97 protein-coding genes and 1 tRNA gene are annotated in these 115,343 nt (G+C 64.4%); 49 read left to right on the top strand and 49 right to left on the bottom strand.

Features of this window, described 5'->3' with window-relative positions:
• Window positions 1-2 precede the first annotated feature (2 nt).
• The 7 genes from FNV92_RS04430 to FNV92_RS04400 all read left to right on the top strand — a co-directional run bounded on the left by FNV92_RS04430 (window position 3) and on the right by FNV92_RS04400 (window position 10,944).
• Window positions 3-1,019, top strand: a complete 1,017-nt coding sequence (locus FNV92_RS04430; protein WP_014439543.1) for a sugar ABC transporter substrate-binding protein — start codon at window positions 3-5, stop codon at window positions 1,017-1,019.
• A gap of 77 nt (window positions 1,020-1,096) precedes the next feature.
• Window positions 1,097-3,220: an ABC transporter permease gene (locus FNV92_RS04425; protein WP_143841969.1), complete on the top strand. Its 2,124-nt coding sequence runs from the start codon at window positions 1,097-1,099 to the stop codon at window positions 3,218-3,220.
• Complete coding sequence (locus FNV92_RS04420) at window positions 3,217-4,314, top strand: hypothetical protein (RefSeq protein WP_168213355.1); 1,098 nt, start codon at window positions 3,217-3,219, stop codon at window positions 4,312-4,314. The genes FNV92_RS04425 and FNV92_RS04420 overlap by 4 nt, the downstream gene beginning before the upstream one ends.
• Window positions 4,311-5,807, top strand: coding sequence for a sugar ABC transporter ATP-binding protein (locus FNV92_RS04415; protein WP_143841971.1), 1,497 nt, complete (start codon window positions 4,311-4,313; stop codon window positions 5,805-5,807). The genes FNV92_RS04420 and FNV92_RS04415 overlap by 4 nt, the downstream gene beginning before the upstream one ends.
• 186 nt (window positions 5,808-5,993) lie before the next feature.
• Window positions 5,994-7,061 carry an HlyD family secretion protein gene (locus FNV92_RS04410; RefSeq protein WP_143841973.1) on the top strand — a complete coding sequence of 356 codons (1,068 nt, stop codon included), beginning with the start codon at window positions 5,994-5,996 and terminating at the stop codon, window positions 7,059-7,061.
• Window positions 7,058-9,829 (top strand): ribosome-associated ATPase/putative transporter RbbA, encoded by a 2,772-nt coding sequence (gene rbbA / locus FNV92_RS04405; protein WP_168213356.1) that lies wholly within the window; start codon window positions 7,058-7,060, stop codon window positions 9,827-9,829. Before FNV92_RS04410 ends, rbbA begins: the two co-directional genes overlap by 4 nt.
• 2 nt (window positions 9,830-9,831) lie before the next feature.
• On the top strand, window positions 9,832-10,944 hold the full coding sequence (locus FNV92_RS04400) for an ABC transporter permease (RefSeq protein WP_143841977.1): 1,113 nt from the start codon (window positions 9,832-9,834) through the stop codon (window positions 10,942-10,944).
• A gap of 97 nt (window positions 10,945-11,041) precedes the next feature.
• Here FNV92_RS04400 and FNV92_RS04395 read toward each other — a convergent pair whose 3' ends face one another.
• The 3 genes from FNV92_RS04395 to FNV92_RS04385 form a co-directional block, all read right to left on the bottom strand.
• A complete protein-coding gene (locus FNV92_RS04395; protein WP_168213767.1) occupies window positions 11,042-11,530 on the bottom strand; it encodes a DUF2059 domain-containing protein in 489 nt (162 codons plus the stop codon).
• Between the two features lie 32 nt (window positions 11,531-11,562).
• The gene (locus FNV92_RS04390; RefSeq protein WP_143841981.1) at window positions 11,563-12,786 is read right to left on the bottom strand and encodes an OpgC domain-containing protein; all 1,224 of its coding nucleotides are present in this window, start codon (window positions 12,784-12,786) and stop codon (window positions 11,563-11,565) included.
• Window positions 12,787-13,065: 279 nt separating this feature from the next.
• Complete coding sequence (locus FNV92_RS04385) at window positions 13,066-16,119, bottom strand: ATP-binding protein (protein ID WP_143846093.1); 3,054 nt, start codon at window positions 16,117-16,119, stop codon at window positions 13,066-13,068.
• A 287-nt stretch (window positions 16,120-16,406) separates the two neighbouring features.
• Between FNV92_RS04385 and FNV92_RS04380 the strand changes: the two genes are divergently transcribed.
• Window positions 16,407-16,898: a hypothetical protein gene (locus tag FNV92_RS04380; RefSeq protein ID WP_014439533.1), complete on the top strand. Its 492-nt coding sequence runs from the start codon at window positions 16,407-16,409 to the stop codon at window positions 16,896-16,898.
• A gap of 209 nt (window positions 16,899-17,107) precedes the next feature.
• Here the strand turns inward: FNV92_RS04380 and FNV92_RS04375 are convergent, their stop codons facing one another.
• Window positions 17,108-18,769 (bottom strand): glycoside hydrolase family 17 protein, encoded by a 1,662-nt coding sequence (locus FNV92_RS04375; RefSeq protein ID WP_186355504.1) that lies wholly within the window; start codon window positions 18,767-18,769, stop codon window positions 17,108-17,110.
• A 193-nt stretch (window positions 18,770-18,962) separates the two neighbouring features.
• On the opposite strand from FNV92_RS04375, the gene FNV92_RS04370 reads away from it, so the two are divergent.
• Window positions 18,963-19,412 carry a c-type cytochrome gene (locus FNV92_RS04370; protein WP_014439531.1) on the top strand — a complete coding sequence of 150 codons (450 nt, stop codon included), beginning with the start codon at window positions 18,963-18,965 and terminating at the stop codon, window positions 19,410-19,412.
• Window positions 19,413-19,519: 107 nt separating this feature from the next.
• Here the strand turns inward: FNV92_RS04370 and FNV92_RS04365 are convergent, their stop codons facing one another.
• Window positions 19,520-20,272, bottom strand: coding sequence for an SDR family NAD(P)-dependent oxidoreductase (locus FNV92_RS04365; RefSeq protein ID WP_143841983.1), 753 nt, complete (start codon window positions 20,270-20,272; stop codon window positions 19,520-19,522).
• Between the two features lie 95 nt (window positions 20,273-20,367).
• Here FNV92_RS04365 and FNV92_RS04360 point away from each other — a divergent pair, with 95 nt between their 5' ends.
• Complete coding sequence (locus FNV92_RS04360; RefSeq protein WP_014439529.1) at window positions 20,368-20,679, top strand: ArsR/SmtB family transcription factor; 312 nt, start codon at window positions 20,368-20,370, stop codon at window positions 20,677-20,679.
• A 241-nt stretch (window positions 20,680-20,920) separates the two neighbouring features.
• On the opposite strand, the gene FNV92_RS04355 is transcribed toward FNV92_RS04360, so the two are convergent.
• Together FNV92_RS04355 and FNV92_RS04350 are read right to left on the bottom strand one after the other, a co-directional pair.
• Window positions 20,921-24,709 (bottom strand): AAA family ATPase, encoded by a 3,789-nt coding sequence (locus FNV92_RS04355; RefSeq protein WP_168213357.1) that lies wholly within the window; start codon window positions 24,707-24,709, stop codon window positions 20,921-20,923.
• Window positions 24,710-25,015: 306 nt separating this feature from the next.
• Window positions 25,016-25,092: transfer RNA gene (locus FNV92_RS04350), tRNA-Met, on the bottom strand.
• Window positions 25,093-25,438: 346 nt separating this feature from the next.
• Between FNV92_RS04350 and FNV92_RS04345 the strand changes: the two genes are divergently transcribed.
• Window positions 25,439-26,872, top strand: a complete 1,434-nt coding sequence (locus FNV92_RS04345; RefSeq protein ID WP_143841986.1) for a coniferyl aldehyde dehydrogenase — start codon at window positions 25,439-25,441, stop codon at window positions 26,870-26,872.
• A gap of 143 nt (window positions 26,873-27,015) precedes the next feature.
• Window positions 27,016-28,608, top strand: a complete 1,593-nt coding sequence (locus tag FNV92_RS04340; protein ID WP_168213358.1) for a GMC family oxidoreductase — start codon at window positions 27,016-27,018, stop codon at window positions 28,606-28,608.
• 40 nt (window positions 28,609-28,648) lie between these two features.
• Here FNV92_RS04340 and FNV92_RS04335 read toward each other — a convergent pair whose 3' ends face one another.
• Complete coding sequence (locus FNV92_RS04335) at window positions 28,649-29,410, bottom strand: SDR family NAD(P)-dependent oxidoreductase (protein ID WP_143841990.1); 762 nt, start codon at window positions 29,408-29,410, stop codon at window positions 28,649-28,651.
• A gap of 140 nt (window positions 29,411-29,550) precedes the next feature.
• Here FNV92_RS04335 and FNV92_RS04330 point away from each other — a divergent pair, with 140 nt between their 5' ends.
• The 3 genes from FNV92_RS04330 (at window position 29,551) to FNV92_RS04320 (ending at window position 31,959) form a co-directional block, all read left to right on the top strand.
• A complete protein-coding gene (locus FNV92_RS04330; protein ID WP_143841992.1) occupies window positions 29,551-30,063 on the top strand; it encodes a CvpA family protein in 513 nt (170 codons plus the stop codon).
• 127 nt (window positions 30,064-30,190) lie between these two features.
• Entirely contained in the window at window positions 30,191-30,973 is a 783-nt protein-coding gene (locus FNV92_RS04325; protein ID WP_014439524.1) for an SDR family oxidoreductase, read from the top strand.
• Complete coding sequence (locus tag FNV92_RS04320) at window positions 30,970-31,959, top strand: NADPH:quinone reductase (RefSeq protein WP_143841994.1); 990 nt, start codon at window positions 30,970-30,972, stop codon at window positions 31,957-31,959. Before FNV92_RS04325 ends, FNV92_RS04320 begins: the two co-directional genes overlap by 4 nt.
• A 3-nt stretch (window positions 31,960-31,962) precedes the next feature.
• Here the strand turns inward: FNV92_RS04320 and FNV92_RS04315 are convergent, their stop codons facing one another.
• Window positions 31,963-32,394: a DUF3775 domain-containing protein gene (locus tag FNV92_RS04315; protein ID WP_014439522.1), complete on the bottom strand. Its 432-nt coding sequence runs from the start codon at window positions 32,392-32,394 to the stop codon at window positions 31,963-31,965.
• Window positions 32,395-32,520: 126 nt separating this feature from the next.
• Between FNV92_RS04315 and FNV92_RS04310 the strand changes: the two genes are divergently transcribed.
• From FNV92_RS04310 to FNV92_RS04280, 7 genes are all read left to right on the top strand, one after another.
• Window positions 32,521-33,369 carry an MBL fold metallo-hydrolase gene (locus FNV92_RS04310; RefSeq protein ID WP_168213359.1) on the top strand — a complete coding sequence of 283 codons (849 nt, stop codon included), beginning with the start codon at window positions 32,521-32,523 and terminating at the stop codon, window positions 33,367-33,369.
• 242 nt (window positions 33,370-33,611) lie between these two features.
• On the top strand, window positions 33,612-34,454 hold the full coding sequence (locus tag FNV92_RS04305) for a fumarylacetoacetate hydrolase family protein (RefSeq protein WP_143841998.1): 843 nt from the start codon (window positions 33,612-33,614) through the stop codon (window positions 34,452-34,454).
• Window positions 34,455-34,617: 163 nt separating this feature from the next.
• Window positions 34,618-35,229: a glutathione S-transferase family protein gene (locus FNV92_RS04300; RefSeq protein ID WP_143842000.1), complete on the top strand. Its 612-nt coding sequence runs from the start codon at window positions 34,618-34,620 to the stop codon at window positions 35,227-35,229.
• Window positions 35,230-35,248: 19 nt separating this feature from the next.
• Window positions 35,249-36,118, top strand: coding sequence for an MBL fold metallo-hydrolase (locus FNV92_RS04295; protein ID WP_143842002.1), 870 nt, complete (start codon window positions 35,249-35,251; stop codon window positions 36,116-36,118).
• 213 nt (window positions 36,119-36,331) lie between these two features.
• Entirely contained in the window at window positions 36,332-37,480 is a 1,149-nt protein-coding gene (locus FNV92_RS04290) for an alpha/beta hydrolase (protein ID WP_143842003.1), read from the top strand.
• Between the two features lie 67 nt (window positions 37,481-37,547).
• Window positions 37,548-38,519 carry an iron exporter MbfA gene (mbfA, locus tag FNV92_RS04285; RefSeq protein ID WP_143842005.1) on the top strand — a complete coding sequence of 324 codons (972 nt, stop codon included), beginning with the start codon at window positions 37,548-37,550 and terminating at the stop codon, window positions 38,517-38,519.
• Between the two features lie 96 nt (window positions 38,520-38,615).
• Window positions 38,616-40,088 (top strand): amidase, encoded by a 1,473-nt coding sequence (locus tag FNV92_RS04280; RefSeq protein ID WP_143842007.1) that lies wholly within the window; start codon window positions 38,616-38,618, stop codon window positions 40,086-40,088.
• Between the two features lie 105 nt (window positions 40,089-40,193).
• Here the strand turns inward: FNV92_RS04280 and FNV92_RS04275 are convergent, their stop codons facing one another.
• The 3 genes from FNV92_RS04275 to FNV92_RS04265 are packed head-to-tail and all read right to left on the bottom strand — an operon-like array spanning window position 40,194 to window position 43,314.
• Window positions 40,194-41,282 carry a Zn-dependent alcohol dehydrogenase gene (locus tag FNV92_RS04275; protein WP_143842009.1) on the bottom strand — a complete coding sequence of 363 codons (1,089 nt, stop codon included), beginning with the start codon at window positions 41,280-41,282 and terminating at the stop codon, window positions 40,194-40,196.
• Between the two features lie 44 nt (window positions 41,283-41,326).
• Entirely contained in the window at window positions 41,327-43,111 is a 1,785-nt protein-coding gene (locus FNV92_RS04270) for an acyl-CoA dehydrogenase family protein (RefSeq protein WP_143842011.1), read from the bottom strand.
• 44 nt (window positions 43,112-43,155) lie between these two features.
• Complete coding sequence (locus FNV92_RS04265; protein WP_158324542.1) at window positions 43,156-43,314, bottom strand: hypothetical protein; 159 nt, start codon at window positions 43,312-43,314, stop codon at window positions 43,156-43,158.
• Between the two features lie 39 nt (window positions 43,315-43,353).
• Here FNV92_RS04265 and FNV92_RS04260 point away from each other — a divergent pair, with 39 nt between their 5' ends.
• Window positions 43,354-44,055, top strand: coding sequence for an SDR family NAD(P)-dependent oxidoreductase (locus FNV92_RS04260; protein ID WP_143842013.1), 702 nt, complete (start codon window positions 43,354-43,356; stop codon window positions 44,053-44,055).
• Window positions 44,056-44,185: 130 nt separating this feature from the next.
• Window positions 44,186-45,016, top strand: a complete 831-nt coding sequence (locus FNV92_RS04255) for an enoyl-CoA hydratase (protein WP_143842014.1) — start codon at window positions 44,186-44,188, stop codon at window positions 45,014-45,016.
• A 234-nt stretch (window positions 45,017-45,250) separates the two neighbouring features.
• Here FNV92_RS04255 and FNV92_RS04250 read toward each other — a convergent pair whose 3' ends face one another.
• Window positions 45,251-45,874, bottom strand: a complete 624-nt coding sequence (locus FNV92_RS04250) for a GNAT family N-acetyltransferase (RefSeq protein WP_143842016.1) — start codon at window positions 45,872-45,874, stop codon at window positions 45,251-45,253.
• Between the two features lie 69 nt (window positions 45,875-45,943).
• Entirely contained in the window at window positions 45,944-46,147 is a 204-nt protein-coding gene (locus FNV92_RS04245) for a DUF1127 domain-containing protein (protein ID WP_014439509.1), read from the bottom strand.
• 110 nt (window positions 46,148-46,257) lie between these two features.
• Between FNV92_RS04245 and FNV92_RS04240 the strand changes: the two genes are divergently transcribed.
• Both FNV92_RS04240 and tcuC read left to right on the top strand, forming a co-directional pair.
• A complete protein-coding gene (locus FNV92_RS04240) occupies window positions 46,258-47,157 on the top strand; it encodes a transcriptional regulator GcvA (RefSeq protein WP_143842018.1) in 900 nt (299 codons plus the stop codon).
• Window positions 47,158-47,296: 139 nt separating this feature from the next.
• The gene (tcuC, locus tag FNV92_RS04235; RefSeq protein WP_143842021.1) at window positions 47,297-48,622 is read left to right on the top strand and encodes an MFS transporter; all 1,326 of its coding nucleotides are present in this window, start codon (window positions 47,297-47,299) and stop codon (window positions 48,620-48,622) included.
• 197 nt (window positions 48,623-48,819) lie between these two features.
• On the opposite strand, the gene FNV92_RS04230 is transcribed toward tcuC, so the two are convergent.
• The 3 genes from FNV92_RS04230 to FNV92_RS04220 are packed head-to-tail and all read right to left on the bottom strand — an operon-like array spanning window position 48,820 to window position 51,424.
• The gene (locus tag FNV92_RS04230) at window positions 48,820-49,233 is read right to left on the bottom strand and encodes a Rieske (2Fe-2S) protein (protein WP_143842023.1); all 414 of its coding nucleotides are present in this window, start codon (window positions 49,231-49,233) and stop codon (window positions 48,820-48,822) included.
• Entirely contained in the window at window positions 49,233-50,342 is a 1,110-nt protein-coding gene (locus FNV92_RS04225; RefSeq protein ID WP_014439505.1) for an amidohydrolase family protein, read from the bottom strand. The genes FNV92_RS04230 and FNV92_RS04225 overlap by 1 nt, the downstream gene beginning before the upstream one ends.
• Window positions 50,339-51,424, bottom strand: a complete 1,086-nt coding sequence (locus FNV92_RS04220; RefSeq protein ID WP_014439504.1) for an amidohydrolase family protein — start codon at window positions 51,422-51,424, stop codon at window positions 50,339-50,341. The genes FNV92_RS04225 and FNV92_RS04220 overlap by 4 nt, the downstream gene beginning before the upstream one ends.
• Before the next feature lie 168 nt (window positions 51,425-51,592).
• Here FNV92_RS04220 and FNV92_RS04215 point away from each other — a divergent pair, with 168 nt between their 5' ends.
• Entirely contained in the window at window positions 51,593-52,075 is a 483-nt protein-coding gene (locus FNV92_RS04215) for a CinA family protein (protein ID WP_143842025.1), read from the top strand.
• Between the two features lie 47 nt (window positions 52,076-52,122).
• Here FNV92_RS04215 and FNV92_RS04210 read toward each other — a convergent pair whose 3' ends face one another.
• The 12 genes from FNV92_RS04210 to FNV92_RS04155 form a co-directional block, all read right to left on the bottom strand.
• Window positions 52,123-52,398 carry a DUF1488 family protein gene (locus FNV92_RS04210; RefSeq protein WP_143842027.1) on the bottom strand — a complete coding sequence of 92 codons (276 nt, stop codon included), beginning with the start codon at window positions 52,396-52,398 and terminating at the stop codon, window positions 52,123-52,125.
• Window positions 52,399-52,477: 79 nt separating this feature from the next.
• Window positions 52,478-53,947: an AMP nucleosidase gene (locus tag FNV92_RS04205; RefSeq protein ID WP_143842028.1), complete on the bottom strand. Its 1,470-nt coding sequence runs from the start codon at window positions 53,945-53,947 to the stop codon at window positions 52,478-52,480.
• Window positions 53,948-54,162: 215 nt separating this feature from the next.
• The gene (locus FNV92_RS04200; RefSeq protein WP_143842030.1) at window positions 54,163-55,497 is read right to left on the bottom strand and encodes an HlyD family type I secretion periplasmic adaptor subunit; all 1,335 of its coding nucleotides are present in this window, start codon (window positions 55,495-55,497) and stop codon (window positions 54,163-54,165) included.
• Entirely contained in the window at window positions 55,494-57,236 is a 1,743-nt protein-coding gene (locus FNV92_RS04195; protein WP_143842032.1) for a type I secretion system permease/ATPase, read from the bottom strand. The genes FNV92_RS04200 and FNV92_RS04195 overlap by 4 nt, the downstream gene beginning before the upstream one ends.
• Before the next feature lie 259 nt (window positions 57,237-57,495).
• Window positions 57,496-57,765 (bottom strand): GlsB/YeaQ/YmgE family stress response membrane protein, encoded by a 270-nt coding sequence (locus tag FNV92_RS04190; RefSeq protein ID WP_014439498.1) that lies wholly within the window; start codon window positions 57,763-57,765, stop codon window positions 57,496-57,498.
• Window positions 57,766-58,109: 344 nt separating this feature from the next.
• The gene (locus FNV92_RS04185; protein WP_143842034.1) at window positions 58,110-59,093 is read right to left on the bottom strand and encodes an ABC transporter ATP-binding protein; all 984 of its coding nucleotides are present in this window, start codon (window positions 59,091-59,093) and stop codon (window positions 58,110-58,112) included.
• Window positions 59,090-60,505, bottom strand: a complete 1,416-nt coding sequence (locus FNV92_RS04180) for an amidase (protein WP_143842036.1) — start codon at window positions 60,503-60,505, stop codon at window positions 59,090-59,092. The genes FNV92_RS04185 and FNV92_RS04180 overlap by 4 nt, the downstream gene beginning before the upstream one ends.
• Window positions 60,502-60,699: a hypothetical protein gene (locus FNV92_RS04175; RefSeq protein WP_014439495.1), complete on the bottom strand. Its 198-nt coding sequence runs from the start codon at window positions 60,697-60,699 to the stop codon at window positions 60,502-60,504. The genes FNV92_RS04180 and FNV92_RS04175 overlap by 4 nt, the downstream gene beginning before the upstream one ends.
• Entirely contained in the window at window positions 60,696-61,757 is a 1,062-nt protein-coding gene (locus FNV92_RS04170) for an ABC transporter ATP-binding protein (RefSeq protein ID WP_168213360.1), read from the bottom strand. Before FNV92_RS04170 ends, FNV92_RS04175 begins: the two co-directional genes overlap by 4 nt.
• Window positions 61,758-61,760: 3 nt before the next feature.
• A complete protein-coding gene (locus FNV92_RS04165) occupies window positions 61,761-62,663 on the bottom strand; it encodes an ABC transporter permease (protein WP_014439493.1) in 903 nt (300 codons plus the stop codon).
• Between the two features lie 3 nt (window positions 62,664-62,666).
• Window positions 62,667-63,620, bottom strand: coding sequence for an ABC transporter permease (locus tag FNV92_RS04160; RefSeq protein ID WP_014439492.1), 954 nt, complete (start codon window positions 63,618-63,620; stop codon window positions 62,667-62,669).
• 190 nt (window positions 63,621-63,810) lie between these two features.
• On the bottom strand, window positions 63,811-65,469 hold the full coding sequence (locus FNV92_RS04155; protein ID WP_143842038.1) for an ABC transporter substrate-binding protein: 1,659 nt from the start codon (window positions 65,467-65,469) through the stop codon (window positions 63,811-63,813).
• 210 nt (window positions 65,470-65,679) lie between these two features.
• Here FNV92_RS04155 and FNV92_RS04150 point away from each other — a divergent pair, with 210 nt between their 5' ends.
• Complete coding sequence (locus tag FNV92_RS04150; RefSeq protein ID WP_143842040.1) at window positions 65,680-67,275, top strand: ABC transporter substrate-binding protein; 1,596 nt, start codon at window positions 65,680-65,682, stop codon at window positions 67,273-67,275.
• A gap of 204 nt (window positions 67,276-67,479) precedes the next feature.
• Here the strand turns inward: FNV92_RS04150 and FNV92_RS04145 are convergent, their stop codons facing one another.
• On the bottom strand, window positions 67,480-69,711 hold the full coding sequence (locus tag FNV92_RS04145; RefSeq protein WP_143842042.1) for a CHASE2 domain-containing protein: 2,232 nt from the start codon (window positions 69,709-69,711) through the stop codon (window positions 67,480-67,482).
• A 149-nt stretch (window positions 69,712-69,860) separates the two neighbouring features.
• Window positions 69,861-76,910, bottom strand: a complete 7,050-nt coding sequence (locus FNV92_RS04140; protein ID WP_416377743.1) for a VCBS domain-containing protein — start codon at window positions 76,908-76,910, stop codon at window positions 69,861-69,863.
• Window positions 76,911-77,529: 619 nt separating this feature from the next.
• Between FNV92_RS04140 and FNV92_RS04135 the strand changes: the two genes are divergently transcribed.
• Together FNV92_RS04135 and FNV92_RS04130 are read left to right on the top strand one after the other, a co-directional pair.
• Window positions 77,530-78,261 (top strand): transglutaminase-like cysteine peptidase, encoded by a 732-nt coding sequence (locus FNV92_RS04135; RefSeq protein WP_143842044.1) that lies wholly within the window; start codon window positions 77,530-77,532, stop codon window positions 78,259-78,261.
• Window positions 78,262-78,351: 90 nt separating this feature from the next.
• Window positions 78,352-79,467: a DUF1311 domain-containing protein gene (locus tag FNV92_RS04130; protein WP_143842045.1), complete on the top strand. Its 1,116-nt coding sequence runs from the start codon at window positions 78,352-78,354 to the stop codon at window positions 79,465-79,467.
• Window positions 79,468-79,638: 171 nt separating this feature from the next.
• Here FNV92_RS04130 and FNV92_RS04125 read toward each other — a convergent pair whose 3' ends face one another.
• The 6 genes from FNV92_RS04125 to FNV92_RS04100 all read right to left on the bottom strand — a co-directional run bounded on the left by FNV92_RS04125 (window position 79,639) and on the right by FNV92_RS04100 (window position 86,449).
• On the bottom strand, window positions 79,639-80,838 hold the full coding sequence (locus FNV92_RS04125; protein WP_143842047.1) for an ABC transporter substrate-binding protein: 1,200 nt from the start codon (window positions 80,836-80,838) through the stop codon (window positions 79,639-79,641).
• Between the two features lie 79 nt (window positions 80,839-80,917).
• Window positions 80,918-82,756 carry an AMP-dependent synthetase/ligase gene (locus tag FNV92_RS04120; RefSeq protein WP_143842049.1) on the bottom strand — a complete coding sequence of 613 codons (1,839 nt, stop codon included), beginning with the start codon at window positions 82,754-82,756 and terminating at the stop codon, window positions 80,918-80,920.
• A 112-nt stretch (window positions 82,757-82,868) separates the two neighbouring features.
• Window positions 82,869-83,657, bottom strand: coding sequence for an ABC transporter ATP-binding protein (locus FNV92_RS04115; RefSeq protein ID WP_143842051.1), 789 nt, complete (start codon window positions 83,655-83,657; stop codon window positions 82,869-82,871).
• Between the two features lie 3 nt (window positions 83,658-83,660).
• Window positions 83,661-84,419, bottom strand: a complete 759-nt coding sequence (locus FNV92_RS04110) for an ABC transporter ATP-binding protein (protein ID WP_143842053.1) — start codon at window positions 84,417-84,419, stop codon at window positions 83,661-83,663.
• On the bottom strand, window positions 84,416-85,567 hold the full coding sequence (locus tag FNV92_RS04105; RefSeq protein ID WP_143842055.1) for a branched-chain amino acid ABC transporter permease: 1,152 nt from the start codon (window positions 85,565-85,567) through the stop codon (window positions 84,416-84,418). Before FNV92_RS04105 ends, FNV92_RS04110 begins: the two co-directional genes overlap by 4 nt.
• A gap of 6 nt (window positions 85,568-85,573) precedes the next feature.
• Window positions 85,574-86,449, bottom strand: coding sequence for a branched-chain amino acid ABC transporter permease (locus tag FNV92_RS04100; protein WP_014439479.1), 876 nt, complete (start codon window positions 86,447-86,449; stop codon window positions 85,574-85,576).
• 275 nt (window positions 86,450-86,724) lie between these two features.
• On the opposite strand from FNV92_RS04100, the gene FNV92_RS04095 reads away from it, so the two are divergent.
• The 5 genes from FNV92_RS04095 (at window position 86,725) to FNV92_RS04075 (ending at window position 91,853) form a co-directional block, all read left to right on the top strand.
• A complete protein-coding gene (locus tag FNV92_RS04095) occupies window positions 86,725-87,474 on the top strand; it encodes an ABC transporter ATP-binding protein (protein WP_168213768.1) in 750 nt (249 codons plus the stop codon).
• Window positions 87,471-88,997 (top strand): permease, encoded by a 1,527-nt coding sequence (locus FNV92_RS04090; RefSeq protein WP_143842059.1) that lies wholly within the window; start codon window positions 87,471-87,473, stop codon window positions 88,995-88,997. The genes FNV92_RS04095 and FNV92_RS04090 overlap by 4 nt, the downstream gene beginning before the upstream one ends.
• 96 nt (window positions 88,998-89,093) lie before the next feature.
• Complete coding sequence (locus FNV92_RS04085) at window positions 89,094-89,906, top strand: MBL fold metallo-hydrolase (protein ID WP_143842061.1); 813 nt, start codon at window positions 89,094-89,096, stop codon at window positions 89,904-89,906.
• Window positions 89,907-89,971: 65 nt separating this feature from the next.
• Window positions 89,972-90,493 (top strand): hypothetical protein, encoded by a 522-nt coding sequence (locus FNV92_RS04080; protein WP_168213361.1) that lies wholly within the window; start codon window positions 89,972-89,974, stop codon window positions 90,491-90,493.
• 307 nt (window positions 90,494-90,800) lie between these two features.
• Window positions 90,801-91,853: an amidohydrolase family protein gene (locus FNV92_RS04075; protein WP_143842066.1), complete on the top strand. Its 1,053-nt coding sequence runs from the start codon at window positions 90,801-90,803 to the stop codon at window positions 91,851-91,853.
• 116 nt (window positions 91,854-91,969) lie between these two features.
• Here the strand turns inward: FNV92_RS04075 and FNV92_RS04070 are convergent, their stop codons facing one another.
• The gene (locus FNV92_RS04070) at window positions 91,970-92,425 is read right to left on the bottom strand and encodes a cupin domain-containing protein (RefSeq protein WP_014439473.1); all 456 of its coding nucleotides are present in this window, start codon (window positions 92,423-92,425) and stop codon (window positions 91,970-91,972) included.
• Window positions 92,426-92,661: 236 nt separating this feature from the next.
• On the opposite strand from FNV92_RS04070, the gene FNV92_RS04065 reads away from it, so the two are divergent.
• Complete coding sequence (locus tag FNV92_RS04065) at window positions 92,662-93,216, top strand: hypothetical protein (protein WP_143842068.1); 555 nt, start codon at window positions 92,662-92,664, stop codon at window positions 93,214-93,216.
• A 122-nt stretch (window positions 93,217-93,338) separates the two neighbouring features.
• On the opposite strand, the gene FNV92_RS04060 is transcribed toward FNV92_RS04065, so the two are convergent.
• The 3 genes from FNV92_RS04060 to FNV92_RS04050 all read right to left on the bottom strand — a co-directional run bounded on the left by FNV92_RS04060 (window position 93,339) and on the right by FNV92_RS04050 (window position 96,491).
• Complete coding sequence (locus FNV92_RS04060; protein ID WP_143842070.1) at window positions 93,339-94,595, bottom strand: aminopeptidase; 1,257 nt, start codon at window positions 94,593-94,595, stop codon at window positions 93,339-93,341.
• Between the two features lie 112 nt (window positions 94,596-94,707).
• Window positions 94,708-96,069 (bottom strand): class-II fumarase/aspartase family protein, encoded by a 1,362-nt coding sequence (locus FNV92_RS04055; protein ID WP_143842072.1) that lies wholly within the window; start codon window positions 96,067-96,069, stop codon window positions 94,708-94,710.
• Window positions 96,070-96,212: 143 nt separating this feature from the next.
• Window positions 96,213-96,491 carry a hypothetical protein gene (locus tag FNV92_RS04050; RefSeq protein ID WP_168213221.1) on the bottom strand — a complete coding sequence of 93 codons (279 nt, stop codon included), beginning with the start codon at window positions 96,489-96,491 and terminating at the stop codon, window positions 96,213-96,215.
• On the opposite strand from FNV92_RS04050, the gene FNV92_RS04045 reads away from it, so the two are divergent.
• Window positions 96,384-97,940, top strand: coding sequence for a winged helix-turn-helix domain-containing protein (locus FNV92_RS04045; protein ID WP_143842074.1), 1,557 nt, complete (start codon window positions 96,384-96,386; stop codon window positions 97,938-97,940). The genes FNV92_RS04050 and FNV92_RS04045 overlap by 108 nt on opposite strands.
• A 179-nt stretch (window positions 97,941-98,119) precedes the next feature.
• On the opposite strand, the gene FNV92_RS04040 is transcribed toward FNV92_RS04045, so the two are convergent.
• Window positions 98,120-98,542, bottom strand: coding sequence for a GFA family protein (locus tag FNV92_RS04040; RefSeq protein ID WP_014439467.1), 423 nt, complete (start codon window positions 98,540-98,542; stop codon window positions 98,120-98,122).
• 206 nt (window positions 98,543-98,748) lie between these two features.
• On the bottom strand, window positions 98,749-99,537 hold the full coding sequence (mddA, locus tag FNV92_RS04035; protein ID WP_168213362.1) for a methanethiol S-methyltransferase: 789 nt from the start codon (window positions 99,535-99,537) through the stop codon (window positions 98,749-98,751).
• Window positions 99,538-99,670: 133 nt separating this feature from the next.
• Between mddA and FNV92_RS04030 the strand changes: the two genes are divergently transcribed.
• The gene (locus FNV92_RS04030) at window positions 99,671-101,221 is read left to right on the top strand and encodes a winged helix-turn-helix domain-containing tetratricopeptide repeat protein (RefSeq protein ID WP_143842076.1); all 1,551 of its coding nucleotides are present in this window, start codon (window positions 99,671-99,673) and stop codon (window positions 101,219-101,221) included.
• 18 nt (window positions 101,222-101,239) lie between these two features.
• Here the strand turns inward: FNV92_RS04030 and irrA are convergent, their stop codons facing one another.
• Window positions 101,240-101,716, bottom strand: coding sequence for an iron response transcriptional regulator IrrA (gene irrA / locus FNV92_RS04025; protein WP_143842077.1), 477 nt, complete (start codon window positions 101,714-101,716; stop codon window positions 101,240-101,242).
• Between the two features lie 176 nt (window positions 101,717-101,892).
• Between irrA and FNV92_RS04020 the strand changes: the two genes are divergently transcribed.
• Window positions 101,893-102,204 (top strand): hypothetical protein, encoded by a 312-nt coding sequence (locus FNV92_RS04020; protein ID WP_014439463.1) that lies wholly within the window; start codon window positions 101,893-101,895, stop codon window positions 102,202-102,204.
• Window positions 102,205-102,213: 9 nt separating this feature from the next.
• Here the strand turns inward: FNV92_RS04020 and FNV92_RS04015 are convergent, their stop codons facing one another.
• Together FNV92_RS04015 and FNV92_RS04010 are read right to left on the bottom strand one after the other, a co-directional pair.
• On the bottom strand, window positions 102,214-102,783 hold the full coding sequence (locus tag FNV92_RS04015) for a DUF2147 domain-containing protein (protein ID WP_143842079.1): 570 nt from the start codon (window positions 102,781-102,783) through the stop codon (window positions 102,214-102,216).
• Between the two features lie 272 nt (window positions 102,784-103,055).
• Window positions 103,056-103,685: a TetR/AcrR family transcriptional regulator gene (locus FNV92_RS04010; protein WP_143842081.1), complete on the bottom strand. Its 630-nt coding sequence runs from the start codon at window positions 103,683-103,685 to the stop codon at window positions 103,056-103,058.
• Window positions 103,686-103,900: 215 nt separating this feature from the next.
• Here FNV92_RS04010 and FNV92_RS04005 point away from each other — a divergent pair, with 215 nt between their 5' ends.
• The 4 genes from FNV92_RS04005 (at window position 103,901) to FNV92_RS03990 (ending at window position 109,087) form a co-directional block, all read left to right on the top strand.
• Window positions 103,901-105,451 (top strand): ABC transporter substrate-binding protein, encoded by a 1,551-nt coding sequence (locus FNV92_RS04005; protein ID WP_143842083.1) that lies wholly within the window; start codon window positions 103,901-103,903, stop codon window positions 105,449-105,451.
• 206 nt (window positions 105,452-105,657) lie between these two features.
• The gene (locus FNV92_RS04000; RefSeq protein WP_014439459.1) at window positions 105,658-106,629 is read left to right on the top strand and encodes an ABC transporter permease; all 972 of its coding nucleotides are present in this window, start codon (window positions 105,658-105,660) and stop codon (window positions 106,627-106,629) included.
• Window positions 106,626-107,465 carry an ABC transporter permease gene (locus tag FNV92_RS03995; protein WP_041748019.1) on the top strand — a complete coding sequence of 280 codons (840 nt, stop codon included), beginning with the start codon at window positions 106,626-106,628 and terminating at the stop codon, window positions 107,463-107,465. Before FNV92_RS04000 ends, FNV92_RS03995 begins: the two co-directional genes overlap by 4 nt.
• Window positions 107,466-107,467: 2 nt before the next feature.
• Window positions 107,468-109,087 (top strand): ABC transporter ATP-binding protein, encoded by a 1,620-nt coding sequence (locus tag FNV92_RS03990; protein WP_168213363.1) that lies wholly within the window; start codon window positions 107,468-107,470, stop codon window positions 109,085-109,087.
• A gap of 17 nt (window positions 109,088-109,104) precedes the next feature.
• Here FNV92_RS03990 and FNV92_RS03985 read toward each other — a convergent pair whose 3' ends face one another.
• Window positions 109,105-109,374, bottom strand: a complete 270-nt coding sequence (locus FNV92_RS03985; RefSeq protein ID WP_143842087.1) for a hypothetical protein — start codon at window positions 109,372-109,374, stop codon at window positions 109,105-109,107.
• Window positions 109,375-109,712: 338 nt separating this feature from the next.
• Here FNV92_RS03985 and FNV92_RS03980 point away from each other — a divergent pair, with 338 nt between their 5' ends.
• From FNV92_RS03980 to FNV92_RS03970, 3 genes are all read left to right on the top strand, one after another.
• Window positions 109,713-109,886: a hypothetical protein gene (locus FNV92_RS03980; protein ID WP_168213364.1), complete on the top strand. Its 174-nt coding sequence runs from the start codon at window positions 109,713-109,715 to the stop codon at window positions 109,884-109,886.
• Window positions 109,883-110,092 (top strand): hypothetical protein, encoded by a 210-nt coding sequence (locus FNV92_RS03975; RefSeq protein WP_014439455.1) that lies wholly within the window; start codon window positions 109,883-109,885, stop codon window positions 110,090-110,092. Before FNV92_RS03980 ends, FNV92_RS03975 begins: the two co-directional genes overlap by 4 nt.
• A gap of 124 nt (window positions 110,093-110,216) precedes the next feature.
• Window positions 110,217-110,729 (top strand): PaaI family thioesterase, encoded by a 513-nt coding sequence (locus FNV92_RS03970; protein WP_143842088.1) that lies wholly within the window; start codon window positions 110,217-110,219, stop codon window positions 110,727-110,729.
• A gap of 19 nt (window positions 110,730-110,748) precedes the next feature.
• On the opposite strand, the gene FNV92_RS03965 is transcribed toward FNV92_RS03970, so the two are convergent.
• Window positions 110,749-111,033 (bottom strand): hypothetical protein, encoded by a 285-nt coding sequence (locus FNV92_RS03965; RefSeq protein ID WP_143842090.1) that lies wholly within the window; start codon window positions 111,031-111,033, stop codon window positions 110,749-110,751.
• A gap of 118 nt (window positions 111,034-111,151) precedes the next feature.
• Entirely contained in the window at window positions 111,152-111,499 is a 348-nt protein-coding gene (locus FNV92_RS03960) for a hypothetical protein (protein WP_143842092.1), read from the bottom strand.
• Window positions 111,500-111,621: 122 nt separating this feature from the next.
• On the opposite strand from FNV92_RS03960, the gene FNV92_RS03955 reads away from it, so the two are divergent.
• The 3 genes from FNV92_RS03955 (at window position 111,622) to FNV92_RS03945 (ending at window position 115,210) form a co-directional block, all read left to right on the top strand.
• Complete coding sequence (locus FNV92_RS03955) at window positions 111,622-111,942, top strand: hypothetical protein (protein ID WP_143842094.1); 321 nt, start codon at window positions 111,622-111,624, stop codon at window positions 111,940-111,942.
• A gap of 223 nt (window positions 111,943-112,165) precedes the next feature.
• Complete coding sequence (locus FNV92_RS03950) at window positions 112,166-112,891, top strand: outer membrane protein (protein WP_014439450.1); 726 nt, start codon at window positions 112,166-112,168, stop codon at window positions 112,889-112,891.
• A gap of 168 nt (window positions 112,892-113,059) precedes the next feature.
• A complete protein-coding gene (locus FNV92_RS03945; protein WP_143842096.1) occupies window positions 113,060-115,210 on the top strand; it encodes a methyl-accepting chemotaxis protein in 2,151 nt (716 codons plus the stop codon).
• Window positions 115,211-115,343 lie beyond the last annotated feature (133 nt).

The raw sequence follows: 115,343 nt of genomic DNA, 5'->3' as shown, positions 1-115,343 counted from the left end.
CAATGAAGCATATCGGCAGCCCGACAAAGGCACTCGTCGCCGCACTGGGCCTCGCGGCCATGACCGCACCGGCCCTGGCCCAGCAGGGCCTGGACGAGCCGTTCCAGAAGCCATTCAAGGAGGCGCTTGCCGGCAAGACCGTGGCTTACGTCCCGGTCGCCATGAACTTCGATCTCACCGAAGGCTGGTATGCCGGCCTGAAGAAGGAGCTCGAGCCGTTCGGCGTCAAGTTCGTGATCCGCGACGCCAACTGGAACACCAATGCCGGCGCGCAAGCGGTGACGTCGCTGATCTCCGAGAAGCCGGCGGTCATCGTCGTCCATAATCCCGACGTGCAGACCTACGCCAAACTGCTGCAGCGCGCCGAGAACGAAGGCATCTACGTCATCCAGATCAACATGGGATCGGCCTATCGCAGCTCCGCCTTCGTCGGCGCCAACTGGGTCGAGATCGGCGAGCGCCAGACCGAAGGCGTGGTGAAGGCCTGCCAGGGCAAGTCGAACAAGATCGCGATCATCCAAGGCGCGCTGTCCGCGGCCGCGAGCGCCTATACGCTCAAGGGCGTCGAAAACGTGCTCGCCAAGCACCCCGAAATCAAGGTGGTGTCCAGCCAGGCCGCCGATTGGGACGCCGCCAAGGCCAAGGCGATCACGCAGACAGTGCTGAAGCAAAATCCGGATCTCTGCGGCATCGTCGGCTTCTGGGACGGCATGGACATCGGCACTGCGGCCGCGGTCAAGGAAGCCGGCCTCACCGGCAAGGTGTTCGTCGCGACCTCGGGCGGCGGCGAGCGCAAGGGCGCGTGCGAGCTGGTCAAGTCCGGCGCGTTCGATCTGAACATGAGCTACGACGTGCCGACCCAGGCATCGCAGATGGCCGGTACCATCAAGTGGCTGCTGTCGTCGGGCGTCAAGCCCGGCTCGGTCAAAGGTTCGGAATACACCACGCTGATTCCGATCACCAAGGAGAACGCAGATAACCAGATGACCTGCTGGAATCTCAGCGACCTCAAGAAATAGTCGTCGCGACGCAAGACCAAGGCGTCCCGGACGATCTCACGTCCGGGATGCGGTCCCGAAACTTGCAAGGTCCTGGAATGCCGATGCGCGATACCCTGACAAGCCTGCGTTACCGCTACTGGCCCGATCATCTCCTCGGTGAAATCCTGTCCAAGCGATGGACCGAGACCGCCATTCCGGTGATCCTTCTCCTGATCGTCGGCCTCGCGCTCAGCCGGTCCATCGACAACTTCCTGTCGCCGGCGAGCTTCGCTGACACCGCACGGCAAGCCGGAGAGATCGGTTTCATCGCGCTCGGGCTCGCGCTGGTCGTCATCGTCGGCGGCATCGATCTCTCCGTCGGCTCGATCTTCGCTCTGACCGATTTCTGCGCGCTCTACTGCCTCGACGTTCTGGGCTGGCCGGTGCCGGCGGTGATCGCCGCCACGCTGCTCTGCGGCGCCCTGCTCGGCGCCGTCAACGGCGTGCTGATCGGATATCTGCGGCTGCGCGCTTTCATCACCACGCTGATCACCCTGATCATCTACCGTTCGGCCTACGATCTGCTGATCCAGCGCTATTCCAACGCGATCGCGTCGGCCTTCCCCGACATCCCCTCGTGGGATTTCATCGGCGGCGGCAGCGTGTTCGGCATCCCGACCGTCGCGCTCGTCTATATCGTCATCGCCATCTTTGGCCACATCTTCCTGACCCGGCTCCGGCCCGGCTGGCACATCACCGCGATCGGCGGCTCGCGCCGCTCGGCGTATAATTCCGGCATTCCCGTCCGCCGCACCATCGCGCTCTGCTACGTCGCAAGCGGCGTGCTGACCAGTATCGGCGCGCTGTTCTTCGCATCCCGGCTCGGCACCGTCGGCGGCGACATCGGAGTCGGGCTCGAGGTGATCGTGCTGACCGCGACGGTGCTGGGCGGCATCACGCTCGGCGGCGGCAAGGGCTCGGTCGCCAAATCGGCCGTCGGCGTGCTGATCGTCCTGCTGGTCACCAACGGCCTGACCACCATGAACGCACGCGGCGGCGTCAACCGGATGGCGCTCGCCGGCATCTTGCTGGTCGCCGCGATGGTCGACATCCGCTGGCAGAAGAACCGGACCCGCATCATCAGCAAGGTCTATGTCGCGCCGACCTATCATTCGCTGCCGCCGCCACCACCGACCGAGATCGGACAAGGCGGCCCGTTCGAGCAGAACGACAAGCTGCGCAACGTCGAAGCGATCGGCCTCGGCCGCATCGAGGCGCCGGAGGACGTCATCCTCGATCGTCACGACAATCTCTATGCCGGCTCGCGCCATGGCGACATCATGCGCTTCCTGGCGCCCGACTATCAGACGATGGAGGTGTTCGCCCATATCGGCGGCCAGCCGCTCGGCATGGCCTTTGACCGTGAGGACAATCTCTACGTCTGCATCGGCGGCATGGGGCTCTACCGCATCAAGCCCGACGGCACGGTAGAGAAGGCGACCGACGAGACCAACCGCAGCATGAGTTCGGTGAACGACGACAGCCGGCTGCGGCTCGCCGACGACCTCGACATCACCGACGACGGCCTGATCTTCTTCTCGGAAGCCACGGTGCGTTACGAGATGGACGAGTGGCCGATCGACGGCCTCGAGGCGCGCGGCAACGGCCGCATCATCTCCTACGACACCAAGACCGGCGCAACGCGCACCGAATTGCGCGGCCTCAAATTTCCCAACGGCATTTGCGTGGCCTCCGACGGCCAGTCGATCCTGTTCGCCGAAACATTCGGCTGCTCGATCAAGCGCTACTGGTTCGCGGGGCCGAAGAAGGGCAACGTCGAGGTCGTGATGGATAATCTGCCGGGCTACCCCGACAACATCAACCTCGCTTCCGACGGCAATTACTGGCTGGCGCTGGTCGGCATGCGCAGCCCCTCACTCGACCTCGCCTGGAAGATGCCGGGCTTCCGGCGCCGCATGGCCAAACGCGTACCGGTCGACGAATGGCTGTTCCCGAACATCAACACGGGCTGCGTGGTCAAGTTCAACGAGCAGGGCAAGATCGTCGAATCGTTCTGGGACCTGCATGGCGAAAACCATCCGATGATCACCTCGATGCGCGAGCATCGCGGCTATCTCTATCTCGGCGGCATCCTCAACAACCGGATCGGCCGTTACAAGCTCGGCAACGCCGATCCGGACTTCGTCCAGTATGACAAGCGGTGGGGGAAGCAATCGTGATCGCGGCCGTCAGGGAGTTCGCCAACCGTGTTCTCGGGCGCGGCGACGCCACCATCACCGTGCCGTCCTTCGACGGCGCGCTGAAACCCAACCAGAAGCTGGAAGCGGCAGAGACACTGCTGACATGCGAGGCGCCCGAAGACCTCGCCACCGATGGACGCAACCTTTTCATCGCAGACGGCGCGCGGCTGATGCGGCTGGACGGCGGCGTGGCATCGGAGGTTCGCAGCTTCGAGCGGCCGATCTCGGCGCTGTGTGCCCTGGCGGGCGGCGGACTTGCGGTCGCGCTCGGGGGACGCGAGGTGCGTCTTTATTCCAGCCCTTCGGCCGAGCAGCCCACCGTGACGTTTGCCGATGCCGCCTTCAACGCGGTCAACGCGCTGGCCCTGGCGAATGACAACACGCTCATCGCGACCGATGGCTCAGCGACATGCGGCGTCGGCGACTGGGCGCGCGACCTGATGGAGCTCAATCGCACCGGCCGCGTGTTCAAGCTGGACCCCGGCAGCAAAACCGTAACATCGCTTGCCCAGGGGCTCGGCCACGCCTTTGGTGCCTGCGTGCATGGCAACGGCGTGCTGGTCAGCGAGAGCTGGCGTCATCGCCTCGTGCTCGTCGCGCCGGGCGCACCGCCGCGGACCGTGCTCGCTCACCTGCCCGTCTATCCGTCGCGGCTCGCGAAGGCCTCGGGCGGCGGTTACTGGCTCACGGCCTTCACCGCGCGCACCCAGCTCGTCGAGTTCGTGTTGCGCGAGCCGGCCTATCGGCGCCGCATGATGGCCGAGATCGATCCGGCGTATTGGGTCGCGCCGCGCCTGCGCTCCGGCATCTCGTTCAAGGAACCGATGCAGGGCGCGCACATCAAGACCATGGGCGTCATCAAGCCATGGGCGCCGCCCCGCTCCTACGGCCTCGTCATCCGCCTCGACGCCGAGGGACAGCCGCTCTATTCGCTGCACAGCCGGGTCGACGGCGTCAATCACGGCGTCGTTGCGGCCATCGAGATGGGCGGCGATCTGGTCCTGATCGCCAAGGGACCGGGGCGGGTTCTGAAGCTGCCCCTGGCCGGCCTTGCCGAGGAGTTCTGCTCATGAACGACATCGCACTCTCGTTGCGCAACGCCACGAAACTCTACGCCGGCGTTCCCGCCATCGACGGGGTCGACTTCGACCTGCGCCGCGGCGAGATCCACGCGCTGGTTGGCGAGAATGGCGCCGGCAAGTCGACCTTGACCAAGGTGATGGCAGGCGTGGTGACGCTGACCTCGGGCACCATGATGGTCGACGGCGCCGACGTCGCGCCACGGACACCGCTGGAGGCGCGCAATCTCGGCATCGCCATGGTGTTCCAGGAGAACAGCCTGGTGCCGACCATGACGGTGGCGCAGAATTTGTTCTTGGGGCAGGAGAAATTCTACAACCGCTTGCGCGGCATCTACATCGCCGCGCAGCAGTTCCTGCAATCACTCAATTTCGACGTCACGCCGACCGCGACCGTGAGCGGTCTCGGGGCGGCCAAGAAGCAGATGGTGGAAATCGCACGCGCGGTCCTGCACCGCGCCAAGGTCATCATCTTCGACGAGCCGACCGCATCGCTGACGCCGGAGGAGAAGAAGTACTTCTTCGACCTCGTCCGCGATCTCAAGAAGCGCGGTGTCTCGATCGTCTTCATCTCGCACGCCCTGGAAGAGGCCCTGCTGCTCGCCGACCGCATCACTGTCCTGCGTGACGGCAAGCATGTCGTGACCGACGACGCCGCCAAATTCGATCGCGCCGCGATCATTCAGGCCATGGTCGGCCGCGACCTCTCCAACACGCTCTACGGCGCCCGAAAGAGCACGGTGCGGCCGGCGGGCGCGCGCGTGCTCACGGTGCAGAACCTGAAGATGGCGCCGATGGTGAAGAACAATTCGCTGTCGGTGTTCGCAGGCCAGATCACCGGCGTGTTCGGCCTCGTCGGCGCGGGCCGCACCGAGACGTTCAAGATCGTATCCGGTGTGCTCAAGCGCGACTTCTTCCACGGCGGCGAGATCCTGCTGCACGACAAGCCGGTGCGCTACCGGGTGCCGGCGCCGGCGGTCAAGGCCGGCATCGCCTATGTCACCGAGGACCGCAAGGTCGAGGGCTTCTTCGAGACGTCCTCGATCGCGCAGAACATTTATCTCGGCCTGCTGTCGAAATTTCCCAAGGGCCGCATGATCCTGTCGCGGCGGGAAACCGATGCGGTGGGCAAGACCTGGATCCAGAAGCTCAAGGTTCGTGCCATCGGCGACCACGGCAAGGTGGTCGAGCTCTCGGGCGGCAATCAGCAAAAAGTCGTGATCGCCAAATCGCTGGTGCAGGAGCCGGACCTGATCATCTTCGACGAGCCGACCCGCGGCGTCGACGTCGGCGCCATCGTCGAGATCCACGAATTGATCAACCGGCTCGCCGACGAGGGCAAGGCGGTCGTGGTCATCTCATCCTACCTGCCAGAGATCATGGCACTCTCCGACCGCATCCTGGTCTCACGCCAGGGCAAGGTTGTGGAGGAATTCTCCGCGCTGGACGCGACGGAGGAAAGGATCATGTACGCGGCTATCCACTAGGCGCCTCCCGAGCTTTCCAGGCCGGCAGACTGCCGGAACCTTGAGCAGAGGTACCGTTCGCACGGTCTGATCTGCATCAAGTTGCGCTGCAAAAATCGCTGCCATGTTGCGCCGGCCCCTCCGCACGATGAGCGGCCGGGCGTTCGTGTCTCAACATGTGGGCGCCGCTGGCGGCGTGATGAACAGATGAACTTCACACCGGGTCGCATCGCCGCGGCGATTGCCATTCTCGTCGCGGGCGGCGGCTATTACTACTGGCTGCACCGCGATTCCAACCCGCTGCCGGCAGGCTTCGCCCGCGGCAACGGCCGCATTGAAGCGGTCGAGATCGACATCGCCACCAAGACACCGGGCCGGATTCGCGAGATCCTGGTCAACGAAGGCGATTTCGTGAAAGCGGGCCAGGTTCTGGCGCGGATGGACACCGATCAATTGCAGGCGCAACGCCGCCAGGCCGAAGCGCAACTCCAGCGCGCTTCGATCAATGTCGAGACCGCAAAGAGCCTGGTGAACCAGCGCGAAGCCGAGCGCAGGGCTGCCGAGGCCGTGGTCGACCAGCGCATCGCGCAGCTCGACAGCGCGAGCCGCAAGCTGGATCGTTCCGAGCAATTGATCCGGACGAATGCGGTGTCGCAGCAGGTGCTGGACGACGACCGCTCGGCCAACGCCACGGCGAAGGCGGCGCTCGCCGCCGCCCAGGCCCAGGTCGCCGCATCCGAGGCCGCGATCAGTTCCTCCCGCGCCATGGTGATCGATGCCGGCGCCTCGGTCGACGCCGCCAAGGCCGCGATCGAAAGCATCAACGCCGACCTCAACGACAGCGTGCTGAAGGCGCCGCGCGAAGGCCGGGTGCAATATCGGGTATCACAGCCGGGCGAGGTGCTCGCGGCCGGCGGCCGCGTCCTCAACATGGTCGATCTCGGCGACGTCTACATGACCTTCTTCCTGCCGACAGCGGCTGCCGGCCGCGTCGCAATCGGATCCGAGGTCCGCCTCGTGCTCGACGCCATTCCGCAATACGTGATCCCGGCCAAGGCCACCTTCGTCGCCGATGTCGCGCAATTCACGCCCAAGACCGTCGAGACCGAGGAGGAGCGCCAGAAGCTGATGTTCCGCATCAAGGCGCATATCGCGCCCGAGCTGCTGCGCCAGCACGTCGAGCACGTAAAGACCGGCCTGCCCGGCATGGCCTATGTACAGCTCGATCCGGCCACGCCATGGCCCGACAATCTCAAAATCAAGCTGACCCGATGAGCACGACTGCCGCAACCGACGCACCGGCCGAGCCCGGCAGCGTGGTACATCTGGAAGGCGTGAGCCTGAGCTACGGCAAGACCCGGGCGCTCGACGCCATTACCCTCGACTTGCCGTCCGGCTGCATGGTCGGATTGATCGGCCCTGACGGCGTCGGCAAATCCAGCCTGCTCGCGCTGATCGCCGGCGCGCGCGAAATTCAGGAAGGACATGTCCACGTGCTCGGCGGCGACATGGCGAGCTCGCGCCATCGCCGCATGGTTTGTCCCGACATCGCCTTTATGCCGCAGGGGCTCGGCAAGAACCTTTATCCGACGCTGTCGGTGTTCGAGAACATCGACTTCTTCGGCCGCCTGTTCGGACACGGGAAGGCGGAACGAACGCGGCGGATCGCGGGCCTGTTGCGCGACACGGGACTCACCCCCTTCGCCGACCGCCCGGCGGCCAAGCTCTCCGGCGGCATGAAGCAGAAGCTGGGCCTGTGCTGCGCCTTGATCCACGATCCCGAGCTGCTGATTCTGGATGAGCCGACGACCGGCGTCGATCCATTGTCGCGGCGCCAGTTCTGGGAGTTGATCGCCTCGATCCGAGGCGGCCGGCCCGGCATGAGCGTAATCGTCTCGACCGCCTATATGGAAGAGGCCGCGCAGTTCGACTTCCTGATCGCGATGAACGCGGGACGCGTGCTGGCGACCGGAACGCCGGCCTCACTCAAGAGCCAGACCGGCACCGACACGCTCGATGACGCCTTCATCCGGCTGTTGCCGGAGGCAGATCGCGGCGGCCATACCGGGATCGTCATCCCGCCGCGCAGCGGCGACCAGGACGAGGTTGCGATCGAGGCCGACCACCTGAGCCGGCGGTTCAATGGCTTCGTCGCCGTCGACGATGTGAGCTTCCGCATCAACAAGGGCGAGATCTTCGGCTTCCTCGGCTCGAACGGATGCGGCAAGACCACGACCATGAAGATGCTCACCGGGCTGTTGCCCGTGAGCGAAGGCAGCGCTCGGCTGTTCGGCAAGGTGATCGATGCCGGCGACATGTCGGTGCGCCGCCGCATCGGCTATATGTCGCAGGGCTTCTCGCTCTATTCGGAGCTCACGGTCGTCCAGAATCTCGATCTGCATGCAAGGCTGTTCGAATTGCCGGCGGAGACCATTCCCGCGCGAATCGACGAGATGACCACGAGGTTCGATCTTGCCGACGTGGCCGATGCCCTGCCCGATGCGCTGCCGCTCGGCCTGCGGCAGCGGCTGTCGCTGGCCGTCGCCATGATCCATGCGCCCGACATCCTCATCCTCGACGAGCCGACCTCCGGTGTCGACCCGGTCGCCCGCGACCGCTTCTGGCAGATTCTGGCCGAGCTCGCGCGCAAGGACAACGTCACCATTTTCGTATCGACTCATTTCATGAACGAGGCCGAGCGCTGCGATCGCATTTCGCTGATGCATGCCGGCAAGGTGCTGACGTCGGACACACCTGCCGCAATCGTAGCCGCGCACGGCGCCGCCACGCTGGAGCAGGCCTTCATCGCCTGCCTGGAACAGGCGGGCGCGGACGCGGCGGATGAAACCAGCCAGCCGGCGGCCACATCGCCCGAGCCGGCTGCGACGGCAGCACCTCGGCGCATGCGCAGCGCGAGGTTCAATCCGACCCGCATGTTCGCCTATTCCCGCCGCGAGACGCTGGAGCTGCGCCGCGATCCGATCCGCGCCACGCTCGCGGTCCTCGGCAGCGTGCTGCTCCTGTTCGTGCTCGGCTACGGCATCAGTATGGACGTCGAGAACCTGACCTTCGCCGTCCTCGACCGCGACGACAGCGCGATCAGCCGCGACTACAGCCTCCAGATCGCAGGCTCGCGCTACTTCACCGAAAAACCCCCGATCACGGATTATGCCGATCTCGACCGTCGCATGCGTGCCGGTGAGATTGGCCTCGCCATCGAATTGCCGCCCGGCTTCGGCCGGGACGTCAGTCACGGCCGGCATGTCGAAATCGGCGCCTGGGTTGACGGCGCCAACCCGACCCGCGCCGAGACGTTGCGCTCCTATACCCAGGCCATCCACGCGACCTGGCTCGCGCAAAAGGGCCGCGAGCTCTATGGCGAGACGGCGATGGCCGGCACCTTTCAGCTCGCGATGCGCTATCGCTACAATCCGGACGTCCGAAGCGTCGTCGCAATGGCGCCGGGCATCATCCCGCTGCTCCTGATCATGATCCCCGCGGTGCTCGCCGCGCTCGCGGTCGTGCGCGAGAAGGAGCTCGGCTCGATCGTCAATTTCTATGTCACGCCGGTGACGCGGCTGGAGTTTTTGTTAGGCACGCAGCTGCCCTACGTCGTGCTGGCATTCGGTAACTTCCTCCTCCTCGTCGCCTTCGCGCTCGCCGTCTTCGGAGTACCCTTCACCGGCAGCTTTTCGACCTATGCGCTCGCCGCGCTTCTCTACGTCACGGCAACGACCGCCATGGGGCTGGTGATCTCGGCCTTCATGAAGAGCCAGATCGCCGCGCTGTTCGGCACCGTGCTGATCACGCTGATTCCGGCGATCCAGTATTCCGGCCTGATCGACCCGGTCTCCTCACTGCAGGGAGCGGGCAGGCTGATCGGGCTCATCTACCCGACCAGCCATTTCGTGACCATCTCGCGCGGCGCGTTCTCGAAGGGTCTCGGCTTCGACACGCTTCACAACGACCTGCTAGCGCTCGCCGTCACGATCCCGGTGCTGCTCGCCGCCGGCGCGCTGCTCCTGAAAAAACAGGCCCGCTGACCATGCGCCTCGGCAACCTCTTCCAGCTCGGCATCAAGGAATTGCGGGGCCTCTCGCGCGACCCGGTGCTGCTGGTGCTGATCGCCTACTCCTTCACGTTCGCGGTCTATGAGGGCGCCAACACGCTGCCGGAGACGTTGAATCGCGCCGCGATCGCCATCGTCGACGAGGACCATTCGCCGATCTCGACCCGGATCGGGATGGCGTTCACCGAGCCCTACTTCTCCACCCCCCGGCTGATCTCGCAATACGAGATGGACCAGCGAATGGATGCCGGTCTCGACACCTTCGCGCTCGACATCCCGCCGGACTTCCAGCGCGACCTGCTGGCGCGCAAGGCGCCGACCATCCAGCTCAACGTCGACGCGACGCGGATCTCGCAGGCCTTCAACGGCAGCGGTTATGTCGAGCAGATCGTCAGCGCCGAGATCGCGGAATTCCTGGCGCGCAGCAGGCAGGCGCAGACGCCACAGATCGATCTCGCGCTGCGCGCCCGCTTCAATCCGGAGCTGAAGAGGTCCTGGTTCGGCGCGATCGACCACCTCATCATGTCGATCACAATGCTCTCGATCATCCTGACCGGCGCGGCACTGATCAGGGAGCGCGAGCACGGCACGATCGAGCACCTGCTGGTGATGCCGGTCACGCCGCTGGAGATCATGGTAAGCAAGGTCTGGTCGATGGGGGCCGTGGTGCTGGTCGCTTCCGCCCTGTCGATCGCCTTCGTGGTCAAGGGATGGCTGGCGGTCACGATCGACGGCTCGGTGGCGTTGTTTCTCGTCGGCGCGGCGCTGCAGCTCTTTGCCACCACCAGCATGGGCATCTTCCTCGCCACCGTCGCCGGCTCGATGCCGCAATTCGGACTTTTGCTGATCATGATCCTGCTGCCGCTGCAGACCCTGTCCGGCAGCATGACGCCGCGGGAGAGCATGCCGCAATTCGTCCAGGACATCATGCTGGCGGCGCCCAACACGCATTTCGTGATGCTGGCGCAGGCCATCCTGTTCCGCGGCGCGGGGCTCGAGGCCGTATGGCCGCAGCTGGTCGCGCTCACGCTGATCGGCGTCGTCTTCTTCCTGATCGCGCTGCGCCGGTTCCGCGCGTTTCTGGCCTAAAGCGCGATGAGGTTAGGATGAATCCTCATCGCGCTTTAGAATATTGTTTGAGCATGATCTTTTCGGAGAACCGCTGCGCACTTTTCCGGATCATGCTCTAGGGCTTGCGCCCCTTCTGGCGTAGCGCCTCGATGAGGCGCTGCTTCAGTTCGTCGCCCGCCTTCTGGCTGACATCCTGGCCGATCTGCGCGCTGGCCACCGCCAGCGCATCCGCCTTCTCCAGATATTTCTGCCCGGCAGGCAGGGCATAGAACGCCTCGATCTGACGCAATTCTTCCGTCGTGAAGGTCGTGGCATAAACGGCGGCGATCTGTTCGATCATCGCGGCGACGTACGGGGCGTAAATCTCGGCGCCTGGCGCCGTCATCGCGTCATAGTCTCGCTCGATCTCCGGCCGGTCCTGCGCGACCACGGGCCGCAGCTTGAGCAGGAGCTGCGGAAGCGCCGTGCGATACTGGTCGGCGATCCTCAGCGTGACCACGAGCTTGCGCGCCACAGTCATCGCCTCCGGCGACGGCGGCTCGGCGGACGCGCCGCCGGCGAGGAGCAGAAGCAGGCCGGCGATCATCAACAAACGTCTGGACATGAAACTCTCCACGAGAAGGCGGGCGGCGCGTTTCATCGACGGCTGGCAGGCGCCATGGCGGCCGTCGCCGCCGCCGCGCTGTCCGGCGTGACCTCGTCAGGCTCCTCCTCCTCCGTCACTTTTACGAAGAGCTCCGGCACCCGGCGGGCGCGGTCGAGCAACCACGCGGCGCCGATCTGAATCAGGATGCCGGCGAAGGACACGGCGAGCTGCTCCCAGACGCCCCGCGTGTATTGTGTCAGGATCCAGTGCGCGGAGAATGACAGGAACACGCCGAGACAGAAGAGCGGCAGGGAATGCTGGCCGCAGAGGATAACCGGCCGCAGCCATTTCGAATGCAGCGCCCTCCAGTGGCGCGGAACGAAACGGATCACCCAGATCGCCAGCGCCAGAAAGTGCGTGAAGCGCAGCATGTCGAGGTCGGTCTTGTCGATCGGATAGATCGCCTTGATCATCCATTTCGGGATCACCGCCTCGAGCGCGGGGATGTGCCAGGTCATCACGATCAGAAGCGCGAAGGCCATCCACGCCGCGGCAAGGCCCATCACCGTCTTCGACCACACCCAGGTCGCGATCTTCCCGATCTGGCCGATGCCGCACCAGGCCGCGAACACGAACATCAGCTGCCAGCAGAACGGGTTGAAGTACCAGGTCGTGCCGGGCGGATAGGAGGCGATGTTCCAGTCGAACCGGCGCGACAGCACGTAGAGCACCACGGAGGCGGCGAGCGTCAGGTTCGGCCGGCGCACGAGGCCCCACACGATGAAGGGCGCGGCGAGCACCAGCGTGATGTAGAGCGGCAGCACGTCGAGATTGACCGGCTTGTAGCGCAGCGAGAGCGCCTGCCCGATCAGGATATCCGGACGGTCGAGAAAATGGTGAACGTTGAACTCGTCCGCATACATCGGGTTGTCGAACCGCCTGACCGTGCGCGCGATCTGCGCGGTGAACAGCAGGAACAGCATGATGTGGGCGACGTACAGCTCGGCCGCGCGCCGCCACAGCCGCTTCAGCGCCGCGATGAACCAGCCGCCGGCGACGATCGGCCCGTAGATCCAGCCGACGAGGTAGCCGGAGATGAAGACGAAGAACTCGGCGGCGTCGCTGAAGCCGTAATTGCGCAGCGTCAGCCAGGCGACGACGTCGTGCGGGATGTGGTCGAGGAAGATCATCCACAGGCCGATGCCGCGGAAGAGATCGAGCCGCAAATCGCGCTCGACCGGCGCCAACAGAGCTGACTGGTCCCGTATGATCATGGCCCCGCCTCTTCCGCCGGGCGTCGCGCCTGTGCGGCGCCGGCAAAACAGGATGCTGTTAAATCAAAAGTCGCCTGGCCCGCGGCCATCGGCAACGGTAGCCGACCTTGGCGCCCGTGCAAGGGGCCTGGTCATCGCGACCGCAGGGGCCTCTCCTCAAAACACGTCGAAAACGACCCCATGCACAGTAGCCAAGCCGTTGCGTCACCTGCGGAATCCGATCGACCCGTCGGGCAGAACCCGGCCGCAGCGGTACGATCGCACGCCCGGGCGCAAAGGTCAGGTGAACTCGTCGCCCCGGGCGAGCGCCTCGTTCAGCATCGCCTCGGCCTTGTGCTGGAGCGGCAGCGCACCGCTTTCGGATGCGATCGCGATGGCGGCGCGCAGGGCCGCGAGAATGGCCGCCTTGTTCGCCGCGCCGGAGGCGGGCGTCACGACGGCTTCGCCGAACAGGGCCTCCGCCTCGAGGCCGGCAAAGCCCTGCTGGCGGGCGGTGTTGCGCGCCTCGCGCAGCATGTTCTGCGCCGCATGGACGTCGCCGAGACGGTGGGTGGCGAGCGCAAGGTAGATCGAGCTGCGCAGCACCGCCGAGGTATAGCCGACCGCTTTCGCCTCCTCCCGCGCTTCAGTCAGCATCCCGCGCGCCCGGTCGAACAGCCCTTGCTCCAGATAGGCGATGCCGAGGTGGCAGGCGAGCACCGGCACGAACAGCCGGATGCCGTGCTTCTGCGCCAGCACGAACCCGTCTTCGAGAATGGCTGCGGCCGCCGCCGGATCGCCGCGGCCAAGCATCAGCCAGCCGCCGCTATAGGCGGCCGCGACGCGGTCATAGGGGCGGCCCGTCTCCTCCGCGATCGCAGCGGCCTGCCGCTGGAGCTGTTCGGCGACGTCGAACTCGCCCATGACGGTGTGAGTGAAGCTTTTCATCATGCAGCAGAGCAGGAGCAGGTATTTTGGAGTCGTCCCGATCGGAGCGCTGGCTTCCACACTCGCCAATTGGTCGTGAGCCAGTGCCAGTGTCGGCACTGCGTCACGGTAGCGACCGGCGAGGAAATAGGCCTGCCCGAGACCATATCGTGCGAGATTGAGCCATCCCAGATTGCCCCACCCCTCCGCGAGGCGAACGACCTCTTCATTGACCGCGACCGCTTCGACCGGCGCACCATAGAAGTTCTGTGCGCCGGCTCGGACCGTCATCGCGGCGACCTTGCGTCCGATGTCATCGATCGCGTCGGCGCGCCGTTCGGCCTCTTTTCCCAGATCCAGCCACTCGGCAACGTGACCGGATGCAATGAACGCCGCACGCGCTTCCATCCGAAGATCGATGGCGGCGGCCTCCCGCAGACCCGTCACAGGCGTCCTATCAAGGGCGTCCATCGCGATCTCGAAATAGTTGGCCGCATCCGGAAATGCCGACCGGCTCAAACATTTTCGTCCCGCGCTTCTGCCGTGACCAAAGGCCTTCTGCCAGTTCTTGGCTCGCACCGCGTGATAGCACAACGTATCCGGCTCATCGGCAATCGTGTCGTCGCGCTCAAGCGTCGCTAGAATACGAGCGTGAATGTCCTCGCGCACCTTTTCGACCATCGATTCGTACGTTACCTGGCGAACCATCTCGTGCCGAAATTCGAGTGCGTCCTGCAACTCGCTGTCGATCCTGACCAGCAGTTCGGTACGGTCGAGCGCCGCAAGACAGTCCTGCAGGACATCTTCGGGCAACTGGGCGATGTGCCGCAACATGGCGACACTCGATCGCGGTCCAAGTGCCGCAGCAATCTGCAAGATGGATCGTTCCGGCCTCGACACACGATCGAGACGCGATGCGATCACGCCCTGAATGCTCGTGGGAATGCCGAGTTCATCGATGGGACGCACGAGTGCGAGATCGCCCCACTGACCGCGAAGCGATCCGCTATCCCTCAGTCCGCGGCAGACCTCCTCGATGAACAAGGGGATATTGGCCGTGTGCGAAATGATCTGGTTCTTCAGATCGGCGTTCGCCGCGGAGGGGCCGAGCATGTCTGACAGCATGGCGAGCCCCGAATCGTCGTCGAGGGGACGCATTGCGACGATCTCGGCGTGGCAGCGTGCGATCCACACCGGCATGCCGTTCGGCCTGGAGGTGAGGAGCACGAGAAGATCGGGCGCCTGCAACGAAGCAATTGCCGCCACGACCGCATCGCTGGCCCGGTCGATCCAGTGCAGATCCTCGAGCAGCAGCACCATGCGGTGACGACGGGCGGCGCTCGCGACGATCGTGCAGCTCGCATCGGCAATCGCCCGTCCTCGTGCGTGAGGCTCCAGCTCGTTCCACTGCGGCTCCGAGATCGGCAGATCCAGCACGGCATCGAGGGCACATCGCTGGATCAGCGGCAAATCGCTTCTTGGGTCTCCCGGGTCGTCCGGATCCTTCGCGGTTACCTCCAACAGCGAGAGCAAGAGGCGCTTGAGCGTGCTGAACGGCGCGCCCTGGAGGTTCGGGCTACACTCGGCATCGACCAGGCGCCAGCCATCGGCCTTCAGCTCCTGGGCGAACTCATGCGCCAGCCGCGACTTGCCGATGCCCGCATCACCCAGCACCAGGACCGTCTGCCGACCCGCAACCACGCTGTCTGCGGCGCGGCCGAGCAGCGCGCGCTCCGTCACACGATCGACGAACCGTGAAACGCTGCGCGCGCGCCGGACCCGCCAACTCGAAAGATCGCTGGCGCCGACGATTCGATAGACCGGCAGGGGCTGGTTGAAGCCACGCAGGGTCCTGCCACCCAGGAATTCAAACCGGACATGCCCATCCGCGAGCTTCTGGCAGGCTTCCGATACGTAGATTTGGTTCGCCTCGGCCACTGACTCCAGCCGGGCTGCCAGATGCTGGGCGGCGCCGCCGATCTCGTAGACCTTAGAAAACTCGCTGGCGACCATGTAGGCGACCACGTGTCCCGAATGGAGGCCGACCCGCACCTGCAACCCGGCATCGCCAAGGCTTGCGACGCGCCGTACGAGTTCGAGCGCCGCATGGCAAGCCAGAGGCGCATGGTTGTCGTCCGCGATCGGAGCACCGAACACCGCCGCGACCCCGTCGCCCAGTTCCTTGCTGACGATTCCCCCGAATCGACGCACCGCGCCTCTCATCGCGGCCAAGGCCGGTTCCAGCCGCGAGACCGCCTCCTCCGGCTCCAGCTCGGCAATGAGGCCGGTGGAATCGATGACATCAGCGCGGAGGATCGTGACGAATCGACGTTCGCTATCGGGATCGGAGCGTCGCACGGCTAGCCCGCATTTAGGACACCAGCTATCGCTCGGGTCGATCGTCGACTGACACGTGACACAATGCATTCCTGTGCCTTTAAAAGTCACGACGGCGTTCTCTGCCGATCGGTACTCGCGGGGAGCTCGGCGTAAGAATACCTATCGCGACATGCATGGCAATCGAACTTGCAACGAAACATACCTGTGTTGGCAAAGGTGGCTCTCTGGACGAAATACATTTTCGGGTGGTAGCGTCATCGCCGCGCGAAAATGGGGCCGCGCATCCTGGGGCACCGAGGCTCTTATTGTAGCCCTCGAGCTTTGCTGGGCTGCACGTTGTCCCGATTGATTGGATAATATCGAAGGGTAGGGCGATGGGCGGCAGGACGTACGGCGGCAAGGCCTTCAGGGATTTGATGAATAGCAACTATTTTCCCTTGGCGAACATGAAAAAGAGCGTCGCCAAGCTCAAGGCTTCGGACGACATCGACCTGCCGACCTTGGAATACGGCCAGTATCACCTGATTTTGAATCCGCCATCGAGGTGGCCACAGGGCAGCGCCAAGTACTGGCACAAGGAGAAGGGACGGGCGCGCGTCGACCTGAGCACCCAGCCAAACACGGTCCCCCTGTCCAGGGATGAGCCCGGCGTCATTCCCCTGACGCGATGCGATCTGCTCGATGCCTGTGTCCGGAAATGCTTCAATTCCGAGCCGCCGATCCCGATGAAGACGAACATCATCACCCACGCAGCCAGCGATGCCTATGCCCACCGGCACGAGATCCGGCTGGAATGGGAATACAAGAAGGGCTCGGACAAGCCGACGCTGCTCAATCTGACGATGGTCTGCCCGCACAGATCCTGACCTTGCCGGGAAGACGATCCGGAGTTGTGATGACTTCGGGTCGCCAGACAAAATGGCCCGCGCAAGGCGGGCCATTTTTCATGAGAGCCGGGAAGGTTCGAATTTGGTTGCGAGGGCAGGCTATGAACCTGCGGCTTTTCAACGTGCCACCGGCCCCCGGCCATCCACCCCGGTCATAGTTTCTCCCTGGCCTCACCGGTACCCCATGCTCAAGCCCGCGTCCGCCACAGCGTGCCGGCAAGCAGCAAGTAGGCAGCGCAGGTCCATAGCGACTGCCAGTTGGCCGGCCCCTCGTTGATCCCGACGTAGATCGCCGCCATCAAGAAAACGCCGGCAAACATCGACTCGGCGAGCGGACGGGTTTCCTTCTTACTGGAATTGAGAACCGCCATGGCGGCAGAGGGGATCGCCGCCATGGTGAGAGCCGCAAAAGGAAAATCAATGAAGCGGGGGTCGAACACGAGACCGATTGCCGTCGCGGTGCCGATCACGACAATCGCGATCCACGCCAGTCCGTGCATGGTCACCAGCGCGGACTCGGTGCGGTAACCCTCGGGACCCAGCACTTCCAGAAAACTGGGCAAGGGGCGCCCCGATATCAGTGCAATCGCACCGAAAACGGGCGACGCGGTCGCCGCCAGCAGGAGTGAACCCCACTGGAGCCAGCCGACTATCCCGTAGCTTTCATAGAGCATCTTCTGGGCAGCCACCCCCAACAGGATTCCGGCTGTCGTCGCCGATATCCAAACTCCAAGCCATGAGGCCAGCTCGGGTCGCCAGAGCGTCCGGCGTGAGGTCAGCCATGCGGCGCCGAACACCAGGATCGCCAACGCCATTCCGCTGCACATCTGCAATTTCCAGAGCGGAAAATTGCTGATCGGGGTGCCCGCCGGATATTTCAGCGTACGCTGCACGGAATCGAACAGGCCCCAGTAGCCGCCGATCGTGCCTTCGATCTCGCGCTTCCACGACTCATCATAGGCCTCGAACAAATTGACACGAAAGTTCTCGCGCCGGGCAAGGTCGAGAATCTCCGAAACGACCCGGGCCTGATTGACGCGCGACGGCAGCGCCGATTGACGCATGCGCCCTTCACTCGGCCAGCCGATTTCTCCGATCAGGATTTCCTTGCCCGGAAAGGCCGCCGCGACCCGACGACGGATCGTGTCGACGTGAGCGGCCGCCAACTCCGCCCGGACAGGCTCGTTTTCCCAGTATGGCAGGATGTGAATCGTGACGAAATCGACGGCATCGTAAAGTTCGCGATTGTCGAGCCAGAACTCCCAGACGTCGGCATAAGTCACGGGAACGGCGACCTGCGCCTTGACATAGCGGAGCGTCGCGGCCAGGTCGGAAGCCGTGATGTCCTTGCGCAAGAGTGTCTCGTTGCCGACGACGAGCGCGATGATCGTTTCGGGATATTCCCTGGCGAGGCGCACCGCCGTCGCTATCTGAGTCTGGTTCTTCTGCTTGTTCTTGTCGAGAAAGATGCCCTGGATGACCTTGAGGCCAGCCTGCCCTGCAAGGCCGGGAATTTGATCGAGGCCAAGATCGGTTGCGTAGGTGCGGATGCAGTCGGAGATCCTGGCAAGCTGCGCCAGGTCCTCCGCGATTTGCTCCCGAGACACCTGTGTCGCCGCCGAAAGCGACGTCTGATGACTGCGGAAGGGAGCGTATGATATGCACTGCACCTTGTCGTTCGGATCGATCGGTGCGCGTACCAGATCTACGGACATGCCAAGCCACCACCACACCGTGGCAATGACGCCCAGTGACGTCAGAAGAAGCGTCAGCGGCGTGCGGAGATGAGCCAGCTCGGTTCTCCTTGCCGGAACGACTGCAAAGCGAACGCCATTTTCCGCCGATCGCATTCGGGGCCTCCAATAGCAAGTCACCGCCACGTGGATCCGGACCAAGCGACGTCAAAACCCATGCTTGCGGACGATCTGATCGAGGCGATCGCCTGCGTACTTCGAAACGTGGCCGCGGTCTTGACGTGAGTCAATCTGCCGGAGAGCCAAGCCGCTACCATCGGGCTCTTTCCAGCCGGCGTCGGAGCGCGAGATGGTCAAATACGGCGTGAAATGGTTGATGATTTCCGGCCTGACTGCCGGGTTCGCCGTAGTCGCCCAGGCTGAAGACCTGGACATCGGCAAAGGAGAGTTTCAATCCTCGTGCGCGAGTTGTCACGGCGCCGATGCAAGGGGCAAAGGACCGGTCAGCGACCAACTCAGGATAGCGCCTCCCGACTTGACCATGCTGGCCAGGAACAACAACGGCGTCTTTCCCGCGGACGCTGTCTACAAGGCCATCGACGGATCGAAACTACCTCCCGCGCACGGCATTCGCGAAATGCCGATTTGGGGCGACCGATTCAATCCCATCGTCAACTTGCCCCACTATGTCGATCCCTCCTATTGGAAGATGGCGGGGCCGGAGCAGAACCCGGACGTCGTGGTGCGAAAACGCATCCTGGCTGTCGTCGATTACCTCAGTCGCATTCAGCAAAAGTAGCGATCTGCGCCAGACCTTCTCTCTGCTGCGTCCGGTCAAAGCAAAATGGCCCGCGTGATGCGGGCCATTTTCCGATCGGGACCGTCAAAGTCCAATCACGCAGGCCGTCAGCGCAGGCCGCCGGTGACGTGAAGCGTCTCGCCGGTAACGTAGGACGCATCGTCAGACGCGAAGAAGGCCACCGCGGCGGCGATCTCCTCGACCTTGCCGATGCGGCCGAGCGGGGTGGTGGATTCGATCCAGCTGCGCATGTCGCCTTCGTGCAGGCCGGCCGAGACAACGCCTTCGGTGGCGACCATGCCCGGATTGACGGCGTTGACGCGGATCTTGCGCGGCGCCAGCTCCTTCGCCAGCACGGCGGAGATCGCATCCACCGACGCTTTCGTCGCGGTGTAGACGGCGGTGTTCGCCGGCGCGAGGGTCGAGACGCCGGAGCTGATGTTGATGATGCTGCCGCCATTGGCATTGAAGTGCTTCGACGCTTCACCCGAGACCAGCAGCAGGCCGAGCACGTTGAGGTCGAAATGCCGGTGGAAATGCTCCGGCGTGATGTCCTCGAGCGGCGCGAAATCGTAGACGCCGGCGTTGTTGACCAGGATGTCGATCGCACCGAGCGCTTTCACGGTCTCCGCGACGAGGCCTTTCGCGTCCTTGGGATCGGCCAGATTGCCGTGGACGGCGACGGCCTTGCCGCCCTTGGCGACGATGCCCGCGACCACGCGGTCGGCGGCCTCTTTGCTGGAGCTGTAATTGACGGCGACCTTCGCGCCCTCGACCGCGAGCCGGGCGGCGATTTCGGCACCGATGCCTTTGGACGCGCCGGTCACGAGCGCTACTTTTCCTTCGAGTCTCTTGGTCATCGCATGTCTCCGTTGCTCGGCAGGGCCGCCGATATTCAATAGTTCAATACTAGTGAACTATTGAAGGAGTTCAAGGGAGGTGTTATATTTTAGGCATGGTGCAGTTCGTTCACCCATCGCGGGACGAGATCACGCTGGCCGGGGTGCTCGCAGCCCTCGCGGATCCGATGCGGCGGCGCATCGTCAAAAGCCTGATCACGGAAAACGCCTGCATGTCGTGCACCGAGGCGGCGCCCTGCCCCGACATGGCGAAATCGACCCTGTCGAACCATTTCCGCATCCTGCGCGAGGCCGGCCTGATCCGGACCTCGAAGCAAGGCGTCCAGCACCGCAACGTGGTCCGCGAGGACGACATCAACGCGCGGTTTCCGAAACTGCTGAAGATGATTTTGAGTTTTCCGGAGTGAGGGGATTTGCGCGCGTCGGCGGATTCACGGGTGCGCAAGGTATGGCTGATGTTTCCACCCGGAGCGGTGGTGAACAAAAATGGCCCGCGCGATGCGGGCCATTTTCTTGTCGGAATCGAGTTATGGTGGGCACTGTCACGGTAACTCCACTTACAGACCGGAAATCGACCGAGCAGAACCTCCGGGAATGGGCCGGCACCATCGCGCTGTTGAAGTCGTAGTCGAAGCGACCGCCGCTCGCTTATCGCCCCCACAGCCGCTCGATTAGTGTGCGGATCGCCGGAGTATCGAGACCCTTTTTGGGTCCGTCCTCCGTGACGATGAGCCGCCCGCCGGGCGTCTTTTCGTTCCAGCGCTCGATCTTATTATCGGCATAGAAGACGAGCTTGGCTTTCCAGCGGTTTGCATAGTCGGGCTGGTCGAGCATGCCGCAATGCTCCCAGTACCACGTCTGGCCGTCGCGATCCTCGATTGAAAAATCCGGCCAGCGCTGCCTGTTGTTCTCGCCAATCAGGACGCGCTCGAAGAAATAGCGAATGCCGAGCTTCTTTTCCGCCTCAAACAGCAAATCGGCGATGACCAGTTCCGATTTCGAACTGACCAAGTCGCCCCGCGCGCTGCGATGGATCAGCTTCTCCTCAAGGAATGTCCGTCCAACGGTTCCTGCGGGGGCTCCAGCCGGAGGGCCCGCATCGATCATCGTCGGCGGCGCAAACAGGTTTGTGATCCGCCGTGCGACCTCGGAGAAAAAGGGCGAGCGTAAGGCGCGCAGATGCGCCAGATCGCCCTGGTGAAGGATAACGACGCGATCCATTTGCCGGGTCAAGGCGGTATAGAGCATTTCGCGCGAAAGCAAGCGGCTGCGGGCGGGCAAAACAAGGAACACTTTGCTGAATTCGCTTCCTTGCGCCTTATGGACCGTGACCGCGTAAGCCAATTCGAGGATCGGCGAGCCTTCTTCCGAGAAGTCGCGCCCGCTGAAACTGTACGTCATTTCGGGCTGCGACGAGAACTGCACCTTCGTCCAGCTCGGCTTGTTGCTTGCCTTGTACGCATCCCCTACAACGATGCCGATCTCGCCGTTGGCAACATAGCCATCACCTTTTTGCTTGTCCGCGAAGGCATAGCTCTGCCGGGTGTGATTGCGAATGCAGATGACCTTGTCGCCATAGGTAATCTGCTCGGCTCCGCGCGGCTGTATCATGCGGAACTTATTCCAAAACGGCGGGCCTTCGTTGGAGCTTCGTGCGAACCGAAGCGTGTCGCTTCGGAACGCCTCCTTGATGTGGCGGTTCAGATCGATCGATCCGCTCGACTGGTTGCGATGCGGCGTGAGTATCTGCCACTGATCGCATTTGGCGATGCCCGCGCCCTCTCTGAAATAGACGTATTCGCCTTGCGGATTGCCACCGAGGGCAACCGCAAGACTCTTTTGTTGCGCATCCTTGTCCAGGCTCAGTTCATCCAGAAGTGTGGCATCCAGAACACCGCGAAGATCCGAAGGCGTTTTCCAGCGAATGAAGCGAAGCCGCTCGTCGGTATTGCCGGCTAAAATGCCTTCCAAGACCTCATCTTCGCCGGGCGGGAGATTGCGGCCGGAAAAAAGGTCCGCGAGCTGCACATCGGCGCAGGCGAGGTCGCGCGCTGCCGCGCCGGTCGCGTTGGCCGAGGCATGGCGACGCCTGACGGTGAGTTCCGCCACGCCTTTGCCGGCATGATCACGTTCGAGGTGGGAGATGAGATCGACAAATGGCCGGCCCGCGCCAATCGGCGGGAGCTGGCGCGGATCACCGACAAGGATCAGGCGCGCAGAGACCGGCAGCGCATCGACGAGCGCCGTCAATTGGTCCTCCGTCAGCATCGATGCTTCATCGACGATGCAGGTGGTAACGCCACCAGCCGTCGGGGCCTTGGGATCGGCGAAGTAACGCTGCGTCCAGCCATCGTAGCGCTTGTATTCCTTCAGAAACAACGCAAGCGTTTTAGTGTCTTCGGCACGGCCAGTCTGCTGACCAAGCCGCACGCGCGCCTTTCCGGTCGGCGCGAGAAGCGCAACGCCGGAGCCGACGAGCTTCTTTTGTTCGAGGAGTTGCCGAAGGACCGTTGTCTTGCCGGTACCCGCCGGCCCAATCAAAACCGACAAGCGGTTGTTCGCCAATACGTCCAGCGCGAAGGCTTTCTCGTTACGCGCCTTCTCCTCTTCCTTATCGCCCTTTTTCAGTTGGCCGAAGGCCTTTGCAAGCTTCTCCGACCAATCCACCGTCGCGGGCGTAACCTTGCCAGTGACGCGATCGGCGACAGCACGCCTGATGATCGATCCATAGTCCGCGTAGCGCTTCAATTGCAGCGCGAGTCCTCCGACGCCGGGCGCTTCGAACACCGCGATCTCGTCGCTGAACTCGTCCTTGCAAAGCTTCGCGGCGGTCGCATCGAGCGGAACCGGCCGCGTTGCCGGCAATTCCCTGGCGAGCCCGTGGACGCCGTCGGCACCCAGCAAGGTGTGACCTCCCTCGGAGGCCGCTTTTTCTAAAAGGTAAGCGCCAATCGCGCGCAGGCGACGCGGATCGTCATGCTCCTCGGGATCGATCGTGCATTCCTTTGGAAGCGGATAACGTTTCAAGACCTCGGCGTCAGGGAAAATGCCGCGGTCGATTGTCCAGATGCCGATCGGATCGCGTGATGATCGATCTTGTTCATAAAGCAGGTACGGGTTTTCGAGGACCGCATTCGTCAGGTCTGTGGCCTCGAACCAGCGTATCGCCTGGTCGCGGCTGAGTTCAAACCGCGACAAGAGCCGCAGCAATGCCGCGCGCCGTGGTTCTTCCTTGTGAAGATGCGCCCAACGCTTTTGAAGCATTTTGGTGATTTTCGGCGCGCCCGCCGGGGCCGTCCCACCGCGAAATACCTTGTCCGTCGCGCCCCACGGATCGTCGGCTTCCGATAACGTGGCAGACAGCGCGAGAGAGAAAAGCGATCCATTGAACCCGTCTTCCAGCGCCGAAAGCGCGCTTCCGAGACCGGGACATGGACCGCTTAACTTCCAGAGGCGATTGATCTGCTGATCGATCCAGGCGATCTGCTGCGGCCATGGACCCGTAAGTTTCTTCGAAGCATGTTCCAGCGCGGTTTTGCACGCGAGCAACGCGGTAATGGCCGCGCCATGCGTGACGTGTTCGGAAGCATAAGAAAACTGATCGCGCGATTCATCCGGCGCACAGGCGAGGAACTCAGCGGGATCGAGCGTCTCATCTTCGGCCGCCCGTTCGAGGATCGCGTGATAAGGCATAACTATCCCGCCCACGAAATGCCCGGGGTTGGCGGCATCCGGCCGGATCGAATGCTGAATCGGCCGTTCCCACATCATCGCGCGCAAATGGCCCTCGGGCGCATCCGTGGCGTATTTGTATTGCTCGACCGTGCCTTTGTGTTTCAGAAGGCCAACCGCGATGATGACGCGGCGGTCGTCATCCGCAAGCGGCGTTCGCTTAGCGTAGAAGAAGGTAAGCGACTCCTCTTCGACGGCCCGTTCCGAGAACGCATCCAGAAGCGCGCGTTGGTTGTCGTGATCCTGAATCCATGCCGTGCGCGCAAGGAAGGCTGGCTCCTTCGGCTCGCGTTCTTCGCTTACGTCGAGGTTCAGGTTCTTGGCGATCTCGAATCCGCTCTCCCGCAACAACCACCGGAAAGGGACGAGTGTCGCGCCCCAAGCGGGCACGGGGACAGGCGTGCGCTCGATATGCTTATGCGACTGGCTCCAGTCAGCGTAATTCAGCCGGACCTTGAGGGTTATTCCATATTCCGAAAGGAAGGTTGCACGCTCCTTGATGCAGGGTGGCTTTCGATCATCCTCCAGATCGTGAATCCATTCGCCGCGGCATCCGGCCTCGGCTGCGTCGTTCCGATTTTCCGCGATCGCCTTGAGGACCACGCAGGATTGGTTGTTGGTGGGGTCGGTGCAGACCCGGCCATCCCATTTCGTGTCTTGCCACGGCACACGAATGGACAGATGTATGACGGCTGGTCCCTGCATGCATATCCCCCCAGTTGCACGCATTGTGGTGACCTAACCACGAATTACAACCACGATCGGCCTGCCGGGTCCGGCGCTACTTCCAAGCGATGATCAGCGCATGAAAAGAAGGGTGCTAGCAAATCTGTTCATGTGCCCACCATGTGCCTACGAAAAATTCGGAACGGATGGCAGCCCTTGGAAGGAAGGAAGATATGTAACCTATTGTAATTATTATTTAATATACTGGAATGGGTGATAGCAGGCCGCAATACATGAAAAAGCCCGCCAGAGGCGGGCTATATCACTGATATAACTATCAAATCTTGGTTGCGGGGATAGGATTTGAACCTATGACCTTCAGGTTATGAGCCTGACGAGCTACCGGGCTGCTCCACCCCGCGTTAAACCATTGCACGCCTTCGTGAAAATGCCGGGGACGGTGGATGAAGGGCCGACGCTGTTCGCGTGGCTTGCTTGATCCGTCCCAAAGGCTTCCTTGGAAGGCAACCCCGGGCAAAGCCCATTGGGTGCGGGGGGTATGTACCAACCCGCACTGGCTTTGGAAAGGGCTGCGCGGACGTTTTTTTCGACTTTATGACAGGGCGATGGGCCGAATTCCGGCCGGTTTGGCCCGCTCTTGCCAGAAGTTCCACAAAGGGCCAGCTTGCGGCAACAAAAGCGAAGGGAAACGTCATGTCAGGGAGCAACGCCTTGTCCGGGAGCAGCGCCTTGTCCGGGAGCAGCGCCTTGGATGGATCCCCGACGAGCGTCCCGCTGGGAGCTCTGAAGGACTGCTTCCAGGCCATGGTCGCGCGGTCGCAGTCGGAGCCGGCGCCCGACCTCGCCGCGCGGCTCGACCGGCTGGCGCGGCTCCGCGCCGTGGTCGCCGACAACGAAGAGCGTTTCCGGCAGGCGATCTCGGCCGATTTCGGCCACCGCTCCGCGGTCGAGACCACCATCGCCGAGACGATGATGCTGTACTCCGAGATCCGGCATGCGAAAAAGCAGCTGAAGAGCTGGATGGCGCCGCAGCGCATCGCCACCACGCTGCAATTCCTGCCGGCGCGCAACCGGCTGATCCCGCAGCCGCTCGGCGTGGTCGGCATCATCGCGCCCTGGAATTATCCGCTCCAGCTCACGCTCGCGCCTGCGATCGGCGCGCTCGCTGCCGGCAACCGCGTCATCATCAAGCCGAGCGAGCTCGCGCCGCACTTCGCCGGCCTGCTGAGGGAGACCGTCGCCGCGAGGTTCGATGCGACCGAGCTGCTCGTCACCGGCATCGAGGACGAGATTGCAAAGGCTTTTGCCTCGCTACCGTTCGATCATCTCGTCTTCACCGGCTCGACGCGAGTCGGGCGGCTGGTCGCGGAAGCAGCCGGGCGCAATCTCACGCCTGTCACGCTCGAGCTCGGCGGCAAGTCGCCCGCGATCATCGACGCTTCGGCCGATCTCGAGGAGGCGGCCGAGCGCATCGCCTATGGAAAGCTGCTCAATGCCGGGCAGACCTGCATCGCGCCTGATTACGTGCTGGTGCCGGAGAGCGCGTTGCAGGCCTTCGCTGAAAAAGTACGCGCGCAGATGCGGCGCATGTTCGGCACCGATCCCGCCAACAAGGACTACACCTCGATCATTTCCGACCGGCATTACGCGCGGCTGGAAGCCCTCGTCGCCGACGCGGCACAGCGCGGCGCCAAGATCCTGCAGCCGGCGAAGGCGGACGATCCGAACTGGAAGGCGCACCGCAAATTCCCGCCGACGCTGATCGTCGGTGCGACCGCAGACATGGCGGTGATGCAGGAGGAAATCTTCGGCCCCGTGCTGCCGGTGCTCGGCACGCGCTCGCCGGCCGACGCGATCGCCTTCGTCAACGCCCGCGACCGACCGCTGGCGCTATACTGGTTCGGCAAGGACAATGCCGCGCGCGACGAGGTGCTGGCGCGCACCATCTCCGGCGGGGTCACCGTCAACGACTGCCTTTTCCACTTCGCACAGGCCAACCAGCCGATGGGCGGCGTCGGCGCATCCGGCACCGGCGCCTATCACGGCGAATGGGGTTTTCGCACCTTCAGCAAGCTGAAGCCGGTGTTCTATCGCTCGAAGTTCAACCGCCTCGCCGACCTCTATCCGCCCTATGGCGGCAAGATCGCGCGGCTGGAGAAGCTGATGCGGTTCATGTCGTAGGCATCCGTCATTCCGGGGCGCGCGCAGCGCGAGCCCGGAATCCATTTTCCCGCATCAATGGTGGTGAGATGGATTCCGGGCTCGCGACTTCGTCGCGCCCCGGAATGACGACCAAACAAAAAAGCTCTCAGGGGGAAACATCAGTGACTGACACATTCGATTTCGTTGTCGTGGGCGCGGGCTCGGGCGGCTGCGCGGTGGCAGGAAGGCTGTCGGAGGATGCTGCTACATCGGTGGCGCTGCTCGATGCCGGCGGGCGGAACGACAATTGGCGGATCACCACGCCGTTCGGGCTTGCCTTGCCATACAGCGCGGCCAACTGGGCCTTCGATACCGTGCCGCAGAAAGGATTGAACGGCCGCATCGGTTATCAACCACGCGGCAAGGGCCTCGGCGGTTCCTCGGCGATCAACGCCATGGTCTACATTCGCGGCAACAAATGGGACTACGACCACTGGGCCTCGCTCGGCAATGCCGGCTGGTCCTACGCCGACGTGCTGCCCTATTTCAAGCGCTCGGAGAACAACAGCGATTTCGACGGCGAATATCATGGCAAGGGCGGCCCGCTGCACGTCAACAGGCTGCGCTCGGACAATCCGATCCATGACGTCTTCCATCAGGCCGCGCGCGAGGCGCAGTTCCGCATCCGCGAGGACTTCAATGGCGAGGACCACGATGGGCTCGGCAGCTACCAGGTGACCCAGCACAATGGCGAGCGCTGGAGCGCGGCGCGCGCCTATCTGCAGCCCCACATGGACAAGCGCGTGAATCTGCGGGTCGAGACGGGGGCGCATGCCACGAAAATCCTGTTTGAGGGCGGCCGCGCCGTCGGCATCGAATATCTGCAGGGCAAGCAGACCAAGCAGCTGCGCGCCCGCCGCGAGGTGATCCTCGCCTCCGGCGCCTTCCAGTCACCGCAATTGCTGATGCTGTCGGGCGTCGGCGATGGCGAGGCGCTTGCCGCACACGGCATCGGCGTCGTGCATCATCTGCCGGGGGTCGGCCGCAATCTGCAGGACCATCCGGATTTCGTGTTCGTCTACGCCTCCGACTATCCGCACTTCGTTCACGCGTCGCTCGGCCGATTGCCGTCCCTGCTCCGCGCCATCCAGCAGTATCGCAGCAAGCGGCGCGGCCTGATGACCACCAATTTCGCAGAGTGCGGCGGCTTCCTGAAGACCAGCCCCAATCTCGACGTGCCCGATATCCAGCTGCACTTCATCATCGCCATGCTCGATGACCATGGCCGCAAGAAGCACAAGGAAGCAGGCTTCTCGTGCCATGTCTGCCTGCTCAGGCCGAAGAGCCGCGGCAGCGTCTGGCTGAAAAGCGCCGATCCGCTCGCTGCACCGATGATCGATCCGAATTTTCTGGGCGAGGAAGAGGATCTGGAAACGATGGTCGCAGGCTTCAAGACCACGCGGCGGCTGATGGAGACGCCTGCGATGCGCGCGTTACAGAAGAAGGACATGTTCACGTCCGATGTCCGCACCGACGACGACATCCGCGCCGTGCTGCGCAACCGCGTCGACACCGTCTATCACCCCGTCGGCACCTGCAAGATGGGCCTGGACGCGATGGCCGTGGTCGACCCGAAGCTGAAGGTGCACGGCGTCGAAGGCCTGCGCGTCGTCGACGCCTCGATCATGCCGACGTTGATCGGCGGCAACACCAACGCGCCGACCATCATGATCGGGGAGAAGGCGGCGGACATGATCAGGGCGGAGATGCGGTAGCTCTGCTCCTCTCGCCGCTTGCGGGGAGAGGCGAAGCAAATCAATTCAGCAGGAACCCGCCGTCCACCGTCACCACACTCCCCGTCATGTAGCGCGACGCCTTCGAGGCCAGCAGCAGGATGGCGCCGTCGAGATCGGACTCGGCGCCGACGCGGCGTTGCGGGATGCGCTTTGCCAATCGCTCGCCTGGCGGCGTCGACCAGAACGCATGGTTCATTTCCGTGTCGATATAGCCGGGCGCAAGCGCGTTGATGCGGATGTTCTGCCCGGCGAGCTCCAGCGCCATTGCCTTGGTCGCCTGGATGATGCCGGCCTTGGAGATCGCGTAAGGCGACACCGCCTTCAGGACGCCGGTGCCGAGCACGGAGGCGATGTTGACGATGTTGCCCTCCTGCTTGCGCGCGATCATGCGCCGCGCAATCTCGGTCGCCAGAAAATAGGCGCCCTTGAGATTGGCGCCGATCACCGCGTCCCAGTCGGATTCGGTCTGCTCGGTCGCGAGCTTCTCGATGGCGATGCCGGCATTGTTGATCAGCACGGTGATCGGACCGAGCGCGGCTTCGGCCGCGTCGACCGCCCTGGCGATCGAAGCGATGTCGGTGACGTCGAGCGCGACTGCCGCGGCGCGGCCGCCCTTGCCGCGGATTTCCTGTTCCAGACTCTTCAACTTGTCGGTTTGCCGCGCCGCAAGCACGACGGCTGCACCGTTGGCCGCCAGAACCCGGGCAAATTGCCGCCCCAATCCCTGGCTTGCGCCGGTGACGAGGATGGTTTCTTTACTGACGTCGAATAGGTCTGACATGACGATTTCCTTGACGCTTGCTTTACGCCTTGCTTGGGCGCAGTCCCTCGAGCTTGAAGCCATCAATACAGACGATTTTAGCGATCTGAAACCGGAATGATCGGTCCGGCGTTCATTCGTTCCATGGCAGGCTCTCGCTCATGAACAGCTTCGATCTCGCGGTCTATGCGGCGCTCGCCATCGCGGTCTGGTTCGGTTTCCGGACCGGCCTGCTCCGCAGCGCCATGACCATCCTCGCCTATCTGCTTGCCGCCCCCATCGCGGTTTCGCTGATGCCGATGATCGTGCCGCAGATCGCCGGCGATCCGAATTCACCGCTGCTGCAGAACTGGATCTGGTTCTTCGGCATCTTCCTGGTCGTCGGCATGTTGCTGGGGTATATCGGCCGCTTCGTGCTGGACGACACGGTGCGCGAGGCCGGCATCGGCGACCGGCTCGGAGGCGCCGCGCTCGGCGCCATCAGGGTCGGCCTCGTCGCCACCACGCTGGTCCTGGTGTTCGACCAGATCGTGCCGGCCAACCGCCAGCCGCCATTTCTCGTCGGCTCGCAGCTGCGGCCGCTGTTCTCGGCCATGGGACAGATGGGCTTCAAGACACTGCCGCCGGAAGCCGCCGCCGCCATCGACCGCCTCAAGCAGGAACGGCGCATCTGATCAGGCACATTTGCATCGCCGCGCGGGCGCGCATGCATTTTGGTGCGAGCCCCTCCCTTATCAGCGGCACCACGATTGGCTAGAGTGCGGCGCTCTAAAACCTGCCTGACATTACGGGAGTGAAACAGTGGATCTTGGGATCAAGGGTCGCCGCGCCATCGTCTGCGCATCCAGCAAGGGCCTCGGCCGCGCCTGCGCCTTCTCGCTCGCCGAAGCCGGCGTTGACGTCACGCTGACCGCACGCGGCGCCGAAGCTTTGAAGAAGACGGCCGACGAGATCCGGAAGCTCTATCCGGGCGTGAAGGTCACCGAGATCGTCGGCGACATCACGACGCCCGCGGGGCGCGAGGCCGTGCTGAAGGCCTGCCCCGAGCCGGACATCCTCATCAACAATGCCGGCGGCCCGCCGCCCGGCGATTTCCGCAACTGGACCCGTGATGACTGGATCAAGGCGATCGACGCCAACATGCTCACGCCGATCGAGCTGATCAAGTCGACCGTGGACGGCATGATGGCGCGCAAGTTCGGCCGCATCGTCAACATCACTTCGGCTGCGGTGAAGGCGCCGATCGACATCCTCGGCCTCTCCAACGGCGCGCGCGCCGGCCTCACCGGCTTCATTGCGGGCCTGTCACGCAAGACCGTGATCAACAACGTCACCATCAACGGCCTGCTGCCGGGCCCGTTCGAGACCGATCGTCTGACGAGCACCGCGAAGGGCGAAGCCGACAAGCGGGGCACGACGCCCGAGCAGGTGCTGGCCGAGCGCGCCAAGCTCAACCCGGCCGGTCGCTTCGGCCAGCCCGACGAGTTCGGCTATGCCTGCGCGTTCCTGTGCGGCGCCAAGGCCGGCTTCATCACCGGGCAGAACATTCTGCTCGACGGCGGCGCCTTCCCCGGCACGCTGTGAGGGCGGTCTGGTACGAAGAGACGGGACCAGCGGCGGACGTTCTCACCTATGGTGAGATGGCGACGCCGGTCGCGGGCCCAGGCGAAGTTCGCATTCGCCTGGAAGCCTCCGGCGTCAACCCGGCCGATGTCGGCCGGCGCGGCGGCAGCTATCGTGCGATGGACTACGAGCGCGTCATCCCCAACAGCGACGGCGCGGGTTTCGTCGATCAGGTCGGCGACGGCGTGACGCGCTTCAAGATCGGCGACCGCGTCTGGCTGTTCAACGGCCAGCGCAACGGCCGCGCCTTCGGCACGGCGGCGGAATACATTGCGCTCGCCGAGCATCTGGTGACGCCGCTGCCGGACCATCTCTCCTTTGCGGAAGGCGCGACGCTCGGCATTCCCGCCATGACGGCGTGGTGCTCGCTGTTTGCGGACGGCCCGATCGTCGGCAAGACCGTGCTCGTCACCGGCGGTGCCGGCGCGGTTGGCCACTACGCCGTGCAGTTCGCCAAATGGGGCGGCGCACAGGTGATCGCGACCGTCAGCTCGGCGATGAAGGGCGAACAGGCGCGCCGCGCGGGCGCCGATCTCGTCGTCAACTACAGGGATGACGACGTCGTCGCCAAGGCGATGGCCTTCACCGGCGGACGCGGCGTCGACCATGTCGTCGACGTCGATTTCGGTGGCAACATCGCAACCACATTGAAGCTGATGGCGATGAATTCCACCATCGCGGTCTACGCCACCAACGGCAACCGCACACCAACGGTGCCGATGCGCGAGCTGATGGAGAAATGCATTACACTGCGCGCGCTGGTGCTGTTCGCATTACCGCCCGCGCTGCTTGCCGCGGCGCAGGCCGACATCTGGAAATGGCTGGCGGCGGGGCCGCGGCTTCACAATGTCGCGGCGCAGTTCGCACTGTCGGACACGGCACAGGCGCACCTGGCCGTCGAGAAAGGCGACAAGCTCGGCACCGTGATCGTTGACTGCGCGCGGTGAGGACTACGCAACCGGCGTGGTCCGCTCGTCGGTCCAGTCGATGCCGAGCTCGTCCATGCCGTCGGCCAGGAGATCGCCGAGCATCGGCTCGCCCAGCAGGTACTGCACCGCCTCATGCCTGGGCTTCTTGTATTCGGCGCGCGCCTCGATGGCGCGGGTGCGCAAATCGTCCCACTCCTCCACCGTGCCGTCGCCGCGACCGAGCCACATCAGCGTCACGAGGTCGAGTTGCTCGTCCTCGTTCATCGCCAGGATGAAGCCCGAAAGCTCACCGGCGACCGGATCGGACGCGGTGTCCTCCAGCACGTCGGTCTCGCCATCGTCCGCGGGATTGGAGCCCGAATCCGGATCGGAGGCGGCTTCCTTGACGTCGAATTCGCGCGCCTTTTCGATGATGAAGGCGACCTTCTCGGTGGAAATCGAAAGCTCTGGCATCTGCTCCCCCTTTGGATCTCGATGGGTTCCCTCGATAACGCAGGATCACGACAGATGATCCATTGCGCTGCGCAACGGAAAGTGCGCATCTTTCGGCGTCAAAATGAGAACATGGGGACACACCGCATGCAGTGGAAGGTCGGCAAGGTCAAAATCACCAAGATTGTGGAGCTGGAGACCGTCGGCTCGACCCGCTTTATCCTGCCGCTGGCGAGCAACGAGGAAATCCAGAAGCTGCCCTGGCTGATTCCGCACTTTGCGACGGAAGAAGGCCGCCTGAAGATGTCGATCCATTCGCTGGTGGTGGAGACGCCGAGCCAGCGCATCGTGGTCGACACCGGCCTCGGCAACGACAAGCAGGGCCGCAACGTCCCGACCTGGAATAGCCGCACCACCCCGTTCCTGGAGACCATGATTGCGGCGGGCTTTGCTCCCGACAGTATCGACACCGTGCTGTGCACCCATCTTCACGTCGACCATGTCGGCTGGAATACGAAGCTCGTGGACGGCAAATGGGTGCCGACCTTTCCGAAGGCGCGCTATGTCTTCGGCAGGACCGAATACGAGCATTGGCGCGACCATTCGACCGAGCCGGACAAGCAGGCGGTGTTTGCAGATTCCGTGAAACCGATCGTGGATGCCGGCCGGGCCGATTTGATTCCGAGCGATCACCGTCTGTCCGACGACATCAGCATGATCCCGACCCCCGGCCATAGCCCCGGCCATATGAGCATCCTGATCCAGTCGGACGGAGAGCAGGGATTGCTGACCGGCGACGTCGCCCATCATCCCTGCCAGATGAAGCATCTCGGCTGGTCCTCGACGGCGGATTCCGACCAGACGCAATCGGCCAGGACTCGCCGTGAGCTGTTCGGTCGGTTTGCCGATACGCCGACATTGGTGATCGGCGGGCATTTTTCGGCGGGGCATATCAAGCGGGATGGGGACGCGTTCAAGTTTGTGGCGCTGAGCTAGGTCTCGTGCCCCGGACGCTGCGCAGCACGAAGTGATGCGCTGCTGAGCCCGGGCCCATGCTTGTGGCATTCTGGGTCCCGGATCTGCGGAGCAGCGTTGCACGCTGCACCGCGTCCGGGACACGACGGCACCTCCCGAATCCAGAAGCCTGCAATGCGCCCCGTTTTGAGCGGTTGAATTTCCCGCCGCCCTGTTCCATGAAGCTATTTAACCGATCGGTCCATCTCCAGGGAGAAACGAGAATGAAGCTTGTTCGTTACGGCGAAAAGGGTGCGGAAAAGCCCGGCCTGATCGACAAATCCGGCCAGTTGCGCGACCTGTCGGCGCATCTGAAGGATCTCACCGGTGAGGCCTATTCGCCGGAGTCGCTGAAGAAGCTGGCGGCCCTTGATCCCGCCTCGCTGCCCGCCGTCTCCGGCAAGCCGCGGTTCGGCGCGCCCGTGACCGGCATCTCGAAATTCGTCGCCATTGGCCTCAACTACAGCGACCATGCCAAGGAAACCGGCGCGGCGATCCCGACCGAGCCGATCATCTTCCTGAAGGCCAACACGTCGCTGTCCGGCCCGAACGACGCGGTCGAGAAGCCGCGCGGATCGACCAAGCTCGACTGGGAAGTCGAGATCGCCGCCATCATCGGCACCCGCGCCAAATACGTCTCGGAAGCCGATGCGCTGAACTACGTCGCCGGCTACTGCGTCTGCAACGACGTCTCCGAGCGCAACTTCCAGACCGAGCGCCTGGGCCAGTGGACCAAGGGCAAGTCGCACGACACGTTCGGTCCGGTCGGGCCGTGGCTCGCCACCAAGGACGAGATCAAGGACGTGCAGAACCTGTCGATGTGGCTCGACGTCAACGGCCAGCGCCGCCAGACCGGCTCGACCCAGACCATGATCTTCTCCATGGCCAAGTGCATCTCCTATGTCTCGCAGTTCATGACGCTGCTGCCCGGCGACATCATCACCACCGGCACCCCGCCCGGCGTCGGCCTCGGCATGAAGCCGCCGACCTTCCTCAATGTCGGCGACGTCATCACGCTCGGCATCGAGGGCCTCGGCGAGCAGCGCCAGGAAATCGTCGCGGCGTAAGCTTTGGCGCGCTCCAACACACCCACTGCCGTCGTGCCCGGGCTTGTCCCGGGCATCCACGTCTCACAGTCTAACCTCGCGGAGGCGGGTGGATGGCCGGGTCAAGCCCGGCCATGACCGAGGAGACACCGTTCGCGCAAAACTGACAGCAGGAATCGTCCCTATGAAACTCTCCTTCTCCGCCGCCTCGCCCTTCGCCCGCAAGGTGCGCATCGCCGCGATCGAGCTTGGGCTGATCGAAAAGATCGAACTCACGCCGGCAACTGTGGCGCCGGGCACGGCCAACGAGGATTATTCGCGCATCACGCCGCTGAAGAAGCTGCCGGTGCTGATCACCAACGACGGCGACGTCATCCTGGATTCCTATGTCATCGTCGAATATCTCAACGAGATGGCCGGCGGCAGCCTGATCCCGGACTACGGTCCGCGGCGCTGGAAGGCCAAGACCAACCACTCCCTGATCAACGGCATGCTGGATTCCATGCTGCTGTGCCGCTACGAGAAGATGGTACGCCCGCAGGGCCTGCAATGGCAGGCGTGGTCGGACGACCATTGGAACCGGGCCTGGGCCGGCATGGCGCACTTCGAGAACATGCCTGATGTTCTGAACGGCCCGTTCGACATCTCGCAGATCGGCCTCGTCTGCGTGCTCGGCTATGCCGACTTCCGCTTCGCCGATTGCGGCTGGCGCAAGGCCTATCCGAAGCTCGATGCCTTCCACCAGAAGATGCTGGAGCGGCCCTCCGTGAAGATCTCGGTGCCGCCGGCCGCATAATCGAATAGCGGGAGTTCTCATGAGTTTGAAGTTCTCGGTCGGTGACCTTACCATCCATCGCATCATCGAGCAGGAGACCACCTTCCTGCCGGCGCTGGAGATGTTGCCGGGTTTGACGCCGGAGGTGCTGGCCGAGAACCGCGCATGGATGCGGCAGGCGAAAGCCTTGGACGAGCAGGACACGCTGATCCTGTGTTTCCAGTCCTACGTGATCAGGACCCCGCACCACACCATTCTGGTCGATAGCTGCATCGGCAACGACAAACCGCGGCCGCAGCGGCCGAAATGGAACATGAAGACCGACGACACGTACTTGCGTGGGCTCAACGCTGCCGGGTTCTCGCCTGACGACATCGATTTCGTGATGTGCACGCATCTCCACGTCGATCACGTCGGCTGGAACACGCGGCTGGAGAACGGCCGCTGGGTGCCGACCTTTCCGAAGGCGCGCTATGTGTTCGGCAAGCACGAGTTCGACTACTGGACCGAGCAGAATGCGAAGGCGGCCGTGCCGCCCTTCGTAGATAGCGTGCTGCCGGTGGTCGAGGCCAGGCGCCACGAGGTGGTCGGCAACGACCATCAGATCGGCGATCACGTTCGCATCCTGCCGACGCCGGGCCATACGCCCGGCCACGTCGCATTCACCTTTGGTCGCGGCAAGGACGACGCCGTTTTCTCAGGCGATCTGATGCACTCGCCGATCCAGGCGCTCTATCCGGAGATGTCGGTGAAGTTCGACGTCGATCCAGCCGCGGCAGCGACTACGCGCCGCAGCTTCCTGGAGCGCTATTGCGACACCGACACGCTGTGCTGCACCGCGCATTTCCCCTCGCCATCGGTGGGGAAGATCGGGCGCAAGGGCAGCGGGTTCGTCTGCGCGGCGGTGTGATCCAGCGCTGCTCGTTCCGCGAAGTCCCATCCTCCCCTGGAGGGGGAGGATCGGTTCGCATGCAGCGGAGCGGAATGCGAACCGAGGTGGGGTGAAGGTCTTTCCGCGACGAACACTGCCCGTGTTGAGAGATCACCCCACCCCGCTCGCGCTGCGCGCGATCGACCCTCCCCCTCCAGGGGAGGGTAAGAAACGGCCCTCACGGAGGAAACGATGACCGCACTCCCCGACATCCCTCTCCTCGCCGGCATCCGCTCGCGTTATGTCGACGGCATCAACGGCTTGCGCATGCATGTGCTCGAAGCCGGCTTCGAAACCAGAGGGCGGCGGTGCATCCTGCTGCTGCACGGCTTTCCGGAGCTTGCCTTCTCCTGGCGCAAGGTGATGCCGGCGCTTGCGGCCGCCGGCTATCACGTGATCGCGCCGGACCAGCGCGGCTATGGCCGCACCACCGGATGGAGTGCGGATTACGACGGCGACCTCGCGCCGTTCCGTCTGTTCAATCTGGTGCGCGATGCGCTCGGGCTTGTATCGGCGTTTGGTTACAAGCAGGTCGACCTCGCCGGACATGATTTCGGCAGCCCGGTCGCGGCCTGGTGCGCGCTGATCCGGCCCGACGTGTTCCGTTCGGTGACGATGATGAGCGCGCCGTTCGGCGGGCCGCCACCGCTGCCGTTCAACACCGTCGATGCACCGGCGCAGGCTCCCGCCGACGATCCCGTGCATCGCGAGCTCGCCGCGCTGCCGCGTCCGCGCATCCACTATCAATGGTACTATTCGACACGTACGGCGAATGCCGACATGCAGCACGCGCCACAGGGCGTGCATGATTTCCTGCGCGCCTATTATCATCACAAGAGCGCGGACTGGATCGACAACAAGCCCACGCCGCTGAAGTCGTGGTCGGCGGACGAACTGGCGAAGCTGCCGACCTATTACGTGATGGACGCCGGCGAGACCATGGCCGAGACGGTCGCGAAGGAGATGCCGTCGCCGGCGGCGATTGCCACCAATCGATGGCTGCCGGACAGCGAGCTGGCGTATTACAGCGCCGAATATGGCCGCACCGGATTCCAGGGCGGCCTGCAATGGTATCGCTGCGGCACGTCGGGTGCGTTCAACAGCGAGCTGCAACTGTTCTCCGGCCGCAGCATCGACGTGCCGTCCTGCTTCATCTCGGGCGGACAGGATTGGGGCATCTATCAGCGCCCCGGCGTGCTGGAGGCGATGCAGACGAGCGCCTGCACCAAAATGCTCGGCTGCCATCTGGTCGACGGCGCCGGCCATTGGGTGCAGCAGGAGCAGCCGGCCGAGGTGAGCCGGCTGCTGCTCGACTTCCTGTCGAAAGCCGGCAAAGCCTGATTTGACCGGGGAACCGGGCCGCCCTATATGGTTTAGAATAGTTCTAAACTCGACAAGCAGGGCCGTTGTGAAGAATTTTGCCGATCTGACCGAGCGCGAGGTGCTTGCGGTCGCGATTTCCTCCGAGGAGGAAGACAGCCGCATCTACACGACCTTCGCCGAGGATCTGAGGGAGCGGTACCCGGATTCCGCGAAAGTCTTCGAGCAGATGGCGGAGGAAGAACGCGGGCATCGCCACATGCTGCTGGAAACCTACGAGCAGCGCTTCGGTCCGCATCTGCCCCCCATCCGCCGCGAGGACGTCAAGGGGTTCCTTCGCCGTCGCCCGGTCTGGCTCACCAAGAACCTGTCGCTCGAGACCATCCGCAGGGAGGTCGAGACCATGGAAATGCAGGCCGAGCGCTTTTACGTCAAGGCGGCCGACCAGGCGCAGGACGTCGGCGTTCGCCGTTTGCTCGGCGATCTCGCCGAGGCCGAAAAAGGCCACGAGGAAATGGCCGCAAAGCTGACGGACCAGATTCTGAGCCCCGACGTTCGCGCGGAAGAGGATCGCACCAACCGCCGCATGTTCGTGCTGCAATATGTGCAGCCGGGTCTCGCCGGCCTGATGGACGGCTCGGTCTCGACGCTCGCGCCGCTATTTGCGGCGGCCTTCGCCACCCACCAGAACTGGCAGACCTTCCTCGTGGGCCTCGCCGCCTCGATCGGTGCCGGCATCAGCATGGGCTTTGCGGAAGCGCTCTCGGACGACGGTTCGCTGACCGGCCGCGGCTCGCCCTGGCTGCGCGGCCTCACCTGCGGAGCGATGACGACGCTCGGCGGCCTCGGCCACACCCTGCCCTATCTCGTGCCTGACAGCTGGGCCAATGCGTTCTGGATCGCGACCGCGATCGCCGGTGTCGTCGTGTTCTTCGAATTGTGGGCGATCGCCTTCATCCGCGCGCGCTACATGGACACGCCGTTCCTCCAGGCCGTATTCCAGATCGTGCTCGGCGGCGCCATCGTGCTGGCGGTGGGGATATTGATCGGGGCGGCGTAGGCGTTCAGCGTCCTGCATGGCAATCCCCGTCAAACGGCGGTTGCGACGTTCGGCCAAACTGCGCATCATCTCGTCAGTGAAACGCAGGAGCATGTCGTGGCCAAGTCGGAATGGAGTTTCAAGAGCGCGGTCGAGCTGTCGGCCGCGTTGACCGCGAAGAAGGTCTCATCGGTCGAGCTCACCCAGGATGCGATCGACCGCATCGAACGGCACGACGGCAAGATCAACGCGATCTGCGTGCGGGATTTCGATCGTGCGCTTGACGCCGCACGCGCGGCGGACGCGGCGCTGGCGCGCGGCGAAACAAAGCCGCTGCTCGGCCTGCCCATGACGGTGAAGGAATCCTACAACATCGCGGGCCTGCCGACCACCTGGGGCATTCCCGCGCAGAAGGATTTCATTGCCAAGGAAGACGCGCTGCCGGTGACGCGGGTGAAGGACGCCGGCACCGTCGTTGTCGGCAAGACCAACGTGCCGCTCGGGCTCGGGGACTGGCAGAGCTACAACGACATCTACGGCACCACCAACAACCCCTACGATCTCGGCCGGACGCCCGGCGGATCCTCCGGCGGCTCCTCGGCCGCGCTCGCGGCGGGCTATGGACCACTGTCGATCGGCTCGGACATCGGCGGCTCGTTGCGCGTGCCGGCTTTCCATTGCGGCGTCTACGCCCACAAGCCAACCTTCAACCTCGCCGCGATGCGCGGCCACACCCCACCGCCGTTGCCGCCCTTGCCGTTCGAGCGCGACCTCTCGGTGATCGGTCCGATGGCGCGCAGCGCCGCCGACCTGTCGCTGGTGCTCGACGTGATGGCCGGGCCGGATCCGATCGATGCAGGCCTGGCGTACCGGCTCGAACTGCCGGCTGCACGACACACGGCATTCAAGGATTTCCGCGTTCTGGTCATCGATACAGATCCGGTGATGCCGACCGACACCGCGGTACGCGGCACCATCAACACGCTCGCCGACAACCTTGCCAGGGTCGGCGTGAAGATCGAGCGCAGCAGTCCGCTGCTGCCGGATTTCGCGGCCTCCTCGCGGCTGTATATGCGGATGCTGATGTCGTTCCTCGGGGCGGGCTTCCCGCCGGACGTCTACGCCGGCGCGAAGAAGGCGGCCGAGGCGCTGCCGGAAGGCGACACCAGCCTCGCCGCCGAGCGGCTGCGCGGCATCGCGCTCAGCCATCGCGACTGGCAGATGGCGAATGGCGGACGCACGCGGCTGCGCGCGCAATGGCGCGAGCTGTTCAAGACATTCGACGCCGTGATCTGCCCGGTGATGCCGATTGCGGCCTATCCGCACGACCATTCGCCGGAGCAGGAAAAGCGCCGGATCATGATCGACGGCAAGCCGCACGTCTACTCCGACCAGCTCGCCTGGCCCGGCATCGCCACGCTGCCCGGCCTGCCCTCGACCGCGATCCCCACGGGCTTTGCTCCGGATGGACTGCCCATCGGCGTGCAGATCGTCGGCCCATGGCTGGAAGACCGCACGCCGCTCAAGCTTGCCGAGCTGATCGAACGCGAATTCGGCGGGTTCGTGCCGCCGAAGATGTTCGACGATTAACGTTCGTCATTGCGAGCGAAGCGAAGCAATCCAGGAATGTGTCCGCAGAGACAGTCTGGATTGCTTCGTCGCAAGGGCTCCTCGCAATAACGGAGTAAATAGCGTTCAGCTATCGAACACGATCACGCTGCGCAGCGTCTTGCCTGCCTTCATGTTGGCAAAGCCCTCGTTGATCTCGCTGAGCTTCAGCTTGGCCGAGATCCAGTCTTCCAGGTGCAGCCGTCCGCGCAGGTAGAAATCCACCAGCCTCGGCATGTCGACACGGAAATGGTTCGAGCCCATCGACGAGCCCTGAATCCTGCGCTCGCGCAGGAAATCAAAGCCGTACAGCTCGATCTTCTGGCCGAACGGGATCATGCCGACGATGGTGGCGGTGCCGCCCGATGCGAGCATGCCGAAGGCTTGCTCGGCGGTTTCCTTGCGGCCGAGCACCTCGAAGGAATGATGCACACCGCCATTGGTGAGGTCGCGCACCTGCTTGACCACGTCGCCATCGGCAGGATTGATGATGTCGGTGGCGCCCAGCTTGGTGGCGAGCTGGAGCTTTGCCGGGTTGGTGTCGATGGCGATGATGCGTCCGGCGCCCGCGATCTGAGCGCCGTTGATCGCGGCCATGCCCACGCCGCCGCAGCCGATCACCGCCACGGTTTCCCCGGCCGTCACCTTCGCGGTGTTCACGACAGCACCGTAGCCGGTGATGACGCCGCAGCCGATCAGCGCGGCGAGATCGAGCGGCATTTCCTTGCGGATCTTGACGATGGCGTTCTCGTGCACCAGCATCTGCTCGGCGAAGGACGAAAGGTTGAGAAACTGGTGCAGCTTCTCGGGCCTCGACCATTGCATCCGGTTGGAGACGCCCGGCAAAAGTTTTACCGTGGTGTCGGTGCAGAGCACGGTGCGGCCGGTGGTGCAATTGTCGCAGGTGCCGCAGAACACGGAGAGGCAAGTGACGACGTGGTCGCCCGGCTTCACATAGGTGACGTCGGAGCCGACCTGCTCGACGACGCCGGCGGATTCGTGCCCGAGCACCGCGGGCAGCGGATGCGGATAAAGCCCTTCCATGAAATGCAGATCGGAGTGGCAGAGGCCGGCGACCGTCGTGCGGATCAGGACCTCGCGCGGGCCGGGCTTCGGCAGGCTGACATCCTCGATGACCAGCGGCTTGTTGACTTCATAGAGGACGGCGGCCTTCATCGAGCACTCCCTGTCGCTTTTTTTGGTTTGAACGCGAGCGCAGCCTACGCTGCCAGAACCAGTTCGCCAACCTCGCTCATGCTGGCATCGCGCTCGCCGAGCAGCAGGTCGGCGATCTTCGCCTGCGCGGCATTTTCCGTGAGCCGGAACGGATCGCTCGGAGAGACGCGATGATCGATCACCAGGCGCGACAGCAGCAACCGGCGCGCATCGCCGCGCCTCTCGTGGATGCGATGCGCTTCCCAGGCGAGCGCAACCGCGCTTGCGACATGATAGAGCACGCTGGTCGCGCGCCGCGCATCGGCTTCATTCTCGGGTTTTGCGGCGACCTCGCGGGCAAAACCGACGGCGCGATCGACGAGGCCGCGCAGATTGTCGCGCCAGGCCTGCGGCACGGAGGCACTGTCATCGAGGCGGGCATGCAGATCGGCCGACAGCGCGGATTCGGCGCCGTGGCGGCCGACCGCGCGCCGGAGCGCGTCGATCGCGACGATGTTGCCGGTGCCTTCCCAGACCGAGCCGAGATGCGCATCGCGCAACAGGCGGGGCGTCGCGAATTCCTCGATATAGCCGATGCCGCCACGCATCTCGAGCGCATCACCGCAGACTTTTCGCGCATCGCGCGTGGCCCGGAATTTCAGGGTCGGGGTCAGGATGCGCAGCAGCGCGGCTGCGTCCTGACTGCCCGCCTCGGCGCGGTCGAGCGCATCGGCGGTGAGAAAACTCATCGACAGCGCCTGCTCGACCGGGAGCATGATCTTCAGCATCTGCCTTCGGCCAAGCGGCAGATCGATGATGCGGCTGCCGAACACCACGCGGTTCTTCGCCACCGTCATCGCGTCGTGATAGGCGCGGCGCATCAGCGCCGTCGACTTGACGCCATTGGAGAGCCGCGACGAGTTCACCATCTCCGCCATCTGCACGAAGCCGCGGTCGAGCTTGCCGACGGCGTAAGCGATCGCGCCTTCGAGCTTGATCTCGCCTGACGCCATCGAGCGGGTGCCGAGCTTGTCCTTGAGGCGCACGATACGGTAGTGGTTCTGCGAGCCGTCGTCGAGAAAGCGCGGCATCAGGAACAGGCCGACACCGCGTGTGCCGGGGCCGGCGCCCTCGGGCCGCGCCAGCAGCATCACGACCTTCGCATCAGCATTCGAGCAGAACCATTTTTCACCGTACAAGCGCCAATGGTCGCCTTCCTGTACGGCCGTCGTAGTCAGCGTGCCGACGTCGGAGCCGCCTTCCTTCTCGGTCATGAACTGGCCGCCCTGCGTCAGCTTGCTCATGTCGGTCGAGGTCAGTCCGTCCAGATATTTTGCCTTCAGCGCCTCGCTGCCGAAATTCGCCAGCAGTTTTGCGCAGCCGTCGGTGACGTTGATCGGGCAGCCCATGCCGAATTCGGTCTGGTTGAACAGGAAGGTGAAGGCGTGTTTGGCCACCACGGGGTATTTGTCCGGCCAGCCCATGATGCCCTTGCGGATCGAGAGCGCGTGGATGCCGAACTCGCCGAACGCGGCGTTCTCCAGCTCGCGATAGGCCGGGTGATATTCGATCCACTGCACGTCGCGGCCGAACTTGTCGCGCTGGTGCAGCACAGGCGTGTGCCGGTCGGCGAGCCGCGCGCATTCGTCAAGATGGCCACCGGCGAGCTCGCCGAGGCGATCGAGATGCGGCTCGATGTGACGGAATAATGTCTCCGGCAGATGGATCCGCAGCAGATCCGTCAGCGCCTGATCGGCGCGGTAGAAATTCATGCCCGATGTGTCGGGCGCCAGCAGGCCGGATGGTGCCGCCGCGACATTGTTTGGCTGCGCTGTGACCGGCTTGTGCATGATCGTCCTCTTGGTTTCCGCGTCCCGCCGCCATTTGACGCTGTTTAGCGCTTGCCGCTTGGGATGATGTCGATCATGCTCCAGCCGACAGATTGGATAAAGCCGCAAATTGTCAGAGAGGCATGATCGCCGCGAGGGGGCAATTCGCTCTGCGGAATGTGATCATCCTCCCGATACCCCTGCTGGCTGTTCGCACGCGCCATGCATAGATCAGCGGCTCCTGATCCTCGAGGGACCACGTCATGGACCATCCGAAATACAAGATCGCACTCATCGTCGGCGCCGGCGAAGGCCTGAGCGCCTCGCTGGCGCGGCTTCTGTCCGCCCAGGGCATCCGCGTCGCGCTGGCCGCGCGCAAGATCGAAAAGCTCGGCGCGCTGTGCAGCGAAACCGGCGCCAAGGCCTATGCCTGCAACGCCACCGAACCGGAGGAGGTCGAGCGCCTGTTCGGCCTGGTCGAGCGCGAGATCGGCACGCCCGATCTCGTCGTCTACAACGCCAGCGGCCGCGCCCGCGGGCCGTTCGTCGATCTCGTTCCGGCTGATGTAGCGCAAGCGATCGCGATCAGCGCCTATGGCGGCTTCGTGGTGGCGCAGCAGGCCGCAAAACGCATGCTGCCGAACAAGCATGGCGCGATCCTGTTCACCGGCGCTTCGGCCAGCGTCAAGGGCTACGCGCAATCCGCATCCTTCGCGATGGGCAAGTTCGCGCTGCGAGGCCTCGCGCAGAGCCTGGCGCGCGAATTGTCGCCGCAAGGCATCCATGTCGCGCATTTCGTCATCGACGGCGGCATCAAGAGCGCGACGCGCGCGGAAGCACCGGACAAGCCGGATTCGATGCTCGATCCCGATGCGATCGCTGAGAGCTATTGGAACGTGCTACAGCAGCCGCGCAGTGCCTGGAGCTGGGAGCTCGAGTTGCGGCCCTGGGTGGAGAAGTTCTGAGGACCGTAGTTCGAGGAAATAACGTCACAACAGCCGTCATTGCGAGCGCAGCGAAGCAATCCAGACTATTTCCGCGGAACCAGACTGGATTGCTTCGCTGCGCTCGCAATGACGAAGAAAGGGAGCGACAATGACCACGGACACCACCATCGACACCGGCACCAGCGAACTGCTCTGCGTCATCCGCGACCGTGTCGCGGTGATCACGTTGAACCGGCCGGAGGCGCGCAACTCGCTGTCGGACACGCTGACGCCGGCGTTGCGCACGATGATCCGGACCTGCGGGGAAAGCCCGGATGTCGGCGCGCTCTTGCTCACCGGCGCGGGCGAAGCGTTCTGCGCCGGCGGCAACGTCAAAGGCATGGGCGCACATCGCGACAAGGCTAAGCTCGAGATGTCCTTTGACGACAAGGTCGCAGATCTCCAGGAGCGGCAGCGGTTGCTGACCGGCGCGCTGGTCGCAGTGCGCAAGCCGACCATCGCCGCCCTGCCAGGCCCAGCGGTCGGCGCCGGGCTTGCCATCGCGATGGCCTGCGACATCCGCATCGCCGCGCAATCGGCCTTCGTCGCCACCGGCTACGCGCGCATCGCGCTCTCCGGCGACTACGGCATCGCCTGGCTGTTGACGCGCCTCGTCGGCACCGCGCGTGCACGCGAGCTGCTGTTCACCGGCGATCGCGTCGATGCCGCGCGGGCCGAAGCCATCGGCCTCGTCAACCGCGTCGTGCCCGACGACAAATTGCAGGCCGAGGCTTTCGCCCTGGCAAAGTCGCTCGCCGAAGGCCCGCGCCTTGCGCTGCGCTACATGAAGGACAATCTCGACGAAGCCCTGCTGTTCGATTTCGAAACCGCGCGTGACCACGAGGCCGAGCGGCTGATCCGTTTGACGACGACGGCCGATCACAAGGAGGCGGTGCAGGCGTTCATCGAGAAGCGGAAAGCGGTGTTCACGGGGAAGTAGTGCATTCGCCAATCGCTGCCGTCACCCTGAGGTGGCCGCTTCTTCAGCGGCCCTCGAAGGGCGACAGCCCGGCTGTGGCTGCCGGGATGCGAATGCCGGGGAATCAGCGGGGCCGTTCATCCTTCGAGGCTCCCCGCGCGGCGCGTTGCTCCACGCGTCTCGCACCTCAGGATGACGGGGTTTGAGCGCAAAAAATGCCCGGCGCTGGATGACCAGGCCGGGCTCGCAGTAGCGTCAAGCCGAGGCTGAGGGGCTTTCGGCCTGACGGGAAAGCGCGGCGAGGCGCCAGCTCGCGCAGGGAATGTCTTTCGGCGCGACGCTGATTTCCTTGTCGAAGCGCACCAGCTTCCAGTCATCGGGATGATTGACGAAGGTGAAGCCGGATTTGCGCGCGAGCGAGATCATGATGTCGTTGGCGCGCAGCGTGTCGCCGAACAGGTGCTCGGCGCCGAGCGCGGCGGCGCGGCATTCCAGATTCTTCATGAGCGCGGTGGCAATGCCGTGGCCCTGCCAGCGGTCGTCGACGGACAGGCCGAACTCCAGCGTCGCGGTCTCGGCATGGAAGGCATAGCGCGCTTCGGCGACGATGGTCTCAAAGCCGTCGACCAACTTGGTCGCGACCACAGTAAAACGTTCGCGCCCGCCGACATCGAGGAATTCACTCAGCAGGCCCTTTGGCAGTTCGCTAATCGCGCCGAAGAAGCGGTTGTAGCGGGACCGCGTCGTGAGCGAGCGGAAATAATGCTGAAGCTCTTCGGTGTCGCGCGGCTCGACGAAACGGACGTTGAGCGCCTCGCCGTGCCGGGTGCGCAGCGTGTCCGAATATTGCTTCAGGTCTTCGAGGCGGAGAGTGCTCATGACACGTGCCCAAGAGGAAAAGGAACCGCCGGCGCCCCCACAGTCGGGCGGCGCCGGCCTGGCGGCCAGTCAGGCCCGCCAGAAGGGTTTGTCAGCCTCGTAGGCAATGTCGCTCCAGGACAGGCCGACGTCATGGAGATCGCGGGCCGTCCAGTGGGTCAGTTCACGCCGGGTGCGATAGCGCTCGTGCCAGACATGCAGGGTCTCCCCGATTTGAGTGAGCAGTCCAGACGCATGATGATTTGTCATTGAATTCTGGGTTAAAGTAGACATATTCAGCTCCTTGAGCTAACTTCCACGCTAATATCTGCCTTCGAGTGCACTGCGACAAACGACAATTTGTACCTATTCGCATGAAATAACGTCATGCATGCTGCTGCCAGATGACTGCCAGATTGCCCTCGCTGAACGGATTGCGGGCGTTCGAGGCTGCCGCGCGCCATCTCAGCTTCACGCTGGCCGCAAGCGAGCTGAACGTGACGCAGACCGCGATCAGCCATCAGATCCGCAGGCTCGAGGAAGAGCTGGGCATCCGTCTTTTCATCCGGCAGAACCGCGCGCTGACGTTGACGCCGGAGGCGCGCGACTATCTGCCGGGCGTCCGCGCCGCCTTCAACGACCTCCGCCTCGCCACCGACCGGCTGCTGCGCAAGGACGACGACAAGGTGCTGACGGTCTCGACGCTGGCCTCGCTCGCGGCAAAATGGCTGCTGCCGCGGCTGACCGATTTCCAGGAGCAACATCCCGGCATCGACGTCCGCATCACCACGTCGACCAGCCTGGTCGATTTCCAGCGCGACAATGTCGATGCCGCGATCCGCTATGGCCGCGGCCAGTGGCCGGGCCTGCGTGCCGACTGGCTGATGGCCGACGAGCTGTTTCCGGTGTGCAGCCCGTCGCTGCTGCGCGGCGACAAGCCGCTGCGCAAGCCCGAGGATCTCCGCGGCCATCCGCTGCTGCACACCTCCAACGCCAACAGCGACGACTGGCGACTGTGGCTGACCGCAGCGGGACTGCCGGTCGATATCGCAAGGCAGCCCGGCATCACCTTCGACATGATCTTCATGACCATCCAGGCCGCGATCGACGGCATCGGCGTGGCGATGGGCCGGACCTCCTACGTCCAGGACGACATCGCCAAGGGCCGGCTCGTGGTGCCCTTCAAGATCGCGCTGCCGGCCGATGCCGGCTTCTACCTGGTTGCGCCGGAGGGCCGCCGCGAAGCGCCGAAGCTGGCCGCGTTCCGCACCTGGATGATTGCTGCAACGCAGAATAAAGCCTGAAAAATCATCAGCTTCGCCAGCAAAATGGGTTGACTTACCCCCGCTCGGCGCGAGACAGGTGACAGATTGTCGCAGCATCGATCTGTCGCCTTGCCGTGAAACGAGTTCCGGTCCGGCCACGTCTTCAGGGAGTCATGCCATGGCTGGACCAGCAACCAATCCGCCCGAAATCAAGTCGCGCATCGGCGCGATCCTGCGCGCCACCTCGGGCAATTTCCTCGAGCAGTTCGACTTCTTCCTGTTCGGCTTCTACGCCGCGGCCATCGGCAAGGCGTTCTTCCCCTCCACCAACGAGACGGCGTCGCTGCTCAACACATTCGGCGTGTTCTGGCTCGGCGCCCTGATGCGGCCGGTCGGCGCGATCGTGCTCGGCGCCTATATCGATCGCATCGGACGCCGCCAGGGCCTGATCGTCACGCTCGGCATCATGGCCATCGGCACCGTCGTCATCGCGTTCTGCCCGAGCTATGCCACCATCGGCATTGCGGCGCCGATCATCGTGCTGATCGGCCGCTTGCTGCAAGGCTTCTCCGCCGGCGTCGAGCTCGGCGGCGTGTCGGTGTATCTCGCCGAAATCTCGACGCCCGGCAATCGCGGCTTCTACACCTCGTTCCAGTCGTCGAGCCAGCAGGTCGCGATCTTCGTCGCCTCGATCCTCGGCTTCCTCCTCTCCGAGGTGATGCCGGCCGATACCGTGGCCGCATGGGGCTGGCGCATTCCGTTCTTCGTTGGCTGCATGATCATTCCCCTGATCTTCTTCCTGCGGCGCACGCTGGAGGAAACGCCGGCCTTCCTCGCCATGAAGAAGCACCCGAGCGCGAACGAAGTGTTCGCCTCCGCGCTCGCCAACTGGCGCATCGTGCTGCTCGGCATGATGATTGCGATCCTGACCACGACGACGTTCTACTTCGTCACCGTGTACACGCCGACCTTCGGCAAGACCGTGCTGAAGTTGTCGTCGCAGGATGCACTGCTGGTGACGTTGCTCGTCGCCGTCACCAACTTCTTCTGGAACCCGGTCGGTGGCGCGCTGTCCGACCGTATCGGCCGCAAGCCGGTGCTGGTCGGCATCGCCACCCTGGCGCTGCTCACCGCCTACCCCGCGCTCAGCTGGCTGGTGGCCGCGCCGACCTTCGGCAAGCTGCTCGCGGTCGAGATGATGTTCTCGTTCTATTTCGGCGTCTACAGCGGCACCATGCTCGGCGCTCTCGTCGAGATCGTACCGGCGCATGTGCGCACGACCTGCTTCTCGCTGGCCTTCGCGCTCGCCGCCGCGCTGTTCGGCACCTTCACGCCGTTCGCCTCGACCCTGCTGATCGACTACACCGGCAACAAGGCCGCGCCCGGTCTCTGGCTGATGTTCGCGGCGGCACTCGGCATCATCGCCGCGCTGGTCGTATATCGCGGCGGCGGCAGGGCGGTGACCACGTATGATACGGCGGCGGAGCCGGTCGCGGGGCATTGATGGTCACTTCGATCGCCGCCGACTTTCACCCTCCCCTGGAGGGGGGGTCGGCTCACATTGAGCGCAGCGAAAATGTGAGACGGGGTGGGGTGAAGGTCCCTCCGCGTCGAACGCTGCCCGTGGGGAGAGATCACCCCACCCCGCTCGCGCTGCGCGCGATCGACCCTCCCCCTCCAGGGGAGGGTGAAGGGCACCGCCTACAACTCCACCACCACGTAGTCGCTCTCGACCTTCACGGGGATCGTTTCCGCGACATACGGCCCCTTCACCACGCTCGCGCCGGGCTCGACATGCGCCGGATACGCCTTGACGCGGAAGCGGCGGGGATCGCAGTAGGACTGGCCGGTGCGGATGTCGAACTCCCAGCCGTGCCAAGGGCAGCGGATGATCTCGCCGAGCTTCGTGTATTCGATCTCGCCGGGCTCGCTCGACTGCGCGAGCCCGATCAACGGGCCCTCGCACAGCGCCGCGCCCTGATGCGGGCAGCGGTTCATCAATCCGAAATATTCGCCCTTGATGTTGAAGACCGCGATCGGACGCCCGTCGATCTCCAGGAATTTTCGCGTGCCGGGCGGAAGCTCATCCACCGGCGCAATGACATGACGCGCCATCAAGCAATTCCGTAGAGCTTCTTCGCATTGCCGAGATAGAACGCCTCGCGATTGGCCTCACTAACGCCAGCGGGTAACACGCGCGAGGGCTCGTCGTAATCCCAATGCGGATAGTCGGTCGCGAACAGCAGGCGGTCCCAGCCGATCCACTTGATGACGTCGAACAGATCCTCGCGCCGCTCCGGATCTTCCATCGGCTGTGTGGTCCACCAGACCTGCTCGCGGATGTATTCCGACGGCGGACGCTTCACATGCGGCACCTCGCTACGCAGCCGCTGCCAGACCTTGTCAAGCCGCCAGGCCAGTGACGGCGCCCAGCCGAAGCCGGCCTCGATCATCACCATCTTCAGTTTCGGGAAGCGCTCGAACACGCCTTCCAGGACAAGGCTTGCCAGCGCCGATTGCTGGCATTGCGAATGTCCCACCATCTCCTCGATGTAATAGGACGGCCAGCCTGACGGCGTGATCGGGTTGCCGCCGAAGCCGAAGGCGTGGACGCCGACCGGCAGGCCCGCCTCCTCCGCGGCCTGATAGATCGGCCAGTAGCGGCGCTGGCCGAGCGGCTCGACATTGCGGCTAAGCAGCAGCACCTGGACGAAATTCCTGTCGCCGGCACGCTCGCGGATCTCGGCGGCGGCGGACAGACCGTCCTCATTGCCGACGACGATGGACGCCTTCAGCCGCTTGTCCTTGCTGGTCCATTTGTCGATCTGCCAATCGTTGATCGCCGAGCACAGCGCAGCCGAGAGCTCGTGGTTGCGGATGCCCTGCCCGGTGTTGAGCGGATTGAGAACGCCCAGCTGCACATTGTTGGGATCGAGTAGCTGCTTCTGCATGAAGGAGAGCGAAGAGCCCTGCGGGCCTCCCTCCGGCGGATAGGCATCGCGGCGCGAGGCGTTGGGCTGTGCCTTTGGATAAGGCGGGCCTTCCATCATGCCCTGATAGGCATGGACGCCGTAGACTTCGAGATGATGCTGCCAGCGCTTGGCGAGGTAGGGATAGAGCTCGGTACGGGTCGCTCGCGCCGGATGGATGTCGCAGTCCGCGATCGCGGTCTTCACGGTGAGGGGAGCGACGGAATCCGTTTGTTCGCGGAACTGGATGTTCATGGCCTTGCCTCCTTGGGAGGGAGTTCTTTCAGGCGGGGATAGGTCGCATGCGGATTATCGATCATGATCTTGCGCACGAGATCGGGAGACAGACCTTCGGGCAGCGCGTCCTGGCCGTCGAACTGCCAGTGCGGATAGTCCGTGGAGAATAGGACCAATTCGTCCGACTGCATATGATCAAACAGGCGAATTAATGTCTCGGCCTCCGGAGGCGCATCAAATGGCTGTAACGAGAAGCGGATGTTGCTGCGCACAATTTCCAGCGGCGCGCGATCGACCCAGGGCGTCTCCATCCGCACCCCGCGCCAGAACTTGTGCAGCCGCCAGAGATAGGGGGAAATCCAGGACACGCCGGATTCCAGCATCACCATCTTCAGCCCAGGATATTTGGCGAACACGCCCTCGACGATCAGGCTGGTGAGCTGGGCCTGGAACGCCTGGGCCTGACCGACATAATCCTCGATGTGGTAGGACCCCCACCCCACAGCAGTCGGCGGATTGTGATAGGCGGAACCGGCGTGGATGCCGACCGGCAGGCCCAGCCGTTCGGCAGCCTCGTAAATCGGCCACAGCGCGCGCTTGCCGAGCAGCGTGTCGCCCATCACCAGCATCAAGACCTGCACGAAGCGCCTGTCCTGCGCGCAGCGCTCGATCTCGGCGACCGCCTTTTCGACGCTTTGTGTGGGAATGACGATCGAGCCGCGCAGCCGCGGATCGCGATCGAGCCATTCCTTTGCGAGCCACTCGTTCAGCGCGCGGCAGAAGGCGGCCTGCAAATCTTCCGAAAACACCATCTGCACGCCATAGAGCGGATTGCAGATGGCGAGCTCGAGCTGGAAGGGATCGAGCACATGACGCTGCATGTCCTCCAGCCTCTCGCCCGGCTTGCCGCTCTCGGGCCGCCAGTCGGGCCGCGCCGTGATCGGCGAATGCTCGGGATAGGATTGCGAGACGAGGTCGACCATGCCGCGCGTCGTCACCTGATCGCGCCAATAGTCGTTCAGATACGGCAGCAGGCTGGTCAGATGCGGCACGGCCGGATGCACGTCGCAATCCACCCCGCCGGCGATCAGGGACGCCATCACGTCTCCTTGTTGCGTTTCCTCGTGACGTTACGTTGCGCAGCGCTTCACCGCGCCGTCTTTCGCCTGCCATTCAAGCAGGCCTGCCCGTCGTCCGCAACTCGGCCAGGGCGACTGGCATATGCTAGGAAGGCGCAGCTCGGTTGCGAGGAATGAGAGGATCAAGGGATGAAAGAGCTCGTCGGCATTGCGGAACAGGTCGCGGCCCAACTGATCGCGCGCAAACAGACCATTGCGGTGGCCGAATCCTCCACCGGCGGCCTGATCTCGGCGAGCCTGCTCGCGGTCCCCGGCGCCTCCGCCTATTACCTCGGCGGCGCCGTGGTCTACACCCGCGATGCCAGGCGCGTGCTAATGGATATTTCGGACGAAGGAATGAAGGGCTTTCGCTCATCCTCCGAGCCCTACGCCAGACTGCTGGCCGACCAGATGCGCAGCCGCTTCAGCACCGACTGGGGCCTGTCCGAAACCGGCGCCGCCGGCCCCACCGGCAACCGCTACGGCGACGCTGCCGGCCATAGCTGCATGGCGGTGTCCGGCCCCGCGGCGGAGGTAATCACGCTGGAGACAGGGAGTGGCGACCGGCTTGGCAACATGCAGGTGTTTGCGGCGACGGCGCTGAAGTTGTTGCTGAGGAAGTTGGAGGGGTGAGCTGCTCGGCGGCTCGCGGACGATGACGGCGGAATATGGCGCACTCGTCACCTTCCCAAATGCCGCATGAAAATCCGCACCACATAGCCGTGCACCCGCGGCGCCTCGTCATAGATATCCGACGCGATCCGCTCGATGGTCTCACGCAGGGACAAGAATTGCGCCTGGCGCGCGCTGCTTTCGGTGCCCTGCATGCCCGCGAGCTCGTCCATCGCGGCGTCGCTGATCTGGCACTGCACGATGTCGCCCTCGCTCAGCATGGTGAAGCGAAAGGCGAGCCGTTCGAGATCATGGCCAATGATCTTGTCACGCATCAGCGGCATGGAAAGCGGTCCGGTCGGCCCCCGCGCCGACAATGCTTGGGATTGCCGGGCTTGTCAGCCGCAAAGAGGTTGAAGCGCTCTACTGGAACGCGACTTCGGCGAAACTGCGGAGCTTTCGCGAATGCAGCCGCTCGGACTCCTGCTGCTTGAGCCGCTCCAGCGCCTTCAGGCCGATTTCGAGATGCTGGCCGACACGGCGGCGGTAGAATTCGCTGGCCATGCCGGCGAGCTTGATCTCGCCGTGCAGCGGCTTGTCGGAGACGCAGAGCAGCGTGCCGTAGGGAACGCGGAAGCGATAGCCGTTGGCAGCGATCGCGGCCGATTCCATGTCGAGCGCGACGGCACGCGACTGCGACAGGCGGCGGATCACCTCGGGGCCGGAAATTTCCCAATTGCGGTTGTCGACGCTCGCCACCGTGCCTGTGCGCATCAGGCGCTTGAGCTCGAAGCCTTCGAGCCCGGTGACATCCTCGACCGCCTCTTCGAGCGCGACCTGCATTTCGGCCAGTGCCGGGATCGGCACCCAAAGCGGCAACTCACGATCGAGCACATGGTCCTCGCGGACATAGCCGTGGGCGAGGACGTAGTCGCCGAGCCGCTGCGTGTTGCGCAGGCCGGCGCAATGGCCGAGCATCAGCCAGGCATGCGGGCGCAGCACGGCGACGTGGTCGGTGACATTGCGCGCATTGGACGGACCGGTGCCGATATTGATCAGGGTGATGCCGCGGTAGCCCGGCGCGATAAGATGGAAGGCCGGCATCTGAGGCACGCGCGCGGGCGCCGTCCCGCTGGTCGCCCCGCCACTGCGCATGATGACATTACCGGGCGCAACGAAGGCTTCGAGGCCGGCCTCGCCGGACTGAAGCCGCTGCTGGCAGAGTTGCGCAAAGGCATCGACGTAGAACTGGTAGTTGGTGAAAATGACAAAGTTCTGGAAATGCTCGGGGTCGGTACCGGTGTAGTGATAGAGCCGGCGCAGCGAATAATCGACGCGGGCGGCGCGAAACAGCGACAGCGGCTCGGGCGCGCCGGGCTGAAGCTCGAAAGTGCCGTCGGCGATGGAATCGTCCATGGTGGCCAGATCAGGCACGTCGAAGGCGTCGCGCAGCGATCGCGCCACGGGCGAATTCTCGCTGGTGGTGAGGGCGGCCTCGATGTTGATGTCGCGGCGATAGGCGAAGTGGATCGGGATCGGCTCGGCGGATTCGCCGATCTCGACGGGCACACCGTGGTTCTGGATCAGGAGGCCGATCTGCTCGGTCAGGTAGGTACGAAACAGATCCGGCCGCGTCACGCTGGTCTCGTGCACGCCGGGGCCGGCGACGAAGCCGTAAGCGAGGCGCGAGTCCAGCCGCGCATGCGTCGCGGTGGTAATGCGCACGAAGGGATAATAGGCCCGCACCCGGGCGGTGATCGCTTCGCCGCTGACATAAGCCTCGAACCTGTCACGCAGGAACTTCGTGTTGCGCTCGTAGATCTCTTCGAGCCGGGCGACGGCCGGACCGGCGTCGGTGAAGGATTTGGTGGCGATGGAAGGTGGGGATTGCATGGTTCGATTGCCGGATTGCTTGGGGCTCGAGTCGAACTATAGCAAAGAACGAGGTAGCGTAGGGTGGGTTAGCGCAGCGTAACCCACCACTTCTGCTTCAGCCGGCATTGAAGTGGTGGGTTACGGCTTCGCCTAACCACCCTACGAGACCGGTATTGCCGCACGAGATCCCGGATGCGCGCTAAGCGCGCTCCGGGATGCCGCGCTTTCGCGCGTCACTTCTCCCGGAACGCCCGCATCAGTTGGTCGTGCAGGGGCTTCATCAGATAGGACAGCATGGTGCGGTCGCCGGTCTGAACGAAGGCTTCCACGGGCATGCCGGGGATCATCCTGGAGTCGCCGAGGCGGGCGATCTCGTCGGCCGGCAGCGAGACGCGGATGGTGTAGTAGCTCTGGCCGGTGCGCTGGTCGGTGGTGACGTCGGGCGAGACACGGCTGACGACACCATTGAGCTCGGGCGTGGTGCGCTGATTGAAGGCGGACAGGCGCAGCAACGTTTTCTGGCCGATCTGGAGCTTGTCGATGTCGACCGGATTGACCTTGGCCTCGACCTGGAGATCGTCGGCCTGCGGCACGATCAGCATGAGGGCGTCGCCGGCGGTGACGACGCCTCCGACGGTATGAACGGTCGATTGCAGCACCATGCCGTCCTGCGGCGCGCGGATGTCGACGCGGCGAAGCTGGTCCTCGGCGGCAACCTTGCGCTCGATCATCTCGCCGATCTTGTCGTTGGTCTCGCGCAGATCCTTGGAGACCTCGCTGACCATATCCTTGTCGACCTGGATGATCTGGAGCTCGGTCTCGGTGATCTTGCCCTTGGCCTGCGCCCGCGAGGCGATGTATTGCGCGCGCTCGCCGTTGAGGCGGGCGCTGTCGCGCTCCAGCGTGGTCAGCCGCGAGATCTGCACCAGATGCTTCTCATAGAGATCACGCACGCCGACCAGCTCCTGCTGCACCAGCGAGATTTCCTTGTCCTTGGCCTTCTCCTGCGCGGACAGACCCGCAATCTCCTCGTTGAGCTGCTGGATGCGTTCGCGCAGCTGCGCCTTCTGGCCGGCGCGGCCGTTGACGCGGACGTCGAACAGTTTCGTTTCAGCGGAGAGCAGCGCCTTGACGTCGGGATCGTTGCCGCGATCGAGCAGCAATTGCGGGAAATCGATCGTGTCGATTCCGCGCTGCTCGGCCTGGAGCCGTGCGGCGCGCGCCTGCGCGGCATCGAGATTCTTGGTGACGATCGCGAGGTTCGCCTTGGTGACGGTGTCGTCCAGCCGCACCACGACGTCGCCGGCCTTGACCACGTCGCCGTCGCGGGCGCGCACCTCGCCGACCACGCCGCCGGTCGGGTGCTGCACTTTCTTGACGTTGGATTCGACCACGATCTGGCCCGGCGCGATCAGCGCGCCGGAGATCTGCACGGTCGATGCCCAGCCGCCGAGGCCGACCACGAGGACCAGGACGATCCCGAGCCCGAGCATCAGGTGAAACCGGATCGAGTCCCGCACGGTCCGCTTCGTGGCGGGTTTTGTCCCGCCGATCGTCATCGTGCTCATGACTTGCCGCCTTCGCTGACGATCTTGATCGGTGCCGGCGGCGTCACGCGCGGCTGCAGCACCTGGGCGAGCACCTGCTCCTTCGGTCCGAAGGCCTGCATGCGCCCGTCGCGCAGCACCAGGATCTGGTCGACCGCCTCGACGCCGATCGGCCGGTGCGCCACGACGATGACGATGGCGCCGCGGTCGCGTGCGCCGCGGATCGCGCGGGTCAGCGCCTCGTCGCCTTCGGTGTCGAGATTGGAATTTGGCTCGTCGAGCACGATCAGGAACGGATTGCCGTAGAGGGCACGCGCCAGCGCCACGCGCTGGGCCTGGCCTGCGGAGAGCGCGGTGCCCTGCTCGCCGACCTGCGTGTTGTAGCCCTCACGCATCTTGATGATCATCTCGTGCACGCCAGCCTCCTTGGCCGCGGCAATGATGCCGTCGGAGGTGGCCGCGGGGTCGAACCGGCTGATGTTCTGCGCGATGGTGCCGCCGAACAATTCGACGTCCTGCGGCAGATAACCGATGTGGCGGCCGAGCATGTCGCTTGACCATTGGTCGAGCGCCGCGCCGTCGAGCCGCACCTTGCCGCGGACCGGATGCCAGACGCCGACGAGGGCCCGGATCAGCGAGGATTTGCCGGAGCCGCTCGGCCCGATCACGCCGAGGCCGTTGCCGGCGGCGAGCGCGAAGGTGACGTCCTGCACGATGAGGCGCTGGTCGCCCGGCGGCACCATGGCGATGCCCTCGACCGAGAGGCGGCTGGTGGGCGCCTGCAACTGGGTCGGCATCGTCTGCGCCGGCATCTGCTCCAAAAGGCGCGTGAGGCGATGCCAGCTCTGGCGGGCCGCGGCAAAGGACTTCCAGTGCGCGATGGCGAGATCGACCGGCGCCAGCGCGCGGGCCGAGAGGATCGAGCCGGCGATGATGATGCCGGCGGTCGCCTCCTGGTGGATGACGAGATAGGCACCGACCGCGAGCACCGCCGATTGCAGCATCATGCGCAACACCTTGGCGACCGCGCCGAGACCGCCGGCGACGTCGCTCGCACGCTGATTGCCGTCGAGATATTTTTCGTTGGCCTCGCTCCAGCGCTGGTTCATCCGGCCGGTCATGCCCATCGACACCATGACTTCGGCATTGCGGCGGCTGGACTGGGCGATGTCGTTGCGCTGGGCCGCGAGACCCATCGCGTCACGCGCCGGCTGGCGGGACATGAACTCGGTGACCAGCGTCAGCCCGACCAGAATGATGGCGCCGACCAGGGCGGTGACGCCGATCATGACGTGGAAGGCGAAGCAGATGGCGAGATAGAGCGGCAGCCAGGGCAGGTCGAAGAACGCGCTCGGCCCCATGCTGCCGAGGAAGGAGCGGACATTGTCGAGGTCGCGCAACGGCTGCAGCCCCTCGTTGCGGTTGCCGACCAGCAGCGGCAGCCGCACGATGGTGTCGAACACGCGCTTGTTGAGGGCTTCATCGAGCGCGGTGCCGATCCGCCCCAGGATCCGGTTGCGGATCATGTCGAGCACGCCCTGCGCCATGTAGAGGAAGCTGGCGAGGACGATCAGGCCGATCAGGGTCGGAACGCTGCGGCTCGGCAGCACCCGGTCGTAGACCTCCAGCATGAAGATCGACCCGGTCAGATACAGCAGGTTGATCATGCAGCTCATCAAGCCGACGCCGATGAACGCCGTGCGACAGGCGCGCAAGGCGTCACCGAGCTCTGAACGGCGGACGCCAGGTACGGCTGCCATCAGTCTGATCTCTTTCAGGTGAGGGGCCGGAGCCCCCGATTTCACAGGCAGTTCAGGGGTAAGCGACCCGGATTAACATCGTCTTCCCGCTGCGCCGCGCGCAGCCGATTTAATCCGGGACCCTGTTGGGTCACATCACCCCCTGTCGGCCCCGCACGCAAGTCCGGTATTTCACAGTCTTTGCGGCTTTTTATAGCAGACATCGCGGCCTCTCCCCAGCCGGGGAGAGGCGAAAGTTCCGATTGAACCGAAACAGCTGCTAGAGCCGGCCGCCGCCGCGCACCAGCCTCACGACCAGCAGCAGGATGACCGCGCCGATCGCGGAATAGACGATCTCGGACACCAGGCCCGTGCCGATGCGAATGCCAAGTCTTGGAAACAACAGGCTCGCGACCAGCGCGCCGCAGATGCCGATGACGATGTCGCCGATGAGCCCGAACCCGGCGCCCCGCACGATCTTGCCGGCCAGCCAGCCGGCGACCAGGCCGACGAACAGGATGACGAGCAGGCCTTCGTTGGAAATGTACATAAGTGACGTCCCTCTGGGGTGAATGCCCCGCATGGAACGGGAACCGGAATGAATGGGGTGTGAATGCGGTTCCCCACCGGCTGGTTGCGCTTGCGGAAACATAAATGTCGAAAACAACCCCATGCACAGTAGAAACGGGTTCGGCCGTTGCTGTGCGGTGAAGTGTGACAAGTCGATGTTGTCGTGGACGGATTCTGAAGAGCCACGCGGTTACGAAGTGAGGGGGGCCCACGAACTCAGAGCTCGCCTGGGGCTACCCCTCTCCCCTGCCCTCCCCCACAAGGGGGGAGGGAGCGCAGTGTGCACAAGGCTATGGCGACGCCAGATCTGTGACGCCAGATCCCTTACGTGCCCGACAGCGCCGCCACCGGCTCCGCCAGCACACACCTTGCCGCCCGGCCCGGTCCGACCTCCACATTGGGAGGCAGCTGCTCCAGGCAGCGCGGCTCGGCAAGCTTGCAGCGGGGCGCGAAGGAGCAGCTGTTCGGCTTCTCCGCCAGCGAGGGCGGGGTGCCGGGGATGGTTTCGAGGCGCTGCCCCCGCTTGGCGCCGTGGATGGTCGAGGCGAGCAGGCCCCTGGCGTAGGGATGCACCGGGCTGCGGACGATGTCGCGCAGCGTGCCCTGCTCCACGATCTGGCCGGCATACATCACCGCGACGCGGTCGCAGATCTCGATGGCAACGCCGATGTCGTGGGTGACGAAGATGACGGACATGCCGAACTCGCGCTGAAGTTCGCGCAAGAGCAGCAATATCTGGATCTGCACGGTGGCATCGAGCGCCGTGGTCGGCTCGTCCGCGAGCAGGATCTTGGGCCGGCAGGCCAGCGCCAGCGCGATCATCGCACGCTGGCGCATGCCGCCGGACATTTCGTGCGGGTAGGCGTCGAGACGCCGCTTGGCCGAGGGGATGCGCACGACCTCGAGCATTTCGAGCGCACGCGCCCTGCCCTCGGCTTGCGACTTGCCTTCGTGGCGCACGACGCTCTCGGCGATCTGCGCGCCGATGGTGTAGACCGGATCGAGCGCGAGCGCGGGCTCCTGAAAGATCATCGACACGGTCTGGCCGCGGAACGACGAGAGTTCCTCGTCATTCATGGCCAGCACGTCGCGGCCCATGACGTTGACCTTGCCCGTGATCTGCGTGCGCTTCTTCGGCAATAGCCGCATCAGCGCACGCAATGTCACGCTCTTGCCCGAACCGGACTCACCGAGCAGGCCCAGCACCTCTCCGTCACCTAGCGAGAGACTGAGATCGTTCACGGCATAGACCGTGCGCTCGCCGGTGAAGCGGATGTTGAGACCCGAGATGTCGACGAGCTTTGTCATGACGGCAGCTTGGGTATCCGGTCGTGATAGTCGGTGACGCGCTGGAACGCCGCGCCGATGGTGAGCAGGGTCGCCTCGTCGAAGGAGCGGCCGATCAGCTGCATGCCGACCGGCAGGCCGCTCTTGGTGAAGCCGGAGGGAACAGTGAGCGACGGCAGGCCGAGATAGTTCACCGGACGGGTGAACAGCGTCAGGCGCTGCACCATGGCCGGCGCGCTCGGTCCGCCGCCGACGTCGCTCTCCTCGATGGTCGGTGCCGGTACCGGCGAGGCCGGCGCGATGATCGCGTCGACGCCGGCTGTGGCTGCATTGTGAGCCGCGAGGGCCGGACCGCGCCAGCGCATCGCTTCGAGATAGGTGATGGCGGGAACGGCGAGACCGTTCTGAAGCCGCATCAAGACCTGCGGGCCGTAATCCTGCGGACGCTCGATCATCCAGCGCTTGTGGAAGGCGGCAGCTTCCGCCGCGAGCACGAGCTGGCTTGCCGACGACAATTGCCGCTGGTCCGGCAGCTCGACCTTGACGATGTCGGCGCCTTCGCGCTTGAGCACCGCGATGGTCTCGTCGAGCACGCGCGCGACCTCGCTGTCGAGATCGTCGACATAGAACGACGTGGGCACGCCGATCTTGAGACCCTTCAGCGAGCCCTTGGTCGCCGCGACATAGTCCGACAGCGGCTCGTGGCTGGTGGTCGAATCTGCGGGATCGAGACCCGCCATCAAGGCCAGCAGCAACGCGCAATCCTCCGCGGTTCGCGCGAGCGGGCCGACGGTGTCGAGCGATTGCGACAGCGGCATCGCGCCGGCGCGGCTGACGCGGCCGACGGTGGTCTTCAGGCCCGTGACGCCGCAGAAATGCGCGGGCATGCGGATCGAGCCGCCAGTGTCCGAGCCAAGCGCGGCAAACGTCAGGCGCGCGGCGACCGACGAGCCGGAACCGGACGACGAGCCGCCGGTGATGTGCGCGACATTCCAGGGATTGCGCACCGGACCGTAATGGGCGTTGTGCCCGGTCGGGCCGTAGGCGAATTCGGCCAGGTGCAGCGTACCGAGGCGAACCTGGCCAGCGTCCTTCAGCCGCTGCAGGGCGGTCGACGTCACGGTCGGCACGAAATCGCGGCGGATCAGCGAGCCGCAGGTCGAGACCTTGCCGGCATCGTAATACATGTCCTTGTGCGCCAGCGGTACGCCATGCAGCGGACCGCGCACCTTGCCCTTGGCGAGCTCGGCGTCGGCGGCCTCGGCCGCCTTCAATGCAGCCTCCGCTTCGATCGACATGAAGGCGTTGAGATGCGGCTGCCACTGCGCGATGCGATGCAGCAGCGCGCGCGTCGCCTCATGCGAGGACACCTGCTTCATCGCGATCGCACGCGCGACCTCGGTGAGCGTCATCAATGCAGGCTCAGTGCTCATTTCGACACCTTCAGCGTCTGCGCGATCGGATAGAGCGCGGGCTCGAGGTCGAACGGCAACGTGCCGGCGATGGCTTCAAAACCCTCGAAGGCCGGTCCGATCGAATTGGAGATACGCGTTGCGATCTCGTCATCGACGGGGACGCCGGCGACTTGCGCGATCGGCTTGATCTCTTTGGGTGTCGGTCTCGTCATGCGGTTTCCTTTGCGGGCGCGCGGCTATGGCCTGAACCCGGGATCGCCATGTAGCACGCCGCCTCGTGGCCCATTGTATCGACGGCCGTGAGCTTTGGTGCGGCATTTGCGCAGAGCGGCTCCGCAAATGCGCAGCGGGTGTGGAAGCGGCAGCCCGGCGGCGGATCGATCGGGTTGGGCGGATCGCCCGATATCGGCGGCTTCTCGGTGCGGCGATCCGGGTCGGAGGACGGCATCGCCGCGAGCAGCGCGCGCGTGTAGGGATGCGCGGGACTGTCCCAGACTTGGTCGACCGGGCCGAGCTCGACGACCTCGCCGAGATACATCACCAGCACGCGGTCCGAGATGTAGCGGACGACGTTGAGGTCGTGGCTGATGAAGAGATAGGTCAGGCCGAATTCGCGCTTGAGATCGGCGAGCAGGTTGAGCACCTGCGCCTCGACGGATTTGTCGAGCGCGGAAACGGCTTCATCGAGGATCACCAGCCTCGGCGACAGCGCGAGCGCACGCGCGATGTTGACGCGCTGGCGCTGGCCACCGGAGATCTCGTGCGGATAGCGGTTGGCGAAGTTTGCAGGGACCAGGCCGACCTTGCCGAGCAGCTCGCGCGCCAGTGCCCGGGCCGTGCCGTCCGCCATGCCGTGCACTTTCGGGCCGAAGGCGATGGACTCCTCGATCGTCAGGCGCGGATTGAGCGAGGCGTAAGAGTCCTGAAACACCATCTGCATGCCGCGGCGAAGTTCACGCAAGCTCAGCGACTGCCCGACGGTCATGCCGTCATAGATGATGTCGCCGGTATCGCGCGGCATCAGATGCATCAGGAGACGTGCGGTGGTCGACTTGCCGCAGCCGGACTCGCCGACGATGCCGACCGTCTCGCCCTTGGCGACGGAGAAGGAGACGTTGTCGACGGCGCGCACGGTGCGCTTGGCGGCGAACAGCCCGCCGCGAACCGGGAAATGCTTGGTCAGGCCGTTGACCTGAAGCAGCGGCTGCGCCGCGCCGCCAAGGTCCTCGATCGGCTCCAGCATGGCGACGGGAGTGTTGGTTTCGCTCATGGCCTAGTTCCTGATGTCCATGGCGCTGCGCAGGCCGTCCGAGAGCAAATTGAAGCAGATCGAGACCGCGAAGATCATCGCGCCCGGAAGCGCGGCGACCCACGGATTGACGTAGATCGCGGTCCGCAACGTGTTGAGCATCAGTCCCCATTCCGGTTCCGGCGGCTTGGTGCCGAGACCGAGGAAGGAAAGACCGGCGGCCAGGATCATCGAGACCGAGATCAGGCTGGTGGCATAGACGAAGATCGAGCCCAGCACGTTGCCGAGGATGTGCACGCGCATGATGGTGAAGGGCCCCGCGCCGGAGGCGCGCGCGGCCTCGACGAAGTCCATGTTGCGCACGCCGGTGGTGACGCTTTCGGCAACGCGGGTGATCTGCGGCACGAACACGACGGTCAGCGACACGATCGAGTTGAGAATACCGGCCCCCAGCGCTCCGGAGATCGCGATCGCCAGCAGCACGGACGGGAAGGCGTAGAACACGTCGATCGTGCGCATGATCGCGGTGTTGAGCTTGCCGCCGACATAACCGGCGACAAGGCCGAGCGACGTGCCGATGCAGAAGGCGAGGATGACAGGCAGGATGCCGATGACCAGCGACAGCCGCCCGCCATAGATCAGCCGCGCCAGCATGTCGCGGCCGAGCTCGTCGGTGCCGAGCGGATAACCCACGGTGCCGATGTGGCGGAGGCGGCGGATCATCGAGCCCTTGTAGGGATCTTCGAGCCCGAGCCACGGCGCAAGGATCGCGGAGAGGAAGATCAGCAGCAGCACCAGCGCGCAGGCCATGCTGACCTTGTCACGCCGGATGCGGCGGCCGACGGTCGCCCAATAGCCGCGCGCCTTGGTCGCGGGCGCGGCCTGGAGCGCGGCGTCGGCGGTGGCTGACAACGGAAGCTCGCTCATCGGCTAGCCCCGCTTGATGCGCGGATCGATCGCGGCTTGCGCGATGTCGACCAGCAGATTGAGGAAGACGAAGAACAGCGCCAGGATCAGGATCGTGCCCTGCAGCAGCGGCAGGTCGCGCTGGAAGATCGCCGAGTTGAGCAGGAAGCCGGAGCCCGGCCAGGAGAACACGGTCTCGATCAGGATCGAGCCGCCGAGCATGTAGCCGAGCTGAAGCCCCATCACTGCGAGCGCGGTGGGCGCGGCGTTCTTGATGACGTGGCGGAACACGCCGGTCTCGTGCAGGCCTTTTGCGCGCAAGGCCTCGACGAAATCCTGCGAGAGGATATCACCGGTCAGCGCGCGCACGGTGCGGGTGACGATGCCCATCGGGATCACCGAGGTCGTGATCGCCGGCAGCACCAGATATTTCAGATGCGCCCAGTCCCAGGCCCAGGAGTTGGAGCCGTTCGGCCCGGCGCCGACCGCGGGCAGCCAGTTGAGCTGCACCGAGAAGATGATGACGAGCACCATGCCGAGCCAGTAATGCGGCACGGAGACGCCGGCGATGGCAAAGGACGTCGCGACCTTGTCGACCCAGGTCTCGCGGAAATAGCCGGCGATCAGGCCAAGCAGGATGCCCATGGTAAAGCCGATGATGGCGGCCGCAATCGCCAGCGTGACGGTGTTGGCGACCGCGCGCATGACCTCGGCGAGCACGGGACGGCCGGTGGCGATGGAATTGCCGAGATCGCCGTGCAGCGCGCGGAGCAGCCACAGCCCGAACTGCACCGGCAGCGGACGGTCGAAACCATAGGCGGCGCGCAGCTGCGCCGCGAGCTCCTGCGAGGCATCCGCGGGGAGCACCGCGACGAGCGGATCGCCCGGCGTGATGTGCACGAGCAGAAAGCACACCAGCGCCACGCTGATGACGATCGGGATGACGTAGACGATGCGTCTGGCGATATAGGCGAGCACTGATTGACCTAACGTGATGTCGCACGGTGACGTGCGCGGGCTACAGTAAGGGACACGCGATGCGAGGGTTCCCTCCCCCCTTGCGGGGGAGGGCTAGGGAGAGGGGTAGCCACACAGGGACCGCCCGTGTGAACCCCCTTCCCCAACCCCTCCCCGCAAGGGGGAGGGGAGCCCTACCAGCGTGCTCGCCTCACGGCGTGATCGACACCAGCGAGAAGTCGATGAACCAGCTCTTCGGCTGCACGACGCCCGTCACCTTCGGGCTCATGGCGCGGGGGCCGACGTCGTGGGCGACGTAGAGGAAGGCGGCGTCGTCGACGGAAGCCGCGTGCAGCTCGGCCAGCGCGGCGTCACGTGCGGCGGGATCGAAGGTCTGACGTGCCTTCTTCACCAGTTCGTCGAACTTGGGATCGTTGATGAAGCCCCAATTGTTCGAGACCGGCGGCGCCATGCTCGATTGCAGGAAGCGCACCAGCGCGAAGAACGGGTCCATCGCCGCATAGGTGACGTTGGTCGCGTTCGAGCCGTTGGCGCTGGGGTCCTTGGCGCCGCGGCGCCAGTTGGTGAACAGCGTGTTCCACTCGATGACGTCGAGCTTCACGTCGAAATAACACTCGGCGAGTGCCTGCTGGAGATATTCGTTCATCGGCAGCGGCTGCATCTGGCCCGAGCCGGAGGCGGAGGTCTGCACCTTCACCGTCAGCTTCTTGTTCGGACCGAAGCCGGCCTCCTGCATCAGCTTCTGGGCGGCCGCCTTGTCATACTTGATCTGGAAGGTCGGCTTGCCGCGCCAGGGATGGCCGGGCTCGAAGGTGCCGGTCGCCGGCACCATCAGGCCGGCGAGCAGGCCGTCCCTCAGACCTTCGCGATCGACGCAGAGGTTCGCGGCCTTGCGCACGCGGATGTCGTTCCAGGGCGAGCCTTCGACGCGTGAAAACTGCCACGGCCAGACGTGCGGTTGCTCGTTGGCGTAGAGTTTGAAGCCGCGCTGCTTGAGCTCGGGCAGCGCGTCGGGCGCCGGCGCCTCGACCCAATCGACCTGACCGGAGAGCAGCGCCGCGGTGCGGGCGTTCGCTTCCGGCATTGGCACCAGCACCATCTTGTCGACCTTGGGCACGCGCGCCTTGTCCCAATAGCTCGCGTTCTTGACCAGCTCGAGCCGTTCGCGCGGCGTGAAGCTCGCCATCTTCCACGGGCCGGTGCCGGCGGCGTCCTTGGCGAACGCGGTCCAGGCGGCCTGCGACTTCGCCTTGGCGTCGGCGCCCTCGGCCTTCTCATAGAAGTGCTGCCACTTCGCCGGGCTGGCCATGAACAAATTGGTGAGGTTGATCGGCAGGAAGCTGTCGGGCTCCTTGGTGGTGAGTTCGACCGTCATGTCGTCGATCTTCTTGGCGGAGGCCAGCGTCGGCATGCGCGACGCAGTGACGCCGACCTGGCTGGCGTCGAACTGCGGCGCGTCCTGCTTCAGCACCTTGTCGACGTTCCACACCACGGCGTCGGCATTGAACGGCGAGCCGTCATGGAAGGTGACGCCGGGGCGCAGCTTGAAGATCCATTTGGTCTTGTCGGCATCGTCGACCTTCCACTCGGTGGCGAGGCCGGGAATGACCACGCTGGGCTTGTCCGCGGACGAGAGGTCCCAGCCGGTGAGCGCGTCATACATGGTGAGGCCGGTGAAGCGGTTGCCTTCAAACCCCTGATCAGGCTGGCCCAGCGTGCGCGGAATATCGGCAGCGGTCATGCCGATGCGCAGCACGGTCTCGGCACTGGCCACGTGCGGCCATGCGGCCGCCGTCGTCAGAGCCAGCGCCGCAATCAGCGCCGCGCGTGTGGTCGTCTTGATAAGCATCGCCTCAATCCTTTTCCGGCTTACGATGATTAATTTTGATGCAAACGTATGCAATGGCTATGCCAAAGAGAAACTTTTTCTGCAAATTCCCCCTGCGACGACAAGTCTTTGTGATTGCCGAGGTGCAAAGCTGCGGCGCTGCCTATTCTGGCATCAAGATTGCAGGTTTGGCCCTGACTTCTCCCCAATTCACTCTTGGAGCCCTGGGCCATGCGTACCCGACTATCGACTTGTCTCGCCGTGCTTGCGCTGGCGGTTTCCGCAATCTCGGCGCGCGCCGAAACGGTGGTGCGCTACGGCATCTCGATGGCGGACATTCCGCTGACGACCGGCCAGCCCGATCGCGGCGCCGGCGCCTATCAGTTCACGGCCTACACGATCTACGATCCGCTGGTGGCATGGGAGATGGACGTCGCCGACCGCCCGGGCAAGCTGGTGCCTGGGCTCGCCACCGAATGGAAGGTGGACGACAAGGACAAGACCAAATGGCGCTTCACGTTGCGCCAGGGCGTGAAGTTTCACGACGGCAGCGACTTCAACGCCGACGCGGTGATCTGGAATCTGGACAAGGTGCTCAACGACAAGGCCCCGCAATTCGACAAGCGGCAGAGCGCACAGGTGAAGACGCGGCTTCCGTCGGTCGCGAGCTACGCCAAGATCGACGATTCCACGGTGGAGATCACCACCAAGACGGTCGACTCCTTCTTTCCCTATCAGATGCTGTGGTTCCTGGTGTCGAGCCCGACTCAATACGAGAAGCTCGGCAAGGACTGGGACAAGTTCGCCAGCCAGCCCTCCGGCACCGGCCCGTTCAAGCTGACCAAGCTGGTGCCGCGCGAGCTCGCCGAGCTGACGAAGAACCCGGACTACTGGAACAAGAAGCGCATTCCCAAGGTCGACAAGCTCGTGCTGGTGCCGATGCCGGAAGCGCTGACGCGCACCAACGCGCTGCTCGCCGGACAGGTGGACCTGATCGAGACGCCGGCGCCGGACGCCGTGCCGCAGCTCAAGGCCGCCGGCATGAAGCTGGTCGACAACGTCACGCCGCACGTCTGGAATTATCATCTCAGCGTGCTCCCCGGTTCGCCCTGGACCGATATCCGGCTGCGCAAGGCGCTGAACCTCGCAATCAACCGCGATGAGGTCGTCGGGCTGATGAATGGCCTCGCAAAACCCGCCAAGGGCCAGGTCGACCCGTCGAGCCCGTGGTTCGGCAAGCCGACCTTCGACATCAAGTATGATCTCGCCGCCGCCAAGAAGCTGGTCGAAGAGGCCGGCTACTCCAAGGCCAAGCCGCTGAAGACCACCTTCATCATCGCGCAGGGCGGCACCGGCCAGATGCTGTCGCTGCCGATGAACGAATTCCTGCAGCAGAGCTTCAAGGAGATCGGCATCGACATCGACTTCAAGGTGGTCGAGCTCGAGACGCTCTATACGCATTGGCGCAAGGGCGCGGCCGACGAGATGAACGCCGGCATCACCGCCAACAACATCGCCTACGTCACCTCGGACCCGCTCTACGCCATCGTTCGCTTCTTCCATTCCGGACAGATCGCGCCGGTCGGCGTCAACTGGGGCGGCTACAAGAACCCGAAGGTCGACGCGCTGATCGACGAGGCCAAGCAGACCTTCGATGCCACCAAGCAGGACGAATTGCTGGCCCAGGCGCACGCGCTGATCGTCGACAACGCCGCGCTGGTGTGGGTCGTGCACGACACCAACCCGCATGCGCTGTCGCCGAAGATCAAGCAGTTCGTGCAGGCCCAGCACTGGTTCCAGGACCTGACGACGATCGGGGTGGAGTGAGGGGACGAGCTGCCGCGTCAAGCACCACTGTCGTCCCGGGAGCGCGACGTAGTCGCGAACCCGGGATCCATAACCCCAGGGAGCGGTTTGCGAAGATTCGGAGTTGCCAGCTCGCGCTATAACCGCTCCCTGGGGTTATGGGTCCCCGCCTTCGCGGGGACGACACCATTGTTGTAGCGCCAGCGGAGGCTCCTCGCCCGAGCCCTACTTCGTCAGCAGCGCATACGCCCCGGTCCAGCCTTCCGCCGGCGGGTTGACCTGGAAATCCCTGATGCGGATCTCGTAGAGCTTGAACAGTTTTTCCAGCGTGTCGGCATCCTCGCTGCGGCGGCCGCGTTCGATGGCGTCGAGCGCGCCCTGCCAGTCGCGGCCGCGGTAGCAGCCGAGCATCTCGATGGTGATGTTGCGCAGGCGCTGGAACGCTGCCGACTGCATCACGTCGTCGCGGCCGGCGATGGCATAGATCACCTCCGGCTCGGTCTTGCCCTTGACCATGATGAAGTCGAGCTCGAGGATGGCGAACTTGTCCTTGGCCGCGAGCGCGGTCCGGGAGCCCACGATGATCGGGAAGCCGTACTCCTTCGACTGTCCTTCGAGACGCGACGCGAGATTGACGCTGTCGCCGAGCACCGAATAGTTCTTCTTCAGGTCGGAGCCCATGTTGCCGACCACGCCGATGCCGGTGTTGAGGCCGATGCCGACGTTGAGCGGGATGTAGACGTGGCCGCCGTCGGCGGCCTCCTGCTCGCGCTCCTTGTTGACGGCGTCGATCCGCTCCAGCATCTGGATCGCGGCCTCGCAGGCGTTGACCTCGTGCTCGGCATCGTCGAGCGGCGCGTTCCAGAACGCCATGATGGCGTCGCCCATGTATTTGTCGATGTAGCCCTTCTGATCGATGATCACGTCCGTGAGCGGCGTCAGGAACCGGTTCATCAGCGCGATCAGCCCCTGGGGATCGTGCTTGTAGGTCTCCGAGATCGTGGTGAAGCCGCGCACGTCGGAGAACATGATCGTCATCACGCGCTCCTCGCCGCCGAGCACGAGCTTTTCCGGAGACTGCGCCAGCTGCTCGACCAGCACCGGCGACATGTATTGCGCGAACATGCCGCGGATCTGCACGCGCTGGCGCTGCTCGCGCACGAAGCTGGCGAAGATCAGCGTCAGATAGATCGCCGTGGTCGAGAGCAGCGGATAGGTGAAGTCGATCAGATAGCGGTACTGCGCGTAGAAGAACCAGGACACACCGATCAGGATCGCGGCGAAGGTCGCACCCGCGAGCACCAGCCGCACGGGCCCGAGGTTCGGCGTGAAGATGATGACGAGAAGGCCGATGAACAGCGCCGCGAGCAATTCGACGCCGAGCGCGTAGTTCGGCTGCGAGATGATCGCGCCGCTCAGCACGCTTTCGAGCACCTGGGCGTGGATCTCGACGCCCGGCATGGTCGAGGACACCGGCGTGGTCTTGATGTCGTTCAGTCCGACCGCGGAGGTGCCGACCAGGATCAGCTTGCCGGCGATCTTGCCGGGCGGCACGGTGTTGTCGAGCACGTCGGCGGCGGACACATAGATCGAAGGGTCCTGGCGCGCGTAATGCACCCAGAGCTGGCCATTCTTGTCGGTCGGAATCTCCGCGCCCTTGAGGCGAACCGCGCGAACGCCGGTCTTGTCGGTCCGCACCAGCAGCGTCGGTGTTCCCGTGACGACACGCAGGATCTCCAGGCTGAGCGAGGGCATGATGTTGCCCTGGGCGCGCATCACCATCGGCACGCGGCGGATCAGGCCGTCACGCTCGGTCCTGATGGTGAACAGGCCGCGGCCGGCCGCGACCTTCTCGATCGCGGGCACGTTGCGCAGCAGGCCCGGGAATTCGAACAGGAAGCGTTCGGCGCCCTCCTCCCCGACGGTCGCGACGCCGGTGAAGGGGAGCGACTTGTCGATCTCGGTCGCGATCGCCCGCTGCCCGGTCTCGCCCAGCACTACGCGCGAACGCTTGATCGCATCGGCGAGGATCTGGTCGTTGCTCGGCAACTCGCGCAGCTTGGCGCGGGTGGCATCGTCGAGATCGCGCATCTGGCTCGCGACCAGATCGGGGTTGAGCCGGTCCGCTTCCGAGAACACCACGTCGAATCCGATCACCACCGCGCCGTTGTTGGTGAGGTTCTGGATCAGATCGGCGATCCGCGTCCGCGGCCACGGCCACTGGCCGAGCTTGGCGAGACTCTTGTCGTCGATATCGACGATGGTGACCGGCCGTGCAGCCTTGTGGCGCGGATCGATCAGCTGAAACATGTCGAAGGTGCGCAGTCGCAATTCCTGGATCGGCGGCGGATCCCACAGCCGCGCGCCGGCAAACAGCACCAGCAGCGCAAGACACATCACGCGGGCGAAGCCGAGCTTCCGCGCAAACCACCGCCGCAGGATCTTTAGACGTTTCATATCAGTCGGATGTCCTGCCTCGCATCACGCCGGGTGCGCCGATCATGGAGCGTCTGTGGGCGATTTTCTATTCTTTGCTGGCGGAGGATGACGGATTTTTTGCCGCGGCCGGGCCGGGCGGCGGGTCGCGAGGACCTTCCGGCGCATCGTTATGCGACGTGGGTCCCGAAGATGAAATCGGTGGTGCTGAGATTGCCGAGGGCGACACCCTTGAGCAGGATCGTCTCGTGGTTGTCGAGCGTGAGCAGTGTACCGCCGTCCTGCGAGGTCGGGGCAAGATCGTTCACGGAGCTGATGCCGCCGAACTCCCGCAGATCGATCTTGTCGAGGCCGAACTCGAAATCGTTGACGGTGTGCTGGATGGTGTCCTGCGACGCCGCCGGCCCGAACACGAACTGGTCCTTGGCGGCACCGCCGGTCAGCGTGTCGCTCGACTCGGTCGCGAAGATGACGTCCTTGCCGCCGGTACCCTCAAGGGTGATGTCCTGGCTGTTGGCGCCCTCGACGAAGATGAAGTTCACGGTGTCGGACAGGTTCGTTGTGGTGTCGGTCACCTTCACCGTGATCCGATCGATCGCCGGCGACTGGGCTTCCGGATCGGCGCCGGTCGGCTCGTAGGAGATGCCGTAACCGTCCCCGAGGCCGGTGTTGATCTGCTCGAGCGTACCGGACGTCGGATAAACACCGACGCTGCTTGTATCAGGATGCGATGTCGACACCTCGACATTGAAGGCATCGGTCGCCGCGCCCGCATCGGCGTCGGTGACCACGAGATCGGTAATGACGTCGGTGACGCTGCCCTCGCTGAAATGCGAGACGTGGAAGCTGTCGGTGTTGATGACAGGGCCGCTCGGCCGCGGATTCTCGGGCGCGATTACTTGCGTGTCGATGATGGTGAGCTCCGAGATCGGCGTGGTGCCGCCGGTGCCGCCCGTGATGTCGGTCGTCGCCGCTGAGGCCGCATTGGTGATGCCGCCGGTATAAGTGTCGTCGAGCGCATGGACGCCCAGCGAGCCCGGTACGCCGGCAAAGCCGTCGGCCGGAACGAACCGGAGCAGCGTGTCGGTGCTGAGCACCAGCGCATTGGCATCGCTGACCGCTCCGATCGTGACCCACTGATCGGTCCCGGCTACCTCGTATTGCCAGATGCCCTGCGCCGCCGAGGCGGCATCGGACGTCACCGCGATGGCCTGGAAGCTCGAGCTGGCGTCGGCGTCATGGAACTTGTCGGTGAACAGGCTGCTGATCGTCGCGCCGTCCGGATTACTGTCATTCCCGACGACCGAGGCCAGCGACGTGTTGTCGAGAACCGGCGCGTCGTTGGTCCCGTTGATGGTGATGGTGACGACACCATTGCCGGTGCCGGTCGCCGCGTGTCCATCATCAGGCACGATCGCATATTCCAGCGTCAGCGTCTGGCCGGCGGCGAGGAAGTCGAAGGTCTGGCTGCCCGAATTGAATTCCCAGCCGAACTGGGCGTGGTCGGCCGTGCCGTTCAGGATGTCACCGGACGGGACGGTGAAATAGCTGAGCAGATTCGTTCCCGTCAAACCACCGATGCCGCCGTCGGCCTGCAAATGACCGTCGAGTGTGACGGTGACGTGGTCGACCGCCACGCCGACGTGATCGCTGGTGTCGAGATCGGACACGGTCAGCGTGCCGGTCTTGTCCACGCCGGCATTGGTCTCGCTGACGGTGGCGCCGGCGCTATCGCCACTTGCGGCCGTGACGGTCGGCGCATCGTTGGCGCCGGTGACGTTCACCTTGAACGACGCCGTGCCGACGGCGCCCTGGGCGTCCTTGGTCTGGACCGTGAAAGTGTCCGTATAGTTGCCTTGCGAGAGCGCGTTGATCGCGGCGGCATTCGGAACGTATTTGTAGCTGCCGTCTTCGCAGACCGTCAGCGAGCCGTACTGACCCGTGACTGTCATCGCCTCATGGTTCGTCGCGTCGAGCACGGCATATTTCAGCGTCGCCGTCTCGCCGCTGTCGACGTCGGTCCCGGCCAGTGTCCCTTCGATATCCGTGAAACTGTCGTTCGCGGCCGTGTCCACCAGCCCGCCCTTGGTCACGGACGCCAGCGTCGGCGCGTCGTTCTTGCCGGCGATCGTGATGGTGACGTCGGCGGTGGCAGCCTTGCCGTAATCGTCAGTGAGCGTGATGGTGGAGACGACCGTCGCGGTCTGGCCCTCGCCGAGGAAATCGAGCGCGTTGTCGACGATCGAATAACTCCATCCGACCGTACCGTTGTTCTTGCCGCTGCCAAGGATCGACAGCGCCTGCTCGAGCGCCGACGCCTGACCGGTTGTCAGCGTCAGCGGCGTGCTGTGGTCGGCATCCAGCCATGTCGTGGTCTGGTGCGTGATCGCCGCGGTCGGACGGTCGGTCAGGTCGATGTCGGTGAAGCCGATCGAGCCGGTCGCGGCAGGCACCGGGTCCGAATCGCCGGAGCCGGTGGTGTTCTCGCGCTCGGAGAAGCTGGCGGTCAGCGATGCATGGGCCACGTCGAACGACGGCGCATCGTCGTTCGCATGCATCGTGATCAGCGTGTGGCCGCCATCGTCGCTGCCCGCGAAGTGCGCGTTGCGATAATCGCCGACGAGGGTCAGCTCGATGGTCTTGCCATCGTCGCCGGTGACCGTGAGCACGCCGCCGCTCGCGGGGTCGCCGGCATTTGGCACGTAGACGGCGCTGGTGCCGGTGCCCCACTTGATCGTCGACAGTTCGATCGTGTCGTTCACGGACAGGTCCGCGATCGAGCCGCCGAACGTGTCCGTATCAATCTGAAGTCCTGCGCCATCACCGTCGAGGTGGATCGTTTGCGCCACCGTGCCTTCGAGGATCAGGTGCGCGCCGACATCGACGGTGACCGAGCCCGCACCCGACAGCGAGCCGAACAGCGTCAGCTCGCCGTCATGGATCTCGATGGTGCCGGTATTGGTGATCGCGCCGGTGATCGTCGCCGTACCGTAGCTGTTGATGTGGCTGTCATTCTCGATGGTCAGCCCGGTGCCGGAGATCGACGCGCCATGCAGGTTGATATCGCCATGATTGACGATGGTGGACGCGTTACCGAACACGCTGGTGCCGGATACGGTCCAGGTGCCGCCCGCGTTGTTGTTGAACGTGGCGCTTGCGACCGAGATATTGCCGTTGATGTCGCCGGTGTTGGTGATCGTGACGTGCCCACCGTTCGCGACGATCGCGTCGGTCCCGGAGGCCGGATCCACAAGGGCCGACCCGATGGTGCCGTCATTATCGATCACCGAACCCGCCGCCTGCTCGATGTGGATCGCCGCGCCGCTTCCGGAACTCACGATCGAGCCGGAATTGACGATGTGGATCGAGCCGGTCGCGTTCGAAAACTCCAGCGTCGCGTCGTCGTCGACGATCACCTTGCCGGCGCCCTCGATGCCGCCGGCGAGGTTGAGCGTGCCGTTCTGAACCTCGATGGTGCCGCCGGTGTTGGTGACGCTGCCCGTGACCGTGTTGAGGCCGGTGCTGTAGAGATTGCCGGCATTGGTCAGGCTGCCGCCGTTGATCGTAACGTCGGTCAGATAGAGCTTCGAGGTCCCGTCGACCGAGATCATTCCGCCGGTGTTGGTGACGGTCGCTGTCGTCAGCTTCAGCGTGCCGCCCGTCACAGCCTCGATCAGGTTGTGATTGGTGAGCGCATGGAGATCGATCGTCAGCGTACCGCTGGTGACGGAGATCGTTCCGGTATTGTCGAGGTCGGCGCTGTGGATCGCGCTCGTGCCGGTCGATTCCAGCGTGCCGGCAAGAGTGAGCGTGCCGCCGGTCAGGATCGAGCCTGCCAGCGTCAGCTCCTTGCCCGCATCGACCTTGACCGTGCCACGATTGGTGATCGTGGCTCCCGCCACGGTCACGTCGTCGAGCGTCAGCGTGACGCCGCTCTCGACCGTGACGGTGCCCTTGGTCAGCGTCGCATCGCCGTCGATCGTGCTGTTGCCGGTGACGTCGATGGCGCCACCTAGAAGGCTGTAATTGTTGATCGCGCCGCCGCTTATCGTGGCGCCGTTGAGCGTGAGCACGGCGCCATCATCGACAACGACGTTGCCGTTCGAATTATCGACTATCGAGCCCTGATTGATCGCGAGCGCGCCACCGGCAAGCACTTCTATGGTGCCGGCATTGGTGACAGTCTCGTCGCTCAGCGCGTTGCCCGCACCGCTCGCCTTGAAGATCGCGTTGTTGTTCAGGGTGCCGCCGCTCAGGACGGCCGCGCCGGTCAGATCGATCTCGCCATTATTGGTGATCGCGCCTGCGGCGACGTAAAACGCGGCGTTGAGGACGGGACCTCCCTCGTCATCGCCACCATCGCCGGTGTCGATCACCGCGCCCGCTCCGCCGATGGTCGCGCCGTTGACGGTGAGCCTGCCGCTGGCATCGACCGTGATCTGGCCGGAATTGGTGACGCTGGAGCCCTGGTGGATCGTCAGCCAGCCGTTTGCCAACACCTCGATCAAACCGGTCGCGGTGTTGGAGACGGTCTCGTGGGCGAACTCGACCGTGCCCTTGACGTTGACCGTGCCGGAATTGTTCAACGTGCCGTTCTTGACCAAGCTGGTGCCGTCGAGCTCGAGCGTGCCCAGAATGGTGACGGTGCCGCCGTCGATCGTCCCGGTATCGACGATCAGCGTCGTACCGGCATCGGCCTTCAGCGTGCCGCCGGCATTGTGAATCGTGGCCAGCGTCTTCAGCGTACCGCCGGAAAGCTCGATCGTGCCGGAATTGGTGATCGCGGTACCCGCAGCGAAATCGCCTCCGCCGGCGAGCGTCACATAGCCCGCATTGGTGAGCACGCTCGTGTCGAGGATTTCGGCCTTGCCGCCAACCGACATCGTCCCGGTGGCAGCGACGTTGAGGATCGAATCGGCGCCCATGTTGAGCGCGCCCGCGATCGTCAGCGAGGCCTGGACGATCACCTTCGGCGGCGGACCACCGAAATCGTTCATCGTCAGCGACTTCGCATAGGCGGCCGCGTCGATCGTCGCCGGATAGGACGGCGTCAGGCCGCGCAGCTGATCGGTGATGACGATGACGTCGTCATTGATGGTCGGGACCGTACCGGTCGCCCAGTTGCCCGCATCCTTCCAGAACCCGCCGGAGGGAACGCCGGGCTTATCGGTCGCTATCCACACCACTGCAGGCGCGTCGGTGCCCGTGATCGTGACGGTGATGGTCTGCTGCGAGGTCGCGCCTTGCGAATCCGTGAGCGTCACAGTGTAGACCAGCGTCAGCACCGCGCCTTCCGGAATGAAGTCGGCGAGATAGACCGGCAGATTGGCCAGCGACCAGTTGATGGTGCCGGTGCCGTCTCCGGTGCTGTCGGCGCCCGCCGCGATCGCAACCGACATCGCGCTCTGGAACGCCGCGAGCGGGCCCGGCGGAACGGTGCCATCGGGCAGGGTCGCGCTGGTCAGCGCCACCGACACGGTATGCTTGTCGGTGAGATCGACGTCGTCGAAGTTCAGCGTCCCCGATGTCGGCACATCGCTGGTGAGCGGGCCACCCGGAATACTGGTGCCACCTTCGAAGGTGATGACCGGCACGCTGGTGGTGATCACCGGCTTGTCGTTGGTCCCCGTGATCGTGATGGTGATCGGGATGAAAGTGGCTTCGGGGTTGACCGAGAAATTGTTGTCGACGCGGACCATGTAGGTCAGCGTCAGGGTTTCGCCGGCCGCGAGGAAGTCGAAGACGTGGTCGGGGATCGTGTAGGTCCAGACCGCCGAGCCGTTGTTGGCGTTGCCACCGTCCGCAGCGACGGCGATCTGGATCTGCGTCGCCGCAATGTCCTGCTTCTGCAGATCGGTGAGCGAGCCGGTGACGTCCTGCTGGCCGGCGCTCTTGTAGACGTAGTTCGGCGCGCCCGCGAGGTTCACGCTCACGGTCGGCCTGTCGCCAAGGTTTTGATCGACGAAGGTGATCCGGCCGGAGACCGTGTCCGAATGCGTGGTGTCGCCAGTCGTGTCGGCGCGCTCGGTCAGTGCGAACGCCGACCTCACATTGCCGTTGGCATCGAGGCTGCGCGCCTGCGGCGGCCCGGGAATACGGTTGCTGGTCGACGGATTGTGGCCAGGGTCCGTCCCCTGCTGAGTGGTGTTGGTAAAGACCGCGGTCGCGCTGTAGCCGCCCGCGGTCTTGAACATCAGACCGTCGCTGGTCGGCGTGATCGTGTCGGTGAAGTTCGTGGTCAGCTTGGTGTTGGTGTTGTTGTCGGTAAACTTCAGCGTGAACACATCGCTGATCAGCTTCTGAATGTCCGGCGACATCAGCGCATTGGTGATCGAGACGTTGCCGCCGCTGATCTGGATCATCTGGCCGGCCTGGTTGACCGTCGCGATCGGCAGCAGCGTGACCTTGTCGAAGAGGATGTAGGAGCCCGTCGTGCCGTTCGGCTCGACCAGCACCTGGAAGCTCGCCTGCGGCTGCGGATCGCCGCCACCGGCGGGAACGACGAAGTTGATCTGGGTCAGCACCGCCGTGCCGCGGATGCCCATGGTGGCGACCGGCGTGTCGATCTTCATGTCGCCGTGCTTGGCGGTCTCGCCGGCGACGAAGGTGATGGTGCCCGCCACCAGGCTGAGCAGCGAGGAATTGCTCGACCCGTTGGGGTCGTAGACCATCTCGTTCAGCACCATCCGTGCATTGGAGGACAGGCCGAACACGGTGCCGTCGATGAAGGTGATGCCGAGCGTCGAGTCGCCGCCAGTCGAGACGACGTCGCCCTTCTCGACGTTGTCACCATTGTTCAGGATGACCGCGACGCCGTTGCGGACCGCGGTCGCGCTGCCGGACAGCTTGGTGACGTGGCCGATGATTTGGGCCGCGGCGATGCCGCCTGCGGCCTGCGCATATTGCACGTGGCCGGTGAGCGCATTGACGATGTCGCCGGTGAGGTGGGCGCCATCGGGCGAGGCGATCGCCGCGCGCTTGTCGCCCCTGAAATAATCGTGAACGACGAACTCGTGACCGTCGTGGGACAGCACGAGGTCGAGACCTGCGCGCTTGAACTCCCCGTTGAAGATCAGGTTCGGGTCAGGAACAACGAATGCGCCATCAGGCACGTGACCGTGCGCTTTGGCGGTAAAGGAATCGACCTGGCCATCAGCGGGCGAGCGGAAACCCTGGCCGTCCAAGGAAATCGCGGCGTCAAATTTGCCAGCGTAATTCAACCGGGCACCGTAAAAAGGGTTAAAATCTAAGTAAGTATCGACCGCCTAAGCTTGCATAGCATTACCAAGTCCTTAGCGAAACCATCTATTGCTTGTGTGATTTCGCGTCACTTGGCCGTGGGAGCCCCCACATGGCGGCAGGTGCACAGAGGCACTGAAGTAGTATTTCAAGTAAGCTAAGGTTGAATCTGGCAAAATTTCGCCCATTCCCAGTTATGCAAAGTAATAAGCGACACAGCTTCAACAGAAGATACTTGCGTCATCTTTTGTTCGTGGTGCCTCGCGACATCCTGCGGCAAATACGGAGCAAAATCTGTGACCCAACTAACAGAACCCGTGAAATAGCGGGCTGTTAGCCATAAGGCGCAGAATCAGGCCCCCCACAACCTGCGCCTGCAATCGGCTCCATTTCACGGCAGCCGGGACCTCCTAGCCGACGAATCGTAAAATTTTACGCAATTTGGGCAGGCCCGTTTCAGCCTGTCCCGCGGTTTTGGGCCCCCTGCCGGGCGCGTTAAGCAGAACAAAACGGCCCGCCTCGCACTATCTCCGCGAAAGCAACAAAGCCCGGCACGTCGAGGTCAAAGAAGGACCAGGCGAAGCCGGAAGGGGATGTCAGATGGAGACCGCTGCTCGCTCGCGCGCCTGGCGCGCAATCCTGGTGCTGTGCGGAGTGATCCTGTTCGGATCGGCCGCCGAGCTTCGCGCCGGCACGCTGCTGTCGCCGGGGGCAGGCCTGCTCGTGCGCAAATCGGCCGAGCCGTTCGGCGTGTTCGCCTTCGCCATCTCCGCAGGCGGCCTGCAGCAGAAATGGCTCGCGCTGACGCACAAGCTCGACGACGACATGGTGCAGCTGGCACTCTGCGACGGCGACCGGGACAATTGCGCTTCGCCCGCGGCGCTGAAGCTGCTCGCCATCGTCGACCAGGCCCGCAGCCGCGACGGCCGCGCGCGGCTGGGCGAGACCAACCGCGCCGTCAACCTTGCCATCCGGGCCGCCAATGACGGCACCGACGATATCTGGAGCTCGCCGCTTGCGACCTTTGCGCGAGGCGCCGGCGACTGCGAAGACTACGCCATCGCCAAGCTGGCCGCACTGCGGCTCGCGGGCGTCGCGGCCGAGGACCTCCGCATCGTCGTGGTCCGCGACGTCAGGGCCAGCGAAGAGCACGCGGTCGCCGCCGCAAAGCTCGACGGCCACTGGCTGATGCTCGACAACCGCCGCATGGCGATGGTCGAGGACGAGGCCGCACAGACCTATCAGCCGCTGTTCGTGCTCTACCAGTCGGCCGTGATGAAATATGTCGACGAGCCCGTGCGGATGTCGATGGCGACCGCCGAGGCACGTTAGGTTTCTTCTAGCCCTCACACCCGCCACAAGGCCATTCCACCGCGGGGGCCGGAACGCTAGCATGGCGCCTTCGATGCGGGGGCGACTGGAATGCGGTTCATCGTGCTGACTGTGCTTGCGCTGCTGGCGTTGTCCGGGGCACCAGGCTTCGCGCAATCCGACCGCTCCATCGCCGACAAGCTGCCGCTGTTCGCCAGGAACAACTGCCAGCAGATCCGCGACCCCGGCAATCAACTGTTCTGCGGCGACGCCGAACTGACCGCCGCCGCCGACAAGCTCAGCACCGCGATCGAGGCACGGCTGGCCCGCCTGCCCGACCGCCTGCCTGGAATCGAGGAAAATGCGATCTGGATCCGCCAGCGCAATCTCGGCTGCGGCATCATCGGCCAGACCGCGATCCGCGCCGACGATGTCGAGCGGGTCAAGGCGTGCCTGCTCAAGGTCACCGAGGAGCGCGCCGCGATCCTGCGCGATCCGGATTTCGACTGTCTGGCGGCCAACACCGCGGCGGGCGCGGTGATCTGCGCGGACCCGTCGCTGGCGGTTGCGGAAACCGAGCTCAATGGCCAGGTGCTCGGCCTGATCGGCAAGCTGGACCCGACCGCGGCTCGCTTTGCCTTCGCCGAGTACGGAAGGTGGACGCGGGAGCGCGATCGCAAGTGCAATCTGGTCGGCAAGGAGAACGTTCCGCTTGCCGAGCTCGAATCGGCGGAGGAGTGTCTTGCCGACTATCTCAAGCGCAAGGCCAACGACATCGCCGCCGCCAAGGGCGATCCGAAGAAAGTGTTCGGCCGGCAGGTCGCCGCCCGCATCCCCGACACCGACGCCGTCGACTTCTGCGCCGCGCGGATTCACGCCGCCAATTCCTGCGGCAATTTCCTCCGCATCAACCGCGTCTATGCGCTCGACAGCCAGGTCTCCGACCAGGAGGCGCAGGTGACCGGCGAGATCGAGATGGTCGTGCTGGCGCCCTTCACGACGTGCAGCAAGATTGCGTCCACCTGCACCGGCACCTGCTGGGACCCGAGGACCGGACTTCCGCAGCCGGGCATCGGCGGCAGGGAGCGCTCGGGAGACGCCTTCAACGTCACGCGCCGCCTCAGGATCCAGCGGACCTTTGCGTTCGTGAAAGCCGCCGACGGCTGGCGCTGCCGGGAAGACGAGCTGGCGCCGGTGAATTCGGGCACGGCGGGCGGGGGGTCGTAGACTCTTACCCTCCCCTGGAGGGGGAAGGTCGCTATGCATGTAGCGAAGCGGAATGCGTAGCGGGGTGGGGTGACAGTCTCTCCACATCGAGCACTGCCCGTGTTGAGAGATCACCCCACCCCGCTCGCGCTTCGCACGATCGACCCTCCCCCTCCAGGGGAGGGTAAGCCATCAAAACATCAGATTGTCCTTCACCAGCACCCAGCGGCCGCCTTTGACCTGCTGCACCTGGGTGATGGTGTTGGCGAGGTGGTCGGTATTGGAGAACTTGGTCGGCGGCGAGTTGAAGATGTCGAGGAATTTGTCGCCCGACTCGAGTGAATCGAGCATCTTCTGCCCCGTCAGATCCTTGCCCGCCTTGTCCGCGTAGAACGCAAACGTCATCACCGCGTTGTAGCCGATGATGGCCTGCGTGTTGGCGTCGGTACCGAACATCTTCTTGTAGTTGACCAGCCAGTCCTTCACCTTGCCCTTGGCGGTGTCCTCATAGGGAATCTCGAATCCGGACGCCGCGTAGAGGCCCTCGACGGCTTCCTTGCCGAGCATCGGCACCTCCATCACGTTGGTCGGCGTCGCGCCGAGGAAGGTGACGTCCCAGCCGAGCTTCCTGGCTTCCGTCATCGCGCCGATGGGTTCGCGAAGCACGGCGCCGAGCACCACGAGATCGCAGCCGTCGGACTTCATCTTGGCGACCTGTGCGCTGAAATCTGAGGCACCGCGCTTGTAGCTCGTGACCGAGGCCGGCTGCACCTTCATGGCGCCGAGCTGCTGGTTGAAGCCGTCGAGCACGTTTTTGCCGTACTCGTCGTCCTGATGCATGATGCACGGCTTCTTGAAGTTCTTCCACTCCATCATGTATTTCAGCGCGGCCCGCGTGCTCTCGACGTAAGGCAGCAGATTGTTGAACTTCAGCCGCTCCTGCGGCTTGGCGGGATCGAACTTGAAGGTGAATTCGGCCGCGGTCAGCGGGAAGAGCTGAAGCACGCCGGCATCGAGCAGGATATCCTGCGCGGCGAGCACGGTCGGGGAGCCCATCGGTCCCACCATCGCGAAGATCTTGTCGCGCTCGATCAGCTTCTGCGACGCCAGCACGGCCTTTTTCGGATCATAGCCGCTGTCCTCGACCACCAGCCTGATCTTGCGCCCCTGGACGCCGCCGGCGGCGTTGATCTCCTCGACCGCCATCTTCATGCCGTTCGACACCGGCACGCCCCAGCCCTTGATCGGACCCGACAGGTCCTGATGGGTGCCGATGACGATCTCGGTGGCCGAGATGCCCTCATTGGTGACCTTGGTTTGCGCTGTGGCCGGCAGACAGCTGAGCGCCACGGCGCCGATAGCAAGGCCGAACGCGTTGAACGATCTCGACATTGACGTCTCCTCTCCTTGGGGCCCGTATCGTGCGAAGGGCGGGGGCCATCGCTCCTTCGCTCTTTTCAAACGAGATGAGTCACGCCACCGCGCGCTCGCGATACATCGCGTCGATCTCGGCGGCGTAGCGCTTGTTCACGAAACCGCGCTTCAGCTTCATGGTCGGCGTCAGTTCCTCGTCCTCCGGAGTGAGCTGCCGCTCGATCAGGTAGAACCGCTTGATGGTCTCGACGCGGGCGAAATTGCCGTTGACGCCTTCGATCTCGCGCCAGATCAGGTGCTGGATCTCGGTTGCCCGGCACAGGCTGGCGTAATTGGTGAAGGGGATGTCGTGGTCCTGGGCGTACTTCTCGACGTTCTCCTGGTCGATCATCACGAGGCAGGTCAGATAGGGCCGCTGGTCGCCGATCACCACGGCGTCCGAAATGTAGGGCGAGAACTTCAACTGGTTCTCGATCTCGGACGGGGTGATATTCTTGCCACCGGAGGTGATGATGATGTCCTTCATCCGGTCGGTGATGCGGACGAAGCCCTCGTTGTCGATGGTGCCGACGTCGCCGGTGTGCAGCCAGCCGCGATGGTCGATGGTTTCGGCGGTCTTCTCCGGCTGGTTCAGATAGCCCATGAACAGGAAGTCGCCCTTGATCAGGATCTCCCCATCGGGCGACAGCGCGACCTCGCCCCACGGCACAGCGGTGCCGACCGAGCCGAGCTTGATCCGCTCCGCAGGCATCATGGTCGCGACGCCGCAATTCTCGGTCTGGCCGTAGACTTCGTGGACATCGATGCCAAGCGCGAGATACCAGCGGATCAGCTCCGGTGCGATCGGCGCCGCGCCGGTGAAGGCGATGCGGCAGCGGTCGAGCCCGATCATGCGGCGGATGTTGCGGAAGGCGATCCGGTAGGCGATGCCATTAGCGATGCGCAGCGACAGCGGCGGTGCCCTGCCCTCGATCCGGCAATCGACCATGCGGTAGCCGATCGCGATGGCGCGGCGGTAGACCCATTGCTGGAGCGGCGTTGCGTCCCGCAGCGCGATGGTGATGGCGGAGTAGAATTTTTCCCAGATGCGCGGCACTGCGAGGAAGATGGTCGGCTGCACCTCGCGCAGATTGTCCGGCACGGTCTCCGGGCTCTCGGCGAAGTTCATCACCGAGCCGAGCGCGACCGAGATGTAATAACCGCCGATGCGTTCGGCGACGTGGCAGAGTGGCAGGAAGATCAGCCGGTCTTCGTCCTCCTGCGCCGGGATGAAGTCGTTGGCATGGCGCATCTGGTGCGTGACGCTGCGGTTGGCGTGCATCGCGCCCTTGGGCGGGCCTGTCGTGCCCGAAGTGTAGACGAGAATGGCAAGGTCTTCTGCGCCGCGGCTGTCGATCATCTCCTGCCACAGTGCTTCGCGGCCGACCATGTGATTGCGGCCGAGCGCGCGAAACTCGTCGAGCGACATCACCATGTCGTCGGAGAAGCCGCTGAGACCCTCCATGTCGAACACGATGATCTTGTGCAAGGAAGGACAACGCGCGCGGCAGGCGAGGATCTTGTCGAGCTGCTCCTCGTCCTCGGCGAAGATTATCGTCGTCCGGGAATCGTTGACGAGATATTCGACCTGGGACGATGCATCGGTCGGATAGATTCCGGAGGAGACGCCGCCGGCACACAAGATGCCCATATCGGCATGAACCCATTCCGGCACGGCGTTGGCAACGATGGAGGCGACCTCGCCGGGCTTGAAGCCTGTCGCATGAAGTGCGTAGGCGATCTCCTTCGAGGTCTCCAGCCATTCGCGCCAGCTCGTCGGCTGCCAGATTCCGAATTTCTTTTCGCGAATGGCCGGCCTGTCGCCCCGCGTCTCCGCGGCGCGCAGAAAGCTCTTCGCGATCGTATCAGCGACCGTCAGCACCGCCCGTCGGGCCATGCGCATTCCCTCCTTGTCGCTTTCCCCTCCGCTGCCTGCCTTGCCGGCGGTCTATGTTAGCGGATGGGTTGGTTCATTTAACGCCACTTCCTCTTCAACACCACGTATTCCGCTAGCGCCACGTCTTCTTCTTTTTCCAGCGCCGCTCGCCGCGCGCGCCCTCTTCCCTGGCGCCAAGGTAGAATTCCTGGATGTCCTGGGAATGCATCAAGCGGTCGCAGGCGTCGTTCATCACGACGCGTCCGATCTCGAGCACATAGCCGTAATGCGCCGTCTCCAGCGCCACCTTGGCATTCTGCTCGACCAGCAGGATCGACATGCCCTGCTCCTCGTTGACGCGGCGGATGATCGTGAAGATCTCCTTCACCAGCAGCGGCGACAGGCCGAGCGAGGGTTCGTCGAGCAGCAGCAGCGTCGGCCGGTTCATCAGCGCGCGGCCGATCGCGAGCATCTGCTGCTCACCGCCGGAGAGCTGGCCGGCCGGTTGGTTGATGCGCTCCCGCAGCCGCGGGAAATAGCCGTAGACGCGCTCCAGATCCTCCGCGACGCCGTCACGGTCCTTGCGCGGGTAGGCCCCCATCATCAGGTTCTCCCGCACCGAGAGGAACGGAAACACCTCGCGTCCCTCGGGCACATGGCTGAGGCCGAGGCGCACGATGCGGTCCGCCTCCATGCGCTGGATCGGCTTGCCCATGAACTCGATCGAGCCCTTCTGCGGATCGAGAATGCCGGAGATGGTCTTCAGCACCGTGGTCTTGCCGGCCCCGTTGGCGCCGAGCAGCGTGACGATGCGGCCGCGCGGCACCTCCAGCGAAATGCCGCGGATCGCCATGATCGGCCCGTAATAGCTCTCGATGTTGGAGAGTTTCAGGATGATGTCCGGCGTCACGGCGGCGTCCATGCCTCAGGCTCCCAGATACGCGGCGACGACGTCGGGGTGCTGCTGGACCTCGGCGGGCGAGCCCATCGCCAGCACCCGGCCGTAGTTCAGCGCAATGACGCGATCGGAGACGCGGTTCACCAGCGACATGTCATGCTCGACCATCAGCACGGTGACGCCGAGCTCGCTCTTCATGTCGCGGATCCAGAACGACATGTCGTTGGTCTCCTCGACATTGAGGCCGGAGGACGGCTCGTCGAGCAGGATCAGTTTAGGCTCCGAGCACAGCGCGCGCGCGAGCTCGATCACCTTGCGAACGCCGTAGGGAAGGCCCGAGATCAGCTTGTCGCGGTAGGGTTCGAGATCGAGGAACTCGATCACCTGCTCGACGCGGCGGCGGTGTACCTTCTCGTTGGCGCGCACGCTCGGCAGGAACAGCACCTCCTGCCAGAGCTGCGTGGTCGAATGCCGGTGGCGGCCGACCAGGAGGTTCGACAGCACGGTGGCATTCTCGAACAGCTCGATGTTCTGGAAGGTGCGGGCGATGCCGAGCCTTGCGATGTCGTAGGGCGGCTGCTCCGTGATGTCCTGGTCCTCGAAGAAGATACGACCCGAGGTCGGCCGGTAGATCCGCGAGATCAAGTTGAAGATCGAGCTCTTGCCGGCGCCGTTGGGACCGATGATCGAGAGGATCTCGCCCCGCTCGACCGCGAACGACACCGCGTCGACCGCCTTGAGACCGCCGAAATGCAGCGACAGGTTCTCGGCGCGGAAATAGCTCATCTGTTCCGCTCCGACTTCACGTAGATCTTCTGCCGCTTGAAGGTGGCGCGCTTGTACAGCGGGAACAGCTGGAAGAAGAGTTTGATCTTCAGCCAGCGGCCGTAGAGCCCGAGCGGCTCGAACAGCACGAACAGCACGATGATGATGCCGTAGATCGCGCCCTTGAGGCCGTTGAGCGAGGCGAAGGCCGCGACCTTGGACTGGATATTGCCCGCAGTCGCTGCCCCTGCCCCGAACGTCGCGGCGATGCCGGCGATGATGCCGGGCATGTCGTCCTTCAAATAGGTCAGGAACGGGTCGATCATCACGATGAAGATCGCGCCCAGCACCGCCCCGTGCAGGCTGAAGGAGCCACCGATCAAGATCACGATGATGAACTCGATCGAGAGCTGCAGCGTGAACATCTCCGGCGAGATGAAGGAGAGCTTGTGCGCGAACAACACGCCGGCAAAGCCGGTGATCGCCGCCGAGATCGCGAACGACTTCACCTTGTAGAGCGCGACATTGACGCCCATGCTGCGCGCGGCCGTCTCGCTGTCGCGGATCGCGACGAAGGCGCGGCCGGTCGGCGATCGCAGCAGATTGAGCGTGCCGACGATGGTCAGCACCAGCACGGCGAGGCAGAGGAAATAGAAGGTCGGGCTGTCGCGCGGCACCGCGACGCCGAGCAGCGAGAGCGTCTTGACCCGCATGCCCTCGTTGCCGTTGGTGACGCTCTCCCAGCGCGCCAGGATTTCCTCCACGATCAAGGCGAAGGAGATGGTGGCGATGACGAGATAGATGCCCTGGAGCCGGAGCGCGGGGAAACCGACCATCGCACCGATCAGGCCGGTCAGGGCGCCTGCGGCGAGGAAGTAGACCGGAAAGGGCACGTTGTATTTCTGCAAGTACGCCGCCGTATAGGCGCCGATCGCGAGAAACGCGGCATGGCCGAGCGAGGCCTGCCCCGTAAAGCCGGTCAGGATCATCAGCGCCACGCCGACGGTGGCGTAGATGCAGACGAAGACGAGCTGGCTCATCAGATAGCTGGAGAGCACGTAGGGCGCGATCAGCAACACGGCCAGCAGGACGCCGTAGGAGACGATGTAGCCCGAATGCGGAAACAGCCTGATGTCGTCCTCATAGTCGGTCTTGAACAGGAAGCGCATGGCGGTTCAGACCTTCTTGCGGACGTGAAGGCCGAACAGGCCCTCGGGCTTGAGCAAGAGCACGGCGAGCAGCACGATATAGGGCGCGACATCCTTCCAGCCCTCGGCGAGATAAAAGCCGGCCATGCTCTCGATCACGCCGATCAAGACCCCGCCGACGACCGCACCGGGGATCGAGCCGAAGCCGCCGAGCACCGCCGCCGGAAACGCCTTCAGGCCGAGCACGAGGCCCACATTCGAGTGGATGAAGGTAATCGGCGCCAGCAGCACGCCGGCGCAGGTCGCCACCGCCGCGCTGATTGCCCAGACGATCGACACCACCCGCTTGACCGGAATCCCCATGTAATAGGCCGCCAGCATGTTCTCGGAACTGGCGCGCATCGCGGTTCCGAGCGTGGTCTTGTTGAAGAACAGCCAGAGCAATGTGCACAGGATCATCGTCGCCGCGATCACCGAGAGCTTGTCGTAGGCCAGCACCAGCGAGCCGATGCGCAGCACGCCCTGGCTGAACGGCGTCTCGATCTTGAGATCGTCGGTGCCCCAGATCATGCCGGCGATCGAGCGCAGGAAGTAGCCGAGCCCGATGGTCGCCATGATGATGGAGAACTGCGGATAGCCGAGGATCGGCCGCACCACCACGCGCTCCGCCAGCATGCCGAACAGCGCCATCGCCGCCACAGCACCGGCAAAGCCGATCCAGTAGTTCAGGCCCATCATGCCGATGAAGGTGAAGGCGAAGAAGCCGCCCAGCATCATCAGATCGCCCTGGGCGAAATTGACGACCTCGGTGGCCTTGTAGACGAGCACGAAGCCGAGCGCGATCAGGCCGTAAACGCAGCCGAGCGCAACTCCGCTGACCAGCTGCTGAACGAAATCCAGCATTGCCGCGCATCCTCCCGATGCAACCAGCGGTTCTTCGTGACCGCCTTGCCGCATCTTGTGTCCAGTCGCTACGCAGTCGTTTCGCCGCGTTAGCTCCATTTGTCCCGGCGCAATTCAGCCTGAACCGCCACGCGCTGTCAACAAACGGTGACTTGTTAGGGCGACTTGCCTTTAGTCCAAGGAGGATGGTGGAATTTGCAGCGGCACGATTCACGGTGCCGAAACATCTTCAGGGCATGGTCGCGAGCGATGCAAAACCGCAAGGTGTGGCCGACATGAAGCCGGACAACTCGGCGCTCGAAGTCCGAGGGTTAACGAAGCGTTTTGACCGTTTGGCGGTCGATAGCCTCGATCTCACCATTCACGCCGGAGAATTCTACGCGCTGGTCGGCCCCAACGGGGCCGGCAAGACCACCACTTTACGCATGGTTGCAGGCCTGCTCAGGCCCGATGCCGGCGCGGTCTCGATCTTCGGCATCGATGCGCTCGCAAATCCGGTCGCCGCCAAGCAGGTGATGGCGTGGGTCTCCGACGAGCCGATGATCTACGACAAGCTCACGCCGCTCGAATATCTGGAATTCGTCGCCGGCCTCTGGGGCATCGCGCCATCGATCTCGGAACCGGTCGCGCAGGAGCTGCTCGGCTCGCTCGGGCTCCATCCGCACCGGCACGAACGCTGCGAGGGCTTCTCCAAGGGCATGCGCCAGAAGGTCGCTCTCGCCGGCGCGCTGGTGCACGGCCCTCGCCTGATCATTCTCGACGAGCCGCTGACCGGACTCGATGCGGTCTCTGCCCGTCACGTGAAGGGCCTGCTGAGCGAGCGCGTCCAGGCGGGCTGCACCATCATCATGACGACGCATATTCTCGAAGTTGCCGAACGCATGGCCGACCGCATCGGCGTGATCGCCTCGGGCCGTCTGGTCGCCGAAGGAACACTCACCGAATTGCGCCAGCAGAACGGCCATGCCGACACCAGCCTGGAAGATCTCTTCATCGCGCTGGTGACGCTCCAGGAAGCCGCATGAGCTCGGCGACCGCGCTCTCCTGGTTTGCGCGCCACGAGTTGCGTCTCGCCTGGCGCGAATGGTTCGCGATGATGACCGGCGGCCGGCGCAAGCGGACGCGTGCTGCCGTGATCGGCCTGGTGTGCTTCGCAGCCCTGCTGCATCTGCCGGCCTGGGCCGTGATCGGCCGCTTCGCCGACCTGCAGCTGCCGCTCGACAAATCCTCGCTGATCGTGATCACGGCGACGATATTCTTGGCTTGGACGCTGATGCTGTCGCAGGCGATCGAATCGGTGACGCGGGTGTTTTACGCCCGCGCCGATCTCGACCTCATCATGTCCTCGCCGGCGCGGCTCACCAATCTGTTCTCGGTGCGCATCGCCGCGATCGCACTCACCGTCACGGTGCTGGCGCTGCTGTTCTCGACACCTTTCATCGACGCGCTCGTGTTCGGCGGCGGCGCGCGCTGGCTTGCGGCGTTCGGCGTCGTCGTCGCCATGGGCCTGTCGGCCGCGGCGGTCGCGATCGCCGTCACCATCCTGATGTTCCGCCTGATCGGCCCGGCGCGGACGCGCTTCGTGGCCCAGATCCTCGCCGCGATCATCGGCGCCGGCTTCGTGATTGCGCTGCAGGTCGCCGCGATTATGTCCTATGGCACGCTGTCGCGCATCACCATCCTGACATCAGGCACCTTTGCCGAACACGCTCCTGATGTCGACAGCATCTGGTGGTGGCCGGCGCGGGCGGCCTTGGGCGACACCGAGGCGCTGTTGCTGCTTCTGGCGCTCGGGCTCGTGCTGCTCGGAAGCGTCATGGCGATGTTCTCGGGCCGCTTCGCCGACACCGCGATCGATGCGGCCGCCTACGGCAGGTCCGGCAGCAAGCGGGCCAAGCAACGCCCGTTCCGGAGCGGATCGCGGCAACAAGCGCTGCGGCGCAAGGAATTTTCGCTGCTGTGGCGCGATCCCTGGCTGGTCTCGCAAACCCTGATGCAGCTACTTTATCTGGTGCCGCCGGCGCTGCTGCTGTGGCGCAGCTTCGCCGACAGCTCCGCGGCGGTGACCTTGATCACGCCCGTTATCGTCATGGCGGCGGGACAACTCGCCGGTGGCCTCGCCTGGCTGACGATCTCAGGCGAAGACGCGCCCGACCTGGTCGCAACCGCGCCGCTGACACCGTCCAGCGTCATCCGCGCCAAGATCGAAGTGGTGCTGATCGCGATCGCCGTGATCTTCTGCCCGCTGATTGCCGCCCTGGCATTCGCCTCGCCATTCCAGGCCGCCGTCAGCGCCGCTGCCGTCATCATCAGCGCGGCCTCCGCGACCGCGATCCAGCTTTGGTTCCGGGTGCAGGCCCGGCGCAGCCAATTCCGCCGCCGCCAGACCTCGTCGCGGCTCGCGACCTTTGCCGAGGCCTTCTCCTCGATCGGCTGGGCCGCCAGTGCCGCCCTGCTGCTCGCGTTGCCGCTGGCCGGCCTCATCAGCGGCCTGATTACCGCCGGTCTCGTCGCCATCACCTGGAAGTTCAGTCCAAAGCACGATTAAAGGGCTGCGACACTGACGCGCTGCTGATCACGCCCTATTGGCCACGCGCTGCATTGCACGCTAGACTTTCCCCAGGGCGTCATTGGGGACGGTTTCATGTGGCGAATAGTTTGGGCGGCTCTGGTGCTGTTCGGCGCGCACCTCTCGTCTGCTCTCGCCCAGCAGCCCCAGCGCAGCGAATGCCTGGCGATGGCCAACGCAGCGCCTCGCGTCATGCCGGTGGCGTTCCGTCAGGCGGCAGCCGCGGCCGAGGTCCAGATCACCTATGCCGGCCATTCCACCTATTACATCGACACGCCCGGCGGCCTGCGCATCGCCACCGACTATAGCGGCGCCTATCAGTTCGGCCGGCTGCCCGATGTCGCCACGATGAACCGCGCGCACAGCACCCACTACACGCTGTTTCCCGACAAGCGCATTCCGCATGTGCTGCATGGCTGGAGCGAGGACGGCAAGCCGGCCATCGTGTCGGAACGCATCGGCGACACCTTCGTCCGTAACGTCACCACCGATATCCGCCGCTATTTCGGCGACGATGCCGGCGCCGACATGATCCGCGACGGCAATTCGATCTTCATCTTCGAAGTTGCGGGCCTCTGCATCGGTCATCTCGGCCATCTCCACCACAAGCTCGACGACAGCCACTTCGCCCAGATCGGGCGGCTCGACATCGTGATGGTGCCGATCGACGGCACCTACACCATGTCGCTGGGAGGCGTCGCCGAGATCACCAAACGGCTGCGTGCGTCCGTGGTGCTGCCGATGCACCGCTTCGCGACCCCGCTCGACGATTTCCTGCGCGGCATCGGCCAGCAGTTCGAGATCGATCGCCGCAGCGAGCGTTCCTTCCGGATGTCGCGCGATGCGCTGCCGACCACGCCGACGATGATCGTCCTCGACGGCGTCTGACGCGCAATTTTCTCCAAGTCGCTTGCGGCCTGCGTGTGCTCATCTCCTTGCAACAGGAGATCGACATGACCGACTTTGCGAGATTGCTGCACGCGGACGGACCGAACCCCGAACACGCAGCGGCGCTGCAGCTCTATGGCCGCTTCGTCGGCGACTGGGACGCTGAAATCACGGCCCATGGAGCGGACGGAACGAAGCACACCGCGCCCGGCGAAATCCATTTCGGCTGGGTGCTGGAGGGCCGCGCCGTGCAGGACGTCTGGATCATTCCTCGGCCCGCGGGCAGTCCCGCCTTTCCAATCGCGGGCAATTGGTACGGCACGACGCTCCGGGTCTACGATCCCACCACTTCCGCGTGGCGGATTTCCTGGTTCGATCCGGGCCGCAGTGTGTTCCGCCAGCAGATCGGCCGCCCGCACGGCGAGGACATCGTGCAGGAGGGCACCACCGAGGCCGGCGACCTCACGCGCTGGAGCTTTACGGAAATCACCGAGGATTCCTTCCACTGGCTCGGCGAGGTCAAGCCTGCCGCCGCAATGGAATGGCGGCTCGTGGTCGGCGTGAGAGCGAAGCGACGGAATATCTAAGATCGATCCTGCCGGCTCCGGGCTCGCAACCTCTCCCGCTTGCGGGGGAGGTCGCGCCGAAGGCGCGGGTGGGGGCTCTCTCCACGCTGGGAATCTCTCTGCGAGAGGCACCCCCACCCCAGCCCTCCCCCGCAAGCGGGAGAGGGAGCGCACCTTCCGTGTGGTGGCAATCGAGCCAAACCGAGTCCATGCTGGTAGCAGCGCCGCTGTGCTCGCGATGATGGATGCGGTTGCGCAATGCGCGCTGCTGCGCGCGTGAATGAGGTGCTAGGCTCCCGGCACAAAAAACATGAGGGAGCAAACGCCGATGGTTGCAAGCGGTCTGCCTGCCAACACCAGCGGGCTATTCGTCGAGCCGCGCGAGGATTGGCTCGCGCAACATCAGGAGGAGATCATCGATCCCGCACGGCGGATCGTCGATCCCCATCACCATCTCTGGAATCGCGGGCACCGCTACCTGATCGAGGAGATGGCGGCCGACATCGCCTCCGGCCACAACATCATCGCTACCGTCTATGTCGACTGCCGCTCGATGTACCGCGCGCACGGCCCCGAGGCATTCCGGCCCGTCGGCGAGGTCGAGTTCGCCAACGGCGTTGCCGCGATGAGCGCGAGCGGCGGTTACGGCTCGGCCGCGATCTGCGACGGCATCGTCAGCCACGCCAATCTGCTGCTGGGCGACGCCGCCAGGCCGGTGCTGGAGGCGGAGATCGCGGCGGGCAATGGCCGCTTCCGCGGCATCAGGCATTCCTCGGCCTGGGACGAAGACCCTGCCGTCGCCGGCATGTATGCGAACCGGCCAAGGGGACTGTTGCAGGATCCGACCTTCCGCAAGGGCTTTGCCTGCCTTGCGCCGCTGAATCTCAGCTTCGATGCCTGGCTGTTCCATCCACAGATCGGCGAGCTGACCGAGCTCGCGCGCGACTTCCCTGACACCAAAATCGTGCTCGACCATTGCGGCGGCCCGGCCGGAATCGGCCGCTTTGCAGGGCGGCGCGACGAGGTGTTTCCGCAGTGGCGCGCGTCGATCCAGGAGATCGCGAAATGCGAGAACGTCGTGGTCAAGCTCGGCGGGCTCGCGATGTGCCTGCTCGGCTACGACTTTCATTTGCGCAAGACGCCGCCGTCATCGGAAGAGCTTGCCGCCGCGTGGCGGCCCTATATCGAGACCTGCATCGAGGCCTTCGGGCCGGGACGCGCGATGTTCGAAAGCAATTTTCCGCCGGACAAGGGCCAGTGCAGCTACCAGGTGATCTTCAACGCCTTCAAGCGTATCGCCGCGCCCTTGAGCGAAGCCGAGAAGGCCGCGCTGTTCTCGAAGACCGCGATCGATGTCTACCGGCTCGACTTGCCATCGTGACAGGACTTGATGTCGTAACAAGGCTGGCCGTCATGACGAGAAGAGGGGCCGGGATGTTGATCCCGCCCCCTCTCCGTCGTAGCCGCTGGGAAGCGTCCTTGAAACCTGAAAACTGACTAGCCCGCGCCAAGCAGCGAGGCCGGGCGGCGCTCGCCGGTGGAGACAAACATCCGCTTGAGCCTGTTGACGACGCGGATCATGAAGCCGATCACGACGGGATTGGTCTTGCGGCAGAAAGCGATCTTCTTGACGTGGCCTTCGACATGCCATTTGGCATGCGCGCCGTCGCGGAAGAAAATGACGTCGCCGGGTCCGTAGCGCTTCGGCGGCATGCCGTCGCTCTCGAGCACGATCGATCCTTCCATGATCATGATCGTCTCGTCGATGTCGTAATACCAGTTGAAGCGACCCTCGGTGCACTGCCAGATGATGGTCGAGGCGGTGCCGTCATCGCTGGTGGACAGGATGTGCGAGCGCGATACCGGGTTGCCCTCGATGATCCAGGACGGCTCGATCGGCCGCAGTTCCAGGTCCACATTGCAGCTACCGATTTCAATCAATGCGCGCGACATCTACTTCCCCAGGAAATATAATATGACTGACCGGGTCTCGGCCCGGTTGTTCGAAAGATGTTGGAACGCTAGTAGCCGGTTTTTAATTCTTTCTTACGCAGGCCCCGACAATCAGCCGCAAGTTGCAGATGCGAAACGGTTAACGTCGGGATTTGCCTGCAAATTCGCGCACATGAACCCATCTTTTCCGGGGTGCGACAAAGTGCGCGAAATTGACCGTCGAAGGAGCCATGCCGATGCCCCTCACTCCAGAGGTTCTGACAACCAACAGCGAGGTCATTGCTTGGCTCGGCAGCCTCGACGTCTCGTTCGCGCCGGACGACGAGCCCTGGTTCACCATCGACGGTGTCGAGAGCCCCCGGCAGATCGGCGGTGACGGCGCCGGAGGCGCGTTCGTGCTGCTGCCGTCGCAGAATGTGCTCTACGTCTCATCGGAAGGCCGCGCAGGAATTATCGCCAATACGTTCGAGGCATTCGTTCAGCTGGTCGCAGCCCGCCCGTACTGGCTGGATATCCTCAAATTCTCCGCCGGCGGTGATCTCGAGGAAATGCGTCGCGCCGCGAGTGCGCTGGAGGCCACACTCGACGACGAGGACGAGGTCAACGAGGCCCGCGAGGAAATCCGCAGGGGTCTCGACCTGCCGGAGGCGGACGATCCCGTCCGTGCGCTTTACGAGGCGGTCGCCGCGTCCGACGCCATCGTGCGGGCGACCGACGGTTGCCCGTTCACGACGCTGTTCAACCGCTTCAGCGTCGACAGCAATCCGATGCTGCGCAACGCAGCGGCGTGAGAGGGGTGCTCGAGCCTGAACTGTCCCGGATCGTCATGGCCGGGCTTGTCCCGGCCATCCACGCCTGGCGGCACAAAGACCATGGATGCCCGGGTCAAGCCCGGGCATGACGAGCAGCAGCGTTACTTCGCCCACTCGCCCTTGCGGAACACCGGCACCTTGCTGCCGTCGGCCAGAATGCCGTCGATGTCGGTCTCGGACGAGCCGATCATCCAGTCGATATGGATCAGGCTCTGGTTGCCGCCTTGGGCCGCGATCTGTTGCGGGGTCAGCTGGGCGCCGTTGACGAAGCACTTCGAATAGCACTGACCGAGCGCAATGTGCGAGGCCGCGTTCTCGTCGAACAGCGTGTTGTAGAACAACAGCCCGCTCTGCGAGATCGGCGAGGAATGCGGCACCAGCGCCACTTCGCCGAGCCGCCGCGCGCCCTCGTCGGTATCGAGCACCTTGTTCAGCACCTCCGCGCCGCGCGAGGCCTTGGCTTCGACGATCCTGCCGTCCTCGAAGCGCACCGCGATGTTGTCGATCAGCGTGCCCTGGTAGGACAGCGGCTTCGAACTCACGACATGTCCGTAGACGCGCCGGCAATGCGGCGTGGTGAAGACCTCTTCGGTCGGGATGTTGGCGTTGCAGCTGATACCGTTCTTGGACAGCGAGGCTCCGCCTTCCCATTCATGGCCGTCGGCGAGCCCGATAGTGAGGTCGGTCCCCGGGCCCGAGTACTGCAGCGCGCGGAAACGCTGGCCGTTGAGCCAGTTGGTGCGCTCGCGCAGCACCGCATTGTGACTTGCCCAATTGGCCGTGGCGTCCTCGCGATCAACGCGGGACGCGGCGAAGATCGCGTCCGCGAGCTTGCCGATCGCGATCTCTTCCTGATCGTTGGGAAACACCAGCTTGGCCCACGCTGAGCTCGGATAGGCGATGATGTTCCAGTTGGTGTCGAAATTGACAATCTTTTCCAACGCCGGTTGATAGGCGATGGAATTTGCCTTGCTGGCGCGCGCGACCTTGGAAGCATCTTCACCCGACAGCAGCATCGGATTGTCGCCGACGATCGCAAGCCGCGCGGTATTATTCGAGAACGCTTTCGCCATGCCCTCGTAGAGCCAGTTGGCGGCCCGATCAAAGCTGTCGTCGTGGCCGTGGCGATAGCGCGCCAGCGTCATCTCTTCATCCGACAGGATGGGCGTCACGATGCCGGCGCCGGCCTTGTAGGCGTGAACGGCGATCCGTCGCACCAGCGGCAGCGCGATCGCAGGCGCCGTCAAAAGCAGATCCTGTCCCGGCCGCAAGCCCAAGCCCACCTTCACCGCCACCTCGGCCAGCCGGTCGAGTTTCACGGGGTCAATGGGAGTGGCGGAATTGCGGTGGTCAGTCATGCGGAATCCTCTGCCGAAATTGTCCGTTCAATCTAAGTCTAGCATCCCGAGACACAAGTGCGCGAGCACCTTGCGAAACGTGAAAGATACGCAATTTCACCCATTTTGGTTTTCAACGCGTTGCCGATTTCAGCACCCGATCGACCATGGCGGGCGCAAGGCCGAGGTAATTTTTCGGTGAAGTCAGCGCATCGATCGTGGCGCGGTCGATGCGGGTCGAAACGCGGGAATCGGACGAGAGCGCGTCCGCCAGCGTCAGACCTTTCTCGTTGGCGAGCCGGCAGGCGTCATAGACGACGTCATGCGCCTCCTGCCGCCCGATCTGGGGCGCGAGCCCCATCATGACCGCCTCGGCCACGATCAGGCCGCGGCTGATGCCGAGATTGTCGTTCATCTTCGCTTCGTCCACGATGAGGCCGGCGAGCGCGAACTTCGCCTGGTGCAGCGCGCCTGCGGAGAGCACGAAGCTTTCGGGGATCGCCATCCATTCGGCGTGCCAGGGCCCCGTCGCGCGCTCGAAATCCTGCACCATGGCATCCAGCATCAGGCCGGCGTGCTGGCGCACCGCCTTGCTTGCTGCGAGCATCAACTCCGAGGAGATCGGGTTGCGCTTCTGCGGCATGGTTGAGGACGCACCCCGGCCCTTGACGAAGGGCTCGTAGAGTTCGGCGAACTCGGTGGAGGCCATGATCATGATGTCGAGCGCGATCTTGCCGAGCGAACCGGTGACGAGCGCGAGAAAATTCACCGCCTCGGCGAAGCCGTCGCGGGCGACGTGCCAGGTCGAGGCGGGAACGCCGAGCTTCAGCTCGGCGCAGAGCGCCTCCTGTACCTCGAACCCCTTGTTGCCGAGCGAGGCGAGCGTACCGGCGGCGCCGGCGAACTGGCCCACCAGGACGCGCGGCTTCAATTGCGCCAGACGCTCGGCGTGGCGGTCGAACATCGCGAGCCAGATCGCGGTCTTGTAACCGAAGGTCACCGGCAGCGCCTGCTGGAGATGAGTGCGGCCTGCCATCGGCGTGTCGCGATAGCGCTTCGAGAGGCCCGCCAGGATTTTTCGCAGCTCGCTGATGTCGCGCTCGACGAGCTCGAGCCCCGCGCGCAATTGCAGGACCACAGCGGTATCCATGATGTCCTGCGTGGTCGCGCCCCAATGCACGTAGCGGCCCGCTTCGCCGCATTGCTTCACCATCTGATGCACCAAAGGAAGGATCGGATAGCCGACGATGTCGGTCTCCTGCCGCAACAGGTCGAAATCGAGCGCGGCGACGTCCGTCCGCGCCGCGATCTGGTCGGCGGCGTCCTGCGGGATCACACCGCACCTTGCTTCCGCCTTCGCCAGCGCGACCTCGACCTCGGCATAGCGCCCGACCAGCGCGACGTCGGAAAACACCGCGCGCATCTCGGGCGTGCCGAATGCGTCGCGGAACAGCATGGAGTCGATCACGGTGGTCGAGGCGGGAAAAGCGGGCATGGGCGTTTCTTTGTGGTTGGCGTTTTGTGTGAACGCAGCTTACGCAAGCGACGGTGTTCGGCAATGGACAAAGCCCGCTGCTCCCGTCATTCCGGAGCGCGCCATTTGGCGCGAGCCCGGAGTGGCGGGGCAAATAATCCGCCTCACAACGTCGCATTCTCGCCGAGGTTGTATTCCTCCCCGAAAACGGCATGGCTGCCATCACGCGATCGTGGTGAACCCGATCGACCGCTCGGCGGACTCACAGACTTCAAGTCAAAGACCATTTTGATTTCATCATTGCCTGATGTCGTTGTGAGGACTGAGTTTTCGACGTGCAGTTCATGTTCCGGGACCACCTTCTCGATACCGATCGGCGCGAGCTGAGCCGCGAGCAGGTTCCCGTGGCCGTAGAGCCGCAGGTTTTCGACCTGGTCGTCCACCTCATGGAAAACCGCGACCGGGTGGTCAGCAAGGACGAGCTGATCGACAAGATCTGGCACGGACGCAGCGTCTCGGAATCCACCCTCACCAGCCGGATCAACGCGGCGCGCAAGGCGATCGGCGATAACGGCGCGAACCAGGCGCTGATCCGTACTATCGCACGCAAGGGCTTTCGCTTCGTCGGCGACGTCCAGACGCAGCTTGGCGCGGTGCCACCGGAGCTCGGCCGCCTCGCCCAGGCGCCGCAGGCGCTCGCGCTGCCGGACCGGCCTGCGATCGCCGTACTGCCCTTCACCAATATGAGCGGCGACCGCGAGCAAGACTATTTCTCCGACGGCATCAGCGAGGACATCATCACCGCGCTGTCGAAGCTGCGCTGGTTCTTCGTCGTCGCGCGCAACTCCTCCTTCGTCTACAAGGGGCGCGCGGTGCACATCCACGAGGTCGCGCGCGAGCTCGGCGTGCGCTATGTGCTCGAAGGCAGTGTGCGACGGAGCGGCGATCGCGTGCGCATCTCGGCCCAACTCAACGACGTCTCGACCGGCAGCCATCTCTGGGCCGAGCGCTACGATCGCGAGCTCGCCGACATCTTTGCCGTGCAGGACGAGATCACCGAAGCGATCATCGCCGCGATCGAGCCGCAGCTCTACGCCGCCGAGAGCTTTCGCGCCCAGCAGAAGCCCCCGGGCAGCCTGGATGCCTGGGACCTGGTGATGCGCGCGCTGTCGCATTACTGGCGCATCACGCGCGAGGACAATGCCGCCGCGCAGGCATTGCTCGAACAGGCGACCGCGATCGATCCGGCCTACGGCAAGGCGCTGGGCCTGCTCGCGACCAGCCATATCTTCGGCGCGCATATGGGCTGGGCCGACATGGCCGCCACCGTACCGGTTGCCGAACGGGCCGCGCTTGCGGCGGTGGAGGCCGATCGCGAGGACGCCTGGGCCCATCACGGCCTCGCCTATACCTATCTATTCCGCCGCCGCTTCGACGACGCGCTGGCAGAGTTCGAGCTGACGCTGACGCTCAATCCGAACTTTGCGATGGCGCACGCCTTCTATGGCGTGACGCTGTGCTACGCGGGACGATGGCAGGACGGCGATGTGGCCGCGCGCCGCGCGCTGCGGCTCAGCCCGCGCGATCCGCTCGCGGCGATCTATTGCGGTGTTGCGGCCTATGCGCAGTTCATCGGCCGCAATTACGAGGCGTCGATTCAGCTGGCGCGGGAGTCGATGCGGCAACGCGCCGATTTCGTCGGCGCCCATCGCGTGCTGACGGCCGCGGCCGGCATGTTGGGCGATCCCGAACTGGCGGCGTCCGCGCTGCAGGGCCTGCAACGCACCCAGCCAGGCCTCTCGCTGGCCTGGCTGACGCGCGAACTGCCGATGCTGCGCGCCGAGGATCGAGCGCATTATCTCGAAGGGTTTCAGCGCGCAGGGATGAAGTAGGCGGTCCACCCTCCCCTGGAGGGGGAGGGTCGGCGCGCATCTGAGCGTAGCGAAGATGAGAGACGGGGTGGGGTGACGGTCTCTCCGCATCGAATACCGCCCGTGTTGAGAAATCACCCCACCCCGCTCGCGCTTCGCGCGATCGACCCTCCCCCTCCAGGGGAGAAGGAAGAAAGCCCCTACTCCTGCATCATCTCGCCGCTGCCGCCGAACTCGGCGGGAAAATCCTTCAGCTTCGGCAGGCCGTCGCGCATCGGCAGCACCGTCTCGGAATAGTTGACGTGGACGCCGGGCGTGAAGGCGAGCGTGGGGATGGTGGCGGAGAAGACGTCGATCAGGTCGAGCGGCGGATGGTTGGTCATGAGATGACCGCCGCACTTCTTGCAGTATTTGCGCTGGCTGAGCGGCGTCTTGGCGAAGGTCTCGACGTGCTGGGCACCCTCGGTGATGCGCACGGCTTCGGGCTTCCACAGGCTGAAGGCGTTCACCGGTCCGCCCGACCACGAACGGCAGGACCGGCAATGGCAATAGCCCATCGCCGCCGGCTCGCCCGTAACCTCGATCGTGACCGCGCCGCAGAAGCAGTTTCCGACGTGTTTCATTTGGTCGTCTCCGTTGATGAAGGTGGAAATCCCTCTCCCCGCTCCTGTTCGCCGAAATCGCGGCGAAGACGGATGCGGGGAGAGGCTTCGGGGTGAGGGGGAATCACCCCGAGAAACGATGGAGGAGGAATCCGGCAAGATCAGTTACGCGCCTCAGCGTCGCCGCGCGTCCTCCTTTCGGCGGACGCGACGGAAAGACGCGCGAACTATACCGACCTGCGCCAGGGAATAAGCATCGACACCCGTTGTTTGTACTGCCGGTATTCGTCGCCGAAGAGTTCGACGAGGTCGTGCTCCTCCAGCGCGATGCCGACGAAGATGTAGATCGTGGTCACGGCCGCGAACAGCAGATGGCCCACTGTCATGACCGGCGCTGCCCAGAACGCGATGATGAAGCCGAGATAGATCGGGTGACGCACGAAATTGTAGAGCATCGGCGTCTTGAAGCGCGTCGGCGCCGCCTCCTTGCCGACGAGATGGTTGGTCACCTGATGCAGGCCGAACAACTCGAAATGGTTGATCATGTAGGACGAGGTGAACACCAGCACCCAGCCTGCAAAGGAGAGCGTGACCAGCGTCACGGCGAGATCGGGATTCTCCACATCCCATATGACCGTGGGCATCGGGCGCCACTGCCAGAACAGGAGCAACAATGACAGGCTCGCAAACAGCACATAGGTGCTCCGCTCGACCGGCTTGGGCACGAACTGCGTCCACCACGCCTTGAAGCGCTGGCGCGCCATCACGCTGTGCTGAACGGCGAACAGCGTCATCAGCAGCAGATTGACGATGACGGCTTCAGCCGCCGGCGTGTCGGTTCCGGTGTCGATGGTCTTCGGCACCACCAGCCCCATGACGAAGCCGATGGCGTAGAGAATGGTGACGAAAAACACGAGATATGCCGCAATTCCGTACAGAAAGGCGATGAACTTGAAAATACGAGAGCCCGCAACCTCCGGGCCGATGGAATCAGCATGGTGATCAATTTGGGTCATAGAACGCTCCGTTGTGCCGGGGCATCGGCACTGTTTGGTCTTCGCACCATGCCGGACCGGAGTGCCCCAGGCTTTCGCGGACGGTTGATTTTCGCCTGAGACGACTTTGATTTTTGCTTGAGACGACAGAAACGTGCGATTTGTCTTTGAAAACAACGTGCTCGACGGCGACCTGCGGGAGCTCACCTGCGGCGGCGCAGCTGTGCCGTTGCAGCCGCAAGTGTTCGATCTCCTGCTCTATCTCGTCGCGCAGCGCGCCCGAGTGGTCAGCAAGGATGACCTGATCAGCGAGATCTGGAGCGACCGCATCGTCTCGGATTCAGCGCTGAACAGCCGGATCAACGCCGCGCGCAAGGCGCTCGGCGACGACGGCGCGACTCAGCGGCTGATCAAGACCATCCCGCGCAAGGGCTTTCGTTTCGTCGGCGACGTCCGGGAAGAATCGGCAGGCATGCTTGCGCCAGCCGAACCCGCGCCTGCCCCGGCGCGCATCGCGGCGGACCGCCCGGGAATCGCAGTGCTCGCCTTCGAGAACATGAGCGGCGATCCCGCGCAGGAATATTTCGGCGACGGGATCAGCGAAGACATCCTCACCGCACTGTCGAAGCAGCGCTGGTTCATGGTGATCGCCCGCAACTCGTCCTTCACCTACAAGGGGCGCGCGGTCCATATCAGGCAGATCGCCGAGGAGCTCGGGGTCCGCTACATCGTCGAGGGCAGCGTGCGCAAGGCCGACAACCGCGTGCGCATCACCGCGCAGCTCAACGACGCCACCACCGGCGGCCATCTCTGGGCCGAACGCTACGACCGCGAGCTCGTCGACGTCTTCGCCGTGCAGGACGAGATCACCAACGCGATCGCCGCGGCAATCGAGCCGCAGATCCATGCGGCGGAGAATTTCCGCAGCCATCGCAAGCCGCCCGCGAGCCTCGACGCGTGGGACCTGCTGATGCGCGCGCTGTCGCACTATTGGCGCGTGACGCGGCAGGATCATGGAGCCGCGCAAGCACTGCTCGAGCGCGCCATCGCGATCGATCCGGACTACGGCCAGGCGCTGGCGGTGCTGGCGGCGAATCACATGTTCGGCGTGCATCTCGGCTGGGCCGAGCTTGCCGCGGTCGCGCCGGTGGCGGAGGCCGCAGCGCTCGCCGCGGTCCGCTGCGACCACGAGGATGCCTGGGCGCATGCCGCGCTCGGCAGCGTCTGCTTTTCGACGCGAAGGCTTGCGGACGCGCTCTCCGAGTTCGAGCAGGCGCTCGCGCTCAACCCCAACTTCTCGCTCGCGCAGGGCTATTACGCGCTGGCGCTGTCCTATGCCGGACGATCCGCCGAATCGTTCGAGGCGGCACAACGGGCGATCCGGCTCTCGCCGCGCGATCCGTCGCTGGCGATCTATCACGGCATCGCCGGCTATGCGCGCTTCACGGAGCGGCGCTACCTCGAAGCGATCGCACTGGCGCGTGAGGCGATCCGCCACCGCGGCGACCTCACCGGCGCCTATCGCGTGCTTGCGGTGTCCGCCGGCATGACCGGCGACAGCCTGCTCGCGGAGACGGCGCTGGGCGAACTCCGTCGCACCCAGCCCAACATCTCGCTGCACTGGATCGCGACGCAACTGCCGTGGGCCAATGAAGCCGATCGCGACCACTATCTGGAGGGGTTCCGGCGCGCGGGATTGCGGTAGACGGCCGTCAGGCCCCGGCTACATCAGGCGCTTCCGCCGCAGATGGACGATGACGTCGAGCCGTGTGATCTCGTGTCCGGGAAGCGGGGCCGGCACGGTGAAGGCAAGCCCGCCGGCGACGTCGACCAGGATATCCTCACCCTCCAGATAGAAGTGCGGATGCACCGATGTATTGGTGTCGAAGAACGACTTGATCCCGTCAGCGGCGATCCGGCGCAGCAGACCGGCATCGGTGAACTGGTTCAGCGTGTTGTAGACGGTCGCGAGCGACAGTCGCAGATTGGCGGCCGTCGCCTCGTCATAGAGGCCCTCCGCGGTGACGTGACGGTGAGCGCCGAGCAGCAGCATCCGGGCGAGCGCCAGACGATGACGCGTCGGCCGGAGGCCGGCATCGCGAAGCAGTTGCGCGCAGCGCGCCGCGGCCTCGTCCGCGGGAGGGATGGCGAGGTCGTCTGAATCTGAATCCGTTTCGGGGAGGCTGGAAAGGACATCCATCGCCGATGCACTCGCACTTGACCGGGGAACGCGAAGCTTGACGCGTTTCGTCATCAGATCGCAGCAGCGGCGGCCAGGCTTTGATCCGGATCAAATTCGCAGCGTCCGCCTCTGACCTATCGCAAGGCGGCCCGGCTCGTTCCCGGCCAGAATGACTTGATATTGATGAGGCTGACATGTCCAAGCCGGTTCCCGACAAGGCAGAGATCGCGCTCGAATATCCCGACAAGTTCTATGTCGGCACGTTCGAGCATTCATCCCGGTTCGAGGCGCGTCTCGACGGCAGCGGCGTTGCGCTGGTGCTGCAGCACCCGGGCGCGACAGACGAACGCAAATCGGTGCATCTGCACCTCAATTTCGGCCTGCTCGCCGGCATCCTGCGCGAACTCGCGGGCAGCGTCGCCGCCCTCCCCAAGGACGACATCGCGCACCGTGAGCAACTGGTCGAGGCGCTTGCCGAATTGCAGCGAGCGCTGCGGACGTCCTGAAGCCCCGCCCTACTTCGCTTTCGCCTGCATCGGCTTCGGGGCCAGCACGGCGGCCCATTCCCTGTCCGCGCGCGGGCCGTTGAGATCGCCGGTCAGGCCGACGAGCTGGCCGGGCTGGACGTCGAGGGTCTGCTGCCAGGTCTGGGTCTGGCACAGCAGCTTGATCAGGCAGCCCTTGAGCTTGAGGCGGTCGGCGGAGTCGCGCCACAGCGAGACCGAATACAATTTGCCGTCCTCGGCGTTGTAGATCTCGCCGGCAAAGTGCCCGTCGGGCGTCGCCTGCAGGCCCATGATGAGTTGATGGCCGCGCAGCGTACGGGCCCGCTTGTCGGGATCTGGATTCTCCTTGTCGCGATAGGGCTGGCCGTGCTTGTCGGCCGGCTCCTTCATCCAGACGATGAAGCCGCAGATGCGGTCGCGCGACGGCCCGCAGCGCTCGAGCCGGACGCGGGCGCGGCCGTCCTCGACGAGCCAGGTGCCGCTGGGATCGGCCTGCGCGCCCACGCCGGCTCGCCCTCCCAGAACCATCATCACGATCGTGATCGCGACGCGCAGCAGAAAGCGAAGGAGAAAGTTCATCGGCAGCACCTTTCGTTGGTTGGGTCGCGGCGTCAGTTCAGTTGCGGCGCTCGGGACAGGCGATGGCGACCGCAACCGCCTTCAGGGACCAGACGCGGCTGCGGCGCTCACCAACGCCGGCCCATGGCATCGTCCGGGGCCATGTCAGAAGCCTCGGGCCGTCTCAGTGTTTCCATTTATAAAACCGACTGGACGGTTTGTAAACTCCGCGTGGCACATTTGGCCGCAGGCGCGGATTTGGGCAGTCGCAGGCAGGACTTCGTAACGATGAATCAGCTGCGCTTGCGCGGGGTCGCTGCCTTCGCTGCGCCGGATCTCGCCGGGCGGGGGGCTGCCGGCTGTTCGAGGCCGGTCCACTGCTTGTCGTCGAGCAGCCGCGCAAACAGCCGATCATGCTCCGCCTTGCTGAGTGGAGACATGCCGAACAGGCCGCTCAGCAGCAGGCCCCTCGCCGCCGCCCAGCGCAACAGCGCCAGATCCGGATCGGCCGCCTCGGCCTTGATCGCCGCAACACGCTTCATCTCGCGCTCGCGCGGCAGCGACATCAATTCCGGATTTTCGACCATGGCCGCAACCAGCGCCAGCGCCGCCGAATTCGGCGCACTGGCGGCTTCCCGCACGGTCGCAAGCTGGGTGGCAAGTTCGGGGTTCACAGACGTCGCGCCCACTTTGGCGTGATAATCGTTCGAAAACTCCTCGAAATGCGCCATCTGCCGATCGAGCAACGCCTTGAGCACCGCCTCCTTGGTGCGGAACTGATGCATCACGCCGCCCTTGCTCAGGCCGCTCTCGCGCGCGATCGCATCGAGCGTCAACCGGCCGGGCCCGTCACGCGCGATGATCGCGATCGCCGCCTCGAGCGCGGCGTTGCGGGACCGTTCGGAGCGTGTGGCATTGTCCATGGCCGACTTGTCTCCGCGGCAAGATCATGAATCAAGTGAAAACAGGACGCGCTGTACATTTTTTGTGCGAACGCTGTCGAGACTTTCATCTTGCGGCGCCGAATGAGACTGTGTGAGCCTCGATATCGGATGGGGACTGGGATGGGCCTGCCGTAGCTTTGCGCGCCATGACGTGCGAAGCGTTTGCGGCTGGTCTCGCTTGAGAAAGATACGACATGTCAAAACGAGTGTTGCTTGGTGTCCTTCTGGCTTGCGGCCTCACGGCCTCGGCACTGGCGCAAGAGCCGAAAACAGGGGGTGTGATCAACGCGGTGATCCAGCCCGAGCCGCCCGGCCTGATGCTTGCGATGATCCAGAACGGTCCGACCCAGATGGTGTCAGGCAACATCTTCGAGGGCCTGCTTCGCTACAGCCCCAAGCTCGAGCCGCAGCCGGAGCTCGCCGAGAGCTGGAGCGTCAGCGAGGACGCCAAGACCTATACTTTCAAGCTCAGGAAGGGCGTTACCTGGCATGACGGCAAGCCCTTCACCGCCGCGGACGTGCTGTTCTCGATCGAGATGCTGAAGCAGACCCACGCCCGCGCCCGCACCAACCTCGCGCAGGTCGACAAGGTCGAGGCGCCGGACGACTACACGGTGGTGTTCACGCTGAAGCAGCCGTTCGGCCCGTTCCTCGGCATCTTCGAGGTGGGCTCGATGCCGATGGTGCCGAAGCATCTCTATGAAGGCACCGACTTCAAGACCAACCCTTACAACAACGCGCCGGTCGGCACCGGCCCCTTCATGTTCAAGGAATGGCAGAAGGGCTCGTTCATCCGCCTGGTCAAGAACCCGAACTATTACGAGAAGGGCAAGCCCTATATCGACGAGATCTACTGGCAGATCATCCCCGACGCAGCCGCGCGCTCGGTGGCCTACGAGACCGGCAAGGTCGACGTGCTGCCCGGTGGCTCGGTCGAGAACTTCGACGTGCCGCGGCTGTCCAAGCTGAAGGACACCTGCGTCACCGGCGCCGGCTGGGAGTTCTTCTCGCCGCTGGCCTGGCTGTGGCTGAACAACCGTCAGGGTCCGCTCGCCGACAAGCGGGTGCGGCAGGCGATCATGTATGCGATCGACCGTGACTTCGCCAAGGACGTGATCTGGAACGGGCTCGGCAAGGTTGCGACTGGCCCTTCGTCCTCGGCCATCAAGTACTACACCGACGACGTGAAGAAATATCCGTACGATCCGGCCAAGGCCAAGGCCCTGCTGAAGGAAGCCGGCTACAAGGGCGAGAAGATCCGACTGTTGCCGCTCGCCTATGGCGAGACCTGGCAGCGCTGGGGTGAAGCGGTGAAGCAGAACCTCATGGACGTCGGCATGAACATCGAGACCATCGCCACCGACGTTGCCGGCGGCAACCAGAAGATCGGCGACTGGGACTACGACATCGCCTTCACCTACCTCTACCAGTACGGCGACCCGGCGCTCGGCGTCGGCCGTAACTACATCTCCAGCAACATCGCCAAGGGCCAGGTGTTCAACAACGTCGAGGGTTACTCCAACCCCGAGATCGACAAGCTGTTTGCCGATGGCGCCGTCGCGACGCCGGACTCCAAGCGCAAGGAGATCTACGAGAAGGCGCAGAAGATCCTGGTCGAGGACGTGCCGGTGGCCTGGATGCTCGAGCTGCAATTCCCGACCATCACCCGCTGCAAGGTCAAGAACCTGATCACCACCGGGATCGGCGTCAATGACGGCTTCAAGGACGCATGGCTCGACAAGTGACGAGCTGGTTCTTCACCTCTCCCCGCTTGCGGGGAGAGGTCGAATATGCGCAAAGCGCATATTCGGGTGAGGGGAAGTCTCCACGAGTCCAATTCTCACCGCCCTCGCGGAAAGTCCCCCTCACCCCACCCCTCTCCCCGCAAGCGGGGCGAGGGAGCGCACCGCTCCCGTGGCCAAGGGTCACGTTACCTTATAAGAACCTCTAGATGCTCTCCTTCGTCGCTCAGCGTGTCGTGAAGGGCGTGATCGTCCTGCTCGCGATCGTCGTCCTCAATTTCTTCCTGATCCGCCTTGCGCCAGGCGACCCCGCGGTCGTGATGGCTGGCGAGGCCGGCGCCAGTGACCAGGTCTTTGTCAAGCAACTCCGGGAAAAGTTCGGTCTCGACAAGCCGCTGCCCGAGCAGCTCTTCATTTACGTCAAGGGCGTCGTCACCCTCGATCTCGGCTTCTCCTTCCGTCAGCAGGCGCCGGTCGTGAAGCTGATCGCCGAGCGGCTGCCGGCGACGCTGCTGCTGACGCTGACGGCCTTCGCGATCTCGCTGATGCTCGGCGTGCTGTTCGGAACGTTTGCCGCGCGCTTTGCCGGGACGTTTCTCGATACCGCCATCACCGTCTTTGCGCTGATCTTCTACGCCATGCCGATCTTCTGGGTGGCGCTGATGGGCATCCTGCTGTTCTCGGTCACGATGGATTGGCTGCCGAGCTTCGGCTACGAGACCGTCGGCGCCAACCTCACCGGCTTCGCGCACGCGCTCGACGTCGGTGCGCACCTGATCATGCCGGCAATGACGCTCGGCCTGTTCTTCATGGCGACCTACACCCGCATGACGCGCGCCTCGATGCTGGAGGTCAAGCGGCTCGACTTCGTCAAGACCGCGCGTGCAAAGGGCCTGACCGATGCCGTGATCCAGCGCCGCCATGTGCTGCGAAACGCGCTGCTGCCCGTCGTGACGCTCGCCGGCGTGCATTCGGGCACGCTGATCGGCGGCGCCGTCATCACCGAGACCGTGTTCGCCTGGCCCGGTATCGGGCGCCTGATGTACGATGCGCTGCTGCAGCGGGACTACAATCTGCTGCTCGGCGTCTTCGTAATCTGCTCGGCCATGGTCCTGATCTTCAACCTCATCACCGACCTCGTCTATCGCCTGGTCGATCCGCGCATCGAATTCGCCTCATGAAACAGTTCTGGAAATCGATGCTCCGCAGCCCGAGCGGCGTCATCGGGCTCATCATCCTCCTGCTCGCGATCTCGGTCGCATTGTTCGGGCCGATGCTGTTCCCGAATTCGCCCTGGCGCATGGTGCAGCGGCCGTTCCTGCCGCCTTTCACGCTCTCGACCGTGCCGCTCGGCACCGACGCGCTCGGCCGCGACGTCTTCGCCGGCATGATTTTCGGCGCACGCGTGTCGCTGCTCGTGGGCCTGGTCTCGACACTGGTGGCGCTGGTGGTCGGCGTGCCGATCGGCGCCATGGCCGGCTATTTCGGCGGCAAGGTCGACGACGCCCTGATGCGCTTCACCGAGTTCTTCCAGACCATTCCGAGCTTCGCGCTGGCGATCGTGCTGGTCGCGATCCTGCAGCCGTCGATCTACTCCATCGTCGCCTCGATCGCGGTGGTCAGCTGGCCGCCGGTCGCCCGCCTCGTCCGCGGCGAGGTGCTGTCGCTGCGCACGCGCGAATACGTCCAGGCCGCCGTCGTCACCGGCCAGAGCAACACCTGGATCATCCTGCGCGAGATCCTCCCCAACGCGCTGTCGCCGGTGATCGTGCTGGCCTCGCTGATGGTGGCGACCGCGATCCTGCTGGAATCCTCGCTGGCCTTCCTCGGCCTGGGCGATCCCAATCTGATCTCCTGGGGCTACATGGTCGGCGCCGGCCGCACCGTGATCCGCCAGGCCTGGTGGATCACCGTGTTTCCCGGCGTCGCCATCCTGATCTCGGTGCTCGGCCTCAACCTGATCGGCGAGGGCCTCAACGATGCGCTCAATCCGCGCCTGTCGCGCGAGGGGCGTTGACCATGGCCGCGCCAGCCACCGTTTCCATCAAGAACCTGCAGATCGCACTGCCCCAGGGGGCCGAGCGTCCCTTCGCGGTGGATGGTATCTCGCTCGACCTGAACGCCGGCAAGATCGTCTGCGTCGTCGGCGAGTCCGGCTCCGGCAAATCGATGTGCGCGCATGCGCTGTTGGGCCTGTTGCCCGACACGGTCTCCACTACTTCCGGCGAGATCATGTTCGAGGGCCGCGACCTGCTCAAGCTCGACGAGGACGGCTGGCGCGATCTGCGTGGCCGCAGGCTCGCGATGATCTTCCAGGAGCCGATGACCGCGCTCAATCCGTTGATGCGGATCGGCGACCAGATGGCGGAAATGTTCGAGGCCCACGGCCTGCTGACGCCGAGAGAGCGGCGCGCCAAGGCATTGTCGCTCGCGCGCGAGGTCGGTCTGCCCGACCCTGAACGAATCGTTCGCGCCTATCCGCACCAGCTGTCCGGTGGCCAGCGCCAGCGCGCCATGATCGCGATGGCGCTCGCACTCGAACCGGCCGTGCTTGTCGCGGACGAGCCGACCACCGCGCTCGATGTCACCACGCAGGCGCAGATCCTCAAGCTGATCCGCAACCTGCAGCGCAACCGCAACATGGCGGTGATGTTCATCACCCATGATTTCGGCGTCGTCGCCGACATCGCCGACCAGGTCGTGGTGCTTCGCCATGGCAAGGTCGTGGAGGAAGGCCCCGCCGCGACCGTCTTCAACAACCCGCAGCACGACTACACCAAGGCGCTCCTCGCCGCAGTGCCGTCGATAGACCCGCCGGCACGCCAGCCGCTCGACGACCAGGCCAGGGCCGTCGAGGTCATCGGGCTGGACAAGACCTACGTCACTTCAGGCGGCTGGTTTCGAAAGGAACGCCGCGTCGACGCCGCGCGCGAGGTCAATTTCAACATCCTCAAGGGCGAGACGCTCGGCCTCGTTGGCGAATCCGGCTCCGGCAAATCGTCGGTGGCGCGCCTCGTCATGCGGTTGATCGAGGCCGACCGCGGCACGGTGTGGATCGGCGACACCGAACTCACCTCGCTCTCTGGCAAGGCGCTGCGCGCCGAACGTCATCGTATCCAGATGATCTTCCAGGACCCGTTCGCCTCGCTCAACCCGCGGCGCAAGGTCGGTCACATCATCGCCGACGGCCCGATCGCAGCCGGCACCGACCCGAAGGTCGCCTTCGACCGCGCCCGCGATCTCCTGAAGATGGTCGGCCTGGACGCCGGCGCGCTCGACCGCTACCCGCACGAATTCTCCGGCGGCCAGCGCCAGCGCATCGGCATCGCGCGCGCTCTCGCGCTCGAGCCCGAGATCATCGTCGCCGACGAAGCCGTCTCCGCGCTCGACGTCTCCGTCCAGGCACAGGTCCTGAGGCTGCTCGAGGATCTCAAGGCGCGCCTTGGCCTGTCGATGCTGTTCATCACCCATGATCTGCGCGTCGCCGCTCAAATCTGCGACCGCATCGCGGTGATGCAGCGCGGCGTGATCGTCGAGCTGAAGCCGACCGCGCAGCTGTTCGCCGCGCCGGAGCACGCCTATACGCGCGAGCTGCTGGCCGCGGTGCCGGGACGCAAGGAACGCGCGCCGGCGGCGTGAGCGAGTAGTCGCGGCAGCTACCTCGCCGGTGGATTGGTGCTATTCCAGGTTGGGACGGAGTTGGTGACGCCGACCGACGGCTGAGTAGATGTTCCGACCGACGGCGCCGTCACCGTCCCGACGGTCTGCCCGGAACTTCCAATCGTGCCTTGCTGCACCGGCGCTCCGGGGGTGCTGTGCGTGCTGTTTTGTGCGCCCGTTCCCGATGTCTGCGCGCTTGCGGCGAATGGGGACGCCGCAAATCCGACGGCGATGAGGGCGGCAATAGAACGTTTCGTTCTCGTCATGGCTAGTCCTTTCGAGGCGGTCCCTCGATTGCGCCGGCCATTCAGTTGTCGAACGGCTCGAGCAATGAGCAATTCAATAACTTCACACAGGCGGGAATGTGCCGCATCTGGTCCTGGCTGCCGGTCTCAACACTCCGTTACGATGCCGCGAGGGCACGCACCGGCCGTAGCAGGACGGCGCATTTGCGCGGTGTTCATCCCACCCGTAGTCGTACGGTCACGGGCATTTTATCCCTTGTGACCGCGTGCACAGCTGAAAAACAGAAGCCGCCACCCCACCTCAGCATGGAATGATTTCCGTCATTTGATGATGGATCTAGCGATCTATTGGAGCCGACATGGGCCAGGTTATTCAGTTTGTCTCGAAGTCCGAACGCGAGCGCATTCGCCTCATCCAGGAGGCGCGGGCGATCTATGACAGCATCTTTCCGCCGGCTGATCCGGCGGACGCGCGGCAGGACACGGCATCGATCGGCCGCGTGGTCGGCGGAGATGTGGGAAATCTGGCGTGATCAAGATCGTCGCGGTGCTGTGCAGCCTTTCCTCGCCAGCGAATTGTCACGAGCAGATCGTCACCACATCGGACTTCGCCAATGTCTCGATGCAGTCCTGCCTGATGGGCGCGCCGCAGCTCGCCGAATGGATGAGCCAGCATCCGGCCGAGCGGCTGGCGGGATGGCGCTGCGTGTTCGGTCAACAGACCGGCCGGGGCGCCTGAGCCCGGAGATCCTTCGACGGAAACAGCGCGCGGTCCGGTTGGTCGCGCCGAGAGCTGTCCTTTGACTCCGCCACGCCCCTCATAATATGATATTTATCATCTTATTGAGAGTTTGGGGCTGGCGATGGCTGACGACACATCCGGCAAGCAGGCGGCAGAATATGGCGTCGTACCGATCGAGGTGATGGCAGCGATGCCGGGGCTCGACTTCGTCCGCGCGATCTTCGCACGGCAATTGCCGGAGCCGCCGATCATGCAGACCGTCGAGCCGTTCGACTGCACGGCCGAACCCGGCGTGGTCACGATTCACAGCGTGCCGGGCCTGCGTCACTACAACCCCATCGGCTCGGTGCACGGCGGCTATGCCGCGATCCTGCTGGATTCAGCGATGGGGCTTGCGGTGCAGACCACGCTGCCGGCGGGCACCGGCTACACGACGCTGGAATTCAAGATCTCGTTCGTGCGCGGCATGAGCGAGGCCAGCGGGACGATCCGCACCGAAGGCCGCGTGCTGAACGCCGGCCGCCGCGTCGCCACCGCCGAAGCGCGCATCACCGACACGAAGGGCCGGCTGCTCGCGCATGCGACGACGACCTGCCTTGTGTTCGGCATTGAAAAGGGCGGCGCGGAAGGCTGACGAGCGGCGCGATCGCTCATCATCGCGGATTGGTGTTGCTCCAGGTCGGGACCGCGTTGGTCACGCCGACCGACGGCCAATTGTACGTTCCGATCGATGGCGCCGTAACGGTGCCGACCGTCTGTCCGGACGATCCGTAGGACGCCCTCGGCTGCGCCGCCAGCGATCCGGCTCCGCCATAGGCCGGGGCCACCGTACGCGTGCTGTAATAGCGGCCAGACCGGTGCTTCTTCGCTTTGGCCGCGAAGGGAGCAAGCAGTCCGGCAGTGATGAGTAAGGCAATCGCGAGTTTGACGCTTGTCATGGCTTATCCCTCCGTGGCCAGGGCCCCTCGTGCCAAGTGTTCATCCTTCGGCAGATTTCCATAGGCACGCGTTCATAACTCCGTGCGCGCGCGTATGTGCCGAAGCAACGGCACGAGGTCACCGTCGTCGCGGCCGGCACGCGTGACGGCCATGACGTTCCTTCACGGATGCAACCGAATGCATCAGTTCCTTGAAGACCGACACCGCCTTGTCATCGCCGAGGGCGCTGTCGCCGAGCGCTTCCAGATGCTCGATGACCACGAGCAGCGCATCTCCGATCTGGCCGATCTGCTTGCCATAGCTGCCGACATCCGACAGCAGATCCTTCTCGACCTCCGGTGCCGAGGATTGCCCGACCGTGATGTTGACGAGACCGAACTGGCCGCCGGTCGGGCTGAAGAACGACGTGATCGGGTTGATCGACTGCACGACGTCCCCCGACAAGGGCAGCTTGAACACGGGCATGGGATATCCCTTCGCTGACGCTGAACCGGCCGCGGAAGACTAGCACGGTCATGGCCGCCTTCGGATGGACCCGAATCAGCGCTAGTGCATTGCCTTCAGCGACTTCCCTGGACGCACACCGCATGACCGGCGCCGAACTTAAGCAACTTCGCAACGACCTCTCCGACGCGCTCGCGCGCCAGCTCACCGCGGCCGACATGGCCAGGCTTTGCGGGTTGCCGGAGAAGGGCGGCGCCGACACCATCCGGCGCTGGGAGGTCAGCGGGCCGACCGTGGAGGCGACCAAGGTGCTGCGCGTGCTCGCGATGGCGAGCGAGCGCTATCCGATCCTGGAGAAGTTCGACATCTTCGATCGGCACGACGTGCGCGAGGAAGACCGGCCCGCCAAGCGCGCGGCCTTCCGCGAGCAGATGCGCGATGAGGCGCGGCGGCGTCTTGGTTAACGAAAGGCGCGCACAAGTTACCCGAGGCTTGCGAAGTTAAGCCTTCCTTCACCACTTCTTAAGCCGCCATTAAGCACAAAAATCATTTACAACCCAATAAGTTAGCTTAGCCGTGGCTGTGCCATGGATGTGACAGCATTTTCGTCAAAAGCGAGCTATCTGCAAAACCAATGACGGCGCGGACGGCGCCTTCCGGGGACCTAGAGTGTTGGAGTTGAAGACCATGAAGAAGATTCTGTTTGCGACCGTCGCACTGCTCGTGGTGGGCGCTGCCGCACCGGCGATCGGTGCCGATCTCGGTAACCGCAACTACTACAAGGCGCCCGCGCCGGCCTACGCCGCGCCGATCTACAACTGGACCGGCTTCTACCTCGGTGCGCATCTCGGCGGTGCGTTCTCCAGCGACAACAATTTCAACGGCCTCTCCACCGGTAACAACGGCAACGGCCGTTTCCTCGGCGGCGTGCAGGTCGGTGCGGACTGGCAGTTCAACCCGAACTTCGTGGTCGGCGTCGAAGGCCAGTATTCCTGGCTTTCCGGCAGCGTCGGCGCGGTGTTCCCGGGCGGCGTTGCCTACACCAACGACCAGCGTGGCCTCGGCTCGATCACCGGCCGCGTCGGCTACACCTGGGGTCCCGGCCTGCTCTACGTGAAGGGCGGCTACGCCTATTCCGACAACAACGAGAAGGTGACCGTCGGCGGCGTGCCGACCGGCTTCATCATCGATGGCGACCACCGCAACGGCTACACCGTCGGTGCCGGCCTCGAATACATGTTCGCCCCGAACTGGTCGGCCAAGGCCGAGTACCAGTACTACAATTTCGGCGACGCGCATTTCACCGCGGGCCCACTGGCGGGCACCGGCAACTTCACCACCGACGACCACACCATCAAGGCGGGCCTCAACTACCGCTTCAACTGGGCCAACTCGGCGGTCGCGCGCTACTGATCGCGCCCGACGAAAATCTCCTGCATCACCAAGGGCCGGCAATCTGCCGGCCCTTTCTTTTTTCGCTATGCGGAACAGATGCAACCGATTGTGCAACTTGCGATTTTTTAACCCGGGCTGAGGATACTCCACCGCGAAAATATAAAGATCACGAGTGGGGGAATTCCGATGGCGATCCGTCTGGGCCGTGTTCTTGGCCGTCTCAAGCCTCGTTTCAAGATGCCAAGGTGGGGCGTGCGCGGCAGCCTGTTCGCCGCTTTCGCCTTGATCGCCGGCATGGGCCTCGTGATCGCAGCCGGCGCCGGCTTCGTCTTCAATCATCTTGGCGCGACCATGATGGATCTGAGCGGCCGCGACATCCCGCGCCTCTCCGCCAGCCTCCAGCTCGCCTCGCAGAGCGCAACGCTCGCAGCCCAGGGCCCGGGCCTTTTGGCATCGCCCTCCGATGAGGCGCTGAACGAGCGCACCAAGAGCGTGAAGGACATCCAGCAGCTCGCCATGGCGAAGCTCGGCGAGATCATCGAGCTCGGCGCCGACAAGCAGACCGCGACCGCGCTGCAGGACACCGCCAAGAGCATCGACGAGGCGACCCAGAGCCTGGTTTCGGCGGCCCGCGAACGGCTCGACACCGGCGCACTGCACGACAAGCAATACGAAGCGCTGCGCAAGGCCCAGCTCGCCTTCGTCGGCGCGGCCGGCCCCGCGATGCTCGATGCACAGACACGTCTGAACGCGATTTTGAGCGCGGCGGAAGTCTCCGCCGACGATGCCACCGAGGCCGCCCGCACCGTCGCCCAGATCTCGATGGTCTCCGCCAACGGCAATCTGATGGCCGCCGACATGATGGCAGCGCTCTCGGCTACCAACAGCGACACGCTGGAAGTGATCGAGAAGGAATTCAAGGCGACGCGCGACCGCGTCAAGTCGAACCTCGAGGACCTGCCCAAGGTGGCCTCGATGCAGGCGATGCGTGACGCCGTGCAGAAGCTGTTCGCCTTCGGCGAAGGCAAGACCGGCGTGTTCAAGATCCGCCAGAAGGAGCTCGACTCCATCGACTACGGCCAGACCATCCTGGACGAGACCCGCAAGCTCAATGTCGGCCTCGGCATCAGCGTGCAGCAGCTCGTCGAGGGTGTGCAGAAGGAGACCAACGCGTCGACCTTCCAGGCGCGCCAGGAAATCTCGTTCGCCACCACCGCGATGCTGGCGCTGGGCGCCTTGATGCTGGTCGGCTCGGCGCTGTTCGTCTGGCTTTATGTCGGCCGCAACATCCTGCGCCGGATCGGCGCGCTGCATCAGTCCATGCAGCTGCTCGCGAACGGCGACCTCGAGACCGAAACCTACCGCTCCAAGAACCACAACGATGAAATCTCGGTGATGGCGAACACGCTGCAGGTGTTCCGCGAGAGCATGATCGAGGCCCGCGCGATGTCCAGCGAGCAGGACAAGGACCGCGCGGCCAAGGCCGAGCGTGCCGCGCGCATGGAAGCCAGGATCGCAGAGTTCGAGAGCACGGTGCGCAATGCGCTCGACAATCTCGCGCAGTCGGCCAATTCGATGCAGTCGACCGCGCAGAGCATGTCGAACACCGCGGACCAGTCCAACGCATTGGTGAACGCGGTCGCTTCCGCCGCGGAGGAGACCTCGGTCAACGTGCAGACGGTGTCGGCCGGCACCGAGCAATTGTCGTCCTCGATCGCCGAGATCAGCCGCCAGGTGGTCACCTCGGCGGAGATCGCCAAGAAGGCGGTCGACGAGGCCGGCGCGACCGACGCCACGGTGCAGAGCCTCGCCGACGGCGCGAGCCGCATCAGCGTCGTCGTCGACCTGATCCAGACCATCGCCTCGCAGACCAATCTGCTCGCACTCAACGCCACCATCGAGGCGGCGCGCGCGGGCGAGGCCGGCCGCGGTTTCGCGGTGGTCGCGTCCGAGGTGAAGAGCCTCGCGAGCCAGACCGCGAAGGCAACGGAAGAGATCCGCACCCAGATCGCCAGCATGCAGTCGGTCACGACCTCGGCAGTCGGCGCCATCCAGGGCATTGGCCGGATCATCGGCGAGATCAACGATGTCACGACGACGATCGCGGCCGCGGTCGAGGAACAGGGCGCGGCCACCCGCGAGATCGCCCGCAACATCCAGCATGCCGCCGGCGGCACCAGCGAGGTTTCGAGCAACATCGTGGGCGTCTCCACGGCATCCGCCGAGGCCGGTACTGCGGCGAGCCAGGTGCTGGGTGCCTCCGACGCACTCCGCCGCGAAGCCGACCTGCTGCGCGGCGAGATCGATGCGTTCCTCAACAACATGCGGGCGGCGTAGGCCGCCGTCCCGCAGCCCGGGTGGCGAACGCAATCCGGGCTACGGAAAACGGCCCGGGAATGACCGCTATGCGGGCAGCGCCTCGCGTCCTTTTTCGGCTGGCGCGCCGCGCGCGGTGGGTTTAAGCCGATAA

The sequence above is a fragment of the Bradyrhizobium cosmicum genome (assembly GCF_007290395.2).
GTDB classification, from domain to species: Bacteria; Pseudomonadota; Alphaproteobacteria; order Rhizobiales; family Xanthobacteraceae; genus Bradyrhizobium; species Bradyrhizobium cosmicum.
This window is presented reverse-complemented; position numbering and strand designations above follow the sequence as displayed.

What these genes read in the sequence shown, in the direction of transcription:
- FNV92_RS04300 (WP_143842000.1), top strand. Translation starts at nt 34,618, where the DNA reads ATGAAACTCTCCTTCTCCGCCGCCTCGCCCTTCGCCCGCAAGGTGCGC.
- FNV92_RS03950 (WP_014439450.1), top strand. Translation starts at nt 112,166, where the DNA reads ATGAAGAAGATTCTGTTTGCGACCGTCGCACTGCTCGTGGTGGGCGCT.
- FNV92_RS04155 (WP_143842038.1), bottom strand. Translation starts at nt 65,469, where the DNA reads ATGCTTATCAAGACGACCACACGCGCGGCGCTGATTGCGGCGCTGGCT.
- FNV92_RS04365 (WP_143841983.1), bottom strand. Translation starts at nt 20,272, where the DNA reads ATGACCAAGAGACTCGAAGGAAAAGTAGCGCTCGTGACCGGCGCGTCC.
- FNV92_RS04000 (WP_014439459.1), top strand. Translation starts at nt 105,658, where the DNA reads ATGCTCTCCTTCGTCGCTCAGCGTGTCGTGAAGGGCGTGATCGTCCTG.
- FNV92_RS04145 (WP_143842042.1), bottom strand. Translation starts at nt 69,711, where the DNA reads ATGAAACGTCTAAAGATCCTGCGGCGGTGGTTTGCGCGGAAGCTCGGC.
- FNV92_RS04265 (WP_158324542.1), bottom strand. Translation starts at nt 43,314, where the DNA reads ATGGCGCGTGCGAACAGCCAGCAGGGGTATCGGGAGGATGATCACATT.
- FNV92_RS04130 (WP_143842045.1), top strand. Translation starts at nt 78,352, where the DNA reads ATGCGGTTCATCGTGCTGACTGTGCTTGCGCTGCTGGCGTTGTCCGGG.
- FNV92_RS04390 (WP_143841981.1), bottom strand. Translation starts at nt 12,786, where the DNA reads ATGATCATACGGGACCAGTCAGCTCTGTTGGCGCCGGTCGAGCGCGAT.
- FNV92_RS04335 (WP_143841990.1), bottom strand. Translation starts at nt 29,410, where the DNA reads ATGTCAGACCTATTCGACGTCAGTAAAGAAACCATCCTCGTCACCGGC.
- FNV92_RS04430 (WP_014439543.1), top strand. Translation starts at nt 3, where the DNA reads ATGAAGCATATCGGCAGCCCGACAAAGGCACTCGTCGCCGCACTGGGC.
- FNV92_RS04095 (WP_168213768.1), top strand. Translation starts at nt 86,725, where the DNA reads ATGAAGCCGGACAACTCGGCGCTCGAAGTCCGAGGGTTAACGAAGCGT.
- FNV92_RS04005 (WP_143842083.1), top strand. Translation starts at nt 103,901, where the DNA reads ATGTCAAAACGAGTGTTGCTTGGTGTCCTTCTGGCTTGCGGCCTCACG.
- mddA (WP_168213362.1), bottom strand. Translation starts at nt 99,537, where the DNA reads ATGACCCAAATTGATCACCATGCTGATTCCATCGGCCCGGAGGTTGCG.
- FNV92_RS04100 (WP_014439479.1), bottom strand. Translation starts at nt 86,449, where the DNA reads ATGCTGGATTTCGTTCAGCAGCTGGTCAGCGGAGTTGCGCTCGGCTGC.
- FNV92_RS04180 (WP_143842036.1), bottom strand. Translation starts at nt 60,505, where the DNA reads ATGAGCACTGAGCCTGCATTGATGACGCTCACCGAGGTCGCGCGTGCG.
- FNV92_RS04295 (WP_143842002.1), top strand. Translation starts at nt 35,249, where the DNA reads ATGAGTTTGAAGTTCTCGGTCGGTGACCTTACCATCCATCGCATCATC.
- FNV92_RS04210 (WP_143842027.1), bottom strand. Translation starts at nt 52,398, where the DNA reads ATGCCGCTGATGCGTGACAAGATCATTGGCCATGATCTCGAACGGCTC.
- FNV92_RS03960 (WP_143842092.1), bottom strand. Translation starts at nt 111,499, where the DNA reads ATGCCCGTGTTCAAGCTGCCCTTGTCGGGGGACGTCGTGCAGTCGATC.
- FNV92_RS03955 (WP_143842094.1), top strand. Translation starts at nt 111,622, where the DNA reads ATGACCGGCGCCGAACTTAAGCAACTTCGCAACGACCTCTCCGACGCG.
- FNV92_RS04165 (WP_014439493.1), bottom strand. Translation starts at nt 62,663, where the DNA reads ATGAGCGAGCTTCCGTTGTCAGCCACCGCCGACGCCGCGCTCCAGGCC.
- FNV92_RS04195 (WP_143842032.1), bottom strand. Translation starts at nt 57,236, where the DNA reads ATGGCAGCCGTACCTGGCGTCCGCCGTTCAGAGCTCGGTGACGCCTTG.
- FNV92_RS04245 (WP_014439509.1), bottom strand. Translation starts at nt 46,147, where the DNA reads ATGTCTACTTTAACCCAGAATTCAATGACAAATCATCATGCGTCTGGA.
- FNV92_RS04070 (WP_014439473.1), bottom strand. Translation starts at nt 92,425, where the DNA reads ATGTCGCGCGCATTGATTGAAATCGGTAGCTGCAATGTGGACCTGGAA.
- FNV92_RS04205 (WP_143842028.1), bottom strand. Translation starts at nt 53,947, where the DNA reads ATGCAATCCCCACCTTCCATCGCCACCAAATCCTTCACCGACGCCGGT.
- FNV92_RS04270 (WP_143842011.1), bottom strand. Translation starts at nt 43,111, where the DNA reads ATGCACAAGCCGGTCACAGCGCAGCCAAACAATGTCGCGGCGGCACCA.
- tcuC (WP_143842021.1), top strand. Translation starts at nt 47,297, where the DNA reads ATGGCTGGACCAGCAACCAATCCGCCCGAAATCAAGTCGCGCATCGGC.
- FNV92_RS04290 (WP_143842003.1), top strand. Translation starts at nt 36,332, where the DNA reads ATGACCGCACTCCCCGACATCCCTCTCCTCGCCGGCATCCGCTCGCGT.
- FNV92_RS04055 (WP_143842072.1), bottom strand. Translation starts at nt 96,069, where the DNA reads ATGCCCGCTTTTCCCGCCTCGACCACCGTGATCGACTCCATGCTGTTC.
- FNV92_RS03965 (WP_143842090.1), bottom strand. Translation starts at nt 111,033, where the DNA reads ATGACAAGCGTCAAACTCGCGATTGCCTTACTCATCACTGCCGGACTG.
- FNV92_RS04075 (WP_143842066.1), top strand. Translation starts at nt 90,801, where the DNA reads ATGGTTGCAAGCGGTCTGCCTGCCAACACCAGCGGGCTATTCGTCGAG.
- FNV92_RS04190 (WP_014439498.1), bottom strand. Translation starts at nt 57,765, where the DNA reads ATGTACATTTCCAACGAAGGCCTGCTCGTCATCCTGTTCGTCGGCCTG.
- FNV92_RS04120 (WP_143842049.1), bottom strand. Translation starts at nt 82,756, where the DNA reads ATGGCCCGACGGGCGGTGCTGACGGTCGCTGATACGATCGCGAAGAGC.
- FNV92_RS04225 (WP_014439505.1), bottom strand. Translation starts at nt 50,342, where the DNA reads ATGAACATCCAGTTCCGCGAACAAACGGATTCCGTCGCTCCCCTCACC.
- FNV92_RS04385 (WP_143846093.1), bottom strand. Translation starts at nt 16,119, where the DNA reads ATGCATTGTGTCACGTGTCAGTCGACGATCGACCCGAGCGATAGCTGG.
- FNV92_RS04170 (WP_168213360.1), bottom strand. Translation starts at nt 61,757, where the DNA reads ATGAGCGAAACCAACACTCCCGTCGCCATGCTGGAGCCGATCGAGGAC.
- FNV92_RS04115 (WP_143842051.1), bottom strand. Translation starts at nt 83,657, where the DNA reads ATGGACGCCGCCGTGACGCCGGACATCATCCTGAAACTCTCCAACATC.
- FNV92_RS03980 (WP_168213364.1), top strand. Translation starts at nt 109,713, where the DNA reads ATGGGCCAGGTTATTCAGTTTGTCTCGAAGTCCGAACGCGAGCGCATT.
- FNV92_RS04275 (WP_143842009.1), bottom strand. Translation starts at nt 41,282, where the DNA reads ATGAAGGCCGCCGTCCTCTATGAAGTCAACAAGCCGCTGGTCATCGAG.
- FNV92_RS04040 (WP_014439467.1), bottom strand. Translation starts at nt 98,542, where the DNA reads ATGAAACACGTCGGAAACTGCTTCTGCGGCGCGGTCACGATCGAGGTT.
- FNV92_RS04185 (WP_143842034.1), bottom strand. Translation starts at nt 59,093, where the DNA reads ATGACAAAGCTCGTCGACATCTCGGGTCTCAACATCCGCTTCACCGGC.
- FNV92_RS03985 (WP_143842087.1), bottom strand. Translation starts at nt 109,374, where the DNA reads ATGACGAGAACGAAACGTTCTATTGCCGCCCTCATCGCCGTCGGATTT.
- FNV92_RS04090 (WP_143842059.1), top strand. Translation starts at nt 87,471, where the DNA reads ATGAGCTCGGCGACCGCGCTCTCCTGGTTTGCGCGCCACGAGTTGCGT.
- FNV92_RS04215 (WP_143842025.1), top strand. Translation starts at nt 51,593, where the DNA reads ATGAAAGAGCTCGTCGGCATTGCGGAACAGGTCGCGGCCCAACTGATC.
- FNV92_RS03995 (WP_041748019.1), top strand. Translation starts at nt 106,626, where the DNA reads ATGAAACAGTTCTGGAAATCGATGCTCCGCAGCCCGAGCGGCGTCATC.
- FNV92_RS04240 (WP_143842018.1), top strand. Translation starts at nt 46,258, where the DNA reads ATGACTGCCAGATTGCCCTCGCTGAACGGATTGCGGGCGTTCGAGGCT.
- irrA (WP_143842077.1), bottom strand. Translation starts at nt 101,716, where the DNA reads ATGGATGTCCTTTCCAGCCTCCCCGAAACGGATTCAGATTCAGACGAC.
- FNV92_RS04360 (WP_014439529.1), top strand. Translation starts at nt 20,368, where the DNA reads ATGGTGCAGTTCGTTCACCCATCGCGGGACGAGATCACGCTGGCCGGG.
- FNV92_RS04305 (WP_143841998.1), top strand. Translation starts at nt 33,612, where the DNA reads ATGAAGCTTGTTCGTTACGGCGAAAAGGGTGCGGAAAAGCCCGGCCTG.
- FNV92_RS03945 (WP_143842096.1), top strand. Translation starts at nt 113,060, where the DNA reads ATGGCGATCCGTCTGGGCCGTGTTCTTGGCCGTCTCAAGCCTCGTTTC.
- FNV92_RS04220 (WP_014439504.1), bottom strand. Translation starts at nt 51,424, where the DNA reads ATGGCGTCCCTGATCGCCGGCGGGGTGGATTGCGACGTGCATCCGGCC.
- FNV92_RS04230 (WP_143842023.1), bottom strand. Translation starts at nt 49,233, where the DNA reads ATGGCGCGTCATGTCATTGCGCCGGTGGATGAGCTTCCGCCCGGCACG.
- FNV92_RS04250 (WP_143842016.1), bottom strand. Translation starts at nt 45,874, where the DNA reads ATGAGCACTCTCCGCCTCGAAGACCTGAAGCAATATTCGGACACGCTG.
- FNV92_RS03970 (WP_143842088.1), top strand. Translation starts at nt 110,217, where the DNA reads ATGGCTGACGACACATCCGGCAAGCAGGCGGCAGAATATGGCGTCGTA.
- FNV92_RS04410 (WP_143841973.1), top strand. Translation starts at nt 5,994, where the DNA reads ATGAACTTCACACCGGGTCGCATCGCCGCGGCGATTGCCATTCTCGTC.
- FNV92_RS04125 (WP_143842047.1), bottom strand. Translation starts at nt 80,838, where the DNA reads ATGTCGAGATCGTTCAACGCGTTCGGCCTTGCTATCGGCGCCGTGGCG.
- FNV92_RS04380 (WP_014439533.1), top strand. Translation starts at nt 16,407, where the DNA reads ATGGGCGGCAGGACGTACGGCGGCAAGGCCTTCAGGGATTTGATGAAT.
- FNV92_RS04110 (WP_143842053.1), bottom strand. Translation starts at nt 84,419, where the DNA reads ATGAGCTATTTCCGCGCCGAGAACCTGTCGCTGCATTTCGGCGGTCTC.
- FNV92_RS04015 (WP_143842079.1), bottom strand. Translation starts at nt 102,783, where the DNA reads ATGAACTTTCTCCTTCGCTTTCTGCTGCGCGTCGCGATCACGATCGTG.
- FNV92_RS04330 (WP_143841992.1), top strand. Translation starts at nt 29,551, where the DNA reads ATGAACAGCTTCGATCTCGCGGTCTATGCGGCGCTCGCCATCGCGGTC.
- FNV92_RS04425 (WP_143841969.1), top strand. Translation starts at nt 1,097, where the DNA reads ATGCCGATGCGCGATACCCTGACAAGCCTGCGTTACCGCTACTGGCCC.
- FNV92_RS04080 (WP_168213361.1), top strand. Translation starts at nt 89,972, where the DNA reads ATGACCGACTTTGCGAGATTGCTGCACGCGGACGGACCGAACCCCGAA.
- FNV92_RS04175 (WP_014439495.1), bottom strand. Translation starts at nt 60,699, where the DNA reads ATGACGAGACCGACACCCAAAGAGATCAAGCCGATCGCGCAAGTCGCC.
- FNV92_RS04370 (WP_014439531.1), top strand. Translation starts at nt 18,963, where the DNA reads ATGGTCAAATACGGCGTGAAATGGTTGATGATTTCCGGCCTGACTGCC.
- FNV92_RS04315 (WP_014439522.1), bottom strand. Translation starts at nt 32,394, where the DNA reads ATGCCAGAGCTTTCGATTTCCACCGAGAAGGTCGCCTTCATCATCGAA.
- FNV92_RS04395 (WP_168213767.1), bottom strand. Translation starts at nt 11,530, where the DNA reads ATGTCCAGACGTTTGTTGATGATCGCCGGCCTGCTTCTGCTCCTCGCC.
- FNV92_RS04310 (WP_168213359.1), top strand. Translation starts at nt 32,521, where the DNA reads ATGCAGTGGAAGGTCGGCAAGGTCAAAATCACCAAGATTGTGGAGCTG.
- FNV92_RS04200 (WP_143842030.1), bottom strand. Translation starts at nt 55,497, where the DNA reads ATGAGCACGATGACGATCGGCGGGACAAAACCCGCCACGAAGCGGACC.
- FNV92_RS04010 (WP_143842081.1), bottom strand. Translation starts at nt 103,685, where the DNA reads ATGGACAATGCCACACGCTCCGAACGGTCCCGCAACGCCGCGCTCGAG.
- FNV92_RS04020 (WP_014439463.1), top strand. Translation starts at nt 101,893, where the DNA reads ATGTCCAAGCCGGTTCCCGACAAGGCAGAGATCGCGCTCGAATATCCC.
- FNV92_RS04415 (WP_143841971.1), top strand. Translation starts at nt 4,311, where the DNA reads ATGAACGACATCGCACTCTCGTTGCGCAACGCCACGAAACTCTACGCC.
- FNV92_RS04065 (WP_143842068.1), top strand. Translation starts at nt 92,662, where the DNA reads ATGCCCCTCACTCCAGAGGTTCTGACAACCAACAGCGAGGTCATTGCT.
- FNV92_RS04085 (WP_143842061.1), top strand. Translation starts at nt 89,094, where the DNA reads ATGTGGCGAATAGTTTGGGCGGCTCTGGTGCTGTTCGGCGCGCACCTC.
- FNV92_RS04355 (WP_168213357.1), bottom strand. Translation starts at nt 24,709, where the DNA reads ATGCAGGGACCAGCCGTCATACATCTGTCCATTCGTGTGCCGTGGCAA.
- FNV92_RS04060 (WP_143842070.1), bottom strand. Translation starts at nt 94,595, where the DNA reads ATGACTGACCACCGCAATTCCGCCACTCCCATTGACCCCGTGAAACTC.
- FNV92_RS04150 (WP_143842040.1), top strand. Translation starts at nt 65,680, where the DNA reads ATGCGTACCCGACTATCGACTTGTCTCGCCGTGCTTGCGCTGGCGGTT.
- FNV92_RS04260 (WP_143842013.1), top strand. Translation starts at nt 43,354, where the DNA reads ATGGACCATCCGAAATACAAGATCGCACTCATCGTCGGCGCCGGCGAA.
- FNV92_RS04105 (WP_143842055.1), bottom strand. Translation starts at nt 85,567, where the DNA reads ATGCGCTTCCTGTTCAAGACCGACTATGAGGACGACATCAGGCTGTTT.
- FNV92_RS04255 (WP_143842014.1), top strand. Translation starts at nt 44,186, where the DNA reads ATGACCACGGACACCACCATCGACACCGGCACCAGCGAACTGCTCTGC.
- rbbA (WP_168213356.1), top strand. Translation starts at nt 7,058, where the DNA reads ATGAGCACGACTGCCGCAACCGACGCACCGGCCGAGCCCGGCAGCGTG.
- FNV92_RS04400 (WP_143841977.1), top strand. Translation starts at nt 9,832, where the DNA reads ATGCGCCTCGGCAACCTCTTCCAGCTCGGCATCAAGGAATTGCGGGGC.
- FNV92_RS03990 (WP_168213363.1), top strand. Translation starts at nt 107,468, where the DNA reads ATGGCCGCGCCAGCCACCGTTTCCATCAAGAACCTGCAGATCGCACTG.
- FNV92_RS04375 (WP_186355504.1), bottom strand. Translation starts at nt 18,769, where the DNA reads ATGCGATCGGCGGAAAATGGCGTTCGCTTTGCAGTCGTTCCGGCAAGG.
- FNV92_RS04135 (WP_143842044.1), top strand. Translation starts at nt 77,530, where the DNA reads ATGGAGACCGCTGCTCGCTCGCGCGCCTGGCGCGCAATCCTGGTGCTG.